Origin of the sequence: Erythrobacter sp. EC-HK427, assembly GCF_902498745.1 — a bacterium.
In the GTDB taxonomy this organism is placed as follows: Bacteria; Pseudomonadota; Alphaproteobacteria; order Sphingomonadales; family Sphingomonadaceae; genus Alteraurantiacibacter.
Genome location: NZ_LR701479.1, coordinates 342371 through 454678, shown reverse-complemented (window position 1 = coordinate 454678; position 112308 = coordinate 342371). Strand labels below are relative to the sequence as shown.

Genomic DNA, 112308 nt, shown 5'->3' with positions numbered 1-112308 from the left:
AGGTTGGTGCGCCCCGCCGCATCCACCACAATCTCGTTGTGATGGCTGAGATCAACGCCCGAATCCTCCAGCCATTCGGTGTTGGGAACGAGCCCGATCTGCACGAACACGCCTTCGAGCGCGATCGTGTGTTCGGTACCGGTCGCGCGGTTTTTATACGTTAAACCAGAGACTTTGCCGCCATCGCCAGTGATCTGCATGGTCTGCGCGCTGACCAGAATTTCGACATTGGGCAGGCTTTCCAGCTTGTCCACCAGCACCTTGTCGGCGCGCAGCTTGGCGTCGAATTCCAGCACTGTGACATGGCCGACAATGCCAGCGAGATCGATCGCCGCCTCGACGCCCGAATTGCCGCCGCCGATTACCGCCACGCGCTTGCCCTTGAACAGCGGGCCGTCGCAATGCGGGCAGTAGGCCACGCCCTTGTTGCGGTATTCGTCCTCGCCCGGCACGCCGAGCGTGCGCCAGCGGGCACCGGTCGACAGGATCAGCGCGCGCGCCTTCAGCACGCCGCCGTTTTCCAGTTCAATGGTGTGGAGGCCGCCCTTGTTTTGCGCCGGAATTAGACGCTTGGCGACCGCGAGGTTCATCAGATCGATGCTCTCCTGCGCGTCCACCTGCCGCTGCAGATCGCCGGTTAGCTTCGGGCCTTCGGTATATTCGGTGCCGGGCAGGTTTTCGATGCCGAGCGTATCGTTGAGCTGGCCACCAAAGCGCTCCGCCGCAATGCCGGTGCGGATGCCCTTGCGCGCGGTGTAAATCGCCGATGCGACGCCGCCGGGGCCAGCGCCGACGACAAGCACGTCGAAGGGCGCCTTCGCCGAAAGCTTTTCCGCCGCCTTCGCGCCCGCGCCGCTGTCCAGCTTGGCGAGCAATTCCTCCAGCGTCATCTTGCCGTTGTAAAAGCTCTCTCCATTGAGGAAGGTCGCGGGCACGGCCATCACGCCGCGCGTCTCGACTTCGTCCTGGAACGTGCCGCCCTCGATCAAAGTCGCGGAAATGCGCGGGTTTTCCAGCGCCATCAGCGTCAGCGCCTGCACCACGTCAGGGCAGTTGTGACAGGACAGCGAGAAATACATCTCGAAGGCAAAATCGCCGTCGAGCGCGCGGATTTGTGCCAGCGTTTCGTCCGATACCTTGGGCGGATGGCCACCGGCCCACAGCAGCGCGAGCACCAGCGAGGTAAATTCGTGCCCCATCGGCAGGCCGGCAAAGCGCACCTGCCGCGTCGCGTCCGAGGCGCGGCGAACGAGGAAGCTGGGCTTGCGCGCGTCATCCCCGTCAAACTCCGCGGAAACCTTGTCCGAAAGCTGCGCTATCGCTGCGAGCAAATCGCGCGTTTCGTCCGATTTCTTGCCTTCGCCCAAGGATGCGACAAGCGTGATCGGCTCGCGCAGATTGGCGAGATAGGCCTTCAGCTGATCTTTCAGATTCTGGTCAAGCATCGTTCAAACCTTTCGTCACACGAGCCTCCGGCGAAGCAATCCAGTCCGGACGGCAGGACTGGATTGCCACGGTGCCTGCGGCTCCTCGCAATGACGGGAAGTGCAGGCGACCAAGGCGAAAAAGGCCCGGAGCGGGGGAGGGGGGAGGGGCTCCGGGCCTTCGCTGCCCGGGCGGCACGTATGCCAGCCCGGGATCAAAAGCCGCCGGGATTTCAGGGGGGGAGAGTTCGCGGCGGCTCTATCGGTTGGGTGCGGCTTAGATCTTGCCGACGAGATCGAGCGAGGGCGCAAGCGTTTCCGCGCCTTCTTCCCACGCGGCCGGGCACACCTGGCCGGGATTGGCGCGGACATATTGTGCGGCCTTGATCTTGCGCGTCAGTTCGTTGGCATTGCGGCCCACGCCTTCGCAGGTGATTTCCATGATCTGGATCACACCATCGGGATCGACCACGAAGGTCGCACGATCAGCCAAGCCGCTGTCTTCGCGCAAAACATCGAAATTGCGGGCGAGGACGTGGCTCTGGTCACCCAGGAAGGGGAACTTCAGCTTGCCGATCTTCTCGCTGGTGTCGTGCCAGGCCTTGTGGCTGAAATGCGTGTCGGTGGAGACGGCGTAAACTTCCACGCCCATGCTCTGCAGCATCTCGTACTTTTCGCCCATGTCTTCCAGCTCGGTCGGGCAGACGAAGGTGAAGTCCGCCGGATAGAAGAAGAACACCGCCCACTTGCCAGCGAGGTCTTCATTGCTGACAGTGAAGAAGTCTTCGCCAGCCTTGAAGGCGGTGGCGCTGAACGGTTTGATGGTGCTGCCGATGATACCCATGTTGTTACTGTCCCTTTGGTTGGAATTGCACTTGGAAACTCAATGCACGGGACATAGGTTTGGTTGCAGCGCAGCATAGGAAAATGTTGCGATTGCGAAGATCGGATATTTCGATCAGTTAGTATGATGTTGCGCGGCGCGCATCAGATGATGCGGTTTATGCAACACGAATCAGACGAGCAGCAGCGCCAGTCCGAGAATCGTCAGGCCGATGGCGATCCATTGGCGGCGCTTGGAAAGGGTGCTGTCAGCGGTGAAGGCGCTCGCGATAATGGCGCCAACGGTCAAAATCGTCGGCAGGCTTGCAGTGAGTTTGGAACCGTGGCGCCAATTGCCCTCGTCAGCGAGGCAGATGCCGCCCGCCACGTCGCCGCACGGCCCGCCATTCACCGCCGCATAGGCTTCCATGGTGGAGGGCAGGGTGACGACCATTGCGACAACGGCGGCTCCGATAAGAATTTCACGACTGACCATTACGGTGTCCTAAGACCGCGGCGCGCAGAAGGAAACATGGGCTATCGTTCCCCCACCTGCGCGCGGTGGAGCAGCTTCTGGTCCGCCAGCACCAGCGCCATCATCGCCTCCACCACCGGCACGCCGCGAATGCCGACGCAGGGATCGTGGCGGCCCTTGGTGCTGATCTCGGTGGCTTCGAATTCTCCGGTCTCGTCTGGCCGCGTCACCGTTTCCACCGCTGTCAGGATCGAGCTGGTCGGCTTGAAGGCCACGCGGCAGGTGACCGGCTGGCCGGTCGATATGCCGCCCGCCGTGCCGCCTGAATGGTTCGCGCCGAAGTCCACCGTGCCGTCTTCGCCGGGGCGCATAGTGTCGGCGTTTTCTTCGCCGGACAGGCGCGCGGCGGCGAAACCGTCGCCGATTTCCACGCCCTTGGTCGCGTTGATCGTCATCATGGCGGCGGCGATTTCGCTGTCGAGTTTGGCGTAGACCGGTGCGCCCCAGCCAGCAGGAACGCCGCGCGCCTCGCACGCCACCACCGCGCCCAATGACGAACCCGCCTTGCGCGTCTGATCTATGATATTCTCCCAAGCAGCGGCGGCTTCGGGATCGGGGCAGAAAAACGGATTGGCGCGGATATGCTCCGCGTCGAAGCGGTCATAGTCGATGGCGTGCGGCCCGATGGCCTCCACCCATGCGGTGATTTCGACTTCGGGAATGACCTTCCGTGCAATCGCGCCCGCCGCCACCCGCGCCGCCGTTTCGCGCGCGCTGGAGCGGCCGCCGCCGCGATAATCGCGGAAGCCATATTTCGCATCATAGGTGTAATCCGCATGGCCGGGGCGATAGGCCTTGGCGACTTCGGAATAGTCTTTGCTGCGCTGGTCGGTGTTCTCGATCATCAGGCTGATCGGCGTGCCGGTCGTCTTGCCTTCGAACACGCCCGAGAGGATACGCACCTCGTCCGCCTCGCGCCGCTGGGTGGTGTATTTCGACTGGCCGGGCTTGCGCGCATCGAGGAAAGGCTGGATGTCCGCCTCTGACAGTGCAATCCCCGGCGGGCACCCGTCCACCACCACGCCCAAAGCAGGGCCGTGGCTTTCCCCCCAGGTGGTAAAGCGAAAAACGCGTCCGAATGTGTTCCAGCTCATGGGGATGCGCTTTGGCGCAGTTGCGGGCAAGTGTCTAGCAAGGCTGGACTGTTCTTGCTCTGTCCGCCAAACCGGGCGCTCAAGCAGCAACGCGGTAGCGCAGAAACAAGGTCATGATCGCGAAACTTTCTGGGCGGCTGGACGAAACCGGCGAGGACTGGGCCATCGTGGATGTGCAGGGCGTGGGCTATCTCGTCCACTGCTCCACGAAGACTCTGGCCGCGCTGGGCGCTGTGGGGCAGGCGTGCACCGTCCACACCGATTTGCAGGTGAGCGAGAACGATATGCGCCTGCTCGGCTTTGCCGAAAGCGGAGAGCGCGACTGGTTCCGCCTGCTGACACAGGTGCAGGGTGTGGGGAGCAAAGTGGCGCTGGCGATACTCTCGGCGCTGTCGACCGGCGAATTGCGCGATGCCTGCGCCGCTGGCGATGCCGCGACGGTGGCGAGGGCGCAAGGCGTCGGGCCGAAACTGGCAGGGCGGATCGTCAACGAGTTGAAGGACAAGGCAGGCGCGCTGCCCGGCGGCGGCGTGGCTGGCGCAGCGCGGATCACCCCCGCGGGCGGCGCGAGCGCGGACGCGGTTTCGGCCTTGCAGAACCTCGGTTTCAAGCCCGCCGTTGCGGCGCAGGCGGTGGCGCGGGCGCAAGAGGAACTGGGCGAAGGCGCAGGCGAGGGCGACTTGATCCGCGTGGCGTTGAAGAAGGCGGCGGGCTGATAGACAATTCTATCCTTTGTCATCCTGAACTTGTTTCAGGATCCATGGTGCCGCTTGCGCGGAGTTCGGAGTGTGTTGCAAAATGGATGCTGAAACGAGTTCAGCATGACGGGAGTATTTGAGATGTTTCGATATTCGCTAGCCGTGGCAGCACTCGCTCTCGCCACCCCCGCCGCCGCGCAGTCTCTGCCGGAGAACTTTCAAACCGGCCCGGTCTTCACCGATTTCGGCCCGCACGCGCCCGTTGCCGGGCTGGAGCGGTTTCCGCTGCCGACCGAGTTTCGCCACAGCTTCGATGTCGCCACCCGCGCCGATGCGGGCACGCGCAATCGCGGGTTCGAAAGCGCGGCGCGGTTCATCAATATGCACGTGGCTGCCGGGGTCGATGCGGGGCGGATCGATACGGTGGTGGTCGTGCATGGCAGCGCGGTGCTCGACCTGTTGACCGACGATGCACTCGCCGCCCGCCCGCGCGCCGAAGGCGTGGAGGCACCCGTCAATGGCAGCGCTGCGATGGTGCGCACGATGCTTGATCACGGCGTGCGCTTCGTGGTCTGCGGCCAGAGCGCGGCGGCGCAAGGCGTGGAACGCGATGATTTGATCGAGGGCGTCGAAATGGCGCTCTCCGCAATGACCGCCCACGCGCTGCTGCAACAGCAGGGCTATACGGTGAACCCGTTTTGATGGGATTGTTTGTTCGATACGCGGCCTATCTGGCGTTCGCTGTCGCCGCCATGGCGTTCTGGCTCTGGGCAATGCCGCTCTCGTTCGGGGAGCCAGCTTGCATTGGCGAACGCGGAGGTTGTCCCGAGCCCTCGACGGCGATGCGATTTGTCAATTTCATGAAGGTCTATGGAGCCATCCCCCTGACCGTACTTTTGTTCGTCTTTTATCGGCGGGGCGTTCGACATTTCCTTGGTCACTGCCAGTCAGGCTTCAGGGAATGACTGACCAGCCAGCCCAAACCCCACCACCCCGTCATCCTGAACTTGTTTCAGGATCCATTTCTCCAGCTGCGCTGTCGGTTCGGGTGTAGGGATGAATGCTGAAACGAGTTCAGCATGACGAATTAGAGGGCGAGTGGCGGGAAGCCCAGCCCGATGGCCAGATCATGCCAGTCGGGATTCTCGCTTTCGATCAGATTGATCTTCCATTGCCGGTGCCACCGCTTGAGTTGCTTCTCGCGGGCGATAGCGTGTTCCATGTCGCCGAAGAGCTCGTAGCGGACGAGGCGATGGACGTTGTATCGGCTGGTGAAGCCCGCGATTTCGCCGTTCCGGTGGTGCCACAGCCTTGCCACAAGGTCGCTCGTTACGCCTGTGTAGAGCGTACCGTAAGGCTTGCTCGCAAGGATGTAGACGCAGGGTTGGCGAAACAATGTCATGACGCGGTGAGTGGAGCCAAATGGATGCTGAAACAAGTTCAGCATGACGGTAGGGAGGGGGCATGACCGACCAACCCATCCACTCCCCCGATCCGGCAACCGGACGACCCGGACGCGACTCTGCGCCCGAAATCGCTCGGCGATTTTATCGGGCAAGAGGCGGCGCGGGATAATCTGCGGGTCTTCATCGACGCTGCCAAAAGCCGTGGCGAAGCGATGGATCACACGCTGTTCTCGGCCCGCCCGGCCTCGGCAAAACGACGCTCGCGCAGATTATTGCCAAGGAACTCGGCGCAGGGCGTGGAGCACGATGATTTGATCGAGGGCGTCGAAATGGCGCTCTCCGCCATGACCGCCCACGCGCTGCTGCAACAGCAGGGTTACACCATCAACCCCTTCTGACGGCGCACCACCGCTACCCCCAAAAAGCCACTTGCTTTCATTCATGATAGCGCTACCTTTTTGCGCATCGGTAACAGCGCATAACCGCCGCACAAGAGGATCGGGAGAGAGTAATGGCGAAGATGACGCGGCGCGCCAGCCTTGGCGTGGGGTTGGGGGCTTTGGTAACGGCTTGCGGTGGCGGGGGAACGCCAACGCCGACTCCGTCTCCCATTGGTACCGCTACCCCGCGCCCGACACCCTCGCCCACTCCGACGCCAACCCCCACCGCGACCGGATCCATCGCCGCTGCCGCCGCGGCCAAGAATATCAAGTTTGGATCGGCCTTCGCCTGGAGCACCGCCGGAGCCAATGCCGGGTCTTTCGCCAATCCCCAATATGCCGCGCTGCTCGAACGCGATTGCAACATCCTTGTGCCGGAAAACGAGCTGAAGTGGGAATCCATTCGCCCCAGTGCCACGCAATTCGACTTTACCCGCGCTGACGATATGCTCGCCTATGCGCAGCGGCAGAATATGGAAATGCGCGGGCACACGCTGCTGTGGTATGTCGAGGAACGCTTTCCCGGCTGGCAGCGCACTTATGATTACGGCACCAATCCGCGCGCCGAGGCCGAGCGGTTGATCCGCGAGCATGTGACGCAGGTCGCTTCGCGCTATGCCTCCTCCATCACCAGCTGGGACGTGGTCAATGAAGCGGTGGAGCCGAGCACGGGCGGATTGCGCCAGCATTCGCTCTCCGCAACGGTGGGTAACGATCCCTCCCTGCTCGATCTCGCCTTCCGCTCCGCGCGCGATGTGCTGCCGACGGGCGAACTCGTCTATAACGATTTCATGGATTGGGGTTCCACCACGCACCGCAATGGCGTGCTCGACCTCCTGCGCGGGTTCCGCAATCGCAATGTGCCTGTCGATACGCTGGGCATTCAGGCGCATATCGGCTTTTTCTCCAATGGAACGGCGCAGAGCATTGTCGATGCGCAGCGCCCGGCGATGGAGGCGTGGCTGGATCAGGTGGTGGCGCTCGGCTACAGGCTGAAAATCACCGAAATGGATGTGAACGACCGCAACCGTGCGGGAACAATTGCCCAGCGCGATGCCGATTGCGCCACCTATGCGCGCGGCTGGCTGGATATGCTGCTGGCCTATAACGAACTCGACGAAGTGCTCGTTTGGGGCATGGCGGACCGGTATAGCTGGCTGCAGAATTTCGGCACTCCGCGTGCGGATGGCACGGCGCTGCGGCCCACGCCGTATGACAATGACTTTGCGCCCAAGCCGCTGCGCCAGACATACATCGACGCGTTCAACGCCGCCTCGGTGCGCACTTAGGGTTTGCGGGAGAGGCGAAAGTGGGAGAACCCATATCGCCTCTCGACAGTCCGGCTCGGCCTTGCGTAAGACCGCGTGGTGACCGACCAACCCATCCATTCCCCCGCGCGTCAGCCGGATGATCCGGACGCGGCTCTGCGCCCGAAATCGCTCGGCGAATTTATCGGGCAGGAGGCGGCGCGGGATAATCTGCGGGTCTTTATCGACGCTGCCAAAAGCCGTGGCGAGGCGATGGATCACACGCTGTTTTTCGGCCCGCCCGGCCTTGGTAAGACCACGCTTGCGCAGATTATTGCCAAGGAACTGGGCGCAGGCTTTCGCGCCACGTCCGGCCCCGTGATCGCCAAGGCGGGCGATCTCGCGGCGCTGCTCACCAATCTTGAGCCCAATGATGTGCTGTTCATCGACGAGATCCACCGGCTCAATCCGGTGGTCGAGGAAGTGCTCTATCCGGCGATGGAAGACCGCGCGCTCGATCTGATCATCGGCGAGGGGCCGTCGGCGCGTTCTGTCCGCATCGATTTGCCACCCTTCACGCTGGTCGGCGCGACCACACGGCAGGGCCTGCTCACCACGCCCTTGCGCGACCGGTTCGGCATCCCCGTGCGGCTGGTGTTCTATACGCAGGAAGAACTGACGCAGGTCGTGACGCGGGGCGCAAGGCTGCTCGGAATGCCGGTCGATCCGTCCGGAGCAGGCGAGATTGCGCGCCGTTCCAGAGGCACGCCGCGCGTTGCCGGACGGCTGCTGCGCCGGGTGCGCGATTTTGCGCAAGTGATGGGCGAAAGCACGATCAATGACGCGATCGCCGATGAAGCGCTAACCCGGCTGGAGATCGACGCGCTGGGCCTCGATGCGATGGACCGGCGCTATCTCACCATGATCGCCGAGACCTACAAAGGCGGCCCTGTCGGCGTCGAAACGCTCGCCGCTGGGCTCGCCGAACCGCGTGATACGGTGGAGGATGTGATCGAGCCGTATCTCATCCAGCTTGGCCTGATTGCCCGCACCGCGCGGGGGCGCTGCCTGAATGATCGCGGATGGAATCACCTGCGGCTTCCCGCGCCTTCGGGCGGGCAGTCCGGCTTGTTCGATGGCGGGAAATAGCCCTGAAAACCCCTTGCAGCGTTAAGGCTTTGTTCTCTTTCGCCCGCCGTTCGGTTCCATTGTGGGACAACCCGGCGTCGCGACGCGGAAATCGCCGATTTATTTGCGATTTCGCCTCCTGAAACACGGTTAACGGGATTGCCGGGAATGAATAAGCACGCTCTCTTGCCAGCAACCGGACCAAGCCGTCGGCGCCATTGAGGGGGCTGCAGGCTACGTCTGCTACTGTAAGAGAGACCAGCTCATGTCCGTACGCATGGCTATTGCGAAATTGAGTGTTGCCGCCGCTGGCGGAGCAATCATTGGCGGGGGCGCCGTACACGTGGCCGAGCCGCAAACCTCGGTTGTCCGTTACAAATCCGGTGAAGACGGCGCTTCGGGCGAACTGATCGACGTGAAAACGCAGGGCAGTAGCTCCAGCTCCAGCGGTGGCGGTTATGGCGAACGCTATGTGCCCGAGCGCGGGCATGAACGCGCCCAGCGCCGTGTGCGCCGCACCATCGAACGCACCGAGGATTGCTGTGCGGAAGAACAGTATGCCGAAGCGCCCATCGCGCTTCCGCCGCTGCCCAGCGCACCGGTGCGCGGCGGCGGTGGCGGTCAGCAGGTGATCGTCGGCGGTAGCAGCGGCGGCTTTGGCGGCGGTTTCGGTGGCGGGTTCTTCGGCGGGTTCTTCGGCGGCGGCGGCGGCGGTGGCAGCGCCAGCGCGATTGTCGACATGAGCACCACCACAACGACGACCAGCGGCACCAGCGGCACCAACGGATCGAGCGGTGATATCATTATCGATATCGACAATTCGAGCACCGGCTCCTCGACCTCGACGTCGGGTGGTTCGACTTCGACTTCGGGCGGTTCGACCTCCACCTCGACTTCGGGCGGTTCGACATCGACTTCGGGTGATGTCAGCAGCTCCACTTCGGGCGATGTCAGCAGTTCGACCGGCAGCATTTCGAGCACCAGCTCGTCCTCGACCGGCGGTCTGACCAGCACCACCACCAGCTCCAGCGGCAGCATCACCAGCACCAGCGGTACGGTGACGAGCACGTCGGGCCAGGTGTCGAGCACGGGTTCGTCCTCGGGCAATGTCTCGTCCTCGACCAGCGGTTCGTCTTCGACTTCGGGTTCGTCGAGCACCTCGGGCGGCAGCGGTTCGAGCACGTCGACCAGCGGCGGTATTACGTCTTCCGGCACAAGCGGAACCTCTGGCACGAGCGGCACCTCGGGTACTTCGGGCACCAGCGGTACGTCCGGAACGAGTGGCACCTCGGGCACGAGCGGTACTTCCGGCACGAGCGGCATGACCAGTTCGGGCACTTCGGGAACGAGCGGTGCATCGGGCACCTCGACCACCACGGGCGGGATTACCAGTTCGAGCACCACGACGAGCTCCTCGACCACGAGTACCAGCTCTTCGACGACGAGCGGAAACGTGACATCGAGCTCGACGACGGGTGGCAACACCACCTCGACCACGACCGGCGGTGTCTCGACGACGAGCGGCAATGTCAGCACCAGCGGCGGCATTACCTCCACGACGACCACGACTGGCGGTTCGTCCGGCACAAGTGGTACCACCACCAGCACCGGCGGCGTGTCGACCACGACGACCACCAGCTCGGGCGGGATCACCAGCACCAGCGGCACGGTGACGAGCACCAGCGGCACGGTGACGAGCACCAGCTCGACCTCGGGCAATGTCGCGTCCTCGACCAGCTCCTCGACTTCGACCAGCACCAGCTCGTCGACCTCGACCGGTTCGTCGACCTCGACCAGCACCAGCTCGGGCACGACCGGAACTTCGGGCACCAGCGGCACTTCGGGCACGAGCGGCACCACTTCGGGCACGCCGGTTCCGGCTCCCGGAATGCTCCTGCTCTTCGGCGCGGGTGCGGGTGCGGTGTTCCTGCGTCGCCGCCGCGCGAAGAAGGATGGCACGCCGGAGACGGTTGCAGCCTAAGTCCGGGTTCTCACGAACAAACAAAAAGGGCGGCCCCGCAAAGGGCCGCCCTTTTTCGTTTGCTTGGCCGGCGAATTATTCGGGTGAGCGGATAACCTCGCCGCCCGCATCTTGCCACGCCTGGATGCCGCCTTCCAGATGCCGCACGGGGCGGTTGAGATACGCTGCAAGCTGCTCTGCCGCGATGGCCGAGCGGCGGCTGCTGCCGCAATAGAGGATCGTCTCGCGCGCATCTTCCATCGGAATACTTTGCGGGTCAAAGGTCTGCAACGGCGCGTTGAGGCTGCCGGGCAGGCGTCCGGCGGCAAATTCCTCCGGCGTGCGCACGTCGATCAGCACAACCTCGCCGCCATCGACCATTGTCGCCAGCTCTTCGAAAGAGACGAACTCCACCGCCGCGCCCTGCTGCACGCTTGCCACCGGTGCCGGAGTTACCGGCGCACAGGCGGCGAGCACCAGAGCAGGCGCAGCGAGGATCAGCGCGAACCGCATCATCACGCCGCCAGCTTGCGCAGGACGTAGTGCAGGATGCCGCCATTGTTGTAATATTCGAGCTCGTTGGCGGTATCGATCCGACACAGCGCGGTGAAGGTGAACACGGTCCCATCGGCACGGGTAACTTCCACCTCGACATCCTGCCGGGGGTTGAGTGCAGCCAAGCCCTTGATCGCAAAGCTGCAATCGCCGTTCAGGCCCAACGTTTCGCGGGTGTCGCCATCCTTGAACTGCAAGGGCAGCACGCCCATGCCGATAAGGTTGGAGCGGTGGATACGCTCGAAGCTCTCCACAATCACCGCGCGCACGCCGAGCAGAATCGTGCCCTTCGCCGCCCAGTCGCGGCTGGAGCCGGTGCCGTATTCCTTGCCGCCAATGACGACAAGCGGGGTGCCGTCGGCCTTGTGCTTCATCGCCGCGTCGTAGATCGCCATGGTCTCGCCGCCATAGGTGGTGACCCCGCCTTCGACGCCGGGCACCATTTCGTTCTTGATGCGGATATTGGCGAAGGTGCCGCGCATCATCACTTCGTGATTGCCGCGGCGCGAGCCGTAGGAGTTGAAGTCCTGCTTGGGCACCTGATGGCCCAGCAGATACTGGCCTGCCGGGCTGTCTTCCTTGATTGAGCCAGCAGGCGAGATGTGGTCGGTCGTCACCGAATCGCCGAGAATGGCCAGCGGCTTTGCGCCCAGAATATCGGTGACGGGTGCCGGTTCCATGCTCATCCCGTCAAAATAGGGCGGGTTGGCGACATAGGTGCTGGCGGGGTTCCAATTGTATGTGTCGCTCGCTTCGACATTGATCGCCTGCCAATGCGGATCGCCCTTGTAGACATCGGCATAGCGCGTTTCGAACATCGAACGGTCGATATTGGCGGCGCGGTTCTCGGCGATTTCCTGATTGGACGGCCAGATATCGGCGAGCATCACATCATTGCCGTCCTGGTCTTGCCCGATCGGCGTTGTCGTGATGTCCTGCGTCACCGTGCCCTTTAGCGCATAGGCGACCACCAGCGGCGGGCTGGCGAGGAAGTTGGCGCGCACATCGGGAGAAACGCGGCCTTCGAAATTGCGGTTGCCCGAAAGGACGCTGGCGGCGACAATATCATTGCCGTTGATCGCTGCCGAAATCGGCGGCGCGAGCGGGCCGGAATTGCCGATGCAAGTGGTGCAGCCATAGCCGACCAGATCGAAGCCGATGGCATCGAGATGCGCCTGCAACCCGCTCTTCACCAGATAATCGGTGACGACCTGCGATCCCGGCGCGAGCGAGGTTTTGACCCACGGCTTGGGCTTCAGGCCCTTTTCATTCGCCTTTTTGGCGACAAGTCCGGCGGCGATCAGCACATCGGGATTGCTGGTGTTGGTGCAGCTGGTGATGGCCGCGATCACCACGTCGCCATCGCCGACATCGTGATCCTTGCCTTCCACCGCCACGCGGGCAGCGGCGGACTTGCCGTAGACCTTCGACAGATCGCCATTGAACAGCTCGTCCACCATCGGCAGCGCCACCTTGTCCTGTGGGCGCTTGGGCCCGGCGAGGCTGGGGACGACCGCCGCCATGTCGAGCGACAATGTGCTGGAGAAGACGGGTTCGTCGGCGGGCGAGAACCACATTCCCTGTTCCTTGGCGTAGGCTTCGACCAGCGCGATGGTTGCTTCCGGACGGCCGGTGAGGCGCAAATAATCGAGCGTCTTGTCGTCGATGCCGAAGAAGCCGCAGGTCGCGCCATATTCGGGCGCCATATTGGCAATGGTCGCACGGTCGGCGAGCGACAGGTTGGCGACGCCCTCGCCGTAGAATTCGACGAAGCGGCCGACCACGCCGTGTTCGCGCAGCATCTGCACGCAGGTGAGCACGAGGTCGGTCGCGGTCACACCTTCGGCCATCTTGCCGGTCAGCTTGAAGCCGACAACTTCGGGGATCAGCATCGAAATCGGCTGGCCGAGCATCGCTGCCTCCGCCTCGATCCCGCCAACGCCCCAGCCCAGCACGCCAAGGCCGTTGATCATGGTGGTGTGGCTGTCGGTGCCGACGCAGGTGTCGGGATAGGCGACCATCTCGCCATGCTGGTCAACTGAGGACCACACGCCCTTGCCGATATGCTCCAGATTCACCTGGTGGCAAATACCGGTGCCCGGCGGCACGGCGGAGAAGTTCTTGAGGCTCTTCGCGCCCCATTTGAGGAAGTCGTAGCGTTCGGCATTGCGCTCATACTCCAGCGCCATGTTGTTTTCGAACGCCTTGGGATGGCCGAATTCGTCCACCATCACCGAATGGTCGATCACCAGATTGACCGGCACCAGCGGATTGATCTTGGCGGTATCGCCGCCCAGCCGCCCGATTGCATCGCGCATTGCCGCCAGATCGACCACGCAAGGCACGCCGGTGAAGTCCTGCAACAGCACACGCGCGGGGCGGTACTGTATTTCTTCGCCCGTTGCGGGGTTCTTTTGCCAGTCGACAATCGCCTGCACATGCTCTTCGCCAACGGTGAAGCCTTCATCCTCGAACCGAAGCATATTTTCCAGCAGCACTTTCATCGAGTGCGGCAGGCGCGAGACGTCGCCGAACTTTTCGGCAGCGGCCTTGAGCGAATAATAGGCGTAGCTGGTGCCGTTTACATCCAGCGTCTTGCGGGTTCCGAGCGAGTTGGCGCCGACCTGAGTCATGGGCGAGGTTTCCTCATTGAAAGTGTTGCAGACCTGGCCACCCCATGCGAGTGGGAGGCCCTGTTTGGGCGCGACCTGCGCGTTTGGTGCCCATACGTCAAGTAGACGATGGCATTACGCGGCTTTTGGCAATTTTCTTTGCCGCAGGCGCAAGATAGGAAGGGGCCATGGCACTCCGCAATCCGAACCCGAACCGGCAGCCGTTGGGCATTGTAGCGATGGGGACGGCACTCGTTATCGCCGCCTTTCTGGGCGCGGTGATCGGGCTTGCCTGGCAGAGCGCCGAAGGGCTGGCCGGCGATCCGGACGACGAAGTGCTGACGGGCGAGGCCGCTCCGGACTAGGCTGTGGCCCTTCGCGGCCTGCGCCGCGCTTTGGGCGCGGCGATCAGGCAGGCGATGACGATAACCGCCACCCCCGCCAGCGTGGTTGCGGTCACCTGTTCGCCGAACATCAGCCAGCCGAACAGGGCGGCCCAGAGAAACCCGGTATATTCCACCGGCACCAGCACCTGCGCCTCTGCCCGCGCATAGGCCCATGCCAGGCCCATAGAGGCGATCACCGTCAGCAGTGCCGAACCCGTAATCAATTGCAGCGCCGCGCTATCGGGCATGACGAAGAAGAACGGCGCGGCGAGCAATTGCACCAGTCCTGCGACGCCCGAATGAAAGGTCGCCACTTCCAGTGGCCCGGCGGCTTGCGACTGTTTGCGGATGACGACGAAATTATAGGCATAGAGCAAGGCCGACACCAGCAGAGCGGCGAGCCCCCATGCCACCCCTTCGTCAAAATCGCTGCGCCCCAGCCGCCCGCTGATGATGACCAGCGTTCCGGCAAATCCCATCACGCTCGCCCAGATTGCTTTGCGCGCGATGCGTTCTCCCAGCAGCCAATGCGCCAGATACAGCGCCAACAGCGGGGCGACGAAGCTGATGGCGATTGCTTCGGCAATCGGCAGTTTGGTCAGCGCATAGAAGAAGCTCAGCGCCATCGCCGCTGACACGCAGCCGCGCTCGATATGCAGGCGCATAACCCGCCCGCGCGGCCAGACAAATCCGCTTGCCAGCCAGAATGGCGCGACCATTGCTGCGGCAATCAGCGAACGCAGCAGCGATGCGGTGTAAACCCCCGTCGCCAGCGATGCATCCTTCATCAGCGCGTCCATCAGCGACAGGAAGGCAACGCCCGCAATCGCGGCCAGAAACGGCAGGATCAGGCGAGGGTTCGGCTCCATGCGGCGCGGCATAAAGCGGGCGGTTTGCGGCGTCACCCGATGCTTGCAAAAAAGCGGTAAAACCGCGGTTCAGGTCTGTGAAAGCGCATCTGCTTGATAGAAAGGCCGAAGGGCGGCAATATCGCCATATGTTGATGGTTAACAGGGAACTGATTCTGATGCGTTTCGTCGGGCTTTTCGGCGTGCTCGCCACCACCGCTATGCTGACCGCGCCGGGCATGGCGCAGACCCTGTATGCTCAGGACATCCTCGGGAACGAGGATGCAGCGCCAGTCACCGCGACTCCCGGCTCGCCCACCGGTGAAGTGGTGCAGGATATCGCCGCCAATCCCGCCGTGGCGCATTGGTCGATCGACAATGCCAACGCGCTGCTCGCCTTTATCGAAGGCATTGGCGCAGAGGGGCTGGACCCCGCCGATTACCGCCCTGATCTGCTGCGCGAGGCGATTGCCGCGGGCGATCGGGATGCGCTCAACCGCCGCGCCAGCGGTGTGTTTGCGTGGCTGGTGGAAGATTTGCGCGATGGCCGCACCCCGATGGAAGCGCGCCGCCAGTGGTTCGTGGTCGATCCCGATGCCGATCTGCTGCCCACCGGCGAAGTGATGATGGAAGCGTTGGCAACCGGCGAAATCGCCCGCGTCCTCTCCGAACTCAACCCCACCCATCCCGATTACGCCGCCTTGCGCACGGCCTTGGCGGAAACCCCTGCCAGCGATACACGCCGCATCCGGATGCTGCGCGCGAATATGGATCGCTGGCGCTGGCTCGCGCGCGATCTGGGCGGGCAGTATCTCATCACCAATGTCCCCGAATACCAGCTGCGTCTGACGGTGAACAACCAGATCATCCGCACCTACCGCACGATTGTCGGCGCGCCGGGCCGCTCCGCGACGCCGCAGCTGGCGGAAACCGTGGAAGGGGTGGTCTTCAACCCCACATGGACGGTGCCGCAAAGCATCGTGCGCGGGGAAGGGCTTGGCGCACGGGTGCTCAACAATCCTGCCTGGGCGCGCGCCAACGGCTATTCCGCCACGCGCGGCGCGAATGGCTGGGTGACCGTGGTGCAGCAGCCCGGGCCGAACAATTCGCTGGGCCGGATGAAGCTCGATATGCCCAATCCGCACGCGATTTTCCTGCATGACACGCCGCAGCGCCACCTGTTCGATTCCGCCAACCGCGCGCGCAGCCACGGCTGTATCCGCGTCGAGCGGGCGCTGGAACTGGCAATGACAGTGGCGATCCTCGGGCGCGGCGCGACACGGGACGAGGCGGTGGAGATTTCAACCAGCGGTGAATATACGCGCGTGCCGGTGGAACGCACGATGCCGGTCTACATCACCTATTTCACCATGGGTGTGGATATTGACGGCAATCTGCGCAGCTTCGAGGATATTTATGGCCGCGACGCGCCTGTGCTGGCCGCGCTCGATGCGCCGCGCCAGGGCAACCGCGCCCGCGCCACAAGCGAGGAAGCGGTCGAAATCATCGACGATATCCGCACCACGGCGAGCTGATCCAGAGCGGCTGGCTTACTGGCCGGGAATGAGCGACGGATTGGCCTCGCGGTAAATCCGCTCCAGCTCGTCCTCGGCGGGCTCGGGTTCGGCCATATTGGCCGCGCGCCGTTCGGCAATCGCGGCTTCGAAATCGACCGGCGCTTGCGGCGGCATCGCCACATCCGAGCCGTCCGCGCCAATGCCCAGCGTGTCGGCAAAGATCAGCCGCCCGCCGCGTAGGCGATAGAGCACGTCAGGAAACGTCTCCGGCCCGAAAGCGGGGCAGCCGTTTGACCGCCCCAGACGCCCCCACCGCGCGACATGGTCGGGTGCGGCGTAATTCGCCTGATGCATCACGATGGCGCGCGGGAAAGCGTTGGAATTGGTCTCGTCGAGCCCGCCCAGCCGCACCGAGGTGCCATAGCGGCCTTCATACCATTCCCATGTGATATAGGCCCCGCGGCTGGTCGCCCAGCTATCGGGCAGGTTGGAATAATCGTTGAGCCAGCCATCATGTTCGGGATCAGACCCGCTGCCATGCGCCACCAGCGCGCTGTTTACCTGGCCCGACAGCATATCGACAAAATGGAAGCGCGGCTGGCTGGAATGCAGGCCGAAATCGCAAATCCCCACCACATCGCGGTGCCACAATGCAGCAGTGTTGCGCTCGATCTCGCGCGCGGCAATCTCCAGCAGCCGCCGGTCGCGGGCGCCGGGGGCCGGACGCGCGAACACCCGTGCCGGAGCGGCAAGGGCAGCGCCGGTGGCCAGTCCGCCTGCAAGAAGGTCTCTGCGATTCATCACGGGCGATAATGCACGCGGCGGATGAACCTTGTCCATACGCTTGTTTCAGCGCGCTTGGGACTTGGCTCTGATCCGCTCAATCGCTGTCAGGCTCGCATCGATATAGGCACCGCCATGATGCCTGTGCGTGCCGACGAAATGCAGGAAACGCGCATCCTCGCCCCAGCCTTGCGCCCAGTAATTGAGATAGCGGTCATAGGGCAGCACGACCGGCGCGGTTTCGTTGGCGAGCACGAAATTGGATGTCACCTGCTCGGTGCCCCAGATCGTCACATCCGCCTCGCCGATCATGCTTTTCATCTCGGTGAGGAAGGCGGAGGCGAGCGGGCGGCCCGCGCCCATCGCGGCGAAACCGGCAAAGCCCGAACAACCGCGTACATAGCGCCAGCCGCGTGCGGGATCGATGCGACCCATGCGGGATTCGATGCGCCCCTGCACGTGGCCCACAGCCTCTTCGCCACCGGGGTAGAAATGCTGCACGAAGTCGGGGAGCGCCTTCGGCCCTTCGGCCGCTTCCTCGCCCAGCAGGATGAAGCTGCGGTTACGCGCAATCGCTTCCTCGACTTCGGGGACGGGGCCGATCACAACGGTATCGCTGTCCAATTGCATCCAGTATTCGCTCTGCCGCCGGTCGAGAATGGTGAGCAGTCGCTCCCACGTTCCGCCCGCCGGAAATTCGTTCAGCACGACATCGCTGATCCGCATGATTTCGGGATCGCCGCAATGGTGGGCGAGAATGGCGCGGTCCTGCGCGGTCAGCGTGCCATCGTCGAGGATCGCGACGCGCCCGCGTTCCAGCTCGTTCCACAGGCTTTTCACCGCCACCAGATAGGGCAGCAGCACGGCGGTGCCGATCATCGAGAATAGCACCAACCCGTCCTGCTTCGGCCGGATCGGCGCGGTGTCGAGAATGCCCGCAATCGCCTCGGCATGGCGCGTGGCTTCGCGCTTGGCGCGCCAGCGATGCGGGAGGAACGAGGTCATATTCATCGCGGTCAATTCTCCAGCACCATCTGTTCCCCTTCGATCCGCGTGCTGCGGATGGTGGAGAGGAAGGACTGGCCGAGCAGCGAGATCGGCAGACCTTCGGGAATAATCATGGCAGGCACGTTGGTGGCTTCGAAATTGCCGAGGCGGACATTGGCGAGCGTGGTGTTGACGCCGTAAACCGTGCCGCTGGCTCCTTGCGCCACGGGGGCGACATCATTCGGGTTCCAGTGCAGCCCCATCGCGACCGCATCGGAGCCGGTCAGCGCGATCACGCTGGCGCCGGTATCCACCAGCATCCGCGATGTCGTTCCGCCGATGGTGACATCGGCATAGAAATGCCCGTCGCCCTCGCGGGTGAGCGTCACATCCTCGCTCCATGTCGCAGGCTCGGTGTTGTTGGCGATCACCGGCAGCGCGGTGTCGAGCGTTTCGGCCTGAGCCGCATCTGCCTCGGTTCGACCTGGCTCTGGCGCGAAAAGCGGCCAGGCAAGGCCGACAAGGCCGCCTGCCACCAGCACGCCGGCAAGGGGAATGCGCATATCCATCGCCCGCAGGCTTAGCGCGGCGGCCTTAAACCCCGGTAAATTTCGTCGAGATTAGCTTGCGGGAATGCCATTGCGAGCATCGAGCGGGCGTGGCGTTCAGCGACGATGCGCTGATCCTCGCCATAGCCGCCACCCAGCGCACTGGCGATCGGCAGGCTGCGGCGGCGCGCCAGATCGAGCACATAGCGGTCACGCCGCACCAGCCCTGCATCAGAAAGCGCGAGACGACCCAGTCTGTCGCCCTCATGCGGATCGACCCCCGCTTGGTAGAGCACGAGATCGGGGGCGAAATCGGCCATGATAGCAGGCAGATAGCGGTCGAGTACCGCCAGATAATCATCGTCGCCCATCCCGTCGGGCAATTCCACATCGCAGCTGGAGCGGGCCTTGCGGGCGGGAAAGTTCTTCGCCGCATGGGCGGAGAAGGTGAACACATCCTCGCGCCCTGCCAGCAGGCTTGCGGTGCCGTCGCCCTGATGCACATCGAGGTCGATAATGAGGATGCGCCGCGCATCACCCTCGGCCAGCAAGCGGTTGGCCGCGACGGCGAGATCGTTGAACACGCAATAGCCCGCGCCGGTATGGTGCAGCGCGTGGTGGCTTCCGGCAGCACTGTTGGCGGCATAGCCGTGCTCCAGCGCGAGTTTCGCGGCGAACCACGTCCCGCCATTGGTGTGCCGCACGCGGCTGGCGATATGCGGGGTTACGGGAAAGCCGATGCGTCGTTCCTTCTCGCGCGGAACTGCGGCGCGGAAGACCTGCTCGACATATTCCGGATCATGCACCGCCTCCAGCCATTCGCGCGGCATCGGATCGGGCGCGTGCTCGGTGAGCGCAAAGCCGCTGGCGCGCACGGCCTCCATGACGAGGTAATATTTGTCGAACCGGAAAGTCCCGCCCTCGGGGCGTGGTGCCATGTAATCGGCATGGTGGACGACGTGGAGCACAGCTTTCTGGCGCTAGTCGAAAAGGGCGGAGAGGTTGCGGCGTTGGTGGATGATGCGGACGATCTCTACGCGCTTGTCACTCTCGTCGAACCTGTAGAGGATGAGGTAATTTCCTTCCACAAGGGCGCGCAGATCAGGAGCTATCTCCGCGCGAATCCTGCCGATTTGCGGCGTCCGACCAAGCAGACGGATGTGACCGTCAATCGCTTCAACTGTCCGCTGGGCCGCAGCGATATTTTGTTTGGCAATCCAGTCCCAGATGTCTTCAAGGTCACGCTCCGCCGCATCCGACCAGTCGATATGGCAATTCATGCTTTGGAAGCTGCCTCAGCCTTCTTGCGCGAAATCAGGGCGTCCACCCCGCTGTAGGGGCGGTACCCGCTCGCATCAGCTTCAGCGACGAGCCGGCGGACTTCATCGATAGCGGCTTCCCGTTCGCGGTTCTTGCGCCATTCGCGCAATGCCTCGCGGATGACTTCGCTGGTCGAGTTATAGTCCCCGCTGGCGACCGCTGCGTGCAATTCGGCCAGCAATTCGCCATTGAGCGAGACGGAGATTTTTTCAGCTTTTCCCATAAGCGGTTTGGTAGCAAATTTTGCTACCGGCGGCAATCACTGCGCGATTTCAACGCCCGGTGTGGGTGCAATCATCCCCACAGGCTCATGCGCCAGCCGGTGCAATTCTTCGTAAATCGCGTCGTCGCTGCGGCTGGCGGCGTTGCGCCAGCTTGTGGCGGTGTCGGGGTTCACCAGCAGGCCTTCGGGGGTGACGACGAGCACATTGGGTGTGCCGGGCAGTTCGTCCAAGCCGAACTGGGCCGCGATGGCGAGATTATGGCCGTCGCCCGTCTGCGGCATGCCGATATTGACATAGACCAGCTCGTAATGGTCGGCGACCAGCGCGGCAAAGCGTTCTGTCTCCAGCCATCCGGCGAGCGCACGGCTATCGTGGCACCAGTTCGCGCCCATCACCAGCAGCACGCGCGCATCGCGCGCAGCGGCGAGAGCCAGCGCGGCATCGACTTCGGCCACGGGATTGGCGCCTACTGTGAAGAGCGCTGCTTCGGGGTGATCAGCAGCGGGTCGCGCGGATATCGGCGCTGCAGTCGATACAGAGGTAACACTGACGCAGCCTGCCAGCGCGCTAGCCAGCGCGAGTGCGAGGGCGGGTGCAGCCAGTTTTCGCGCGGAGCGTCTGCCCGCCAAGCCTGCACCCGCCATTCGCTTACTTCTTTGCGCCTTTGTCAGATGCAGCCTTCGCGTTCTTTTCCGCGATGATGCGCTTTTCTTCTTCAGGCGAAAGCTGTGTGGTCTTCTTGTCTTCGCTCATGGTATTTCCCCCTTCGCTTATTCTGCCGCCGCTTGTGTTTTGGCAGCATGGGGATCGAACGCTGTGGCCGTGCCCGCTTCGATCTCCGCCGCCTTCTTCTCGACCAAAGCGACAATATGGTCGAGCATATGTTCCGACTCCACGTGGTGGTCGGTGACACCCGATAGGTAAACCATATGTTTGCCCGCGCCGCCACCGGTAATTCCGATATCGGTTTCGCGCGCTTCGCCCGGCCCGTTCACGACGCAGCCAAGGACAGACAGGCTCATCGGCGTTTTGATGTGTTCGAGGCGGGCTTCCAGCGCCTCCACCGTGCGGATCACGTCAAACCCCTGCCGCGAGCAGCTGGGGCAGGAGACAACCCGCACGCCGCGGGTGCGCAGGCCCAGTGCCTTGAGCATTTCGAAGCCGACTTTGACTTCCTGCTCGGGCTCTGCCGAGAGCGAGACGCGGATCGTATCGCCGATCCCTGCCCACAGCAGCGAGCCGATGCCGATGGAGGACTTCACCGTGCCGCCGATAATTCCGCCCGCTTCGGTAATGCCGAGATGCAGCGGGCAATCGACCGTTTCGGCCAAGCCATGATAGGCGGCGACGGCCAAGAATACGTCGCTGGCCTTCACCGCCACTTTGAATTCGTGGAAATCGTGATCCTGCAACAGCTTGATATGATCCAATGCGCTTTCGATCAGCGCCTCGGGGCAAGGCTCGCCATATTTTTCGAGCAGGTCTTTTTCCAGACTGCCGGCATTCACGCCGATGCGGATCGCGCAGCCATTGGCCTTGGCCGCGCGCACAACCTCTGCCACCCGCTCTGACGAGCCGATATTGCCCGGATTGATGCGCAGGCACGCCGCGCCCTTGTCGGCGGCTTCCAATGCGCGTTTGTAGTGGAAATGGATGTCGGCCACGATCGGGATGTTGGACGCGCGCGTGATCTGGTCGAAGTGTTCGGTCGATTCGGGCGTGGGGCAGGAGACGCGGATGATATCCGCGCCTGCATCCTCGCACCGCCGGATCTGGTCGATGGTCGCGCCCACATCCTCGGTCGGGGTGTTGGTCATCGTCTGCACCGTGATCGGCGCGTCGCCGCCCACGGGCACATTGCCGACCATGATCTGACGACATTGGCGGCGCTCGATCATGCGCCACGGGCGGATTTGGGAAATAGCGTCTGCTGCCATGGCTTGGCATATAGACACGCTTGCGCGAAGGGACAATGACAGTCGCGCCTGTTTGCTGCAAAGGCGCAGCGGCATCGCCCGCCACATCGAAAGAGGGAACCGCCAGATGGAACACGGACACGGCCTGATGCTGCGCGATGCGCTGCTGATTCTGGGCTTTGCGCTCTTCGCGGTGCTCGCTTTCCGCCGCGCCGGGCTCGGGGCGACCTTGGGCTATCTGGTGGCCGGCGCGCTGCTCGGGCCGCAGGTCTTTGCGCTGGTAAGCGGGGCCGAGCAGATGGCGGTGGTGGCCGAACTGGGCATTGTGATGCTGCTGTTCGTCGTGGGCCTTGAACTCAGCCCGGCGCGGCTGTGGCGGATGAAATCGGCGATTTTCGGACTGGGTCTGGCGCAGGTGACTGCCTGCGGGCTGGCGGTCACCGCGACCATTCTGGCGCTCACCGGCTACACGCTGGAAGCCGCGCTGGCGATTGGTCTGCCGCTGGGCCTGTCATCCACCGCGCAGGTGCTGCCGATGCTGCAATCGGCGGGCCGCCTGAAGACACCGTTCGGCGAAAAGGCGTTCTCGATCCTGCTGTTCCAGGATCTCTCGATCATTCCGCTCATCACCATCATCGCCGCGATGAGCCGCAGTCCCGATGCAGGCGAAGGCCCGGCGGGCTGGGTGCTGGCGCTGATGGCAGCGGGAGCGATTATCGGGCTGATCCTTGCCGGACGGCTGCTGATCCGCCCGCTTTTCCGCCTGATCGGCGGGCTGGGGGAGCGCGAGCTGTTCGTCGTCGCCGCGTTGTTCACCGTGATCGCCAGCGCTTTCGTGATGCAATCCTTGGGCCTTTCGGCGGCTTTGGGCGCCTTTATCGCGGGCGTGATGCTGGCCGATACGCCCTACCGGCACGAGCTGGAGGCGGATATCGAGCCGTTCCGCTCGATCCTGCTCGGCCTGTTTTTCGTCTCGGTCGGGATGCTGCTCGATCTGGGCGCGGTGGCGGAGCGGCCTTTGTTTGTGGTCGGCTTTGCCGTGCTGCTGATTGCCATCAAAGCCGCGATCATTTTCGGGCTTGGCTTGCTGATGAAAATGACCTGGCGCGCGGCGCTCGCGCTCGGTCTGCTGCTGAGCCAAGGCGGGGAATTTGCCTTCGTGCTCTACACGCAGGCGCAATCCGCGCTGCTGATCGAGGCGGAATCGGCGAGCATTTTCGGGGCTATTGTCACCCTCTCCATGGCCGCCACCCCGTTCCTGATGATGGCGACCGCACGCATCCGCCGGGAGCCCGATGGCGCGGCGGAGGAACGCGAAGCGCCCGACAACCAGTCCGCCAGCGCGGTGGTGGTCGGCTATGGCCGCTTCGGGCAAAGCGTCTCGCAAACGCTGCGGATGGCCGGCTTGTCGGTTACCGCCATCGACAAGAAGGCCTCGCAAATCGACATTGCCGAGGAATTCGGCAGCAAGGTCTATTACGGCGACGGCACGCGGCTCGATCTGCTGCGGCAGGCAGGCGGCGGGGATGCGCAGCTCATCATGTTCTGCATCGATGAAGCGCCCGATGCGCAGCTGATCGAATCGGTGAAAGACGCCTTCCCCAAAGCCGCGATCTATGTGCGCGGGTTTGACCGGCGCTCGGTGATCGATCTTGCGCAAAGCCCTGCCGAATATGTGATGCGCGAAGTGTTCGAATCCGCCGTCCGGATGGCGCGCATGGCGCTCGAAAAGCTGGAGGTGGGGGAACAGCAGATCGACGCCGCCGAAGCCAAGTTCCGCAGTTTCGATGCCGAACGGATGCAGGTGCAGATCGAAGGCGGCGACATTTACGCGGCGCAGGATATGACCCGCGAACAGCAGCGCGCAATGCAAAGTGAGGAATAGGAGCGAGGACTAAACCGCGTTCCCGCCGCTCAGCAGGAATTGCTGCGCCGCGACCACCGGCAGCGGCCGCGAATAGAGATAGCCTTGCCCGCACTGGACGCCGAGCCGCTTCATCGTGCGCGCTTCGTCCTTGGTCTCGATCCCCTCGGCAACGACGATGCAGCCGATTTCACTCGCCAGTCGCACCAGTGCGCTGGTCATGGCTTGGCGTGCCGGATCGGCTTCGATGCCGCGCGTGAGCACCATATCCATCTTGAGGATATCGGGTTGCAGATCGACAATGTGCCGAAGCCCCGAATAGCCGGTGCCAACATCGTCGATGGCGATGCGGGCAAAGGCCTTCAGCGCCGCGATTTCCTGCGCCAGCGCGTCAAAATCATCGACCTGGCAATTTTCGGTGATCTCGACCACCAGATTGGCGGGCTCCGACTGCGCGAGCAGTTCGCGCAGCACGCCCGACACTACGGTTTGCGGGGAGACGTTGATCGTCGCATACATTCCCTCGGGAATATGCCCCAGCGTTTCCAGCGCCACGCGCACCGCGGTCATTTCCAGCTCTTTGCCCAGACCCACCAGTTCGGCATCCTCGAACCACGCATCGGGGCCGCGCTTGGTCACATCGGGAAAGCGGCTGAGGCATTCGACGCCCACCGGCTTGCCCGTTTCCAGCGAGACGATCGGTTGCTGGAAGGTCGAGACGCCATGCCCGTCGAGCATGGATTTGACCCGCGACCGCGCCGCTTCCAGCTTCATTGTGTTTTCGAGCGAGCTTTCGATGCGTTCGGCGGCGAGGCCAGCAAAGCTTTTGAGCACGTTCAAATCGCGTTCGGTCAAGGTCCGGTCGGGCTGGCGGCCCAATGCGCAGAAGCTGCCCCACACTGTGCCGTCCGACAGCCGCAGCGGGGTGTTGATGTGGCAGCCAACGGGCAGCATTTCGGTGATTTTCATCTTGCCGGTGATCGGGTGATCCGACGGGTCCTGGATCAGCTCGGGCAAGCGCCCTTGCAGGATGTGCCAGCAATAGGAATCCTCGCGGTCCTCGCGGAAGCCCGGCCCCAAGGGCAGATCGAGATCGCTGCTGACATGGGTCAGCTCGCGCTGTTCGTTTTCGACATAGCGCGAGACGAAGGCGATTTCGACGCCAAGGTGGCCGCGCACCGATGCGAGCACCCGCTCGATTGCGGGATCGTTCACCAGCTCGTCGGCGAGCGGGGCGGCAGGTGCCTCGAATTCGGGCAGCAGGATGGGGGCAGTAGCCATAGGGGACTTGAGTGCCAGAAAACCCCTAAGGCGGACTTAACTTTACCGCTGCGCAGACTGCCGGTCAGAGGCGCAACTCGTAAAGGAATTCATCGTCGCGCTGTTCGCCGACCCAGAAGCCGATATCGGCGATCTTGGCAAAGCCGTACCGCTGGTAGAACCGCTGCGCGCCGAAGTTTTCCGCAAAGACCGACAGCTGGATCGCATCGCAGCCGCGCGCCCGCGCTTCGGCCAGCGCCCAGTCCATCAGCAGCGCACCGATGCCTTTCCCGGTATGCGCGGGGTCGCAATAAAGCTGGCCGAGCCCGAGCGGATTGGCAGCGTCGGAATAATCCTCATACCCGCTCGGCTGCTTAACCTTGATAAAGCCGGTGAGCGGCCCGCCTTCTGCGCCCTGCGCCAGCCGATGGGTGATCGCCGGATCGGCAATTTCGCCCGCGACGGCCTCCACCGAATAGGCCTGCTGGAGGAACGCTTCGAGGTCTTCCGCACGATACAGATGCGCAAACGCGGTGCAAAAGCTCTCGCGGCCCAGCCGGGCGAGGGCTTCGGCATCTTCGGGAACAGCAGCGCGCAGCAGCATCGTCAGGAAAACTTGTTCTTCTTGCGCTTGCCGAAGCGCATTCCGCTTTCCAGGTGTCCGCGCAAAGCGGCGTAGAAGGCTTCGAGGAATTCGCGTTCGTCGCCGCTGCCCAATTGCCAGCCGATCTTTCTGGTAATCGCCTCCGCCACATCGCGCAGCGCATCGGGATTGCTCTGCCGCAGCACATTTTCGAGCACTTGCAGCTCGTGCTCGCCATAGACGGAGAGTTCTTCGTCGCCGAAGCGGTATTCGCGGCTGCGGTCTGGGGCGAGCGACATCGCCTCTTTCAACTTGGCCTGTTTGGCTTCGACCACCCACGTCCCCGCCACCAGATCGCCCGCGCGCAGGGCATCCTTGTTGAAGAAGGGGAAGAGCACAAACACCGCCAGCCAGAAGAAGGCGGCAATGCCCGCAACGCCTGCCTCTTGCGAACCGCCGAGAAGGAAGAACATCGGGATGAACACCTCGACATCGCGCATCAGATTGCGCGCGATCACCATTTCCGCCGTTAGCCGCCCGCCGTCGCGCGCCGCCACGCGCAGGCCGAGCACGCGCTTGCCCGGCGTCGCGCCGCGCGGGCCGAGTTCGAAAATCATGAAATAGCCGTAGCGGGCCAGAAACAGGACCAGCACCACAAACACGATCACCGCTTCCAGAACGGGATTGTTCTCGGGGGAGGATTCGAGATCGAGCAGGCCCCAGCCGATCGCACCCATGGCGAGGAAGAAGAGGATCAGGCCGACAAACCAGATCGTCAGATCGAGCAGCAGCGCGCCCGCCCGCGCGCCCTTGCTGCCGACGCGCAGCGGCAGCGCAAGGCCCTCGGGCGTCACCAGCACGCGATCACGCTTGGTGTTGGCGTCCCGCGCCAGAGCGTCAGAAAGGCTCATGTATCGCTCTCCCGCGGGCGCCTCATCGCCGCGAAATAGACGATCCAGAAAGCCAGCATCGTGCCGCCAATGGCAAAGCGCGCGCCAGTATCGTCCACCAGCTGGCGGGCATAGCCTTCGAGCAGGCCGGCGATGATCATCATCACCGTCACGCCCACCATCACCACCGCCACGCGCACCCCGGCATCCTGCATTGCGGCGATAATCGCGCGCTGGCCGGGGAACGCCATCTGCCGCCCGATATGCAGCCCCGCCGCGCCTGCCAGCATGATCGCGCCGATCTCGGTTGTGCCGTGAACCGAAAGCCACGCGGCAAATTCCCAGCCCAGCCCGGCATCGGCAAACACCCACATCATCGCGCCCAGCAGCGCCATGTTGTAGACGAGCAGCAGCACGGTCGGCACGCCGAAGGCAAAGCCCAGTGCAAAGGCCATGATGGCAACACCGCTATTGTTGGAAAACAGCGAGGCAGCAAAAGCGGTCAGCCCCTCCGTCCCGCCCTGATGCGCCAGCGTTTCTTCGAGCAGCGCGCGGTCTGCGCCGGGCACGCGCCCGCCCGCCATTTCGCCGGGGACGAGCGCGAAGAACCAGTCGCTATCGCGCGCGACCAGCAACCAGCCGACCAGCGCGCCCGCCACCATCACCGCGAAAGAAATGCAGATATCGAGCCAGATATCGCGGATCGCCGCGCTCCAACCACCGGCGAAAAACCGCCGCAGCCAGCCGAACAGGCCGATGCGCGGGCCGTAAATCTGGAACCAGGCGCGCCTCACCAGCGCTTCGAGATAGTCGAGTGTTGCCGCATCGAGCGAGGTTTCGCGTGCGACGGCTAAGCTGGAGGCGGTCTTGCGATAGAGCACGGGGAGTTCGAGCAGATCATCATCATTGATCCGTCCGGGTCGCCCTTTTTCGAGTGCGGTGACAATTTGTTCCAACCGCTGCCAATCGACTTCGCGTTCCAGCCGGAAGCGGTCGGACCGCAGGCTTGCCGCTTCGATATCGGCGGGCGGAGTGATTTCGGCGGATTTGAGGAAAGCGAACGGCATCAGCTTTGCTCCTCCCGCACCGTCATTGCGAGCGACGGCAGGGAGCGCGGAAATCCAGTCCTGCCGTCGGGACTGGATTGCCGCGTCGCCTTCGGCTCCTCGCAATGACAAATACCAGTCATCACCCGATGGCCTCCGCCCGTTTGGTTTGCAGATAGAGGTCGATCAGCTGGTAGCCGATGGCATCATGCGGTGCCTCAATCACATTGACGCCGAGCCGCCGCAGCCGTTGCAGCACCAGCGCGCGCTGGGTGGCGAGCGAATCGGCGCTGACGGCAATCGCGATATCGCCGATATTGTCCGCCTCGCCCGAGGTCAGTTCTTCCAGCTCGGTATCGACCATGGTGACGAAAATCACGAGGTGGTGCCGCACCAGCCGCTCGACGCTTTCGACCATCAGTTCCGCCGAAGTCGGATCGGTAAAGTCGGAAAACAGGATGATGAGCGACCGCCGCTTCAGCCGCGCGGTCAGCGTCGCCAGTGCCAGCGTGAAATTGGGCTCGCGCGGGGTGTAATCCAGCTCCGCCGCCGCGCTTTGCAGGCGGTGGAAAGCACGGGTGTCGGTGATGAACGGCGTCATCACCTGCGGGTGATCGGCAAAGCCGAACAGGCTCACCCGGTCGCCGCCTTTGAGCGCGACATAGGCGGCGGTCAGCGCGGCGGATACGGCGCGGTCGATCCGTGGCAGGCCGTCCACCGGCTCGCACATCGACTGGCCGCAATCGAAGGCGAGCACGACCTGATTGTCGCGCTCGCTTTCATTCTCGCGGGCGTAGAGCGCGGTGTGGCGCGCGCTGGCTTTCCAGTCGATCCGGCGGCGGTCCATGCCCGGCTCGTACTCGCTCAGCGCTTCGAACTGGGTGCCTTCGCCGCGAATGCGCCGTGCGACGATGCCGAACTGCGCGTCCCGCATAAAGGCTTGCAGCACCGGGGAGCGCACCGGCGAGAGATCGGGCCAGACGCGGATTTGGGCCGCGAGCGGGATGTGCTTCTGCCGCACCGCCAGCCCCAGCGGGCCGCGCCAGCGCAGCCACAGATCGTGCAGTTCACCCGTCCCGCGCCGCACCGGCACCGCCTCGCCCATGCCGGAGAAGCTGTTGGCCGTGCCCGTCGGCTGGAGCGTGAAATCGGCCTTGCCGTCCTTGCCCAGCCGCGGATCGAAGCCGAGCGAGGCTTCGGGCAGGCTGGCATCGCTATCGCGTTCGATCTGCGCGGTGACACGGATATGCGCAGGCTGGCCGACCTCGACATCGCCCGGCACCGTATATTCAAAATGCCGCATGCTGCCCGCCAGCCAGCCATCGATTAGCGCGACCAGCAGTAGTGCCGCTGCCGCTGCCGGAGCGATGATCCACGCTTGCGGCGCGGTTGCCGCGACCACCACTGCCAGCGGCGCGAGCAACACGAGCAGCCCCAGCGTCAACCCGGTGGGGACAATCGGCGATGCCGGAGGTTTGAGGCGGCGGAGGAACTTCATACTCTTGTGATTACCGCGGTGCCTCGGTCTGTTCGATCAGTCCGGCGACCAGATCTTCCACCAGCTTGCCTTCGATTTCGGCGGCCGGAGACAGCAGCAGGCGGTGGCGCAGTACGGCGGTGGCGAGCGCCTTCACATCGTCGGGGATCACGTAATGCCGGCCTTGCAGCGCGGCGCGGGCGCGGGCGGCGTTGGCGAGCAGCACGGCGGCACGCGGGCTCGCCCCGCTCGCCAGATCGGCGCTTTCGCGGGTCGCGCGCACCAGCGACACGGCGTAGTCGATCACTTCGGGCGCCAAGGTCACGCTTTTCACCGCTGCCTGCGCGGCACCGATGGTTTCGGGCGAGGCGACTTGCGCGATGCCGAAATCGGCCGGCTTTTGCGGCCCGCTGCGATCACCGAACCGCCGGACGATCTGCGCTTCTTCCTCCGCGCTGGGGTAAGGCACGAGCAGCTTGAAGGCGAACCGGTCAAGCTGCGCTTCGGGCAGCGGGTAGACGCCCTGGTTCTCGATCGGGTTCTGCGTGGCCACCACCATGAATTGCTCGCTGAGCTGGTGCGTCTCGCCATCCAGCGTCACCTTGCGTTCCTGCATGGCTTCGAGCAGCGCGGCCTGCGTTTTGGGCGGGGTGCGGTTGATCTCGTCCCCCAGCAGCAGCTCGCAGAAAATCGGCCCGCGCGTCAGGGTAAACTGGCTGGTCTGGAAGTTGAACAGGTTGGAGCCGAGAATATCGCCGGGGAGCAGATCGGGCGTAAACTGGATGCGCCCGAAATCGAGGCCGGTTGCGTAGGCGAAGCAATTGGCGAGAAAGGTTTTCGCGGTGCCGGGCGGGCCTTCCAGTAGCACGTGCCCCTGTGCCACCAGCGCGATGAGCAAATGCTCCACCGTCTCGTCCATGCCGACAATCGCCTTGCCAACTTCAGTGCGGATCGCGCCCGCCAGTTCGGCCGTCTGTTCCAGCGTCATGCTCATCGTTTCAGCATCCTTTCGATGTCCTTGAGCGCGCTTGCCGCGCGTATGATGTCTTTGGGATTGCCCGCATTGCGCAATTCATTGGCGCGCGCGGTGAAGGCGGGTTCAAGACCGCGCCGCGACAATGCGCGGTCAATGGCCTTGGCGCGCGCTTCGGGATGGGTGTCCTTTATGCCCAATTGCGCCGCGATGCGTTTGCCCATCAGCGCCGCATAGGGATCGGCGAGCAGGTGGAACCGCTTCACCCGCGCCACCAGCGCCGCACCGTTGCGCGCCAGCTCGCGCTTGCCCTGTGCGCGGGTGGGCGCCTCTGCCACCGGCGCGCCGAAACGGTTGAACCCGCGCCACGCGATGACGAGCGCGGCAAACAGCAGGCACAAGGTCGCGGCAAGGAAGGGCGGGCTGAAGGCGAGCGTCAGCAGGTTCTCGCTCGATCCGAGGCCGGGCAGCGTCATGTCGAACAGCACCGGCATTGCGGGATCGCCCACCATCGCGCTGTCGATAATCGCCATCGCCAGTTCAGCGCGGGCGCGGTCTTCCATCCCGTAATTGTTCATCAGGTCAGGCTCGAAAACCACGATGAAGGGATATTGCCCGTCATAATAGCCATATCCGGTGTCAAACAGCGAGGAAGGGTCGCCGAACGCGCCCGCCAGCATATCACCTTCGCGGTCTGTCACGAGCGGGGTGAGTTTTGCTTCGCCCGGCTGGCTCTGCAAGGCTTGCACCTGCTCGGGTGCGGGCAGGCTGCCGCGCCGCTCCATCCCGCTCCAGCCGCCGGTGCGCCCCACCACCAGCTCTGCCCCTTCGGCAAAGGGCAGTTCGTCGTACCAGTTGGCGGGAGAGGCATCGCCGAGGAAGACCCAGCCATCCTGCGCGCCAGATTGCTCCTGCAATTGCGGTGGGACCGCAAAGGCTGACCATTTGGGCAGGATCAGCAGCGTCGGCCCCATGCCCGATTCGAGCCTTTGTTCGAGCAGGTCGGCAATCTGGTCGGGGCTGGAGAATTGGGGCGGGGTGAGCACCAGCAGGCCATATTCGTCATAGCCCGCTTCGCTGCGCGAAAGCTGCACATCATAGCCCTGGTTTTCCAGCAGATCGTGCAGGCCCTTGAACCCAGGTATGGCGGTGGAGCCCGCGTGCTCGCCGCCATTGCGTTCGTCATTGCCCGTCCAGCCCTGCCCGATGGCGTAAAGCATCAGCAAGAATGCTGCCGCGCCAATCGCAAGCACCGCCAGCACGGTTCCCGCCCGGAACGGATTGCGGCGGCGCGTCTGCACCACGGGGGCGGCGGCGCTCATCCGGCGAGCGCCCGCTGTTGGAGGGCAAATTCGGCATAGGCATCGCGCGCGACCTGCCAATCCTCGCGATTGAGCGCGCTGAGCGCGAACAGGCTGCGCTCCACCCGCGTGGCGATAATGCCGAAAGCGGTGCGCGCCTTTTCGGGAATGCGCGGTTCGGCGGACAATTCGCGCGCTGTGCTCGACGGCTCGACAATCTCGGGCCGTGCGGCTGCAATCTGGCCGACCGAGCGTTTGAGCAGCAAATGCGTCGCAGCGTCATATTTGCCTTCCGCTGCCAGCCTGTCAGCCTCTTCGAGCAGGGCCAGCGCTTCGCTCTGTTCGGGCACCCATTCGCCTTCGCTCGTCACACGGCGGCGGCGGGCGAGCAGATCAGGGGCGAGGATGCGGATGAGGGCATACAGCGCGCCCGCAATCGCCAACGCCAGCAGCACCCATTTGAGCACCGGCCAGGCACCGACCAGAAAATTGGTGACGGGCAAGAAGGCGGAGCCCAGCCATTCCATAAAGTCGGTCAGCCAGTCGGGCGGCGGCTCCGCCTCGGGCATTTCGACTTCGGCAAACTGGATCGATTCGTCGCTGCGCACATCCTCCCAAGCCTCGGCGAAGCTATCGCCCGGCGCTGGCGGCGCGTCGTTATAATCGACCGGAATCCCCTGAGCGGCTGTCACACAAGGGAGAGTTACACGGCGTAGCGCGCGACGCAACGGCTTGCTGGTGTTCCGCTAGGCTTTTGTTCAGGATAACAGGAAATTGGCGGGGTCGAGCCGCATGGCCATGCACATACTGAAATCGTCCGACACGTAATCGTCAAACGGTTCGCACTCCGCAAAGCCTGCCGCTGCGTAAAGCCTTGTCGCCGGTGCGAACACCGGATGGCGACCCGTTTCGAGGCCAACCCATAGCCGGCCATTATCGCTGGCGGTGCGAAGCAGATGCTGGAGCATGGCCTGGCCTGCCCCCTTGCCGCGCCACTCCTGCGCAGCGCGCATCGATTTGATTTCGCATCGTGCTTCGTCCAGCCAGCGCAGCGCACCGATGGCTGCGAGCGCGCCCTGCGACCGGGCGGCAAAGAAGGTCACATCGGGATCAGCCAGTCTGCGAGCAGGAAGGGCGTTGACTTTGCACGCTGGCGAGCAGCGGTGCATCTCTGCCAGATGCGCGTCCAGCAATGCGAGAATGTCCGGCGTGGTGGGCGGCTCTTCAGCGATCACAAATACCGGATGTTCCGCCATGCCTACCCCCGCTTGCGCGCCAGCGGATAGGTGCCGAACATCGACACCTGCGTGCAGTGGAAGGCCAGTTCCTCCATTGCCCGGTCGACCGCCGGATCGCCCGGCGCGCCGATGATGTCGGCATAGAACAGGCTGGCGGCAAAGCTGGTGCCTTGCTGGTAGCTTTCCAGCTTGGTCATATTGACGCCATTGGTGGCAAAGCCGCCCAGCGCCTTGTAGAGCGCGGCGGGGATATTCTTCACTTCGAACACGAAGGTCGTCATCGCTTCCTGCCCGGCGAGCTGCGCAGGGTCGAGCGCCTCGCGTGCCAGAATGACGAAGCGCGTGGTGTTGTCCTGCGCGTCCTCGACCGCCTCCTCGACGATGTCGAGACCGTAGAGGTCGGCCGCCAGCGCGGGCGAGATTGCAGCGACCGAGGGATCTCCCATCTCGGCCACATAAGCCGCGGCGCCTGCCGTATCGGCAAAGCTCAGCGGCACCATGCCCCGTTCGCGCAGGAAATGGCGGCTCTGCGCCAGCGCGTGCGGGTGGCTGTAGGCGGCCTGGAACGGCCCAGTCGCTCCGCGAATCGCCATGAGCGCGTGGCTGATGCGCAGGAAATGCTCGCCCACAATCGAGAGCCCGCTTTCGGGCAGCAGGAAATGGATATCCGCGACGCGCCCGGCTTGCGAGTTTTCGATGGGGATCATCGCGCAGCCTGCGCGGCCATCCTTCACCGCGTCAATCGCGTCGGCGAAACTGAAGCACGGCAATGGCAGGGCTTCGGGGGCCCATTCGTTCGCGGCACGGTGCGAATTGGCACCCGGTGCGCCCTGAAACGCAATCGCGCGCTCAGGGTCGGCAGCGGCGGCGGCCTGCATCTGCTCGACCATGGCGAGCGCGGGGGCGGGGAAACTCTGCATCAGGCTGGAGCGCCTAGCCGCCCCGCGCGCCGCCGACAAGCGCCAGCAAAGCGCGGATGGGCGGCGATAGTCGCGAACACGCGACGAAAGTCCCCTTGCACCATCCGCCGCTGGCCACTAGAGCGCGGCGCAACACTTCCAATAGCAAGTAATGGTCCATCATGAACGATCAGATGAACACGATTTTCGGCTGGGTTCTCGCCAGCCTCGGCATCGCTCTCGGCGGGTCGATCATCGCCGGCAAGGTCTTCACACCGATCGAAGGCGTGGGCTATGTTATCGTGGCCGAGGAAGAAGGCGCTGTTGCCGATAGCGGCCCCTCGCTTGCAGAACTGCTCGCTGTCGCCGATCCGGCTGCGGGTGAGCAGGTCTTTGCTCGTTGCTCCACCTGCCACACGGTAGAACAGGGCGGCGCCAATGGCATCGGCCCGAACCTCTATGGCATCATGGGCCTGCCCATCGGCAACCACGCGCCGGGCTTTGGATATTCCGCCGCGCTTTCGGGCCATGGCGGCAACTGGACGTGGGAAAACATGGACGCCTGGCTCACGAGCCCGCGCGGTTTTGCCGACGGCACGTCGATGAGCTTTGCCGGTCTCGGCAATCCCGAAGACCGCGCCAATCTGATGGCCTATCTCAATTCGATGGGCAGCAATCTGCCGCTGCCCGAAGTGACGGCTGCCGAAGCGGCTCCCGAAGGTGAGGACGCTGTGACTGAAGGCGAAGGCGCTGAAGCCGGTGCTGACGAAGCTGCGCCCGCAGCGGCAGAAGCCGAAGTCGAGGCTGCTGCGACTGCCGAATAAGCGGCGCGTCAAAGCCGAATGCAAAAGGGCTCCGGTTCGCGCCGGGGCCTTTTTCGTTTCTGCGTAGCGCTAGGTGCGCCCCTTGAAGCCCTGCGCCACGACATACCATTCGCTCGACCCCTTGCGGCTGGCGGGCGGCTTGGCGTGTTTGACCGTTTTGAAGTGCTTTTTCAGCAGGTCGAGCAAGTCCCTGTCGGTTCCGCCGGCGAACCCCTTCGCCAGAAACGCGCCGCCTTCGGCCAGAATCTCGACCGCGAACCACGCGGCGGCCTCGACCAGACCCATGGTGCGCAAATGGTCGGTCTGTTTGTGGCCGACAGTGTTCGCCGCCATGTCCGACAAGACCAGATCGGCCGGGCCGCCCAGCGCCGCTTCCAACGCGGCAGGTGCGCTTTCGTCCATAAAGTCCATTTGCAGGATGGTCACGCCTTCGATCGGTTCGGTTTCGAGCAGATCGATCCCGACAATCGCTGCCTTGGGCGCGCGTTTGCGCACCACCTGGCTCCAGCCGCCCGGCGCAATGCCCAGATCGACCACGCGGGTGCTGCCTTTGACGAGGCCGAACCGGTCATCCAGTTCGATCAGCTTGAACGCCGCGCGGCTGCGCCAGCCTTCGTCCTTGGCCTTTTTGACGTAAGGATCGTTGAGCTGGCGTTCGAGCCAACGCTGGCTCGACGGCTTGCGTTTCTTGCCGCTGGTAAGGCGGCGGTGTGTATCCGGCCCTGCACGGCTCATCGCACATTCTCCGCCCGGTCGCGGCGCAAGGCGGCCTGCGTCTGCATTCCTTCGGCATCGGCGGCCATCAGGCTGCGCAAAATCCCTTCGCGGATGCCCCTGTCGGCAACGCCAAGACGCGGGGCGGGCCAGATTTCGAGAATCGCTTCCAGAATGGCGCAGCCTGCCACCACCAGTTCAGCGCGTTCCTTGCCGATGCAGCCAATGTCGCCGCGCTGCTCGGGCGACATGGCCGAAAGGCGTTCCGACACGGCGAGCATATCGTCGCTGCGCACGATCAGCCCGTCCACTTCGCGCCGGTCATATTGTACCAACCCAAGATGCACGCTGGCGAGCGTCGTCACCGTGCCGCTGGTGCCGAGCAGGCGCTGGTCCTCGGCCTGATGCGGCGCGATCCGCTTGGCAAATTCGGCAAAACTTTCGCGCACCAGCCGCTTCATTTCGGCATAGCGGGCCAGCCGCGCGGCTTCGTCACCACCTTCATGGCCGACGGTTTCCGATAACGAGACAACGCCCCACGGCACGCTCTGCCAGTCGATAATGCGCGGCACCGGTGCGCCGGGTTCAATCAGCACCAGCTCGGTCGAGCCGCCGCCAATGTCGAAAATCACCGCCGGGCCGCGCCCGTCCTCCAGCAGGATGTGACAGCCGAGCACGGCCAGCCGCGCCTCTTCCTGCGCGCTGATAATATCGAGCACGATGCCGGTCTCTTGGCGCACCCGCTCGATAAATGCCGCGCCATTGCTCGCGCGGCGGCAGGCCTCGGTGGCGACCGAGCGGGCGAGGTGGACATTGCGCTTTTTCAACTTGTCCGCACAGATTTTCAGCGCACCCAGCCCGCGCTCCATCGCCTTGTCGGACAGGCGGCCCGTTTGCGCCAGCCCTTCGCCCAGCCGGACAACGCGGCTGAAAGCGTCGATCACCACGAAATTCTCCCCCGCCGGACGCGCGATTAGCAGGCGGCAATTGTTGGTGCCCAGATCGATCGCGGCATAGGACTGCTTGTAGGATTTGTGCGGAGGACGCCGCCAGTTGCTCGCCGGAGTCGGGACTTGTGCCGGGCTCTCTGCCCCGTTGGTGCCGGGAGCGCGCGTTCGGCCCTGTTTTGCGTCGCGGCGGTGGGCGGATTTGCCCTGCTTATTGCCGCCCGCTTTTCCTTCGGGCTTGGCGCGTCCATCCGGCGGAGAATATTCCGCCATAGTGAAAACTCGCTAATCGTAAAAACCCGCCACATTCGAGCGGAACCTGACGCGAAGCTATACCAGAGGCGGGTTCGATACAAGTTAAGCTGTAGCGAGTGCTCTTGAGAGAGGTTAGGGCAGGGAGATGGCCAACCCGCTCCCCACGATTGCCCTCTTCGCCCGATACCCTGTCGCGGGCAAAGCGAAGACCCGGCTGATCCCCGCGCTGGGGGCAGAAGGTGCAGCGGAATTGCACCGGCTGCTGGTGGAGCGGACGCTGTCGACGATGCGCGCGTCGGGCTTGCCGTTCGCGGTGTGGACGACGGGCGAAGAGCACGCCGCCTTCGCGCAGTGGCCGGGCGAGGATGTGCCGATGATCGCGCAAGGCGAGGGCGACCTTGGGGCAAGGCTTGCGCGGGTGCCTGCTCCGGCGATTTTGCTGGGCGCGGATATTCCCGATGTGACGGCGGAGCACTTGCTGGCAGCGGCGAAAGCGCTGGAGGAAGTGCCGGTGGTGATCGGCCCTGCGAGCGATGGCGGATACTATCTGCTCGGCTTTCGTGATCCTGTGCCGTTTCTTTTCGACGATATGCCATGGGGCACAGAACAGGTGCGCGCGTTGACCGAAGCGCGGCTGGAAGCGCGCGGCATCTCTTATCGTCTGCTTCAAACACTCGATGATTGCGACCGGCCCGAAGACCTGGCCAAATGGCCGGAGCTTCTGCGATGAGCACGAGCATCGTCATCCCCATGCTCAACGAAGCAAAGGCACTGCCCGCGCTGATCCGCCACATCGCCGCGCTCGATCCGCCGCCGCTGGAAGTGGTGGCTGTCGATGGTGGGAGCGCAGACCGTTCGGTCGATCTGGCGCGCGAGGCTGGCTGGCGGGTTATCGAAACGCCGGCAGGGCGCGGGCGGCAGATTAATGCGGGGGCCGAAGCAGCAAAGGGCGCAAATGTGGTCGTGCTCCACGCCGATACCGTCCCGCCTGCTGATATGGTCGCGGTGATCGAAGAGACGCTATCGAACCCGGCCATTTCGCTCGCGGGGTTCACTCCGATCCTGCGCGGGCCGGAGAAAACGCGCTGGGGTACCACGCTGCACAATTGGGCAAAGACCTATTACGCGCCGCTGCTCTTCCGCCCGTTGCTGTTCGTCAAAGGATGCCGCCTCCTCTTCGGCGACCACGCGATGTTCTTCCGCCGCGCGCAATTTCTCGAATGCGGTGGCTGCGATCCCGAGGCCAAGGTGATGGAAGAGGCCGACCTCTGCATCCGCCTGACCCGCTTTGGCCGGGTGAAACTGGTGCCGCGTTTTATCGAAACCTCGGACAGGCGCATTGCCGAATGGGGGGCGCTGAAGGCGAACTGGATTTACCTGAAGGTGGGGTTCCTGTGGGGACTGGGCGCGCGGGAGCGGCTGGAGCGGTATTATCCGGATGTGCGGTAGGCAGTAGGCAGTAGGCATTAGGCAGTAGCTTATCCTAACCCACATCCGCTCACCCTGAGCTTGTCGAAGGGCTGCACTTTCCTTTCGAAACTTGGCGCTAGTCAGAAGAAAAGCAGTCCTTCGACAGGCTCAGGACGAACGGGTGGTGGGCCCCGGCAAATACCCCCGCGCAATCCCGTAAGCGATCAACCGGTCGAGCCATGCGTCCTCTGTCGCCGGGCATTCCAGCCCCGTCACGCCGCGAAACTTCGCATCGTCAAACTCCGGCGAGCGGGTGAAATACGCGCCGAACGTCGCCAGCATCCGCCCGGCCAGCAGCCGCTCGGCGGGGGATAGCGCTTCCATGTCGTAATCCTCCGGCGCGACCACCGCCGGATCGGGGAAATGCGCCACGCGCTGCACCCCATGCGCCAGCGCCGCAGCTGGCAGGGCATCACGCGCGACGACGTGGAAATAGCCGCCCTGCGCCTGTTCAAACCTCTCCGCGAGCACGACGATTCCCGCCGCCACATGGTCGAGCGGCACCAGATCCAGCGTTGATCCAGGCACGCAGGGAAATTGCGTCACCTTGCCGCGCGCCATCAGGCGGAAGACATTGCAGAGCGAGGGGAAGTCGCGGATTTCGCCGCTCGCGCTGTCTCCCAGCACGATCGAGGGGCGGGCAATGGCGAAGGGCACGCCGCTTGCCGCGACGACCGCCTCGCCCTCCGCCTTGCTCGCTTCGTAACGATTGGTGAACGCCGTGCCTTCGGGCACCGGCCCCTCGGCAATCACCCCATCGCGCGCGCCGCAGACATAGGCTGTGCTGACATGGAGAAAGCCCGCGCCTGCTGCTGCGGCGAAGGCCAGCGCGTTGCGTGTGCCCTCCACATTCACTGCGCGCAGTTCTTCCTCGGGCGCGTCGAATTCAAGGCTGGCGGCGCAGTGGATCACCAGATCGAACGGTTCCGCCGCCAGCCCCATCAGCGGCTGCGTAACATCGCCCGCCAGCGCCCGCGCGCCGTCCACCAGCGCACCATCATTGCCGCGAATTTCCGGATTGCGCCGCACCAGTCCCGCGACCGCGTGCCCACGCGCTGCCAGCCGCGCGCATACTTCGCCGCCGATCAGCCCGGCGGCTCCCGTCACCAGCACCCGCATCAGCAGCAGGGCGCGTCAGATTTCGTGGGATTCGCGTCCGATTGGCCGAACGGCACCGCCGTGCCGCAGCCGGGGAACACGCCGTAATGATGCGCGAAATCGCCGATAAACTCGAAATGCTCCGCAAACCGCGTTTCCGCCAGCATCAGCCAGCTATTGCCGCAAACGGGGAAGATCCGCCCTTTCTCGATGGCATGATGCGCATCGAGGAGGAACATCCGTTCTTCGCCCGGCACGCTGCCCTTGTAGCGGACCGCCTGCCCGTAATCTTCGCATTGCGGTTCCAGCCCCGCCAGCTTGAACAGGCGATAGGTGGCGGAGACAAAGTTGATCCCGTCCAGCTTGGCGGCGATTTCCGCATCGTTGATGCCCATCGGCCGGTCGGTGACGAGGCGCGGATCGGCGAATCCGGCGGCCTTGGCGATCCGCTCAAAATCGCCCCAATAGAGCGCGCCCGACAGGCACTCGCCATGCAGCACGGGGTCGCTCAGCAGGTGTGCGGGCACGCGGCGGTCGGCATAGACGTCGGAGAAATACAGTTCCCCGCCGGGTTTCAGCAGCTTGTGGGCGGCGCGGAACACGGCTTCCTTGTCCGCCACCAGATTGATGACGCAGTTGGAGACGATGACGTCGAAGCTGCCCTCTTCCAGGCCAAGTTCGCCCAGCTTCTCGATATCGCCTTCGACGAATTGGACATTGGCAAAGCCGAAGCGTTCGGCGTGCCATTCCTGGTATTCGCGCGCGACGGCCAGCTGTTCGGGCGTCGCGTCCACACCCATCACGCTGCCATTCGGGCCGACCAGTTGCGCCAGCAGATAGGCATCCTGCCCGCTGCCCGATCCCAGATCGAGCACGCGGCACCCCTCCAGCGCCTGCGGCACCACCAGCCCGCAGCCGTAATAGCGGGCCTTCACCTCCTCATGCACGTTCTTCAGCGCCTTGCGCACCGCGTCTCCGGGCATTTCGAAGGTGCAGCAGGCATCGGTGCGCAGATCGGATGATCCCCCCAGCACCTTGCCGTAATAATTCTGGGAATTCTGGAGATTCATGAAACTGTTCGTCCCTTCACTGCGAATGTGCTGGCCATAGACAGGAAGCGTTTCGTTTCCCAGCAAGACTAAGTTACGTGGGGAACGACCATGGAATATACGCATGATGTTATCGTAATCGGCGGCGGTGCCGCGGGGCTGACCGCAGGCGGCGGCTGCGCGCTGTTCGGGCTGAAAGTGGCGCTGATTGAAGGCCACAAGATGGGCGGCGAGTGCCTCAATAATGGCTGCGTGCCGTCAAAGGCGCTGATCGCCAGCGCCCGCCGCGCTGCTGAAGCCCGCGAGGAGAAGCGCGCAGGGGTGCAGTTGGCCGCGCCGGTGATCGAATGGGGTGGGGTCCACGCCCATGTGCACAAGGCGATCGCCGATATCGCCCCGCATGATTCGGTCGAGACGTTTGAGGGGATGGGCTGCGAGGTCATTCAGGATTGGGCGAAGTTTACCGGGCGGCATTCGGTCGAAGTCGGCGGGCGCACGCTCACCGCGCCACGCATAGTGATCGCCACGGGCAGCGGGCCGTTTGTGCCGCCGATCCCCGGCATCGGTGATGTGCCTTATCTCACCAACGAGAATATCTTCGATCTGGCGGAGCAGCCCGAACAACTCGCCATTATCGGCGGCGGGGTGATCGGCATGGAAATGGCGCAGAGCTTCTGCCGCTTGGGCAGCCAAGTTACCGTGATCGAGCCGGGCACGCCGATGGGGCGGGACGATCCGGAATCGGTGGCGCTGGTGGTGGACCGGATGACGCGCGAGGGCGTGCGCTTTGTCAAAGGCAAGGCGGAAAAGGTCGCGCAAACGGCTGATGGCGGCGTGGTTGTTACCGTGGATGGCGGAGTAGAGATCGCCGGATCGCATCTGCTCGTCGCCGTGGGACGCTCCCCGCGCATCACCGATTACGGGCTGGAAGAGATTGGCGTCAAAACGGGCCGGGGCGGCATCATCGTGGACGAACGCCGCCGCACCAATCTGAAGCATATCTACGCTATCGGCGACTGCCGCGACGGGCCGCGCCTGACGCACGTTTCGGGCTATGAAGGCAGCCGCGTGGTGCTCGAAATCGCGCTCGGCCTGCCGAGCAAGGTCGATTACCGCGCGCTGCCCTGGTGCACCTATACCGAGCCCGAAGTCGCGCAGATCGGCCTGACCGAAGCGGAGGCGCGGGCGAAATATGGCGACGCGCTCACCGTGGTGAAGGAAGGCTTCGACCACAATGAACGCGCCATCGCTGAAGGGGATACCGAAGGGCATTTGAAAGTGATGCTGAAAGGCAAGTCGGTCGTCGGCGCGAGCATTTGTGGGCCGAATGCGGGGGAATTGCTGCTGCCGTTCAGCCAGATGATTACCGGCAAAGCGGGCACGTTCGATGTGGGCGGGGCGATCATCGCCTATCCCACCCGCTCGGAAATCACCAAGGCCGCCGCGTTCAAGGCGTGGGAGCCGACCGTGTTCGGCAAATGGCCCAAACGCTGGGTTGCTTTTCTGGCGAAAATCCGCCGGATGTTCTGATGGCTACCCGTTCCCTGTCCCGCAACGCGCCCGCTGGCGCATCCCCCTTCGCCGTGGCAGCGCAGCCCTTGGCGCGCGAGAAATTCGCCGATCCCTTCGTCACCGCCAAGGGAGAGCCGCGCGCCAGCGTCGCTTTGCGGCAGATGGAGACGCTGTGGTTCGCCACCGGCACGCTGTGCAATCTCGCCTGCGCCAATTGCTATATCGAGAGCAGCCCGACCAATGACGCGCTAGTATACCTTTCGGCTGACGAAGTTTCCCGTTTCCTTGACGAAGTGGATGCCGGGCCACCACGTTTGCGCCCCCGCGAAATCGGCTTCACCGGTGGCGAGCCGTTTATGAATCCGGACATCATTGCGATGGTCGAGGATGCTGTGAAGCGGGGCTTTGATGTGCTTGTCCTGAGCAATGCGTTGAAGCCGATGCGGCGGCACGAGGCGGCGCTGCTGCGGCTGCGCGAGGCCTATGGCGAGGCGCTGACGATCCGCGTGAGTATCGACCATTACACGCAAGCCTTTCACGAGGCAGAGCGCGGGCCGAACAGCTGGACGCCAATGCTGGAGGGCTTGCGCTGGCTCTCGGCAAACGGCTTCTCCATCGCCGCCGCCGGGCGCTCGCTCGCGGGCGAAACGCAGGAGCAGGCGCGGTTGGCCTATGGCGCTTTGTTCAAGCGAGAAGGGATCGCCATCGACACCGCGAACCCCGCGCAACTGGTGCTTTTTCCGGAGATGGACGCCAAGGCGGATGTGCCCGAAATCACCACCGCCTGCTGGGACATTCTCGGCACTTCGCCCGATGCGCAGATGTGCGCGAGCAGCCGCATGGTCGTCCACCGCAAGGGGGAGGACACCGCGCGCGTCGTCGCCTGCACGCTGCTGCCGTATGACCCGCAATTCGACATGGGCGGCACCGTGGCGGAGGCCGACCGCGAGGTGATGCTCAACCACCCGCATTGCGCGCGCTTCTGCGTGCTGGGCGGAGCAAGCTGCTCGGCGTAAGCCTATAATTTTGCTGGCCACTGCAACCATTGTGCGGCATCGGGCGTAGCTTATCTCATGATCCGCACATTCCTCACCGCCGCCGCGCTTGCGCTGCCTCTCGCCTTTCCGGCCACAGCCGCGGCGCAAACCGCGATTGACGGCACTTATACCGACCAGGGCGGCTACGTCGAAATCCGCGTTGCCCCCTGCGGCAATGCCCGCTGCGGCACGATCACGCGGATCATCCGCAACAAGCCGGGCGAAACCAATCGCGACCGGCACAATGATGACCCTGCCTTGCGGGATCGCCCGATCACCGGCATCCGCGTGCTCAGCAATCTGCGCTGGGACGATGGTGCGTGGCGCGGGCAGGTGTATAATCCCGAGGATGGCGGCACCTACCGCGCGGTCGTGCGTCCGGGCCGCAACGGCGCGCTCAGCGTGCAGGGCTGCGTGACGGTGCTCTGCCGGACGGTAACATGGCCGGCGCGCTAGCCACTATCCGCCCTTGACCGAATCCGGTGTGCAAGATAATGGCGCGCCCTCCATTGGTATTGCCCTGTCCTCTAATGGTAAGAGAGCGGACTCTGACTCCGTCAATCAAGGTTCGAGTCCTTGCGGGGCATCCATCCTTCCCAATATCGCCGCGGCACTCTAGGGCTTAGCTATTGCCTTTGAGGAGACCCGCGTGAGCGACGAATCATCCCAGAAAGACAGCGAATTGAAAGATCATCGCTTTTACCACGCGGACCGCGAAGCCAAGTTCGCCGATTCCATTCCGCAATCCACGCCGCAAACGCGGCACCCGGCATACAAGCTGGCCTTCCGCGACACCGATTTCCTGCTGCGCGAGGAATTGCGCCCCGTGCGCTTCCAGCTGGAGCTGCTGAAGCCCGAAATGCTGCTCGAAGAAGCTGGTGTCGGCTCGACGCTGGTGATGTACGGCTCGGCGCGCATTCCCTCGCCCGAAGAGGCGCAGGCGAAAATCGACGCGGCCAAAGACGGCAGCGAATACGACCAGAAAGTTGCCGCCAATCTCGCCGCCAAGGCCAAATATTACCAAGAGGCCTATCGCTTCGCCAAGATGGTGAGCGAAATGTCGATCATCGAGGAAGGGCAGCGGCAGTTTGTCGTGTGCTCGGGTGGCGGCCCGTCGATCATGGAAGCGGCCAATCGCGGCGCGAGCGATGCGGGGGCGGAAAGCATCGGCCTCAACATCATCCTGCCGCACGAGCAGGCGCCCAACCAGTATGTAACACCTTACCTGTCGCTCAACTTCCACTATTTCGCGCTGCGCAAAATGCACTTCCTGATGCGCGCCCGCGCGGTGGCGGTGTTCCCCGGCGGCTTCGGCACGTTTGACGAGTTTTTCGAACTGCTGACGCTGGTGCAGACGGGCAAGATGAAGCCCATTCCGGTTCTCCTCTATGGCAAGGATTTCTGGACGCGGGTGATCGATTTCGACGCGCTTGCGGAAGAAGGTACCATCTCGCCCAAGGATCTCGAACTCATTACCTGGTGCGAGACTGCCGAGGAAGGCTGGGCGGCGATTGCGGCGTTTTACGGGCTGTGAGGTGAGCTGCCCCTTCTGATTGCGATCCGATGTGCGAACTTTGGCCTGGTTCGAAACCTTCACCGCAAGCTGCGGTTGTAATGATGGTCCGGCATGGCCACCTCGTGGCCAGCTACCTGTCGCAATAGACGGTCACCGCATCCGCCATTCGGAGGCTCTTTCCTTCAGTTCCGCCACTTAGTTGCAGCCGCGCCAATCATGGCGCGCTGCACTCGCGTGAAGGGAAAGACATGACTATACAAAGGCGCATCACAATTTTTGTGATTTCGATCACCTATGTTGGGATGGCAATTGGTATATTCGTAAATCTTTATCCGTTCAATTGATCGGTTGTGGGTTGTTAATTCGACCTGCAATTCCCATTTAATTATCAGCTACCAGTCGCAATCGACGGTCCTGAGGGCCGATATTCGACCCTCCCTACTTTCTTTTTCGCCTCTTAGCCTGCGCATAAGCGATTGATACTGATCGCCTGCGTCAAAACGAGAGGATTTACCATGCAGAACTTTGGCAAGATCAAGAGCTATGACGGCAGCTCGGGCACCGGCTCAATCTCCCCTGAAGGCGGCGGCGACGCGCTTCGGTTCAAGAAGGCGGATCTGCAGCAGGAAGGCCAGACCCCGAAGGTCGATCAGCGCTTCAGCTATGAAACCAGCGAGGCTGATGGCGGCAAGAAGTTTGCCGTGAACCTGCAGCACCAGCAGGGCGAGAGCCAAGCGGAACAGGCCAGCAACCAGCAGGGCTGACCTCGACCGCAGGGGGCCGGGAGTTAACCGCTCCCGGCCTCTGCACTTCTCCGCTCCGTCACAAAAGGCCTTCCGCGATGCCGATGAACCAGTTTCTCTTCGATCACCAGCTTGCAGCCATCAAGGTCGACCGCTCGAGCTCTGCCGATGAACGCGCGCAGGCCGTGGAACTGTTAGGAGGGCGAGCGAAGCGGATTGCGGAGTGGCGTAAAGCGCGTGGGCTGTCCAATTTGGGCTGGCCGCATGACGAACGTGCGGCCCCGGACAAGGATGGCTGAGATGAGCGCCGTGCCAACCGCAGCAATTCCCGCCCAGCCTGGAACCGGCCAATGGGAAAGCGAAGGCGGTGCTCTGAAGCCAGGTATGCCAATCCCCGTTCCCGAAGCGATCCTGGCTGTCACCACAGTCCAATATCGCGTCGGGCCATATTCCTATTCCCGGCTTGAAGACGCAATGGCGCAGCTTGAGCGGCTGTCGCGGAAGTGACCGGATCTGGGTGCCACACCCTATTCCAGTATCACCGCACCGCCTGATGTCCCAGCGGGCCATTGCCTAGCCCGAAGCCCGGCGCGTGCATTAGCGCCTCGCGGACAAAGCGGCGGGCTTTGCTCACTGCTTCTTCCAGCAGCAAGCCGTGTGCGAGGTGGGTCGCAATCGCTGAGGAGAGCGTGCAGCCGGTGCCGTGGGTGTGTTTGGTGACGATGCGCGCTTCGCTCCACACTACATCTTCTACGCCCGGCCGGACCAGCCGGTCTTCCACCATCGGCCCGTCGGCATCGCCGCCTTTGGCGAGATAGGCCACGCCGCGTTCCGCCATCGCACTGGCGCCGCCCAGCGCCTCCAATTCGGGGACATTGGGCGTGGTGAGCGTCGCCAGCTCCATCAGCCATTCGAACACCTCGATTGTTGCCGCATCCGCCAGCACGCTGCCGCTGGTGGCGACCATCACGGGATCGAAGACGATGGGGCAGGGCAGGTCTTCCAGCCGGTCTGCCACGACTTCGGCGATGTCCGCGCTGCCGAGCATCCCGATTTTCACCGCATCGACGCCGATATCCTCCATGCAGGCATCCATCTGCGCGGCGACAAAATCGGGATCGCACGCCTCCACCGCGCGCACGCCGCGCGTGTTCTGCGCGGTGAGCGCGGTGATCGCGGTCATGGCATAGCCGCTGAGCATGGTGATGGTCTTGATATCCGCCTGAATCCCGGCGCCACCGGAGCTGTCCGATCCGGCGATCACGAGAATGCGGGGAGGGCGGAGATTGGTCATCCGTCTATATGTGATGGAGCGAGATCAAACCGCCCCCTGCACCGCGTTGCAAATGCTGTCGACCACGCGCTCGACCTGCTGCCCGTTATCGCCTTCGGCCATCACCCGGATCAGCGGTTCGGTGCCCGATTTGCGGATCACCAGCCGCCCGCTGCCCGCCAGTTCGGCCTCGGCGGAGGCAATCGCCTGCTGCACCTTGGCATCCGCCAGCGGATCGCCGTGTTCGAAGCGGACATTTTTGAGCAGTTGGGGGACGGGATCGAACAGGTGCAGCAGCTCGCTCGCGCGCTTGCCGGTGCGCACCATCGCGGCGAGCACTTGCATCGCGGCAATCGTCCCGTCGCCGGTGGTGGCATGATCGAGCAGGATCATGTGCCCCGATTGCTCGCCGCCGACATTGTAGCCGCCCGCCTTCATCGCTTCGAGCACGTAGCGGTCACCCACCTTGGCGCGCACCAGCTTGAGGCCTTCGCCGGCGAGGAACCGCTCCAACCCTAGATTGGACATGACGGTGGCGACGATCCCGTCGCCTTTCAGCAGGCCTTTCAGCTTCCAGCGGCTGCCGATGAGGCCCATGATCTGGTCGCCATCGACTTCCTGCCCCTTCTCGTCGATCACGATCAGCCGGTCGGCATCGCCGTCCAGCGCAATGCCGATATCCGCGCCTTCGGCCACCACGCGGGCCTTGATCGCGTCCAATGCGGTGGAGCCGACGCCGTCATTGATATTGGTGCCGTTGGGCGACACGCCCATGGCGATCACTTCCGCGCCCAGTTCCCAGATCGCGGTGGGAGTGACGTTGTAGGCTGCACCATTGGCGCAATCGACCACGATCTTCATCCCGTCCAACCGCAGATCGGACGGCAAAGCGCGCTTCACCGCGTGGATATAGCGCCCGCGCGCATCCTCGATCCGCCGCGCGCGGCCGATATGGTCGCCCTCGGCCAGCACGGGTTCTGCATCCATCGCCGCTTCGATTGCTTCCTCGTCCGCGTCGGACAGTTTGAAGCCGTCCGGCCCGAACAGCTTGATGCCGTTATCGCCATAGGCGTTGTGGCTGGCGGAGATCATCACGCCGATATCGGCGCGCATTTCGCGCGTCAGCAGCGCCACGGCGGGGGTGGGCAGCGGGCCGGTCATGATGCAGTCCATTCCCACGCTGGTGAAGCCTGCCACCAGTGCGTTTTCCATCATATAGCCCGACAGCCGCGTATCCTTGCCGATCACCACGCGGTGCTTGTGATCGCCGCGCAGGAAGTGGCGCCCTGCGGCCTGGCCGACTCGCATCGCGGTGGCGGCGTTCAGCTTGGTGCCGTTAGCGCGGCCCCTGATGCCGTCCGTGCCGAAATAGGTGCGTCCCATGTCTGTCCCTGATGGTTTTTGCTGCTGTGGCCCGTCTTTGCCGCGTCCAAGCCGACTTGTCACCTGCGAAGCGGGCGGGCAAAGGGGCGGGCGGAAATCTGCATGGCCTTGCAACCCTGCGCGGCTTCACGCGTTGGAGGGGCAAGACCGTAAATCCGAACACTCAGGAAGGACGAAACCCCATGGCTTTCACTCTTATGCCGCTGCCCTATGATGCCGAAGCGATTGCGCCTGCGATCACCGCGGAAACCTTCAGCTATCACCATGGCAAGCACCACCAGGCCTATGTCACCAAGACGAACGACGCGATTGCCGGCACCGATCATGCTGACAAGTCGCTGGAAGAGATTATCGCCGCCTCGCGCGGCACCAGTGCCGGGCTGTTCAACAACTCCGCGCAGGTATGGAACCACGGCTTCTTCTGGCACTCGCTGACCCCCACCAGCACCGGGCCGAGCGGCGATCTGGCCGACAAGATCGAGGAAAGTTTCGGCTCGCTCGAAGAGCTGAAGAGCCAGCTGAAGGCCAAGGGCGCGGGCCACTTTGCCAGCGGCTGGGTATGGCTGGTCGAGCAGGACGGCAAGCTCGCAGTCGTCGACACGCATGATGCCGACACCGCCGCCGATCAGGAAATGAACCCGCTGCTGGTGATCGATCTGTGGGAGCACGCCTATTATCTCGACCACCAGAACGCCCGCCCGAGCTATCTTGATGCGGTGGTTGATGGCCACTTAAATTGGGATTTTGCGGCCGACAATCTGGCGCGCGGCACAACTTGGGTTTACCCTGCCTAAGCCAGACCGCTTTTTGCGCGAAGGTAAGGCCCGCGTTGCCCACAACGGCGCGGGCCTTTCTTATGCGTGGTCGGTTTGGGCGCGATCAGTCTTGCGGTATGGCGACGGTAACGCCCCGGCCAGCAGCAACTTCGTCCAGCTCTTGCAGGATCGCGCGATGCGCGACGGGGTCGTCGACCGAGCGGTCGGGGATGTCGCCATCTTCTATCATGCTGGTTAAAGCAGCGCGCGCGCGGCCCACGCGGCTCTTGATCGTGCCCACCGCGCAGCCGCAGATATTGGCCGCTTCCTCGTAGGAGAAGCCGCCTGCACCCACCAGCAGCAGCGCCTCGCGCCGTTCGGCGGGCAAGGTCAGCAAGGCGCGGTGCAAATCGGACAGGTGGATCGGTTCTTCCTGCCCTGCCGGAGCGGTCAGGATGCGTTCCGCCACACCTTCATCATACTCACCGCGAAACCGGTTGCGGCGCATATCGGTAAGATAGGCGTTGCGCAGGATCACGAATGTCCATGCGCGCATTGATGTGCCGGGTTCGAACCGGTCTTGCGCGGCCCATGCTTTCAGCAGCGCTTCCTGCACCAGATCGTCCGCCATATCGGGGCGGCCGCACAGGCCGCGGGCGAAGGCGCGCAGATGCGGCACCACCTCGGTCAATTCGCGCTTGAAGGCACGCTTGTCCTCGGCACTGCGCTTGGGCAGTTGTCTCTCCGGCTGGTCGTTGCTCATTTGCCCTCGCCGCTATCCAGCTTGGAGAGCAGGTCTCTGAAGCTGTCGGGCAGGGGCTCTTCAACCACGCTGTCGTACAGACGCTTCAAACCGGCCGTCCATTGCGGTTCGTCCGGTCTGGCAGTGTGTGCCCTACCGGATGATCCTGTAACAGGCTGTTTGTGATCGGAAGATCCCATGGCGTCGTTAGCTTTTCTACCAAAGCCGCCGAGAGAGGGGATTGGACCGGATCCCGACGGTGCTTATGCGTTTGCAATACTGTGTGCAGGAGGAACGAAAAGGCTGGCCTACGGTTCCCCGCTTATTGTCGCGCCGCAGCGCGGCGGGGCTGGACAAGCGCGTTGCGGCGCGTAGGTGCCTGATCGGCGGGCTAAAGGAAAGGGCCATTTTGCAACAGCTGGGCGCGAAACGGAGCAGGACACGGCGCTGGCTGCTGCGCTGGCCACGCGCCTTGCCGCTGGCCATTTTCAGCCTGATTTCGCTTATCACGCTGGTCAGCATCTACGCCATCGAGCTTGGCCAGGCGCAGCGCGATATGACGCAGCTTTCCGCCCGCGCGACCGCCATCACCGCCGCGCTGGAACGCCGCGCCAATGCCAGCAGCGCCTATTTGCGCGCGGGCGCGGCGCTGCTGGCGACGATGGAGGATGTTCCGGCGGATGATTTCCGCCGCTTTGTTTCCGAGTTGCGGCTGGATGCCGATTATCGCGGGGCCGAGGGGATCGGCTGGGCGCCGGTCGTTCGCCCCGACGAGGTGGCGGAGTACAACGCCTTTGCCGCGCGGACGGGGCCGGTGCCCTTCACGCTGTATCCGCAGCCGCGCGGCGATGCGCCGTTTTCAGCGCCCGTCACCTATTTGCAGCCCGATACAGAGCGCAACCGGCGCGCGCTCGGATTCGATATGTATTCCGAACCGGTGCGCCGCGCGGCGATGGATGAAGCCTGGCGCACCTCCCGCCCAACCGCTTCGGAGAAAATCGTGCTGTTGCAGGAAGGCGGCGAAGAAGCGCCCGGTTTCCTGATCTATATGCCGGTCTTTGCCAGCAGCCCCGAAGGGCGTGTGCTCCGGGGCTTTATCTACAGCCCGTTCAACGCCGATGCCTTCCTGCAAAACGCGCTGGAGCTGGAGGATGCAGGCGCTTTCGGCGTGCGGCTGTATGATGGCAATCCCGGCGAAGCGACGCTGCTTGCCAGCACTTTGCTGGACGACGGGCCGGTGCTGCGCGAAGTGCGCCACACGGTGACGATCGCCAACAACCCATCGGTGCTGGTGCTGAGCGCGCGCGGGCAGACCGCGCTCACCGGGCTCAGCATGGTCACGCTGCTGTTCGGGCTGCTGGTGGCGATGCTGTTGATGCTGTTGCTGCGGATGCTGATCCAGCAGGCGCAGGAAGACGAGGCATCGCTGCAACGGTTCGAGGAGCAGGCCTCGATCCGCAACACGCTGACGCGCGAACTCAATCACCGGGTGAAGAACACGCTGGCCAATGTCCTTTCGATCATCGCGCTGACGAGGCGGCGCGCGACGAGTTTGGAGGAATTTGCCACCGGGCTCGACGGGCGCATCCGCGCGCTTTCGGCCACGCATGATTTGCTCACCCAGTCGGACTGGGGCGCGACGCCGCTCGGCGCGGTGGTGCGGGCCGAACTGCTCCCTTACACTTTTGGCGAAGACCAGAAGGTGGAAATGGCAGGGCCGGAGCTTGATCTGGCCCCCAATGATGCGCTCTCGCTCGGCCTTGCGGTGCACGAACTGGCGACCAATGCTGCGAAGTATGGCGCGCTCAGCACGCCCGAAGGCAAGGTCACTGTCACATGGCGCGCGCTGGCGGACAATCTGGTGCAGGTGGAATGGTGCGAGCGCGGCGGGCCGCCGGTTCCGCAAGAGCGCGGCCGGGGCTTCGGCACCGATCTGATCGAGCGGATCGTTGCGCATGAATTGCGCCATCCGGTCGAGCTCGATTTCGATCCTGCCGGCGTGCGCTGCGTGTTGCGCATTCCGGTGCGCCAGCGCGGCGAATTCGCGATCCGTGCGGGCAAGGCGAACACCCCGCAAAGCTGACCCGCTGGACGCGTGGCGCGGCGCGGATTAGACCGCCTGCGATATGGCGGCGAACCTTTCTATCTGGCGGATGCTATGCGTGTGCGCTGCCGCTCTGCTGGCGTCCTGCGCCCCTGTCGCAGAGCGCGGCCCGGTGATCCTCGCGCCCGCCAGTATGCAGGAAGCGATGGAGGCGCTGGCTGACGCATGGGAAGCGCAAGGCCATCCGCGCCCCGTTCTCAGCATCGCCGGTACGCCCGCGATAGCGCGGCAAGCGGCAGAGGGCGCGCCCGCCGACCTCATCGTTACCGCCGATAGCGAATGGATGGACTGGCTGGAGGAACGCGGGCACACCAGCCCTGCCAGCAGGCGGGTGGTGGCGGGGAACAGCCTCGTCTTCGTATGGAGCGATATGCATCTGGCCGTGCCGGGTCGCCCGACTGTTGCAGAAGTCGACTTCGCGCCACGCCACATCGCTATGGCCGATCCCGACACCGTTCCGGCGGGCCGCTACGCTCGCCGCGCTTTGGAATCTGCGGGGCTGTGGGACGGGATTAGTGGACGCATCGTACCGACCGAAGATGTGCGTGCCGCGCTCCGGCTGGTGGAGCGGGGGGAAGTCGATCTGGGCGTCGTCTATGCCAGCGATGTGCGTGCTGTCGCTTCGCTTCTGTCTGCACCGCTGCCGGGCGGTGAAAGCGTCACTGTACGCTATCCGGCGGCCTTGGCCGCAGCCTCTACCCATCCCGATGCGGCTGGGCTCCTCGACTTCCTTTCTGCGCCGGAGGGAGCCGTCATCTTGTGTGCGCATGGTTTCACCGCTCCCTCGGACGAAACGCTGTGCTGAGCGAAGCCGAATGGGCGGTGATCGCGCTCTCGCTGCGGGTCAGCCTCGTCGCCATGCTGGTGACTTTGCCGCTCGCCTACGCGCTGGCCTATCTGCTGGTACGGCGGCGCTTTCCGGGGCGCGTGCTGCTCGATGCGGCGGTGCATTTGCCGCTGGTTTTGCCGCCGGTGGTCACCGGCTGGCTGTTGCTGATCGTGTTCGGCCGCAATGGCGCTGTTGGGGGCTGGCTTTACGAGACATTTGGCGTGGCTCTGGTGTTTCACTGGAGCGGAGCGGCGCTCGCCGCGGCGGTGATGGCCCTGCCGCTGATGGTGCGCGCCATGCGGCTCAGCATCGAAGCGGTCGACCGCAGGCTGGTCGGCGCAGCGCGGACGCTGGGGGCAACACGCTGGCAGGCGTTTTGCACTGTTACGCTGCCGCTCACTGTGCCGGGGATCGCGGCGGGCGCGATGCTCGGCTTTGCCCGCTCCTTGGGCGAATTTGGTGCGACGATCACCTTTGCCGCCAATATCGAAGGGCAAACGCGCACGCTGCCACTGGCGATTTATTCCGGCCTGCAAGTGCCGGGCAACGAGGACGCAGTGGCGCGGCTGGCGGTGATGTCGATCATCCTGTCGATGGGCGCGCTGGTGCTGTCCGAATGGCTGGTGCGGCGCGCGCAGGGCAAGGATGCACACGTGCTATGACCCATCGCATCGATATCGACATCACCCTTGCGCCGGGCGGGCGCGAGATCGCCTGCCGCATTGCCTCTGATGCGAAGCTCACCGCGTTGGTCGGCCCGTCGGGGGCGGGCAAAACGAGCGTGCTCAATGCCGTTGCGGGGCTGGCCACGCCGCTTGCCGGACACATTCGTGTGGCGGGGACGACGCTGTTCGACGCGGCGGCGGGCGTGAACCTTCCGCCCGAACGCCGCCGGACGGGCTATGTCTTTCAGGATACCCGCCTGTTCCCGCATCATCGCGTTGCTGCCAATCTGGCCTATGGCACGCGCTTTGCCGCGCCGGAGGATCGCTGGATCGGTCAGGACGAGGTCGTTGCCTTGCTGGAGATCGGCGATCTGCTGGCGCGCTGGCCTGCCAATCTGTCGGGCGGCGAGGCGCGGAGAGTGGCGATTGGCCGCGCCTTGCTGAGCGCCCCGCGCTTCCTGTTGCTCGACGAGCCCTTTGCCGCGCTTGACCCGCTGCGCGCCGAGGCGCTGACCGGTTTGATCGAGCGTATTCGCGACGAATTGGACATCCCGATCCTGCTGGTGAGCCACTCGGCGGCGGAAGTTGCGCGGCTGGCGGGGCAGGTTGTGGAACTGCACCCGCATACGGCGCTTGCGTAATGCGCGGCGACTTGGCACCGCGCAATCCATGACCACGCCACCGGCAGAATCGCCGCAAGACACTCCGCTCTATGACCTGCTGATTATCGGCGGCGGGATCAACGGTTCGGGCATTGCCCGCGATGCTGCGGGGCGCGGGCTGAGCGTGATGCTGGTCGAGAAAGACGATCTGGCGCAGCACACCTCTTCATCCAGCACCAAGCTGGTGCATGGCGGTTTGCGCTATCTCGAACATTACGAATTCCGCCTGGTGCGCGAGAGCCTGATCGAGCGTGAGCGGCTGCTCGCTATGGCGCCGCATATCATCTGGCCGCTGCGCTTTGTGCTGCCGCATGATGCGGGGCTGCGGCCCAAATGGATGCTGCGGCTGGGTCTGTTCCTGTATGACAATCTGGGTGGTCGCAAGCTGCTGCCGCCGACCCGCTCGGTCAATCTGCGCGCCCCGCCGCACCGCGACGTGCTCGAAGCGCGGCTGACCAAGGGCTTCGAATATTCGGATTGCTGGGTGGAGGATGCGCGGCTGGTCGTGCTCAATTGCATGGACGCCAAGGAACGTGGCGCGCAGATCCGCCCGCGCACCAAATGCACCGGGTTGGAGCGCCATGCCGATCACTGGACAGCGACGCTGGAGAGTGCTGGCGGCGAGGAAAAAGTGCAGGCGCGCAAGGTGGTGAATGCGGCGGGGCCATGGGTCGATGTGGTGCTCGGCACGTCAGGGCGCGCGACGCCCGCCGACAATGTGCGGCTAGTGAAAGGCAGCCACCTCGTCTTCCCGCGCCTTTACGAAGGCGAGCACGCCTTCATCTTCCAGAACAGCGACAACCGCATCATCTTCGCCATTCCCTACGAGCGCGATTACACGCTGGTTGGCACGACCGATGTCGGCTTTGAAGGCGACCCGGCGGGCATCACGATTTCCGACGAGGAAGCGCGCTATATCTGCGATGCGATCAACGAATATCTGGCGGTGGATGTGACGCCCGATCAGGCGGCGTGGAGCTATTCGGGCGTGCGCCCGCTCTATGACGACAAGTCTGCCGACAATTCGACCGTCACCCGCGACTATGTCTTCGCGCTGGACGAGGATGGCGGCGCGCCGATCCTGTCGATCTTCGGCGGCAAGATTACGACCTATCGCAAGCTGGCCGAACACGCGCTGGAGAAGATGGGTCTGTCAGGCGGTGACAGTTGGACTGCCAGCCGTCCGCTACCCGGCGGCGATATCGATCCGGCGCATTTCGATACCTTCGTGGGTGATATGTGCGCGGCCTTCCCGTGGTTCCCCGAGGCGGGCGTGCTGCGGCTGGCGCGGGCTTATGGCACGCGCATGGATCGCATTCTGGGCAAAGCGCAAGGTTTGAACGATCTCGGCCAGCATATGGGCGGCGATCTGTATGCGGCAGAGCTGGACTATCTGGTGGCCGAAGAGTTTGTGCGCAGTCCCGATGATGTCCTCTGGCGGCGCAGCAAGCTGGGCCTGCATCTTGATGTCGCCGCGCAGCAGCGCGTGCGCGACTGGTTCGCCAGCCGCTAAACTGCCTTCAGGTAAGCCGTGCGAAATTGGCCGCGCCGGGCGAGGGCGTGCGGACTGCCGCGTCGGGTTGGCGGCCGGGGCCGAGCAGGCTCTCGAACCGCTTCGCCAGCGCGGCGATGGGCGCTTCTTCCAGCCGGTAATAGACGAGCTTTGCCTGCTTGCGGGTGTCCACCAGCCCCGCCTTGCGCAGCACGCCCAATTGCTGGGAGAGCGCGGGCTGGGTGATCTGTGCCGCTTCCTCGATCTCGCCAACATTGCGCTCACCGTCGCGCAGCACTTCCAGAATGCGCAGGCGCAGGGGGTGGGCGAGGGCTTTCAGTTCTTCGATCACGTCGTCGCTCATTTCGCGCCTTTCCGCGGCATTTCGCGCAGGAACCATGCGGTTTCGCTGTCGGCGGCAAACACATCGTCGAGATCGTGCGAGGGCGATTGCAGCAGCGCATCGCCTGCTTGCCAATTGGCCGGGGCCAGACCCGCTTGCGCATCAATCGCTTGCAAGGCGTCGAGCGTCCGCAGCATTTCGGGGATCGAGCGCCCGACATTCGCGGGATAGCACGTCATCGCGCGGATCACCCCTGCGGGATCGATAAAGAAGGTGGTGCGCACGGTCGCGCTGTCATTGTCTTGCGGGGCGACCATGCCGAAAGCGCGCCCGATCACCAGCGTCGGGTCTTCCACGATAGGGAAGCGCACTTCGATATCGAACCGCTGCTTGATCAGCCGCAGCCAAGCGAAATGCGAAAACAGGCTGTCGACCGAGAGCGCCATCAACCCGCAGTCGCGCGCTTCGAAGCTGTGTGCTTCGCGGGCCAGCGCGACAAATTCGGTGGTGCAGACCGGCGTGAAATCGGCGGGGTGCGAAAACAGGATTAGCCAGCGCCCGCGATAGGCCGACAGCTTGACCGGCCCCATCGTGCTGCGCGCCTCGAAATCGGGCAGGGCGTCACCAATGCGCAATCCGGCGCAGGGTGCAGGCGAACAGGGTGGCGTGTCTTCCATATGGCCAATCATAGCACTTGACTCTGCAATTGCAATACATATACACACTTTATGTAAGTTAATTGGAGATATCACATGATTGAAGGTGATTCTATGCTCGAAGCCGCGTCGCAGCAGGTTGCGCGCGCTATGGGTGATCCCGCGCTACGCCCCGTTGTTGAAGCGTTTTTTGACGAGGCGACCTTTACTGTCAGCTACGTCGTGCACGATCCGGCGACGCTGGAGGCGGCGATTATCGACTCGGTGCTCGATTACGAACCGGCAGCGGGCCGCACCTCGCACGCTTCGGCGGATGCGATCATTGCTTATGTTACTTCGAATAATCTGAAAGTGACTTGGCTGATCGAGACGCACGCCCATGCCGATCACCTGTCAGCAGCGCCCTATCTGCAGGAAAAGCTCGGTGGCAATCTGGCCATCGGGGCGCAGATCGTGCGGGTGCAGGAAGTGTTCGGCAAATTGTTCAACGCCGGCACCGAGTTCGAACGCGACGGCTCGCAATTCGATCACCTGTTCGGCGACGGCGATACGTTCCGCATTGGTGCGATCGAAGGCATTGCCCTGCACGTGCCCGGCCATACGCCTGCCGATATGGCCTTCATCATCGGCGATGCCGCCTTTGTTGGCGATACGATGTTCATGCCCGATTACGGCACGGCACGCGCCGATTTCCCCGGCGGTGACGCGCGCCAGCTTTTCCGCTCGATCCACCGTCTGCTCGAATTGCCGGACGATACGCGGCTGTTCATGTGTCACGATTACAAGGCGCCCGGCCGCGACACCTATGCGTGGGAAACCACGGTCAAGGCGCAGCGCGAAGGCAATGTCCATGTGCGCGACGGGGTGAGCGAGGACGAATTTGTTGCGATGCGCACCGCGCGCGACGCGACTTTGGCCATGCCGACGCTCATCATGCCTTCGGTGCAGGTGAATATCCGCGGCGGGCATCTGCCCGAGCCCGAGGATAACGGCATCAGCTACATCAAGATTCCGGTGAACGCCGTATGATGCTCCCCGGATTTCCTGACGCGGCTCCGCTTGCAGGGTTGGCGGGCGGTGTGCTGATTGGCGGCGCGGCTGCGCTGATGCTGCTCGGCGCGGGACGGATTGCCGGTGTTTCCGGCATCGCCGCCCGCGCGACCGGCAACAGCAACAGCGGAATGTCGCTTTCCAGCGCGTGGATGTTCCTCATCGGCCTGCCGCTCGGCGCTGTGGTCGTTGCCATGCTGGGCGGTGAGCTGGAGGCAGATTTCGCCAGCCCGCTCGTGCTCGCCATTGCGGGCCTGCTGGTCGGCATCGGCACGCGGCTGGGCAGCGGCTGCACCAGCGGCCACGGCGTGTGCGGGGTGAGCCGCCTGTCGGCGCGCTCGCTTGTCGCCACGCTCACGTTCATGGCGACCGGGATCGCCACCGTCGCGGTGATGAATGCCGCAGGCATCGAGGTGCTGCCATGATGAAGCAATATCTTCCCCCGCTGCTTTCGGGCGGGCTGTTCGGCGCGGGCCTTGCGCTGGGCGGGATGACCGATCCGGCGCGCGTGCGCGGCTTCCTTGACCTGTTCGGCAATTGGGATCCGACGCTCGCCTTCGTCATGGGCGGTGCGGTGTTGGTGATGGCGATTGCCTGGCGCATCCAGCCGCGCATGGCGCAGCCGCTCTTCGGCCTGAAATTCGCCATCCCCGACCGCAGCGATCTGACGCCCAAGCTGATCGGCGGATCGGCGCTGTTCGGGATCGGCTGGGGTGTTGCCGGCCTGTGCCCGGGGCCGGCGATCACTGCGCTGGTGATCGAGCCGGTCTCGGCAGCGATTTTCGTGGCCGCTATGCTCGCAGGAATGCTGCTGGTTCGCCTGGTGGAAAAGGACGCGTGATGGACATCCGCACAGTCTCCGCCGATTTCGCGGTCGCGCCGCAAATCGCTCCGTCCGACATGGCTGCGATCAAGGCGCTCGGCTTTACCGCGCTGATCTGCAATCGCCCCGATGGCGAGGAGGCCGGCCAGCCTCCCGTGGCGGAGCTGCAATCGGCTGCCGATGCGGCGGGTCTGGTGTTCCATCATATCCCCGTTGCGGGCGGCGCTTTCAGCGATGATGCTATCGCCGCCTTCCGCACCGCGCGGCAAGGCGCGGACGGCCCCGTGCTCGCTTTCTGCCGCACCGGTACGCGCTCGATCACGCTCGATACGCTGGCCAATCCTGACGGCTTGTCGGTCGAAGAGCGCCTGCACCGGGCGGAGGCTGCCGGATACGATTTGACACCATGGCGGGACGCACTCGCCTGACATCCCGGAGAGGGGAACCACAATGCACGCATCCCATGACGTGGTGATTATCGGCGGCGGTGCTGCCGGGATTGCCACTGCCGCCTCGCTGCTCAAGCGCCGCAAAACCCTCGACATTGCGATTGTCGATCCGGCCGATATGCACGCCTATCAACCCGGCTGGACGATGGTTGGCGGCGGCATTTTCGAACCGGAGATAACGCGTCGCACGATGGCGAGTGTGATCCCCCACGGGGTGAAATGGATCAAGGCTGCCGCCAAGAGCTTCGCGCCCGACACCAACGGTGTGACGCTGGAAGACGGATCGGTGCTGACCTACAAGGCGCTGGTCGTCGCGCCCGGAATCCGGCTGGCTTGGGAAAAGATCGCCGGACTGGAAGAGACGCTGGGCGAGAACGGCGTCACCTCCAACTACCGCTATGATCTGGCGCCCTATACGTGGGAACTGGTGCAGGCGGTCAGATCGGGCCGCGCGATTTTCACCCAGCCGCCCATGCCGATCAAATGCGCAGGCGCGCCACAAAAGGCGATGTATCTTTCCTGCGACCACTGGAACCGTTCCGGCGTGCTGGACAAGATCGAAGTCGATTTCTGCAATGCCGGCGGCGTGCTGTTCGGGGTGGCCGATTACGTGCCTGCGCTGATGACCTATGTCGAGAAATACGGCATCAATCTTCAGCTCGGCAACACGCTGGTCGCGGTGGACGGCCCCGCGCGGCAGGCGGTGTTCCAGACCGAGGCGGGCGAAATTACCCGCAGTTTCGATATGCTCCACGTCGTTCCGCCGCAGGTGGCGCCGCAATTCCTGGCCGACAGTCCGCTGGCTTCCGAAAGCGGCTTCACCGATGTTGACCAGCATACGTTGCAGCACGTCCGCTATCCCAATGTCTTCGGACTGGGTGATGGCGGCTCCATGCCCAATGCAAAGACCGCCGCTGCCGTGCGCAAGCAGGCACCGGTGGTCGCCGTGAACCTGCTGCAACAGCTGGACGGACGCGGACCGCGCGCAGGCTATGACGGCTACGGTTCGTGCCCGCTGACGGTGGAGCGCGGCAAGATTGTGCTCGCCGAATTCGGCTATGGCGGCAAGCTGATGCCGAGTTTCCCCGAATGGATTATCGATGGCACCAAGCCGCAGCGCCTGTCATGGATGTTGAAGGCCGACGCCCTGCCGTGGATTTACTGGAACGGGATGCTCAAAGGCCGCGAATGGCTGGCAGGCCCCGGCGGCCTGATCGCGCAGTAAGAGAGGATTCTCAACCGTGCTCTCCCGCTACCTCCCGATACTCGACTGGGGCCGGACGTATAATCGCGGCGTCCTGACCGACGATCTGATGGCGGCGGTGATCGTCACCATCATGCTCATTCCGCAAAGCCTCGCCTATGCGCTGTTGGCGGGATTGCCGCCGGTGGTCGGGCTCTACGCCTCGATCGTGCCGCTGTTTGCCTATGCCATTTTCGGCACCAGCCGCACGCTTGCGGTCGGGCCGGTGGCGGTGATTTCGCTGATGACCGCTTCGGCAGCGGGTGCGGTCGCGGCGCAGGGGACGGCGGAATATCTCGAAGCGGCGATCACGCTGGCGATGCTGTCGGGCGTGATGCTGGCGGTGCTCGGCCTGCTGCGGGCAGGGTTCCTCGCCAACCTCCTCTCGCACCCCGTCATCAGCGGCTTCATCACCGCATCAGGCGTGCTGATTGCGACGAGCCAGGTGAAGCATATTCTCGGCATCCAGGCGGGCGGCGACAATTGGCCCGCCATGCTCGGCTCGCTCGCCAGCACGATTGGCGACACCAATCCGGTGACGCTCGCCATCGGCGTTCCTGCCACGCTGTTCCTGTTCTGGGTGCGCAAGGGCGGCAAGCCCGCGCTGCAAAAGCTCGGCCTGAAGGAACGCGCTGCCGAAATGACCGCCAAGGCTGGGCCGGTCGTGGCCGTGGCGCTGACGATCCTTGCCGTGGAGGCTTTCGGACTGGAGGAGAGGGGCGTCAGCCTCGTCGGCGCGATCCCTCAGGGTCTGCCGCCTTTCGCCATGCCCAGCACCGACTTGTCGCTGATCGAAAAGCTGTGGGTGCCCGCGCTGCTCATCTCTATCATCGGCTTTGTCGAAAGCGTCTCGGTCGCGCAAACGCTCGCCGCCAAGCGCCGCCAGCGCATTGCGCCCGATCAGGAGCTGATCGGATTGGGCGCGGCGAACATCGCCAGCGCGTTTTCGGGTGGCTATCCGGTGACCGGCGGCTTTGCCCGTTCGGCGGTGAATTTCGACGCGGGCGCGCAGACGCCTGCCGCCGGAGCCTACACCGCTGTCGGGATCGCGCTCGCCACGCTGTTCCTTACCCCGCTGCTCTACAGCCTGCCGATTGCGACATTGGCCGCGACGATCATCGTGGCGGTGCTGAGCCTGGTCGACCTCAAGACGCCGGGGCGGCTGTGGCGCTATTCCAAGGCGGATTTCGCCGCGCATATGGCGACCATCGGCATCACCCTGCTGGCAGGCGTGGAGCTGGGCGTGATCGCCGGGGTGGCGGTTGGCCTGCTGCTCTATCTCTGGCGCGCCAGCCGCCCGCACGCGGCGATTGTCGGGCGCGTTCCCGAAACCGAGCATTTCCGCAATGTCGAACGGCACGCGGTGATTACCGTCCCGCACGTCCTATCGATCCGGATTGACGAGGCGCTGACCTATCTCAACGCCCGCTGGCTGGAGGAATATGTGCTGGAGCAAGTCGCCGACCGTCCCGCCGTGCGCCATGTGATCCTCATGTGCAGCGCGGTGAACGAAGTGGACGCATCGGGGCTCGAAAGCCTCGAAGCGATCAACCATCGGCTGGGCGATGGCGGCATCGGGCTGCACCTCTCCGAAGTCAAAGGCCCGGTGATGGACCGCCTGCAACGCACCCATTTCGTGGAGGAGCTGAACGGCAAAGTCTTCCTCTCGCAAGACCGCGCCTTTGCCGAGGTTTCGCTCGACACAGGCGAGCCGCCCGAAGCGGTGGACCACTACATGGCGCGCGGGCTGATCTGAGGGCGTAAGTTTTTCGCCGGCAGACCGTCACAGCGCGGCATCCCGGCGCGCGCAGAGCGCAAACACTTGCAGACAATTGAAATTAAGCCCTAAGTCCAGCTATGATTTTGGCCAATTTACGCTGATATTTTGCCTCTAATGACCGAAATAAAAAATCGATTACATAAAGTGATATATTGAAATTGCGCGAATCGGGGCGGGCAGCTATCCCGGCTGCGAAAGGAAAACATCATGTCACTACATATCGGCGATACCGCCCCCAACTTCACCGTTGCCACCACCACCGGGGAGATCACGCTCCACGAATGGTCGGGAGACAGCTGGGTTTTCTTCTTCAGCCACCCGGCTGATTTCACTCCGGTTTGCACCACCGAAATGGGCATGACCGCCAAGCTCGCTGCCGAGTTCGAAAGGCGCAATTGTAAGCCGCTCGGTCTTTCGACCGACACGGTGGAAGAGCATCTTGAATGGGTGAAGGACGTCGATGAAACGCAGGGTGTCACGCTGCAATTCCCGATTGTCGCCGATCCCGATCTGGAAATCGCGAAACTGTATGACATGATCCACCCGGACCAGAGCGAGACCGCTGCGGTGCGATCGGTCTTCATCATCGATCCTGCCGACAAGATCCGGCTTATCATGACCTATCCGATGAGCGTCGGGCGCAATTTCGACGAAATTTTGCGCGTGATCGACAGTCTGCAAACCGGCGACCGCGCCGGGATTGCAACGCCCGCCAACTGGCGCCCGGGTGACGAGGTCATCATTCCGCCTTCGGTCTCTGACGAAGATGCCAAGGCGAAATTTCCGCAAGGCTTCACCACGATAAAGCCCTATTTGCGCACTACTCGGGTCGACTGAGAGGCGCATGGATGCGCCCGCCAATCCCCCATCCCCCCGGCGGGCGCATCCTAACCTTTGCAACCCAACCCTTTTGACGAGGCTGGCCCATGTTTGAGATCTTCGATGCCCTGTTACTCGCACGCATCCAGTTCGCGTTTACGGTCAGCTTCCATTTCTTCTTCCCGGCCTTTTCCATTGGGCTGGCGAGTTATCTGATGGTGCTTGAAGGGCTGTGGCTCAAAACCGGCAACCAGCTTTATCTCGATCTGTTCAAATACTGGATCAAGATCTTTGCCATCGCTTTTGCCATGGGCGTCGTCTCCGGCATCGTCATGAGTTACCAGTTCGGCACCAATTGGTCGGTGTTTTCGGACGTGGCGGGGCCGGTGATCGGGCCGCTGATGGCCTATGAAGTGCTCACCGCTTTCTTCCTCGAAGCGGGCTTTCTTGGCGTGATGCTGTTCGGCATGAACAAGGTGGGCAAGAAGTTGCACTTTTTTGCCACTTGCATGGTCGCCTTCGGCACATTTGTGTCAGCCTTCTGGATCCTTTCGGTCAACAGCTGGATGCAGACGCCGACCGGTTTTGAAATTGCCGCCAACGGCCAGTTCCTGCCGGGGCCGAGCTGGTGGGACATCGTCTTCAATCCCAGCTTCCCTTACCGCCTCGTGCACACGGTGATGGCGGCTTATCTCACCACCGCCTTTGTCGTCGGCGGAGTGGGCGCGTGGCATTTGCTGAAGGACAAGGCGAACCTGCACGCGCGCAAGATGTTCTCCATGGCGATGTGGATGGCGGCGATTGTCACGCCATTGCAAATCTTTGCCGGCGATATGCATGGCCTCAACACGCTGGAGCACCAGCCCGCCAAGGTGATGGCGATGGAAGGCCATTTCGAAAGCCACCCCGATGGCGCGCCGCTGATCCTGTTCGGTATTCCCGATAGCGAGGAACGCACGGTGCATTACGCCATCGAAATTCCCAAGCTCTCCTCGCTGATCCTCAAGCATGACTGGAATGCGCCGCTCGACGGGCTCGATACCATTCCCGATGACGAGGAGCCTCCTGTCGGTATGGTTTTCTGGTCGTTCCGCATCATGGTGGGCATCGGCTTTGCGATGCTGGGGATCGGGCTGTGGAGCCTCTACGGAAGGTTCCGCAAGCGTCTGTATGATATGCCATGGCTGCACCGCGCCGCCGTTCTGATGGCACCTTCGGGCTTTATCGCCGTGCTGGCGGGATGGATCACCACCGAGGTCGGCCGCCAGCCCTATGTCATTTACGGCCTGCTGCGCACCGCCGATGCGGCCAGTCCGCTCGATGCGCCCGCGGTTGCGGCGTCGCTGCTGGCCTTTATCCTCGTCTACTTCACCGTGTTCGGGATTGGCGTGTGGTACATCCTGCGCCTGATGGCCAAGCCTCCGCACACCGGCGAGCTTGGTGCGAAGCGCGGCGATAGCGGGCCGATCCGCACCGCCGGGATCACCCCGGGGCCGACGCAGAATCCCGGCCATGCCGAAACCCTGCCTACGCAAAAGGAGGATGTGTGATGGATCTCACCGTCATCTGGGCTTTCATCATCGCCTTCGCCGTGTTCGCCTATGTGGTGATGGACGGGTTCGATCTGGGCATCGGCATTCTCTTCCCTACCTTCGAAGTGGGGCGCGAAAGGGATCGGGCGATGAATTCCATCGCGCCTGTGTGGGACGGGAACGAGACCTGGCTGGTGCTGGGCGGCGGCGGGTTGTTTGCCGCCTTTCCGCTGGCCTATGCGGTGGTGCTGCCGGCCACCTATCCGCTGATTATCGCCATGCTGCTTGGCCTTGTTTTCCGCGGAGTCGCCTTCGAGTACCGCTGGCGCGATCCGGCGCATCGGCGTTTCTGGGATGCCGCATTCTCAGGCGGATCGCTGGTGGCGGCGATGGCGCAGGGGATGACGCTGGGCGCGCTGCTACAGGGGATCGATGTGGTCGACCGCGCCTATGCCGGAAGCTGGTTCGATTGGCTCACGCCTTACACGCTGTTGTGCGGGCTGGGCACGGTGGCAGGCTATGCTCTGCTGGGCAGCACCTGGCTGATCTGGAAGCTCGACGGGGAAGGGCAGGCGCACGCGCGCAAGCTGGCCCTGCGCGCGGCGCTGGCGACGATTGCCCTGATGGGCGCGGTCAGCCTCTACAACATCACGCTCAACAGCGAATATGCCGCCCGCTGGCTGAGCGCACCCGAGATCTATTTCGTTGCGCCGGTGCCGGTGCTCACCGGCATTATCGCCCTGTCGATGATCGGCGCGATCCGCAAGGAGCGCAACAGCAAGCCCTTCTGGCTCGCATTGGCGCTGTTCTTCTTCGGCATGGCGGGGCTGGGCGTGACGATGTGGCCCTATGTGGTGCCGCCGGGGCTAACGATCTGGGACGCCGCCGCGCCCGAGCGCAGCCAGATATTCATGCTGGTGGGCGTCGCGATCACCATGCCGCTCATCATCGGCTACACCGCCTGGGCCTATTGGGTGTTCCGCGGCAAGGTGGGTGACGAGGGGTATCACTAATGCGCCATGCGCAGGACAACGAGCCGGAAGCCCCCTTATGGCGACAGCTGGCATGGATGGCAGCGATCTGGGCAGGAAGCGTGGCTGTGCTCGGCACGGTCGCGTGGATCATCAGGTTCTGGCTGAAGGCCTGACCCGCCATTCCGGGGCATGCCGATGAAAAGAGCGCCGCGCACAGGCCAAATGGTGCCGCTTAACGGACTCGAACCGTTGACCCCATCATTACGAATGATGTGCTCTACCAACTGAGCTAAAGCGGCACATTCCCATGTGTGGGAAGGTGGAGGCCCGAGCCGGAATCGAACCGGCGTGCACGGATTTGCAATCCGCTGCGTCACCACTCCGCCATCGGGCCGGAAGGCGCGCCACCTAACGCAGGCGGGGCGAAGGTGCAATGCCCTTCGTGCGCCGCGCCGCAGAAACATCCCTAGCACCGCCTTAACGCATCTTTTGAGCAATCGCTTAGCGGTTCTGGTGAAGACGGGGTAAACGGCTTTGCAACCTGTGCGAGGCATATTCTTCCCATCACCTCCCGCCACGGCGGGGTGGTTATAGAAAGGCAATCCATGGTTTCGCTGGCAGTCGGGGAACAGCAGGTCTTGCGCATCAAGTGTCGCTCGCGGCGCGGGATGAGTGCCGATTTGCAAGTGCTCGACCTGTCGATCGGCGGAGCGATGGTGGAGGCGCGCGGCTGGACGGGCGAAGCGGGTGATCGCGTGCTGATAACGCTGCCCGGGCTCAGCGCGCAGCCAGCCGAGCTGGTGTGGCGCGAGGACGGGCGCGCGGGCCTCGCCTTTGAGCAGCCACTGCACGAAACGGTGTTCGACCGGTTTGCCGGAATGCTGCGGGCGGGTTGAACCGCGCCGCTATTCCGCTTCCACTCCAGCCCAGCCCAGTTCGCGCAGGTAACGGTCGAGCGCGTCGCCTTCGGCCGGACGGTCGGCGCGCAGGAAGCGGCCAGCATCGGCGAGGCGATAGCCCCCTTGCGGCACCGTCTCCACCAGCCCCTCGCACCCGGCCAGCGCCAGCTTGGAGCGCAGGCGCGAGATATGCACTTCGACGCTGTTGGTCTCGGGCTCGTGGCTCAGCCGCCAAACATCTTCGAGCAATTGCTTGCGCGTCACCCGCTCGCCCGGCGTATCGGCGAGCCGCCACAGCACGCCGAATTCGCGCGGGTGGAGGCTGAGCCAGCGTGCGCCCAGCCGCGCATCGCGGTGGAACAGGTCGAGCGTCAGCGGGCCGGTATCGCGCCAGCGCGGCAGCATCCCGAACATATCGGCGACGCGCCGCGCGCGGGCTTGCAATTCGTGGAGGCCGGTTGCCGCCGGAAGCGCCTCGGCGCAGCCGCGATTGATCAGCTCGGCCCGCTCCTTCGGGTCTTCCACGCCGAGCAGGATAAGCCGCCATGCGGGGCGGTCCGATTCGGCGAGCGCCAGCCGCTCGGCCGGGCCAAGCGCGCTGGTGTCGCAGATCAGCACATGGCGGCATTCGGCGCGGCATCCGCCCTTGCCGCCGCACAATTCCCAATCGAGCGCCGCCAGGTTCCAACGCGCGGGCGGCTGCGCTTGCGGGGCGATCCAGCCGAAGAATTGTGGGGAAGGCTTGCGCGTAACCATGCCCTATCCATGCCACCGGGAAAGCGGCCTGCCCATGGCCAACTCACCTTCTGCGCAAAGCTGCGTAGATTTGCCCCCGCCAGTTGCGCCCCGCGAGCATTACCCGCCCGGCGTGTTGACGCCCTTGCTTTGCAAATAACGTTTCACATTGCGCGCCGCCTGCCGCAGCCGCTGCTCGTTTTCGACCATGGCGATGCGGACGAAGCCTTCGCCATCCTCGCCATAGCCGACACCGGGAGCCACCGCGACCTGCGCTTCGGTGAGCAATTGTTTGGAAAATTCCAAGCTTCCCATGTCCTTCAGCGCGGCAGGCAGCGGAGCCCACGCGAACATACTGGCGGGCGGCGGGGGAATGTCCCATCCGGCGCGGCCAAACGCCTCCACCATCACATCGCGCCGCCGGTGATACATCTGCCGGTTCTGCTCGACATAATCCTGCGGCCCATTGAGCGCGGCGCAGGCAGCGGCCTGGATCGGGGTAAAAGCACCGTAATCGATATAGCTTTTGACGCGGGTGAGCGCGGAAATCAGCGTGCGGTTGCCCACGGCAAAGCCCATACGCCAGCCCGCCATCCCGTAGGTTTTGGAAAGGCTGGTAAACTCGATCGCCACATCCTTCGCGCCCTTGGCTTGCAGGATCGAGACGGTCGGCTTGCCGTCGTAATACAGCTCCGAATAGGCGAGATCGGACAGCACCCATATCTTGTGGAACCGCGCCCAGTCCACCAGCCGCTCGTAGAATTCCAGATCGACCGTTTCGGCAGTGGGGTTGGACGGGAAATTGACCACCAGAATGGTGGGGCGCGGGACGGTGAAGGTCATCGCCTGTTCCAGCGCCTTCCAATAATTCTCGTCCGGCGTGGTTGGCACGCTGCGGATCGAGGCCCCGGCAATGATGAAGCCGAACGTATGGATCGGATAGCTGGGATTGGGCGCGAGGATGGTGTCCCCCGGCGCGGTGATCGCGGTGGCGAGGCTGGCGAGCCCTTCTTTCGAGCCCAGCGTCACGATCACTTCGCTTTCGGGGTCGAGATCGACGCCAAAGCGGCGGGCGTAGTAATCCGACTGCGCGCGACGCAGGCCGGGAATGCCCTTGGATTGCGAATAGCCATGCGCATCGGGCTTGGCCGCGACTTCGCACAGCTTGTCGATCACGTGCTGCGGCGGCGGCTGGTCGGGATTGCCCATGCCAAGGTCAATAATGTCGCGCCCTTCCGCCCGCGCGGCCGCCCGCATCGCGTTCACTTCGGCGATGACATAGGGGGGCAGGCGCTTGATGCGGTAGAACTCTTGTTCCATCATTGGGGTCGCGATCCTTGGTTGAGGCGTTGAATATGACGCGGATGCGGCCTCAAATGAACGAAAGTTTCGCTTGGCGCAACGGAGCGTTTGCCTGACCGCGAGCGGGCGCGTAGCAGCGCAATGCTATGCGCGCCCGCTATCGCTGCACAATAGCTGCACAGGCGCGCAAAACCGGCTAAGGGTGGCGGCCATGAGTGACACGAGCAAGCCCGGCAATGAAGGCGCGCAGGACGCCGCCGATATCTTTACCGAGATGCTGCGGATGCAAGGTGAGGCGGCGCGGCAGATGATGCAGACGGTTGCTCCGGGCGCGGAAGACCATTTGCCCGACACTGCCGCCATCGACGCCATGGGCGCGGCGATGATGGAGTTTCAGGCAACCTGGCTGCAATTCTGGCTGCCCAAGGAACAGCAGCCTGCCCCGATGCTTTCCAGCCCAGCCAACTGGATGGAGGCAATGCGCAAATGGACGGCCGCCATGCCCGCGCTTAGCCCGATGGCGCAACAGCAATTGTGGGCAGAGAGTTTCGAGCTGTGGCAGAACGTGCTGGCGCAATATTCCGGCCAGAGCGAGGGCGAACCGTCCGACCCGCAATTGCCGCGCCGCGACCGGCGCTTTTCGGACAAGGCGTGGCGCGAACAGCCGGTCTTCGCACTGATCCACCAGACCTATCTGCTGATCGCCGAAAAGCTCAATGCCGGGGTCGAAAGCGCCGAAGGGCTGAGCGAGGAGGATCGCACAAATCTGCGCTTCGCCACGCAAAATGTGCTCGACGCAATGAGCCCCGCCAACTTCCCGCTGATGAACCCGGTGGTGCTTGAACGCACGATGGAGACGGGCGGCGAGAATATCGTGCGCGGGCTGCAGCGGCTGACGGGCGATCTGGAGAAGGGCCAGCTGACCCACACCGACACCAGCCAGTTCGAAGTCGGCGGCAACATCGCCACGACGCCGGGCAAGGTGGTGCATGAATCGCATTTGTTCCAGTTGATCCAGTATGCGCCCGCCACCGAGACGGTGATCGAAACCCCGCTGCTGATCTTCCCGCCATGGATCAACCGCTTCTACATCCTCGATCTCAATGCGAAGAAGAGCTTCGTTAAATGGGCGGTCGATCAGGGGCTGACGGTGTTCATGGTCAGCTGGAAAAGCGCCGATGACAGCTTGGCGCATATCGACTGGGACGACTATTTTCTCGCGCAGATGGAAGCCATCGACGTGGTGCGCGAGCGGCTGAAGGTGCCGGGCGTCCACACCATCGGCTATTGCGTGGCAGGCACGACGTTGGCGGGCACGCTCGCCGTTTTGGCGCGGCAGGGCGAGGCGGAGAAGGTGGCAAGCGCGACATTCTTTACCGCGCAGGTCGATTTCACCCATGCGGGCGATTTGAAACTGTTCGTCGATGACGGGAAGCTCGAATTCATCCGGCAGGCGAGCAAGGGCGGCTATCTCGACGGGCGCTATCTCGCGGCGACGTTCAATATGCTGCGCGGATCAGACCTGATCTGGAATTACGTGGTGAACCACTATCTGCTGGGTGAGGATTATCCGGCTTTCGATCTGCTCTACTGGAACGGCGATGTCACCAATCTGCCGGCCAAGTGGCACGCGGCTTACTTGCGCGATCTCTACCGCGACAATCTGCTGGTGCAGCCCGATGCGCTGGGCGTCGCGGGAATGCCGATAGATCTCACCAAGGTGCAAACGCCCAGCTATGTGCAGGCGGGGCGCGAGGATCACATCGCGCCGCCTTCCAGCGTGTGGAAGCTGACCGAGCATTTTTCCGGCCCCATCCGCTTCGTGCTGGCGGGCAGCGGACATATTGCGGGCGTGGTCAATCCTCCGGCGGCGGGCAAATACCAGTATTGGACCAATGAGGGCGCGTTCGATTCGCTCGAGAGCTTTCTTGACGGCGCGAGCGAAACGCCCGGAAGCTGGTGGCCAGACTGGTTCGCATGGATCGAAAGCCACGATGCGAAGCGCATCAAACCCGCCGGAAAGCGCAAGCCCGGAGGGCGCGGCGACACAGTGATCGAGGACGCTCCCGGGCGCTACGTCAAGGCGCGCTAGCCCGTCCGGAGGCCCGGTTTTCCGCCATTTCTACGACTTTTGTGCAGTGCACAATAATCCTTGACTTCGCAGTTGCACAAACATATATTGTGCACTGCAACAAGGGATCGCAATGGAGCGTCCCGGAAGCGAGGATTGTATGGCCACCACGAAGGCAACCACCAAGGCTCCGGTGAAAACCGAAGACAATGCTGACCAGGCGTACGCCGATGCTTCGGCTGCGGTGACGGCTGAAAAGGCGGCTCCGGCTAAGGCGTCGGCTGCCAAACCGGCTCCCGCGAAGAAGACTCCGGCGAAGAAGGTCGCTGCCAAGGCTCCGGCCAAAACCGCCGCCGCTCCCGCAAAGGCCATCGCGCCGAAGACCGTAACCAAGAAAGCCGCTGCGAAGAAGACGCCTGCTGCAAAGAAGGCGCCCGCAGCCAAAACCCAACCCACTGTTACCCAGCTCAAGGAAAAGATTATGGCTACCAAAGCTACCGATTACACCGCCGTCGTCACCGACACCATGACCGGCGCCATGAAGGAAATGCAGGACCGTGCGCAGTCGGCTTACGACAAGGGCACCGAAGCTGTCACCGAAATGACCGAATTCGCCAAGGGCAATGTCGAAGCTGTCGTCGAAAGCGGCAAGATCCTTGCCGAAGGCGTGCAGACCATGGGCCAGGCCTATGCCGACGAAGCCAAGACGGTCTACGAAACCATGACCGCTGATCTCAAGGAAATGGCTGCGATCAAGAGCCCGACCGAGTTGTTCCAGCTGCAGGGCAAGATCCTGCGTCGCAACTTCGATGCGATGGTTGCGGCCACCTCGAAGAACACCGACGCTGCCGTGAAGCTGGCGAACGACGTTGCCGCCCCGATTTCGGGCCGCGTGAACGTTGCCGCCGAGAAGCTCTCGAAGGTCGCGTAAACCTCCGCATTCCACCGCTCCGCCACTCTCCTCTCCCTCCGGCGGACGGTAGAATTCGGGCCGGGCAGCTTTGGCTGTCCGGCCCGTTTGCGTTTTGCGCCAGTCTCGCGCCGCTGGAGCGGGTAGGAAATTCGTAAACCCGCACGGTCTATCCTGCGGGCTTGTGAGATATAGTGCCTTAGCCCTCTTGCAGCCGGGGCCCGCGATACGATATTTGGCTCTTCAATGAATGCACTTCCCCTTCCTTCGCCTCGCCCCGACTGGGCCGTGACCGCCGCCGACGAGGATGGCGATGATACCGGCGTGAGCGGCGGAGAAGGGCAGGTCGGCGTCGCCACCAAAACCCGCGCCAAGTCCAAAAAGCCGAGCCAGTACAAGGTGCTGATGCTCAATGACGACTATACGCCGATGGAATTCGTCGTGCTGGTACTCAAGCGGTTCTTCCGCATGGATCTGGAACAGGCGACCCGCGTCATGCTGCACGTTCACCAGCGCGGTGTCGGCGTGTGCGGCATTTTTCCTTACGAAGTCGCCGAAACCAAAGTGAACCAAGTGATGGATTTCGCCCGCCAGAACCAGCATCCGCTGCAATGCACGCTGGAGAAGGCCTAAGCGCGCGGGCCACGGGCCTCGAGCGGGGGCTGACCTCCTGCAAAAATGGCGCTAGGGCAGGGTGCAATCGCTGCATAATCGAGTGAACCTGTTGTCCCGCTTCATCACCGCTGCCGACCGCTACATTTTCCGGCTCACGATTGTGCCTATGGTCGGCGTGTTCGTGCTCGCGGCGAGCCTGTTGATGCTGGAGCAGATGCTGCGCCTGTTCGAATTCGTGAGCGCCGAAGGCGGGCCGATCAATGTCGTCTTCCGGATGCTGATGAACCTCATTCCGGAATATGCCGGATTGTCGATCCCGCTGGGGCTGTTGCTGGGCGTGCTGCTGGCGTTCCGCAAGCTGGCGACGTCCAGCGAGCTGGATGTGATGCGCGCGGTCGGCTGGTCGTATACGCGGCTGCTGCGGGTGCCCTATCTGCTGACGTTCGGGCTGGTGGCGCTCAATTTCGCGATTGTCGGCTATATCCAGCCGCGCGCCCATTTCGATTATCAGGAACTGCAATTCGAATTGCGCTCGGGCGCCTTGGGTGCGTCGATCAAGGTCGGCGAGTTCAACGTCATTCAAGACCGGATGGCGCTGCGGATCGAAGGCAGTCAGGATGAAGGCCGCCAGCTCGACGGCATCTTCGCGCGGCTGGCGGATGATGACGGGCAGGTGCTGTCGATCTCGGCCCGCCACGGACGCTTCCTCGCCAATCGGGAAGACCGCAACACGATCATCCTGCGGCTGGTGGACGGGACGATTGTGCACGAAGTGCCAGAAGGCCCGCCGCGCGTCCTCAGCTTCACCCAGCACGATCTGCCGATTGATCTGCCCGCGCTCGAACAGTTCCGCGAACGCGGGGAGAGCGAACGCGAATATCTGCTGCCCGAATTGCTCGAAATCGGCTGGAGCGAGGAAAGCAGTGCGGAGGCACGCGTCGCCAGCCAAGCAGTGTTCAATTACCGCATGGTCGAAGTGGTGATGATGCTGATGCTGCCGCTGCTCGCGGTGTCGCTCGCCATCCCGCCTAAACGGTCGACCAGCGCGCTGGGCGTCTTCCTCTCGATCATCATCGTCGTCGCGTATCACAAGATCAACCAGTACGGATCGGAAGTCGCCGCCATCGGCCAGCTTGACCCCTTCCTTGCGCTGTGGGGACCGTTTGCGGTGCTCGCGGCGATGATTTTCTGGATGTATTATCAAGTCGCCTTCGTGCCGGGCGGGCGGCCCATCGGCTTCCTCGAAAAGGCCTACTCGAAAATCGGCCGCGCGCTTAGCAAGCTGTTCGGGCGCAACCGGCTGAAAGGCGTGGTGCCCGAAGGCGAGTTTGGTACGGAGGACGATCTGGCGATGCAGCAGGCCGAACTGGCCGAACGCGGCGCGTTGCAGGAGGGCCGCGGTGCTGCTTGATTTCTTCCCCTCGCGGCGGCTGACGATCTATCTGACGAAGATGTTCGCGGTGCGCATTGTCGCGGTGCTGGCGATGCTGGTGCTGGTGCTGATGTCGCTCGATCTGCTGGGCAAGACGGGGGACATTCTTGCCGTCGAGGGCAATGGCAATGCCGAGCTGTGGACATATGTCTCGCTCCGCGTGCCGCAGCTGGTCGCGCGTTTCCTGCCCTATTCGGTGCTGCTGGCAACGATCATCACACTGGCGGGGCTGAACCAGAATTCCGAAGTGATCGCGATGAAAGCGGCGGGGCTTTCCGCACACCAGATCCTCGCGCCGCTGCTGCTGCTGGGCGTGGTGATTGCCGGGGTTTCGTTCGCCTTTAACGAGCGCATCGTCACCCGCGCCACCGCGACGCTGAAAGCGTGGGAGGACGTGGAATATGCCGCGGTTCCGGCAACGCCCGACACGCGCGGCAATGTCTATTTCAGCGACGGATCGAGCGTGCTGATGGCGCGCAGCGCGAGCGGGCGGGGCGAGGCGACGGTGCTGACCGACGTCACCTATTACAGCCGCGACGGCAATGGCATGATCGTGCGGCAGGTGCGCGCCGACCGCGCCACCTTCGCCAATCCCGGCTGGCAGATGGAGGACGCGACGGGCTTTGTCGTCGCCACCGCCGAGGCAACCGATCTGGGCACTATGGTGCTGGCCGAAGGCGTGACCATCGGGCAGGTCGAACTCGGCCGCGTCGATCCCGATGGCGAGACGCTGATGCAATTGGGCAATAGCATCGAAGCGCTGCAATCGGCAGGCCGCCGGACGGACGAGCTCGAAGCCAAATGGTGGCACAAGATCGCAGGGCCTTTGTCCGCCATCCTGATGCCGCTTCTGGGCGCGGTGGCGGGCTTTGGGCTTGCCCGCTCGGGCAATCTGTTCCTGCGCGCGGTGATCGGGATGGCGCTGGGCTTTGCCTATTTCGTCGTCGACAACGCCGCGCTCGCCATGGGCAGCTTCGGCGGATACTCGCCCCTGCTCGCGGCATGGGCGCCTTTCTTCCTGTTCCTGTTCGTCGGCGAGGCGGTGCTTGTGCGGACAGAGGAGTAGCGCGCCTCCAAGAAAGCTCGCGCGAAAAAAGAGCCCTCCCCTTGGGGGAGTCGCAGACGGTGCGAAGCGCCTACGGTTGGGATGGGGGTACGGCATCAAATTGGCGTGGAACCCCCACCCCCAGCCCCTCCCCAAGGGGAGGGGAGCTTCGGCTAACCCCGCCGCCCCATCGTGCTTTTCGCGATCCGGCCCACCAGCGGCCACATTCCCTTGTGGCTGGCCTCGTCAAAGGTCGAGCCTGCGCCCAGATGCGCGCTGATGCGTTTGTGCGCCTCGTGCAGCGAGTGGTAAGGGAGCGAGGGCATCAGGTGGTGCGTCGCGTGATAGCGTAGGCCTACGGGCGCCCACAGGCCCGCGATCCAGTGCGGCACGTTGACGCTGTCGAGATATTGCGCGGTCACCGTCATCGCCTCGCCGTCATTCTCCCACAAATGGGCGACGAGCGTGCGCAGCTGGTTGAACGTCGCCACCGCGCCCGTCACCGCCATGGCGACCAGCAACGGCTTCCAGCCGAGCCAGAACGGCGTGCTCATCAGGAACAGCGCCCAGAGGCTGCATCCCGCCTGCTGGAAGAGGAACCAGTTCCGGTCTTTCTCGTCCGCCGGACGGCGGCGGAAATCGGGATTGATGGCGAGGGTGGAGAACCGCTCCCACGCGAAACGGCGCACGGCGGGGATCACCACGCCAATGGGCGCAAGAACGCCCCAGCGTACCACCAGTGCAATCGGCGCAAGCGCGGCGACCAGGACGAAAAACGGCAGGCTCCACGGCTTCATCAGCGCGAGCGGCATATATTCGGGGTCTTCCGCCGTGCCATAACGCTGGCGCGAATGGTGGATGCGGTGCGGGCTGTCATACATCAGGCTTGGCGTAAGCATCGGAATGCCCACCACCAGATTCCACGCGGTGCGGAAACCGGGCAGCGCGTCACGGTGCAGATGGCTGATTTCGTGAATAAACAGCAGCGCGCGATAGAGCGGGTAAATCGCCAACACACCGCTCAGCACGGCAAGCCATGTCGGCTCCAGCAGAATAGCGCCCGCCAGCAGGGCATATCCCGCAAAGGCGCTCACCAGCATATCGGGCCAGTAGATTTCGGGGCGGGCCTTGTCGATATCGCGCGTCAATTGCGCTGCGGCTTTCAGCATCGCCTTGTCATCGGGAATATCGGCGTGCACGCGGCGGCGCTCTACGGCGGGGCCGGTATGCACATTATCGGGTGATGTCGCCGGGTTCATGACGATGGTCTGCTCTTTACGCTTTCCAAGTGTTCCACAGCGCTTGGCTTCAAACCGTTGCGGCGCGGCGCACGCTTGTTATGACGCCCCTGACACAAAAAGTGCTGCTCGCAGCTGAACGAAGGACGCCGGAATTGGCCGCTGAAATAGAGATTGTGCCCGTTGCGGGCAAGTCCGACCTCAATGCATTTATCGATTGCGCTTATCGACTGAATGCCAATGACCCGAATTGGGTGCCGCCCTTGCGCGCCGATATGGTGGAACTGCTGACGCCGGGGAAGAACCCGTTTCACGATCACGCGCGGATGCAATTGTTCCTCGCCAAGCGCGGCGGAGCGGTCGTCGGGCGGATTTCCGCGCATTATGACGAACTCGCGCTCGCCCAGCCGCCCGAACAGGGCATGGGGCCGGGAACGGGCAATTGGGGGCTGATGGAAGCCACGGACGACGCGGTGATGGCCGCGCTCATTGCCCGTGCCGAACAGTGGCTGCGCGAGGAAGGCATGACCCGCGTGCTCGCGCCGATCAGCCTGTCGGTGTGGGAAGAGCCGGGGCTGCTGGTCAAAGGCCACGATCACCCGCCTATGCTGCTAATGGGGCACCACAATGCCGCTTATGAAGGCTGGGTGGAGGCCCAAGGCTATGCCGTGGCCAAGCGGCTTTACACCTATGATCTGCACAATGTGCGCGACGGTTTCCCCGAACTGGTGAACCGCATCGTCGCCTCGGGCGAGCGCAGCAGCAAGATCAAGGTGCGGCCCGTGGATACATCGCGCTTTGCCGAGGAGGCGGATATCATCCTCGACATTCTCAATTCCGCATGGTCGAAGAATTGGGGCTTTGTGCCCTTTACCGAACGCGAGAAGGCTTATGGCGGCAAGAAGCTGAAACCGCTGATCCAGTCGGGCGCGAATATGATTGCCGAAGTCGATGGCAAGCCTGCTGCTTTCATGCTCGCATGGCCTGACATCAATCTGAAGCTCAAGGATTTTGACGGCAAGCTCTTCCCCTTCAACTGGGCGAAGCTGCTTTGGTGGCTGCGCAAGCCGGACGCGGTGAACTGGCGCGTGCCACTGATGGGGGTGGTGCCGGAATACCAGAACTCGCGGCTCGCCAGCCAGCTTGCCTTTATGATGATCGAATATATCCGCCGCTATGCCGTGGCCGAGCACGGGGCACAGCGGGCGGAGGTTGGCTGGATTCTGGAAGACAATCAAGGGATGGTCGCCATCGCCGATGCGATCGAATCCAAGATCAACCGCGAATACCGGATTTACCAGAAGGATCTGTGAGGCGCGGCCCGAAATTTGAAAGGCCCCCGCTCCGCATGGGAGCGAGGGCCTTCCGGGATCGTATCACCTGCCGATTTGGACGGGAGGGGGGGTCTTCGGCGGTGATGGTAATGAAATGCGCATTCCGGCGAGGGGTTCCCCGGCGGCGTGAAATTTTTTGCATCCTTCCGAAAAGCTGCCGGATACGGTGCGCACGCAAGGCCGGAACCGCCAGTCGCACCGGGCGTTCACTCTGCATCATCCATTCCGTGAGGGGTTTTCTATGTCCATCGGTGCCGAAGTTGCGGCTCATCTTCCGTTCCTGCGCCGCTATGCCCGCGCGCTGACGGGCTCGCAGTCGACCGGCGATGCCTTTGTGCAGGCGACCCTGGAAGCGGCCTTGGCCGATGAGGAACTGGCAGGATCGCTGCGCGGTGGGCGCGTGCCGCTCTACGCCGCGTTCTCGCGCGTGTGGTCGAGCGCCTATCTCGAAGTCGCTGATGCGCAGGCCTCGGGCAGCGTGCACGAAATCGCCGCACAGGGCCAGTTGCGGCGGATCACCCCGCTCAACCGGCAGGCCTTGTTACTCACCACGGTGGAAGATTTCAGCGCCGCCGACGCAGCCACGATCATGGGCATGGAGCCTGCAGAAATCGAGACTTTGGTGCGCGAGGCGGTGGCCGAGATTGATCGCGAATCGACCACCAGCGTGCTGATAATCGAGGATGAGGCGCTCATTTCGATGCAGCTCGAAGATCTGGTGCGCGCGCTCGGCCACGAGATTTGCGGCACCGCCGCCACCCGCACACAGGTGCAGGACGTTATCGCCGGGCAAACGCCGGGTCTGGTGCTGGCGGATATCCAGCTGGCGGACGGGTCTTCCGGCCTTGATGCGGTGGACGATATCCTTGCGCAGGGCAGCGTGCCGGTGATTTTCATCACCGCCTATCCCGAACGGCTGCTCACCGGAGACCGGCCCGAGCCGACCTATCTGATTACGAAGCCGTTCCAAGAAGATGCGGTGCGCGCGGCGATCAGCCAGGCGCTGTTCTTCGGGAGCACGCGTCCGCTTTAGGCCGGTTGCGGGCGCGGTGCCTTGTGCCACAGCGCCCACCACGCGATGGCCGCCGCCGCCAGTCCGCCCAGCAGATTGGCGGCGAGCTCTGCATAATAAATCGCCTCGGTGCCCAAAGCGGCGCGGGCGAGCCAGGCGATGGGGATCATCACCAGCAGCACGCGGGAAAGCGACAGCGCCATCGCGCTCGACGCACGGTCGATGGCGTTCAACGCGCCGTTGACCACGATCAGCACGCCGAAGCCGGCATAGCCCCACACCGATATTGCGAGATATTGCACCGTGGCGGCGCTCACCTCCGGATCGTCGGTGAAAGCCCGCGCGAACCAGTCGGCGAACAGGAACAGGCCGGCCGCGGCAACCAGCGCATAGCCTGCCGCCCAGATACACGCTTGGAGCAGCGCGCTACGCGCCCGGCCATATTCCGCCGCGCCCCAGTTCTGCCCGACGATAGAGCCGATCGAGCCTGACAGCGCCAGAAGCGGCACCACGGCAAAACTCTGCAAGCGCCCGCCTGTGCCAAAGCCTGCAACCGCTGCTTGGCCCTCTGCGGCGAGCAGGGCGGTCAGCACGGCAAGCCCCGCCGGATTGATCGAATTGGTAAAGGCGGCAGGCGCGGCCACGCGGCTGATCGCGGCGAGCTGCTTGCCCCATTGGCAATTGCGAACCGACCCCGGCGCAAAGGGCAAATCGAGCCGCCCGAGCAGCCAGAAGGCGAAACCGATGGCGATCAGCCAGCCGCCAATCGTGGCGTAGGCCGCGCCCGCCACGCCGTATCCCGCAATCCCGAACGCTCCGGTAATCAGCAGCGGATCGAGCACCCAGTTCGCCGCCGAATAAAGGATCAGCACCGCCGTATTGCTCTTGGCCGCGCCTTGCCCGCGCATCACCCCGGTCATGCCCATCATCGTCATCATCAGCGGAAAACCGAGCGCGAAGGGCGCCATGAATTCATCGATCAGCGGCAGGATCGCGGCATCGGCCTGCATCAGCACGAACAGCGGTTCCCGCAGCGCGAAAAGTGCCACGCCGATCACCAGTCCGGAAAGCAGGCCGAGGATCATGCCCAGATTGGCGCGGGCCAGCGCGCGGTCGTGATCGCCCTCGCCAAGCGCGCGCGCCACCACCGAATTGATCCCCACCATCACCCCCACGCCCAGGCTGGAAAGCGCGGTGATGACGGGGAAGATGAAGCTGATCGCCGCCAGTTCGGCGCCGCCCAGCTGGCCGATGAAATAGGCATCGATCACGCCCACCGACATGATCGCGGCGACGCCGACAATCGCGGGCACGGTTTGGCCGAGCAGGTGCCCGGCGATGGAGCCGCGCACCAGTTTGGCGCGGGAAGCTGGGTCGGGAGCGGTTGGATCGGACGTCGCAACGTCGCTGGGTGTGGCCGCGTTCATCAGCAAACCCCTAGACCTCCCGGCGGCATTGGCAATGGGGAGATGTGCCGCGGCGCATCTCGACATTGCCCGCGTGATCGGCAAGACGGACTCAAACACGATTTCGGAGCGCGAAATTCCCCATGCCCGCAATGACGGTGAATGACAGGCCGGTCTCTTTCGACATGGATCCGCAGACCCCCTTGCTGTGGGCCTTGCGCGATGCGGCCAATCTGACCGGCACCAAATATGGCTGCGGCGCGGGCGATTGCGGCGCGTGCATGGTGTTGATCGACGGGGAGGCGCTGCGTTCCTGCCTTGTCACTATTGCCGAGGCCGAGGGGCGTTTTATCACCACCATCGAAGGGCTGAGCCGCGACCGCTCGCATCCGGTGCAGCAGGCGCTAGTGGCCGAACAGGCGATCCAGTGCGGCTATTGCACGCCCGGCATTGCGATGGCCGCAGCCGCGCTGATTGCCAAGAATGCCGACCCGAGCGAGGAAGATATCCGTGCGGCGATTCCCAATCTGTGCCGCTGCGGGGTCTATCCGCGGCTGATTGCCGCTGTGCAGCGCGCAGGCCGCGTCACCCGCCGTCAGGAACGCATCAGCGCCGCGCCCGCTCCGGGCATTGACCCGGCGGACGCGGCGCGTGCCGTTCCCGCCATGGGCCCTTCCGGGGGAGAGGGCGCTGGCGAGGCAGGAGAGAGCGGGGACTAAAGGGGACTATCCCCGCGCTCCGGGATTTGCTTCCGCCTAGAACCGCCCGCTGATCGCAAAGCGCGCATTCAGCGGCGCGCCCACGCTCACCTCATGCGTGCTGTGCGAATTGGGGAAGTAGAGCGTGTCGGTCAGGTTCTCGACATTCACCTGCAGGCGCAGATTTTCCGAAACGTCGTAGCTGATCGAAGCATCGAGGCGGGTGTAGGCGGGCATTACCGGGCGCGTGGTCACGCGGTCGCCATTGAGGCCGGTATAGGTCACATTTCCGTTACTGGCGAAGCTGTCACCCTGATGCGTGAGGCCAAGGCCGAGGCTCAACCCGTCGGTTACTTCGACCTGGTTCCAGATCGAGAAGGTGTTTTCGGGCAATTCGCGCGGACGCAGCCCTTCATTGCCGAAGGCATCGACCTGCGCCCCGTCGAGATAGCTGTAGCCTGCCGAGACATACCAGCCCGGCGTCACTTCACCAATCAGCGACAGCTCGAAACCGCGGATCGTGGAATCGATCACATCGAGCGTTGCCGGATCATTGTCCGCAGGCTGCGGCGAGCTTTGTTCGATTTCAAAGATCGCGGCGGTAAGGCTTAGCCCGTCGACAAAATCCCATTTCACCCCCGCTTCCAGATTGGTAAAGATGTCCGGCGCCAGCGCGTTCGCGCTGCCATTGATATCGGTGAACTGTTCGCCCGAACGCGGTAGGAAGCTTTCCGAATAGCTGGCGTAGAAGGAGATATTCTCTGCCGGTTTCAGAATAATGCCGCCGCGCGGGGAGATTTCCTCGTCGGTGCGGCTGCGCTGCTCGCCCGACACCACATTGTCGACATCAATCGCAAAGCTATCGAACCGCGCGCCCAGAATGAGGTGCAGCCAGTCGGTCACCTCGATCTCGTCCTGGATGTAGAGCGAGACCACATCCAGCGTCACGCGTGTATCGTCGTTCAGATCGGCGGTGTAATCGTTGCGCGTGGGCAGGCCTGCAGCGTTGGTGCCGAGATTGTTGCGCAGCGCCAGCGGGCGGGCGATGGTGAAAATCTCGTTGTCGTCCTGCGTCGTGTCCCAGAAGGTGTTGAAGCGGAACTGGTCGGAACCGGTATTGATATATTCGCCGCCGACAATCAGCGTGTGGTGCGTGCCTGCCACGTCGAAATCGCTGATAAGATTGCCCGACAGGATCAGGTTCTGCCGCTGCGTCGCGTCGATATAGCCGTCCAGCGTGACGACATCGGGCGTGCGCAGCGGGTTGTAGCCCGAGGTGAAAACGTTGACGTAGACCTTGTCGTAATCGCCGTAGAAGGCGCTGAACACGCCTTTCAGATTGTCCGAAAAGCGGTGCTGCACATTGGCGCGCAGCACATGGGCTTCCAGCTCGTGGAAATTCTGCTCGGGATCGGCAAAGACAATATCGGAGAATGCTTCCACCGGGCGGCCATCGGCGCCGGTGGGGATCCCGCGATCGATGAAGCGGTTGTGATCGATATATTCGTAGGACAGGTCGATCACCGTGCCCGCGCCCGGCTGGAAGCGCAGCGTGGGATTGATGCCGATCCGCTCGCCTTCATAGAAGTCGCGGTGATTGGCGAGGCTTTCGAACGAGGCATTGAGGCGGAAGGCCGCATTGTCACTGATCGACAGGTTGAGATCGCTCTGCACGCCGAATTCGCCAAACGTATCGAGCGCGATCTGCCCGGCGGCGAAATTTTCGCCAATCTCGCCCTTCTTGGTGACGCGGTTGATGATCCCGCCGGTGCCGCCGCGGCCGAACAAAAGCGCATTGGGGCCGCGCAGCACCTCCACCTGCTCCAGATTATACAGGCCGCGATAATATTGCACATCGTCGCGCTGGCCATCGACGAAGAAGTCGGCGGTGGAACGCACGCCGCGGAACACCACGGCATCGCGGTGGCCTTCGCCTTGCGAAGTGGTGATGCCCGGCGTGTAATCGACGATCTGGCCGATGCTGGTAAAGCCGCGCCGCTCGATCTCGTCAGCGGTGATGATGGAGAGGCTCTGCGGCACATCGATGATCGGGGTGGGGGTGCGCAAAGCGGTAACCTGATCGGAATAGAGCACTTCGCCGGTGACGATAATCACATCGTCGGGATCGACGGCAGTGTCGGTAGTGGCGACCGGCGCGCCGCCATTGATGGCGGGATCGATGACGGGTGTGGTGTTCTGCCCTTCCTGCGCGGCGGCGGGCAGCGCGATGGCGGCGGCGCTGGCGAACAGGGCGAGGCGGATGGCGGTGTAACGAATGGTACTTCCCCTACGTGTTTTCTTTTGAGTCGCTATTGCGAGTGATTTGCAAGAAGCCTCTTATTGCGAATGATTTGCACTGGCAACAGGAAATCCGGCCTTGCGGTCAATTTTTTCGCGCCTAGCTATCGGGTTCAGACCTCCAATACCGGAGCAGAGGAGTGCAGCGCAGGTGAAGGCAACGATCTGGCACAATCCGAAATGCGGCACCTCGCGCAACACGCTAGCGATACTGCAAGCGCGCGACGGGGTGGAGGTCGAGATCATCGAATATCTCAAGAACCCGCCAAGCCGCGACAAGCTCGCGCAGCTTTTCGCCGATGCCGGGATGACGCCTGCCGAGGGGCTGCGCCTGCGCGGCACCGATGCGGCGGAGAGCGGCCTGCCCGATGCCGATGCCGACACGGTGCTGGCCGCCATGGCGGCAGAGCCTGCGCTAATCGAGCGCCCGCTGGTGGAAACCGCCAAGGGCGTGCGCCTGTGCCGCCCGAAGGAAAAGGTCGAGGAAATCCTCTGACGCCGTCCCCACGCCCAATCGCAAGCCCCTTGCATTCGGCGCGGGGCAATGCGAACGCGCGTGTCACAAATTTGACAAGGATGACACCAAAGCGATGAGCAGCAATGACTTCGCGCGCAAACAGCGCGTCGGCCTCGGCACACGGATCAAGCGGTTCCTCGGCCCGGCGGGTGTCTTCCTCAAAGGCTTTATCGAAGAACCGCGCATGGTCGGCTCGGTCATCCCGTCCTCGCGCGTCACCATCAACGCAATGCTCGCGCCGGTCGACTGGGCGAATACCAAACTGTTCGTCGAATACGGCCCCGGCGTCGGCACCTTCTGCCAGCCGATCCTCGACCGGCTCCCTCGTGATGGCGAGCTGCTGGTGATCGACACCAACCCGCTGTTCATCGACTATCTGAAGAAGACGATCCGCGACAGCCGCTTTCACGCGGTGCTCGGTTCCGCCGAGGATGTGGAAGACATCGTCCGGATGATCGGCCACGAGAAAGCCGACTATGTCCTCTCCGGCCTGCCCTTCTCGACCCTGCCCGAAGGCGTGGGCGAGGCGATTGTCGCCGCCACCGGACGGGTGATCCGCAAGGGCGGTGCCTTCATGACCTACCAGTTCAAGGGTGCGGCGCGGGATCTGACGGCAGAAGTCTTCCCCAAGGTGGAAACCGGTTATGTCTGGTGGAACATCCCGCCCTGCATCCTTGCCTGGGGCTGGCAGACCGACTGAACCGGCGGACTAACCGGCCTAGTCGAACGTATCACCAACGCTCACGACGGGCGCATCGCTCAACTGGCGGTGCACCGCGGCCATCACCGCCACCATCACGCTGGTGGTGAGCATTCCGAACAGCGCGCCGCCGATCGAACCGGCAAACAGGCCGACCTGCTCGCCGAACAGCGAGAAGACGCCGAGCAACAGCCCGACGAGCAGCGACAGCACGATAATGGCGATGCCGAGCAGCAAATAGAACGCGAATATCCGCAGCGAATTGCCCTTGGTCAGCCGCCACGAACGCGCCAGCGCGGTGAGCGGATTGCGCACCCCCTCGATGGCGATGATCGGCGAGGCGAGCGAGAATTTGACGTAGAGATAGACCGACACCACCAGGCCGATCAGATAGAACAGCAAGGCAAGCGCGGGAGCGATCATATACCCAAGCGCGGCGGGCAGGAAGATGACGGTCAAAGCCGCCAGCAGCGCCAGCAACTGCGCCGCGATATAGGTAAGCACGCTGTTGAGGCCGATGCTGATCGCTTCGCCCACGGTCGGCCGGCGGCTATTGGTCAGCAGCGCAAGCAGGCTGAGCGTGCCGATGCCCGACACCACTGCCACCAACGCATAAATCCACCAGACCCCGCCGACATAGGCCGTTAGCGCATTGACCATCGCCTGCGGATCGGGATTGCCCGATTCCATCATTGCGGTGATTTCCGCCGGTGCGGGGATGAACACGCCCGATATCGCGTTGGGCAGGAAAAAGAACACCGCGGCGACGATCAGGATCACATCCTTGTTCGCGCCCAGCATGGCTACTGCGCTTTCCCACGCCTTGCCCAGATCCAGCGGTTTCGACATTCGGTTTTCCCTCGCAAATTGGCTATAGGCCCTGATAGTCGCGGCGACCCCGCCCGCGCAATGCTAATCGGCCCATGATGATGACCTCGCTATCCAATCCCCCGCTGCCGCTGCCCGATGGCATAGAGTGGCGGCGTTCGTCCGGCCTGACCGACTATCGCACCGCGCTGGCCGAGCAGGAGGCGCGCAACACCGCGATTGCGGCGGGCGAGATGGCGGAACTGGTCTGGCTGCTTGAACATCCGCCTGTCTACACGGCGGGCACCAGCGCGGATGTGGCCGAACTGGTCGATCCGCGCTTCGATGTGGTCGAGACTGGGCGCGGCGGGCGCTATACCTATCACGGGCCGGGGCAGCGGGTTTGCTACGTGCTGCTCGACCTCGCGCGGCGGCAGAAAGATGTGCGCGGCTTTGTCCATGCGCTGGAGGATTGGGTGATCGCGACGCTCGGCGATTTCGGCGTGGAGGCCTTTGCCGTGCCCGAACGGGTCGGCATCTGGACGCACGATCTCACTGGCGCTGAAGCCAAGATCGGGGCCATCGGCGTGCGCGTGCGGCGCTGGGTGACGATGCACGGCTTTGCCGTTAATCTCGCACCCGATCTCGCGCATTTTTCGGGCATCGTTCCCTGCGGCATTGCGGAATATGGCGTCACCAGCATGGCGATGCTGGGAAAACCCGTTGCGCCAGAGGCATGGGATGAGGCATTGCTCGCCCGCGCAGGCGATTTCCTCGCCGCGATCGACACGCCATAAAGGGTCTGCCGCATGACGAGAACAGCCAAAACTCTAGCTCTGGCGCTGCCTGCCGCTTTGCTGCTGGCCGGATGCAATGGCGAAACTGCTCCCGCAGAGCAGGCGGGCGAGGCGGAGGAAAGCGGCGAAGTGCTGGAAGGCACGATCAGCGATGCGATGCTGCCGCTCGATCAGGTACGCTCGCAAGCGCCGCAAGCCGATCCGGAGCCGGAGGCGGGCGATAGTGGTGCACCGACCAGCGGGACTGCCCCTGCGCCCGCGCAGGCTTCCGAACCGGCGGTGGAGCCGGTGCCCGATGCCGAAGTCGCCGCGCCTGCTGCGGGTGAGGGTGAAGGCGCAGAGTAGGGCCTGAGCCTTACTCCACACTCGCCAGCAGCTTCTGCGCCTGCACGAAATGCGGCTGGTCGACCATGCGTCCGTCCAACTGCAACGCACCGACACCGGGATTGCTTTCGAACAGTTCGACAATCGCCCGGGCTTCCGCGATCTGCTCGGACGTGGGGGTGAAGCATTCGTTGATGATCGGCACCTGCGCCGGGTGGATCGCCAGCATTCCGGCAAACCCGTCGGCAAAGCCGTCGCGCGCGGTGCGGCGCAGCCCGGCAATATCGCGGAAATCGGCGTGTAGCGTGTCGATCGCGGCCACCCCCGCCGCGTGTGCCGCCAGCAGGGTCTGCGCGCGCACCATGCGGAAGAGGTCTGTCCACTGCCCAAAAGCATCGCGCTTGCGCGAGGTACCGATGGCGGCGGAGAGATCTTCCGCTCCCCAGGTCAGCCCGAGCAGCCGCGAACTGCGGTGTTTGGAGCGGCCATAGGCAGCAATGCCATTCGCCGCCTGCGCCGTCTCGCTCACCAGCGGCAGCAGCCGCGTCGCACCCGGCACAATGCCGTTGCGCGGCTCCAATTCGTAAAGCACTTCCGACAGGCGCTGCAATTGCAGCGGGCTGGTGGCCTTGGGCACGACAATCCCGGCGGGCTTGGCGGGCAGCACCGCCTCGACGTCGAATTGCCATAGCGGCGTGTCGAGCGGATTGATGCGCAACCAATATTGCGGCGCGCCAGCACCGGCACTATTCTCATTGCGCCCGGCCAGCCATTCGCGGGCGAGCGCGCGCGCACTCTCCTTGGCCTCCGGCGCGACCGCATCTTCCAGATCGACGATCACCACATCCGCGCCGCTGGCCGGAGCCTTCTCCAGCTTGCGCTCGCTATCGCCGGGGACAAACATCCAGGACCGTATCGGCATTACATTCTCCGCAAATGTTTTGCCGGAGCCTCTATAGGCTAGGCGGCACACGCGCTAGAGCGGCGCGGTGACTGCGCACGACACAGATCGGGGAAAAGCCCTGCCGATGCTCGCCCTGCTGGCGGGCAATGCCGCGCTTGCGCTTGGCCCGTGGCTGGTGCGGCTGGCGGATACCGGGCCGGTGGCGGCGGGCTTCTGGCGGGTGGCGCTGGCGCTGCCGCTGGTGGCGCTGATCGCGCTCGCCAACCGGCAGGCGCTGACCAGCCACAGCCCCCGACTGACCGGCCTTGCGCTGGCGGGCGGAGTGTTTTTCGGCTTTGACATTGCCGCCTGGCATCTCGGCATCGGCGAGACGCGGCTGGCGAATGCGGTTTTGTTCGGCAATGCGGGCAGCGTCGTGCTGATGTGCTGGGCCTTCATCGCGCTGCGCCGCCTGCCACAGGGGCGCGAATGGCCCGCGATCATCGCGGCGCTGACCGGCGCGGCGATCTTGCTGGGGCGTTCGCTGGAGATTGCGCAGAGCAACTTCATCGGCGACCTGTTCTGCCTCCTCGCAGGACTGCTCTACGCCGGATACCTCCTCACCGCGCAGGATGCGCGCAAGGTGATGGGTGGCTGGGCGGTGCTGACATGGGCGGGCATGGCGAGCGCGCTGGTGCTGCTCGGAACCGCGCTGGTGCTGGGCGAGACGATCATGCCGCGCGACTGGACGCCGCTGCTGATCCTCGCCTTTTCCAGCCAGATCGTCGGGCAGGGGTTGCTCGTTTATGCGCTGCGGCACTTCTCGCCACTGATCATCGGGATTGCCCTGCTGACCCAGCCTGCGGTGGCGGCGGCGGTGGGCTGGTGGCGGTTTGACGAGATCCTGCTGCCGCTCGATTTTCTCGGCATTGCACTGGTGGGCAGCGCGCTGGTGCTGGCGCGCATGGCCCAGCCCAAAGTTCTCGCAGCTAAGCCGCCCGAACCGGCTTAGCGTCGAACGTATCGGTAAATTCGCGGTAGCGGGTTTCCAGCCGTTCGAGATCGGGGCCGGACAGGGTCAGCCGTGCCTGTTCCATCAAAGCATCGCCTTCCTGCCGCAGAATCTGCCGGCGCTTGGCGTGCGGGATCGGCGCGGCGGCGTTTTCGATCGCTTCGAGCATGATCCGCGCCGCATTGGGGCTGGCAGCAACCGCGCTGCGGATCGACCCGAAGCCGCGCTCGACATAATGCGAAAAATCGTCCGCACGTGGGATCACGCAGCAATCCTCCACACCCTTGCCGCACACATCCTTGCGGAGATCGCGCCGCCCGACTTCGGCAGTCGCCGCGCCGAGCCAGTGCAACGCGGTGATCGCGGTGAAGGGATCGTTGATGCCGGGGCTCAATGCGCGCAGGCCGATTTCGACCAACTGGTCGATCAGGAATTGCGGGTCCTGGCTGGCGGTGCGATTGGCCCCGAAGGTGAAGGCGGCGCGCAAATCACCGGCAAAGCCTTCGGGATCGGCGCCCGCGATTTGCAGCAGCGGGAGATCGCGGTGGACGAAATCGCCGGTGCGGATCATCAACGAGATGACCGCGCCATGCTCCTTCGCGGCGGTCTCCAGCCCGGTGAAATCGATAAACTGGACATAGCCGGTCGCTTGCGAGCGCACCTGCGTTCCCGCCACCGGCTCGCGCGCATCCTGCAATGCGTCTTCCACCGGATAGGTTTCGCGCAGATCGCGGATCAGCCGCTCGCCAATATCCTCCAGCACCGTGCTGATGCGGATCGAGGAGGGGATGTGGTTGAGGAAATAGACCAGCACCGCGACGCAGACCGCCATCAATATATAGGCGACGAGCAGCGAGAGCTGCGGTGTGAAGCCGGGCAGGGCGGCGGCGGCCTCGGCGGCACCGGCAGGCACCTCGCCTTCCGCCCGCACCGCGCGCAGCACGATCAGCGCGTAGACGAAGCTGGCGATGAAGGTGGCAAGGCTCAACTGGTTGCCGCGATCCTCCATGAAATTGGTGAGCAGGCGCGGCCCGTAATTGCCGCTGGCATAGGCCACCGCCGCGATGGTGATCGAGAACACCGTCGCCGCCACGCCGATCATGCTGCCCGCCATCACGGTGAGCATATCCGCCGCGCCTTTGGGCTGCGCGGGGGTGAACCCGTCAAGTCCGTACAGAAACGCCGCCGCCCCCGACCGGTCGGCAGCGATCATCGCCAACGCCAACCCCGCCGCGCCGAGCGAAAACAGCGCGGGATAGAACCAGTAATTGGCCGTTAGGCGCAGCAGCGCGAATTTGAGGTTGGCGGTCATTTGATGGATTTCGTTTGACGTTGCATTTGCGGTCCGATTTGCTCTCTCACGATGCCGACGATCTCAGCGAGAGAAATTGTAAATACGCCGCCGTTTGCTTCGTGCCACATTCGAACACCTTCGGAATGATCCGGGAACGTTGCGTCGCCAGTGTGTTGCAGTGTCACGCTCATGTCCAGAGAACCAACAGAGACGGGCACATGTTGCACCTCGTCCGGGATACCAAAATCGGAAAAATCAAGACCGATGATTGAGATATGATAGACGAGAAAGGGGTCGTCTGGCGGACCGATTGTCTCGATTTGTTGGATCTTGATCAACGAGCCCTCATCGCCGGGGGCTTCTTCGTATTCCCAAACTTGTCCGACGGCATAGGCGTGATCCTGCGCTGCAGCTGACACTGGAAGCGCGAAGGCCAAGGCCGCAAGAGCTAAGCGGATCATCACACCCGCCCCAGATCACCCTTGCCGATCGTCCCCGCGGCCAGTTCCAGCATCTTGTCGAGGCTCTTCTTCGCGGCGACGCGCAGGTTTTCTTCGATCTCGATGCGGGGTTCCAGATCGCGCAGGCACAGATACAGTTTTTCCAGATTGTTCAACGCCATATACGGGCAGATATTGCAGTTGCAGTTCCCGTCTGCGCCCGGCGCGCCGATGAAATTCTTTTCCGGCAGCGCCTTTTCCATCTGGTGGATGATATGCGGCTCGGTCGCCACGATCAGCGTGTCGCCGGGGAAGGTCTTCGCAAAATTGAGAATGCCGCTGGTCGAGCCGACATAATCGGCGTGGTCGATAATGTGCGGCGGGCATTCGGGGTGCGCGGCGATGGGGGCTTCGGGATGCTCGGCCTTCAGCTTCAAAAGCTCGCGCTCGCTGAACGCCTCGTGCACAATGCACACGCCCGGCCACAGCAGCATTTCGCGGTTGAATTTGCGGTTGAGATAGCCGCCCAAGTGCCGATCCGGCCCGAAGATGATCTTCTGGTCTGCCGGAATTTGCGACAGAATCGTCTCCGCGCTGGAGGAGGTGACGATCACGTCCGACAGCGCCTTCACCTCGGTCGAGCAATTGATGTAGGTGAGCGCGATATGATCGGGGTGGCGTTCGCGGAATGCGCGGAACTTGTCCGGCGGGCAGGAATCTTCAAGGCTGCAACCCGCATCCATATCGGGCAGCACGACGATCTTTTCGGGCGAGAGGATTTTCGCCGTATCCGCCATGAATTTGACGCCGCAAAAGGCGATCACATCGGCATCGGTCTCCGCCGCCTTTTTGGACAGTTCCAGCGAATCGCCAACGAAATCGGCCAGATCCTGCAATTCGGGCTTCTGGTAATAATGCGCGAGGATCACCGCGTTGCGTTCCTTGCGCAGGCGGTCAATCTCTTCGCGCAGGTCGATCCCTGTGGGAATGGCGGTTTGTTTGGTCATGTCTGGCCCCGTCTCGTTTTGATTTGCCTAGCATATAATCACAACGGGGCAGGATGCGAGCGGGTTCCGCTCTCTGCGCGCGTTGTTATGGAACCAGCGATGCCGCCAGTTCCTGGAACGGAGCGGAATAGCCGAGGAGATTGGTTGCGCCATAGCTGACGAGCACGGCAGCCAGCACCCACCACAGCGCCGGATGCACGCTGCCGCGAATGGTGCGGTCGCGCAGCACAATCGCTCCGACGATCAGCAGATGCGGCACGAAGCGCAGCATTTCGATCACAATCGGTGGAGGAGGCGTGGCACCGGGGCTGTTATCCATTCCGGCCAGCGTGGTGATAACCAGCATGGCGCGGCCAAGCACCGGTTCTAGGAAGACGATGAAGCTGCCCAGCATCAGCCGCCGGTGCCAGTCGGTGCGTTTGCGGTTGATGATCGCAGCCGTGATGAAGCCGCCAAACAGCGTCATGTTCACGACCCCCAGCGCAAGGAAATAGCCCGGATCGAAAATCGGCGGCACGCGGCCCGCCGACAAGGTGGCGATCTGTGTGGCGAGCCCGGTGATGATGACAGCGGTTGCCAACACGATACCGGCCCAGCCGAGCTTGCGGTGCAGCGCGATATTGGCGCCTGCGCCGATAATGTTCTGCACCGCGAACAAGGCCACCCAAGCGACCATCACAATGGCGTGAATATGGGTCGCGCGGGGCATTGCGAAAATGTTGGTGTAGCCGCCAATATTGACGATGGCGAAAGCGGCTAAGGCAAACCCTGCCAGTCCAAGGCCGACACGCCGGTAGAAACCGTTTTCTTTGACGAATTGCTGTGCTGGCGATGATGCCATCTGCCTTCCCCCCGCAAACAACGCGATCCCCGGCAGCGACTATGCCCGTTCGTGGCGATTTTCCAAGTCTTGATGCCAAGCGGGGCTATTCATCGGCAAAGCGGACGCGCACCGTAACATCACCAAAGCCGGCAACTTGCAAGGGAATGGCGAGGTTCTGTTGCACCGCCTCGCGCGCGGCGGTTCTGGCAAGGCCCATGACTTCGGCATTGCTCGCAAATTCGCGCGCGCGCCGCTCGGCGATTTGCGAGTTGGAGCGGCTGAGCAGTGTCGAGGCATCGCGGCTGACCCACACGCCATCGGTGAAGAAGCGCGCCTGCGCCTCGTTCAGATTGGGGGTGGAGACGGTGAGTTCGGGCAGCTCGACTTCGAGCAGCTGGTTCGCCTCGTCCCAGCGGAAATCGCCCGTATCCATGCCCGACAGATCGAGCCGGTATTCCACCGTGGCGGGCACAATCATCGCCTGCCGCGATTCCAGCACGCCCAGCTCGACGGGGCCGATGCTGGGCGTGGAGGTGCTTTCCGCCACCACGTCAAAGCGGCTGGAAAAGACGGTGAGCGAATTCTGCTTTTCGAAGACGAGCATCGAGGTGGCGACAATATCGCCCTGATCCTGCGGCCCCCATTTCTCCCATGCCAGCCACGCCAAGGCTGCCGCCATCAGCGCGATGACGACCCATGGGGTGATGCCCGTGGGGCGCGCTGCCAGCGTTCCGGCGGCGCGCGGTTCCACAATCAGGCTGTCGGTTCGGTTTCGTGTATCGCTGTCCATATATCTCCTGAACGGCTGACCAGCCCGCGCTGTTCCATATCAATGAGATGCGCCTTCACGCTCATGCTTGCGGCGGGCCAGAGGCGCTCGTCCACGCCCTTATACATCACGGGCACCAGATCGGCGATGGCCTGCGCCTGCCCGGCCAGCAATTTGCCGATCTGCTTTTCGCGCGCGCGGCGGTGGCCGATCATGCCGCGCACCAGTTGGCGGGGTTTCTCCACCGCCGGGCCGTGGGCGGGATAATAGACGCTGTCCGCCCGCTCATACAGCAGCGCCAGGCTCGCAAGGTAGTCGCCCATATCGCCATCGGGCGGCACGACCACACTGGTTGACCAGCCCATCACATGATCGCCGGTAAACAGCGCGCCGCTTTCTTCGAGCGCGAAGCAGAGGTGGTTGGAAGTGTGGCCGGGCGTGGCGACGGCGCGGAGCGTCCAGTCCGGGCCTGCCACCGCCTCGCCATCGGCCAGAATGCGGTCGGGCGCGTAGTCGCGGTCGAAGGCGGCATCCATGCGCGGTTCGTCGCTGTCGATCACCAACGGCGCGCAGCCGACAATTGGCGCGCCCGTGGCCTGCGCCAGCGGAGCGGCGGCGGGCGAGTGGTCGCGGTGGGTGTGGGTGCACATGATCGCCACCACGTCGCGCCCGCCAATCGCGGCGAGCAGCGCCTCGATATGCCGCGCATCGGCGGGGCCGGGGTCGATCACCGCGAGCTTGTCTGTCCCCACCAGATAGGTTTGCGTGCCGGTGTAGGTGAAAGCCGAGGGGTTCGGCGCGAGCACGCGCGCCACCAGTGGCTCCAACTGCTCGCACTGGCCGGTCGGCCAGCTGGCGGGGTTTCTGGGGTCTTGCTCTGGACTTGCCATCTCGGCCATATGGCGGGCGAAGAGGGGAATGCCAATGACCGAGCCGTTGATCCTTGTTCTTGACGAGGGCACCACCAGCACGCGTGCGATGCTGTTTGCGCAGGACGGAAGCCTGCGCGGCGTGGCGCAGGACGAGCTGACGCAGTTCTATCCGCAATCGGGCTGGGTGGAACATGATGCGGGCGAAATCTGGGAGAAGACGCTGGCCTGCGCCCGCGCCATGGTGGAACAGGCGGGCGGGGCGGCGCAGGTCGCTGCCATTGGTATCACCAACCAGCGCGAAACCGTGGTGGCGTGGGACAAGGCGCGGGGCGAACCGCTCGCCAAAGCCATCGTCTGGCAGGATCGCCGCACGGCGGAGTTTTGCGCAGAGCTGAAGGCGGCGGGGCATGAGGGCGTGGTGCAGGCGAAAACCGGCCTGCTGCTCGATCCCTATTTCTCCGGCACCAAGATGCGCTGGCTGCTCGATAACGAGGCCGAGGTGGCTGCAGCGGCGAAGGGCGGGCGGCTTGCCTTGGGGACGGTGGAAAGCTGGCTCACCTGGAAACTGACCGGCGGCAACACGCATATCAGCGATGCCAGCAATGCCAGTCGCACACTGCTGATGGCGCTGGACGGGGCGGATTGGGACGATGATCTGTGCGCGCTGCTGGGCGTACCCAAAGCGGCGCTGCCCGCGATCACCGATTGCGCCGGAGCACTCGGCACCACCCATCCCGACCTGTTCGGCGCGCCGATCCCGATCTGCGGCATGGCGGGCGACCAGCAAGCGGCAACGATTGGGCAGGGCTGCCTCGCCCCCGGCGAGACCAAGGCGACTTATGGCACCGGCGCGTTCGTGCTGGCGAATACCGGCACCGCGCTGCCCGCATCGCAGCACCGCCTGCTCGGCACCGTTCTCTACCAGCTGGGCGGCGCGCGACATTATGCAGTGGAAGGCGCGGTGTTCGTGGCAGGCAGCCTCGTCAAATATCTGCGCGACACGCTGGGCCTGATCGACGAGGCAGCGCAGACCGAGGAACTGGCGCGCTCGATCCCCGACAATGGCGGCGTGGTGATCGTGCCTGCGCTTGCCGGGCTCGGCGCACCGCATTGGCGGCCCGAAGCGCGCGGCATTATCAGCGGGCTGGGCTTCGATACGGGCCGCGCGCATATCGCCCGCGCCGCGCTGGAGGCGATGGCGCACCAAACCTACGATCTCGCCCGCGCCTTCGCCGCTGACGGCGCACGGCCGACCACGCTCAAAATCGATGGCGGGATGGCAGCGAACAGCTGGATGGCGCAGGACATTGCCGACCTGCTCGGCGTGACCGTGATCCGCCCCGATTTCGTCGAGACGACCGCGCTGGGCGCAGCGATGCTCGCCAGCGTCGGCTGCGGCTGGCACGGCTCGCTGGAGGACGCGGCAAAGGCGATGATCGGCAAGTCGCAGGCCTTCGCGCCGGGCATGGCGGAGAGCGTGCGCGAAGAGCGGCTGCGGCGTTGGGATGCTGCTGTCGAGGCGGTGGTGAGTAGGCAGTAGGCAGTAGTTTGGTCTTCCCTACTGGCAACTGCCTACAGCCTACTCACTCCCAATTAATGCACCGCATAGGCCTGCCCCAACCGGTCTTTCAGACGGTGGATTGCCGCAGGCTGCATGGCGAAATGTTTGCGCCACGCGGCGTCGATGCGGGCGACGCGGGCGTAGAAGGCGCGGCTGCGTTCGATCAGATCGTGCGTGCGCGCGTCGAGCAGCGCCAATTGCTTGGGATCACTCGCGGGTTCGGCGGGTGGCAGGCGGCCGTGGCGGCGCAGCTGGAACTCGCTCATCTCGCCATTGAGATAAGCCTTCTGGTTGAGCAGCCATGCGAGCGCGTGCATCAGCCGCGTCGTCGTCCGCAAGGCCTCGCACGACATGGCGATGCGCATTTCGGGTTCCGGCTGGAACAGCGCAGGCGCCTGATAACGCTCGTCAAACACGGCGCGCGCCTCTTCGCTCAAGGCAAGCGCGTCCTCATACAGGGCATCGACAATCGCGGCGGTGATGTTGGCGGGCAGTGACATGGCAACGGGTTTTTACGTGTTGGACGATCCTCTGGCACCAAGGGCTACTCCCGGGCGCAGGCGCTGGCCAGAGCGTTAAGGACACTTGTCCGCACCAATTGTGGACTGTTTCAGAGCAAGACGCTTTGCCGCGCGCTTGCGGCTGGTGAGCGTCAGGCGATGATGTCGGGCGTGAGGTAATCTTCGATCACCATCATCTGGTCGCGCAAGGCCAGCTTGCGCTTTTTCAGCCGCGCGACCTGCAATTGATCCGGCCCGCCGGTTGCCTCCAGCGCGGCAATCGCCACGTCGAGATCGCGGTGCTCGGTTTTGAGCGCGGCCAGCCGCTTGCGCATTTCGTCTTCGGTCACGCGTGCTTTTCCCTCTTCGCCCAGTTTTCGCAGACCCCCGTTCGCAGGATGGCGAAGGTTAAGGGCGATTCATCGACAGCGGCATTGGACAATTAAGAATATTATGGTTTGATGACAACTCTGCGGCGCTCGCCGCTTGGCGAGTCGTCCGCAGCACGCGGCCTCGCCGGTCGTCATGCCTGCGCGGCCGTCCCCCCCAAGGGCGGATTGGCCGCCCTGTTACGGCAAAGGAGACGAACCTATGGCATCTTCGCACGTCAACGCCCTGCAGGCCAAGCATGAGGGCTTGGAAAGCCGGCTGAAGGAAGAAATGTCCCGTCCCTTCCCGGATGCCGCGAAGATCCAGCTGATCAAGAAGCAAAAGCTGCGCATCAAGGAAGAAATCGCGCATCATTGATCCGGGAAAAATATGCCCTGTCCACACTGGGGCATTTTGCAAATAGCGATACGTGGTTTAGGCGGTAGATAATGTCTGCCGCCTCTGCCGCCCGGTCTATCCTCACAACGCTGCACGAAGTGATGGCGGCGCGCACCCATGCGCAGGCCAAGCTGAACCAGGTGGTAGAAGTGATCGGCGACGCGCTGGATAGCGAAGTCTGCTCGATTTACCTGCTTCGCGACGGAATGCTGGAACTGTTCGCCACACGCGGGCTGAACCAGGCGGCGGTGCACGTCACCCGGCTGGGGGTGGGCGAGGGGCTGACCGGCACCATCGCGCAGAATATTGAAACGCTGAACCTCGATCAGGCAGCGACCCATCCCGAATTCCAGTACCGCCCCGAAACGGGCGAGGAGAAATTCCATTCCTTCGCCGGCGTGCCCATCGTCCGGCGCGAGCGGGCGATCGGGGTGCTGACCGTCCAGCACGTCGAACCGCGCCGGTATGAAGAGGTCGAGATCGAGGCCTTGCAGACGGTCGCTATGGTATTGGCCGAACTCATCAACAATGCCGGGCTGGTCGATGGCGAGACCTTGGGCGGGTCGGCGGAAACGGTGTCGGGCCAGCTGATTTGCGAAGGGATGCAACTCGTCAACGGCCTCGCCATTGGCGAAGCGGTGTTCCACCAGCCGCGCGTGCATATCGAACAGACCGTGGCCGAGGATACCGAGGCCGAGCGCCAGCGGGTCTATCTCGCGTTTGACCGGATGCGCGAACAGATCGACGCGATGACCAGCCAGGCCGAATTCGGCATGGGCGGCGAACACGTGCAGGTGCTCGAAACCTACAAGATGTTCGCCTATGATGAAGGCTGGAGCCGCCGCATCAACGAAGCGATCGATTCCGGCCTCACAGCCGAAGCCGCCATCGAGCGGGTGCAGCAACGCACGCGGATGCGGATGCGCGAGATTTCCGATCCGCTGCTGCAAGACCGGATGCACGATCTGGAAGATCTGGCAAACCGGCTGATCCGCATCGTTTCAGGCCAATTGGGCACAGCGGCACAGAAGGGCCTGTCGAAAGACACGATCCTTGTCGCCAAGAATCTCGGCCCGGCGGAACTGCTCGAATATGACAAGCGCCGCTTGAAAGGCGTGGTGCTGGAAGAAGGCTCGCTCACCGCGCACGTTGTGATCGTGGCGCGGGCGATGGGCATTCCGGTGGTCGGCCGCTTGCGCAATCTGCGCGGGCAGGTGCGCGAAGGCGATACCGTGCTGGTCGATGGCGACAAGGCCGCGGTCACGCTGCGCCCCGGGCAAGGCGTGCTGACCGCGTTCGAGGCGCGCTTCGCCCAGAGCCGCGAGAAGAAGGCCGCTTACGCCAAGCTGCGCGATGTCGAACCCTTCACCCGCGACGGGGAACGGATCGAGGTGATGATGAATGCCGGCCTGCGCGACGATGTCGGGATGCTGGCGATGACGGGGGCCGACGGTATCGGACTTTACCGCACCGAATTCCAGTTCCTCGTTTCCGCGACCCTGCCGCAGCGCGAGCGGCAGGAACGGCTCTACCGCGACGTGCTGGAAGGCGCGAAGGGCAAGAAGGTGATTTTCCGCACGGTCGATATCGGCGGTGACAAGTCGCTGCCATATCTTTCCAACAGCACCGCGCAGGAAGACGAGAACCCGGCGATGGGCTGGCGCGCGCTGCGCCTTGCGCTGGAACGCGAAGGGCTGATGAAAACGCAGGCGCGCGCGCTGCTTGATGGCGCGGCGGGGCGCGAATTGAACGTGATGTTCCCGATGGTGTCCGAACCGTGGGAATTCGATGCCGCCAAGGCGGTGTTTGAAACGCAGCGGGAATGGCTGAAGGCCCGCAAGCACCAATTGCCCACCGCGATCAATTATGGCGTGATGCTGGAAGTGCCTTCGCTGGCGGAAACGCTCGACCTGCTGCTGCCGCGCCTCTCCTTCGTTTCCATCGGCACCAATGATCTGACGCAGTTCCTGTTCGCCGCCGACCGCGCCAATCCGGCGCTGGCGGAACGGTATGACTGGCTCAGCCCGTCGATACTGCGCTTTCTCGACCGGGTGGTGAAGACTTGCGCCGGAACGCCTGTACACCTCGGCGTGTGCGGGGAAATGGGCGGGCGGCGGCTGGAGGCGCTGGCGCTGATCGGGCTCGGCATCCGTCGCCTCTCGATCACGCCCGCCGCTGTGGGGCCGATCAAGGAACTGGTGCGCAAGGTCGATACCAAGGAAATCGGCCAAGCGATGCGCGGCTGGCTGCTCAACCCGCCGGAAAATATGCGGCACACCTTGCAGGAATGGGCGCGCGAAAAAGGTATCGAGTTCGATTAGGGCGCTTTGCGAAAATGGCCGAAATGCGCTCTAATATGTAACATTGCGCACAATCGCTTGACTCTCGCCCGCCATCACCGTTTTGCTATTAACCAAGGGTTCGCACCGCCGAGCCAGCATTCCCCCACGCTGGAGCGCATATGTCTGAAGAGACGCCGTTGGATATTGATACTGCCGTTGACGCCGTGCCGCAGGGCATTGGCGCGCAATTGCGTGCGGCGCGCGAGGCCAAGGGGCTGACGCGCGAACAAATCGCCGCTGAAACGCGCATCTCCTCGCGCCATATCGAGCATATCGAGGACGGCAATTTCGCCGAATTGCCGGGCCGCACCTATGCCGTGGGCTTTTCGCGCACGATGGCCAAAGCCGTGGGGCTCGACCAGAACGAAGTAGTCGCCGCAGTACGCGCCGAGCTCGATGCAGACGGCATCGGAGTGAGCCGGACGGCGGCGGGCACCACGTTCGAACCGGGCGATCCCTCGCGCGCGCCGGGTAGCAATCTCGTCTGGTTCTCGGCGTTTGCGGTTTTGCTGCTGCTGGTGGGGCTGTTCTTTGCCGCACGGGTGCTGTTCTCGCCCGCTGCCGAATTGCCCTCGCTGCTTGCGGATGATGACGAAGCGGCGGTGGTGGCGGATGGCGCGCAAGCGCAGGGTGATGCGCAAGCTGCTGCCCCCGATGCGAGCGGCGCGGTCGTGGTTACCGCTGAAGGCGAGGCGTGGGTGCGCTTCTCCGCCGCGCAGGGACGCGTGCTCTCCGAACAGATTTTGCAGGAAGGCGAAAGCTACACCATCCCCGCAGATGCCGAGGCGCCGACGATCACCACCGCGCGCCCCGATCTGCTCGCGATCACAATTGGCGGGCAAAGCGTGCCCAAGCTGTCCGAGGTGATGCTGACGCTGGAGGCCGAGCCGATTTCGGCCGAGGCGCTGCTGGCGCGTGACGCTGCACCAAGCGAGGCTGCGCCTGCCACGAACTGACCGGAATTTGCGGGGAATACGCGCGATTGCCTGTTTCCCGCCGTGGTTAATCCTCTATCTTGCTTGACTGTGGCAGCGTGGCTGCCGGTAGCAATTTGGCCCGATATGGAGGATCTTCGGCGATGACACGGATGAGCGCGCTTGGCGCACCAAAGGCCATTGCAGGCGTGCTGGGCGCAGGCCTGATGCTGGTAGCGATGCCTGCGGCGGCGCAGGCCGATCCCCGCATCGACCGGATCGAACGCCAGATCAGCGCGCTGCAACGCGCGGTGTTTCCCGGCGGAGACGAGCGGTTTTTCGAGCCCGAAATCACGCCCGAAACGCGCCCCACCGGAACCGGCACGGGAACGGGCACGGGCGTGTCCTCCTCCGCCATCACCGATGTGCTGGCGCGGCTCGACGCCATCGAATCGCAGCTCGCCCGGCTGACCGCGGCGACCGAGGTCAACCAGAACGCGCTGGCGAGGATGGAGGAACGGGTGATCCGGCTGGAAGCGGGGCAGGCGACTGCGGCCACGGCTACTCCGGCTCCGCTGCCGAGCCTTGCAGGCGCTACGCCCGCACCCACTCCGGCAACGCGCCCGACGGGTGTCATTCCAGTGCCCACCCCGACGCCGACCGCGACCCCTGCAACCACCACGCCCCGACCTTCGGCTGAGCGGGTGGCGGCGGTGCAGGCCATCGTCAAACCCGCCACCGGCGATGCGGGCGATGATGAATACACCTATGGCTTCCGCCTGTGGGAAGCGGGCTTCTATCCCGAGGCGCAGCAGCAACTCGCGCGCTTCCTCGATTTGCATCCCGGCCACCGTCAGGTGTCGCGCGGGCGCAATCTGCTTGGCCGCGCATTCCTCGATGACGGACAGCCGAGCGCGGCGGCCTCCTACTTCTTCGAGAATTACCAGAGCGATCCGGGCGGCGAGCGGGCGGGTGACAGCCTGCTCTATCTCACCGAAGCGATGATCGCGATCAACGACACCAACCGCGCCTGCATCGCGCTCGCCGAATTTGGCGAAACCTATCCGGCTCTGGCGATCGGACGCCTGCAATCGATGTATGACACGCTGCGTGGCCGCGTCACCTGCAATTGATCCGGCGCTCGTAGCGCGCTTCGCTGCCGCGCTGGAGCGGCTGAATCCGGGCGGCGGGAAGCTGGGCCTCGCGGTGAGCGGCGGGCCGGATTCGATGGCGATGCTGCTGCTGGCGCAGGAAGCGATCCCCGGCAGGTTCGAAGTCGCCACGGTTGATCACGGCCTGCGCCCCGAAGCGAAAGACGAATGCGCGCTGGTGGTGGCGGCGTGCGAGGCGCGCGGGGTGCCGTGCGAAGTGCTGACCGTGCAGGTGGGCGAAGGGAATGTGCAAGCGATGGCGCGCGAGGCGCGGTATGCGGCGCTGGGGGAGTGGGCATTACGCCGTGGACTTCCCGCTTATGCCACTGCTCACCACGCCGACGATCAGGCCGAAACCTTTATGATGCGGCTGATGCGGGGCGCTGGCGTGACGGGCCTCGCCGGCATTCGGGAGCGGCTGGTTCCGGTGGACGCCAACGGCCCGGCGCTGATCCGCCCGCTGCTCGATTTCACGCGCGAAGAGCTGTTCGGCGTGGCGCGTGGGGCTGCTCAGCTCTTTGCTGACGACCCGTCAAACGCCAATGAGGATTTCGAGCGCGTGCGGATGCGCAAGGCGCTCTCCAACGCTGACTGGCTGGACGCGCAGATGATCGCGCGCGCGGCCCGTCATCTCGCCGAGGCGGATGATGCGCTGTGGTGGGCAAGCGATATCGCTTGGGCGAACAATGCCAGCATCGAGGAAGATGGCACCATTCGCGTCGCCCCGCTCGGCCCGCGCGTGATCCGGCTAAACTTGCTGGGCCAGGCCATTTTCGAGCTGGGTGGAAAGAGCGAAGGCGGTGGTCTTGTGCGGTTGCTCGACCGGTTGGAGCGCGGCGAGAATGGCAATCTGGGCGGGGTTTTAGCCACCGTCGAAGGCGAAGACTGGGTCTTCCGCCCCGAACCGCCTAGGCGGACGGGTTAGGAAAGCTGCCCAAAACCCGAATGTCCTGAGCTTGTCGGAGGACTGCTTTTTTTGCTGGCCCAAGGCTCAAACGCACAGGAAGGGCAGCCCTTCGACAGGCTCAGGGCGAGCGGATTTGGTGTAATCTAGTTCACCGAATAATCCAGCGAACCACCAACGCCCGTCCGCACGCCGTCCGTAATGATCACCACATCGCCCAGCTCGGCAATGTCGAACAGGCGGGAGACGAATTCGTCGGGCACGCCGATGCAGCCGTGGCTGGCATAGCCCAATTCGACTTCGCTGCCGCCGTGTATGGCGATTCCGTCCCAGGTCAGCCGCAGCGTCCACGGCATCGGCGCATTGTTGTATTTTTCCGAAACATTGTGCCGTTCCTTGGTCAGGATCGGGAACACGCCGGTGGGCGTCGGGTGCGCTTCGGTGCCGAGAAGCGCGGCGGCCGCGCCGATTTCGTACCCGCCGCGAAACACGCTGATGACGCGCGCCTGCAAATCCACCGTCATCACCAGCGGGCCATCGGGCACGCCTTCATCGTCCCAATACCATTCGCCATAACGGATCGGCCCGTCGATGGGCAGCACGCGGCGGATAACGAAGGGATCGTTCTCATCGAAGGAGACCGCGCGGTGGTTTTCCGCTGCCGCTTCATAGGCAGCGCGTTCCTCGGCAGAGACGGGATCGTTGCCGTAATAGGCGTCGTCCGCGTGTTCGGACTGGTCGGCGACGGTTGCGCCTGCGGGCGCGGCTTCCTCGGTCGTCAGCAATGCCGCCTGCGAAGGGGCTGCTGCGAAGGGATTGCCGAAAAACGTCACCCCGCCGATCAGCGCGACCATGCCGAGCGCGAATGCGATAAACCATTTGGTGCCGGTAGCCATGCGCGGACATATATCGCGCAATCCTTGCCAATCCCACAATGCAATCGGTGCGCGTCCCAAGGCGAGACGGCTGGGCGGCGCAAAGTAACCGAAGGCTATCTTTGCGCCAGCATATCGTAGTGCCGCCGGATGCCGAGTTTGGTGAACGAACCGAAGCCTGCTGCGGCCAGCTTGTCGCGCATGGCTGCCGCGTCCGACCACCGCTCGTCAGCTTCGTAGAACACCGCTTCGATCCGGTCGGCATGGGCGGACTGCAGCAATTGCGCGATCACCGTTTCCTCGTGCCCCTCGACATCGATTTTGACGATGATCGGCAGATCGGGCGGCAACACCGCATCGAGCGCGGCGACCGTCACTGTGCGGATGGTGAGGCGGCTGTCCAGCGTGTCCCGCCGCTGCGCGGTCAGCGAGGCGACGCCGCTGTGTCCGGGTTGATAGCCGATGGTGAGCTCGCCCTCGTTGTCAGACAGCGCGGCCATAAGCGGGGTGGCGCGGCCGTTCGCGCCGTTCAAAGCAAGGTTTTCGGACAGCAGCGCGTGGGTCGCGGGCACCGGTTCGAAGGCGATGATTGCCTCGCAAGCGGGATTGGTTGCCGCGATGGCGGAGAACAGGCCCTGGTTGGCGCCGATATCGACGAAGACGAACGGGGTATCCTGCGCTTCCAACACGCGCGACAGATGCGTGCCATAGGTGCCGTAAAGGCAGTAGCGGAAGGTCTTGTCGCCGTAATTCGCCGCCAGCTTCACGCCATAGACGCTGGTGCGCGCGCGACTTTTCAGCAAGCCGCGCTGCGCCAGCGCGTGCATCGCCACGCCTTGTGCCTTCGCCCGCACAACGCGCAGGTTCCGCAGCACTGCGAATTCCCAATAATGTCCCAGTGTCCGCAAACCCGATGTCCCTGCCGCGCCGCGTCCCATTCGGCCCGAATTGGGCGGAGCCGTTAGCAGCAATTATCCGTGCGCGCCAAATATATTGGCAATCGCGGTGGTGATCCGCAGCGACAGGCGGTGCGCGCGCTCGATCGGGTCGATAAAGTCGCGGTTGATCGCTTCATAACCTTCATCCGCGCCATCGGGCCAGTCGGTCGGTTCGGCAAGGTCGAAGCGGTCGATGCGCGGGAAGCTGGTGGGATAGGCCCGCCGCAGCTGGGCCAGCGCCTCGTCCACGCGCAAGGTGAAGATCATCTCCAGCACGTCCTCGCGGCTCACATCATTGGCGCGGCTGAACACCGGCACGCTGACCGCGCGGATAAACATCGCCTGCATCAGCGTGAGGCGCAGCGCCTGAAGCACGCCGATCATCCGCCGCTTGTCCTCGCGCCCTTCGAGCGGCGCCTCGTTGGGGACGAGCGCCAGCAGCCGGTGCAGCTTCATCGCATCGACGCGCAGACGGCTGGCTAGGCGGCGGAAGGTGCCGATACGGTCATCCTTCACCAGATATTCGGAAAGCGCCTCGCAAGCGTCGGACAGGTGCTGTTCGGTGCCGCGATAGGGGCGGCTGGCCCAATAGGCGGAATTGAACAGCTCGCCATAGGCGGCAACCGTCTTCACGCTGGCCAGCGCATTGGCGGCGCGCACCAGCCGGATCAGTTCACGCCCGCGCGGGCTTTCATTAAGCAGCGCGGCGATTTCCTCGTAATTGCCGTCCGCCGCATGACCGATCCCGGCGATGACATTCACCGGATAGCCGAGTTGCTGGAGGATGGCATTGTGCGGAATGGCGCGGATTTGCCTTAGGGACATCTCGCGGTCGGCGGACAAGTCGCTCTGGCGGCGGCTGACGCGGCTGCCGGTGGCGTTCAGCAGGCCGAGCCCGAAGGCGGTGATCGCGCGGCTATAGGTGCGGCTTTCCAGATGCTCGCGCTGGTGATCCTTGATCGCGCGGTAGAAATCGAGGGAGAGATCGGTGCGGCGGTAGAAGGTATCGACCGGCGCATCCACATCGGTCTCGCTCGGGCGCAGGCAGGCGATCCGGGTGAGCGTGGCGCGGGCGAGTTCAGGCGTGGCGAACCACAGATAGCCATCGCCGCCCTGAAAGCTGACTTCGGGCTCCAGTGTGATCCCTGCACGGGCAAAGCGGCGCTTGGCCCAAGGTGAGAGCGCCCAGTCGAGGCGGTCAGCCATCTTGGTCGGATGCGCGCCGCGACCCATGCTTTCGCCATGCGTGTTGAAAATGAGCGCGGCGACATCAGTGAGGCCGTTATCGTCCATTGCTTGGGCGAGGCGGCCTTGCAGGCGTTCGATAGCAAGGCTGGCGGGCACTTGGCCGACGAAACGGCCCGCATCGGAAAAGCCCGTCTGGATCGCCACCCGGCCGCGCTTGCGGGCGTAATCCTGATAGACCTCTTCGGCGAGCAGCTCGTCCAGAAAGCGCCCGCCATGTTCCAGCGCGCTTTCGGTTTCGAACAGGGGCGAGACATCGACCTTGTCCTCGATCCCGAACAGCTTGGCGAAATAGAGCGCGGCGAGCACGGTGGCGGGTTCCTCGCATTCGGCAATCAGCATCCTGATCGGCGCATCGGCGTCAATATGCTGGAGGATTTGCGCCATGGCGAGGAACTGGCGGATGGCCGAGCTGGCCTCGATTGCCAGCGCGCCGAAATTGCTTTTGCGCGGCTTCACTTCGGCAATCGCGCGCCGCAAATGGCTGACCGCGCCCTTGCTGCCGAGATCGAGATTGCCTTCGGGGTCAATCCGGCGGCGGATGGCGTTGTGCATCTGCTTCGCGTTCACGCGGAAGTGGATCCAGCCCATGCCGAGCCCGTCCGCGCGCATCGCGGCAGCGAGCGTCTTGAGATCGACCGCGCGGCTTTTGTCGGCGCTGCTGGCGGCTTCTACCTCCAGCGCCTCGATATAGCGGGCGAGCGAGAGCAGCTTGCGCGGATCGCTCGCGGTCAGCCGGTTGGCGGCGACCGAAAGCGCGGCGGGATCGGAGAGATCGGCGGCAAAATCGCGCGCACGCTCTTCGGCATAAATCGCCGCCGGGCGCAATTCGCCGAGCAAAGGATGCTCTGCATCAATCGCTGCCAGCTCCGCCACATAGCTGGCGAGATGCTGCGCCTTTTCCGCCAGACGGAAGCCGATGGAGTTCGACCACGTAATGTCCGTGCGGCCATCCATGTCGTAACCGACCCAGCTGGCGAAGCGGAACGGCAGGGGATTGGCTTCGTGCCAGCGGTCAGGCCAGGTCGCCTGCGCATGGGCGAGCACCTGCCGCACGATGGCGTTGCGCGCATCCTGCGCATGGCCAATCGCCCGCATCGCGCATTCGTGCTCGTATTGCAGCGTCACTTGCGGGCGTGCGCTGTTGACTACGGCAGGATCGACGCGCCCGCCCGATGAGGCGGCGGCCGCTACCGCTTCGGACTGGTCGGGTGTGAGCAGGAAAGTCGGGTGCGCGGTGAAGACGGCGTGCAGGCACGGCCTCGCCCAGCGCGCGGCAAAGGCGTCAAAATCGGTGTCGGTCAGATCTGCGGCCAGCGCGCCCGCATTGCCTGCCGCATCGAGCGGGGCGACCATCGCCGCCAGCCGGTCGGCGCGCGCTTGCAAGGCGTCGACTTCCAGCTCGGCAATCGCCGCCTCGATATCGTCAAGCGACAGATCGCCGCCTTCGAGTTGGCGGCTCATATCATGCGCCAGCTGGAACACCGGATTGAATTGCGGCGTTTCCTCGGTGCGGATGTGCAGCTCTTGCAGGCGGGCCGTCAGCGCGGCGACGCTGGTCATTGGCCCGTATGCCCTTGACCCAGGCCGCTCGCCTCACGCGCCAGCGCCACGATCTCCTCGGGCGAGGCACCGGCGGGCGCGACCCAGCTGCCGCCCACGCACAGCACTTGCTTCATGGCGAGCCATTCGGGTGCGTTCGCCGCCGAAATGCCGCCGGTGGGGCAGAACTTCGCGGTGTGGAACGGGCCGCACAGCGCTTTGAGCGCGGGGATTCCGCCCGCCGCCATCGCGGGGAAGAATTTGAAATGCTGGAGGCCCAATTCCATGCCGCGCATGATGTCGCCCGAATTGGCGATACCGGGAAGCAGCGGAACACCCGCCTTGAGCGCCGCTTCGCCGAGCTTGGTGGTGAGGCCGGGGGAGACGATAAATTCGCTGCCCGCGTCCAGCGCCTGTTGCAGCGTTTCCACCCCTGTCACCGTGCCCGCGCCGACAATGGCGCCGGGAACGAGGTTCATGCGCTTGATCGCATCGAGGGCGCAATCGGTGCGCAGCGTGACTTCCAGCACTTTCAGCCCGCCTTCGACCAGCGCCTCTGCCGTTTCGCGGGCCTTGCCGATATCGTCCACCACCAGCACTGGCACGACCGGTCCCATCTTCATGATCCGTTCGATTTCGCCGGTTTTGTAGGGGAGGGTGTCGCTCATGCTCAGGCTCCGTGATTCTGGAAATAGGCTGCCGCTGCGCCAAACAGGCCGGGCTGGGGATGGGTGATAAGTTTGACCGGGATCGCGGCCATCAGGCCTTCGAAGCGGCCCTTGGCGCGGAAGCGTTCGGCAAAGCCCGAATGCGGCAAATGCTCGCGTAGCCGGTAGCCGAGGCCGCCCGCCACCACCACGCCGCCAAAGCCGCCTTGCGCCAGCGCGATATCGCCCGCCACTGCGCCCAGCGAAAGGCAGAAGCGGTCCATCGCGGCGGCAGCGAGGCTGTCCGATCCGTCCATCGCCGCCGTCCAGATGGCGATATCGGTCTGTTCGGCAATCGCCCGGCCTTCCAGCGCGGCGAGCGTCGCGTGGATATCGACAATCGCGGGGCCGGACACGACCCGCTCCACCGACACGCGGGTATGCCGTTTGCGCAAGCGGGCAAGGATCGCGTCCTCCACCGAATCGAGCGGGGCAAAGTCGATATGTCCGCCCTCGGTGGCGGAGACGCGGTAGGAACCGTCCGGCTCGCGGTAGAGATGCGCGACGCCAAGACCGGTGCCCGGGCCGAGCACCGACAAGCGACCGGTGGGCGCGAGCGGCTGGTCAGGCCCAGCGAGATGCAGGAACTGCTCTTCCGGCGCGCGCGCAACGGCATGGGCCACCGCTTCGAAATCATTGACGATCGTGTAGCTGTCGCAGCCCAGCTTCTCAGGGATCAGCGCGGGGCGGATGATCCACGGATTGTTGGTGAAGCGGATAACCTCGCCGCCGACCGGCCCGGCAATCGCCATGGCGACGCGCGGCGGCAAGGTGCCGCCCTTGCGCTCTGCGTAGTCCTCCCACGCGGTCTGGAAACTGGCGTGATCGACGGTGTGGATGGTGATCGGATCATCCAGCGTGATCCGGCCCGCATCATCGCGGGTCGCGATGGAAAACCGGGCATGGGTGCCGCCGATATCGACTGCGACGATCTGGGTCATACATTGCTCCTTCGGGCAATCATGCGGAGTTGGGGCAAGGCGGAGACACTCACCGACCTATCGCGCCGCAGGCACTTGGCAAATATGACGCTCGCAGAGGCGCGGAGGCGCAGAGGGGTCGCGCGACATCTCCGCGCCTTTGCGCCTCTGCGAGCGTATTTGAATGCATTGCGCCTTCGGCGGGGATTGCCGTCTCCGCGTCTCCTCGTCTTCGCGTTATCCAGAACCATCACAGCCCCGCGCTCGCCAGCATTGCGCTGCCGCCCTTTTCGGCTTCGTCCGCCAGCATCCGGAACATCGTGAACAGCTCGCGACCGGTGCCTATGGCGGGGACGGGATCGGGCACGGGGGTGCGCGTGGACAGATGGGCGCTGGTGGAAAGTTCGCCCGTTTCGGCGCAGACCTTCACCACATCGCCATCCTGCAACAGGCTGAGCGGGCCGCCACCCAGTGCTTCGGGCGAGCAGTGGATTGCGGCGGGCACTTTGCCGCTCGCGCCCGACATCCGCCCGTCGGTGACCAGCGCGACGCGGTAGCCGCGATCCTGCAACACGGCGAGCGGCGGGGTGAGGCTGTGGAGTTCGGGCATTCCGTTCGCCTTGGGCCCTTGGAACCGCACGATCACCACAACATCCCGATCAAGTTCGCCCGCCTTGAACGCGGCGACCACATCATGCTGCGTCTGGAACACGCGGCACGGCGCTTCTACCGTCCAGCGATCACGCGCCACGGCGGAGGATTTAAAACAGGCGCGCCCCAGATTGCCGGTCACCAGCTTCATCCCGCCATCGGGCTGGAACGGATCACTGGCAGGCTTGAGCATCGTCTCGTCACCCGAAGGCCCGACATCGCGCCACACCAGCGTCTCGCCATCAAGGCCCGGCTCCTGCGCATATTCGCCCATGCCGCGCTGTTGGCCCACGCCCAGCACGTCGCCATGCGCCAGCCCCGCGCCCACCAGTTCGCGGATGACATAGCCCATGCCGCCCGCCGCGTGGAAGTGGTTGGTGTCGCCCGACCCGTTGGGATAGACCCGCGCGAGCAAAGGCACCGCGCTGGAAAGCTCGGACAAATCCGTCCAATCGACCTGCACTCCTGCCGCGCGGGCGAAGGCGGGAATGTGGATCGCGTGATTGGTGCTGCCGCCGGTCGCCAGCAGGCCGACCATCGCGTTCACAATCGCCTTTTCATCGACGCAGTGGCCAAGCGGGCGGTAATCATTCCCGTCCTGCGTCATCTGCGTGACGCGGTGGACGGCGGCGCGGTCCAAGGCCTGGCGCAGCTGCGTGCCCGGCTGGATGAACGCCGCGCCGGGAATGTGCAGCCCCATCATTTCCATCATCATCTGGTTGGAATTGGCGGTGCCGAAGAAGGTGCAGGTGCCCGGCGAATGGTAGGAGCCAAGCTCGCTTTCGAGCAATTCGGCGCGCGTCGCCTTGCCCTCGGCGTAAAGCTGGCGGGTTTTCTGCTTGTCGCTGTTCGAAATGCCGCTGGGCATCGGGCCGCTGGGCACGAACACGCCCGGCAAATGGCCGAACCGCAAAGCGCCGATCAGCAGGCCGGGCACGATCTTGTCGCAAATGCCGAGCAGCAGCATCCCGTCATACATTGCATGCGAAAGCGCCACGCCCGTCGCCATGGCAATCGCATCGCGGCTGAAGAGCGACAATTCCATCCCCGTCTCGCCCTGCGTCACCCCGTCGCACATGGCGGGCGTGCCGCCTGCAACTTGCGCGGTGGCGCCGACTTCGCGGGCGTAGATTTTCAGCCGTTCGGGATAGCGACCATAGGGTTGATGCGCGCTCAGCATATCGTTGTAGCTGGTGACGATGCCGATATTCGGCCCGGCATTGCGCTTCAACGCCTCCTGATCCTCCAGCGCGCCCGCAAAGGCGTGGGCAAGGTTGGAACAGCTGACCTGGCTGCGATCAGGCCGGTTATCCGCCTCGCGCTGGATCAGGTCGAGATAGGCCTGACGGCTCGCTTTCGACTTGGCGATGATCCGCTCGGTAACGCGGGCGATAGTGGGGTGGAGCTGGGTCATGCGGCTGCTGCCATTGCGGTTGAATTGACACGGAGACGCGGGGACGTGGAGCGGGCAAACCGCGCCGAAGGCGCGACCATTTTATCGCGCAGAGGACGCAGAGGGCGCAGAGGAGAGCGAGAAGCACAGTATCTCTGTGTCCTCTGCGCTCTCTGCGCGACATTCCATAGTGCCTGCGGCGCGGACAATACTTCTCCGCCTCTCCGCATCACCGCGTGATCCCGATACTCAATCATGCCAGCTTACTCCGTCGCGTTCTGCCAGTGCGATGGCCTTGCTCGGCCCCCAGCTGCCGGCGGCGTAGGTTTTGGGGATACGGCCTTCTTCTGCCCAGGTGGCGCGGATGGAATCGATCCAGCGCCATTGCGCCTCCACCTCGTCGCGCCGCACAAACAGCGTCTGGCGGCCTTCGATCAGATCGAGCAGCAGCCGCTCGTAAGCGATCCGCTTGAACTTGCCGGTGAAGGCGTCGGGCATTTTGATGTCGAGCGGCATCTGCCGCAGCACCATTCCGTCCTGCTCGATGCCCGGCACCTTGGCCATCATCGACAGGGTGATATTTTCTTCCGGCTGGATGCCGATCACCATGCGGTTCTGCTTCAGCTTTGCGCCGGGGAAGATCGAGTGCGGCACGCTGCGGAATTGCACGACAATCTCGGTCACCCGCTCGGGCATTCGTTTGCCGGTGCGCAGATAGAAAGGCACGCCCTGCCAGCGCCAATTGTCGATATGCGCCTTGAGCGCGACAAAGGTCTCGACGTCGCTTTCGCGGCCCAGCTCCTCATCATAGCCCGCCACCGACTGGCCTTCGACCGCGCCCTTGCGATACTGGCCGGTGACGCTTTCTTCCGGACCGACCTTGCGCAGCGCGCGCAGCACTTTCACCTTTTCGTCGCGCACGCAATTGGCATCGAAGCTGCTCGGCGGTTCCATCGCCAGCAGCGCGAGCAATTGCAGCATATGGTTCTGCACCATATCGCGCAAAGCGCCCGCGCTTTCGTAAAAGTCCGCGCGGCCTTCCAGCCCCACCGTCTCGCCTACGGTGATCTGCACGTGTTCGATATGCTGCGCGTTCCACAGCGGCTCGAAAAAGGCATTGGCAAAGCGCAGCGCGATGAGGTTCTGCACCGTCTCCTTGCCTAGATAATGGTCGATGCGGAAAATATGGTCTTCGGGAAACGCGCCCGCCACCGCATCATTGATCGCGCAGGAGGTTTGCAGATCGGTGCCCAGCGGCTTTTCGAGGCAGATGCGCGAATTGTTGTCCGCCAGCCCGTGCGCGGCAAGGCCTGCAATGGTCGGCTTGAACAGGCTCGGCGCGGTGGAGAGGAAAATCGCGATTTCGCGCTCGCTCCCCGCCTTTTTCGCCAGCTCCTCATACCCTTCGGGCGTGGTTACATCGAGCGGGCTGTAATACAGGCGGTTGAGGAAGCGCGCCATCGAACCGCGCCGGTGATCGGGCAGATATTTCTCGATCGCGGCGCGGGCGAAATTGCGGAAGGAACCATCATCCAGTTCCGAGCGCGCGGTGCCGACAATCCGCAGATCATCGGACAACAGCCCCTCGGCATCGAGCGCGCAGAGCGAGGGCAGCAGCATACGCTGCGACAGATCGCCGGTCGCGCCGAACAGGATGAGTGTTTCAGCCTTGGTTTCCATGGACGCGGTCAAACTCCCTAATGCATCGCGCAAATTTCTGCGCATCCCTTACCAGCAAAGCAACATAAATGCGCAGCGCATAGGAATGCCCGCGCAGTGTTGCCAATGCCTGCGCGAACTCAGCCGCTTTCCGCCACGCTGACGTGGCAGGAATCAAAGCGGCAGAGGCCGAAAGTCGTCAGGAAACTGACATCGCCCGCATCCCGCCCGATACCGATAATCGCGGTGCGCGCGGGGTCGGCCATGCCGGTGGCGTCCACGATATGCCACGCGCCATTGCCGGGCGCCGCGGGATCGTCCAGAAACACTTCGGCCAGCGCGTGGAAATCGGGCGGTGCGACGCCGGGCGCATAGCAGCTGACATAGCGCGCGGGGATGGTGGAGGCGCGGGCAAAGGCGATCAGCACATGGGCATAATCGCGGCACACCCCACGCCGCAGGGCAAAGCTGTCCACCGCCGTGGTGGCGGCATCGGAGGCGGCGGGATCATAGGTGAAATTGGCGGCAATCCAGTCCCGCATCGCGGCCACTTTCGCGCCGCCCGAATGCTGGCCGAAATGCTCGGCGACGAAGTTCTGCAACTTGTCCGCCTGGCAATAGCGGGAATCGAACAGATATTCGACCACCTCGCCCGGCAGATCATGCGGATCGCGCGCGGCGAGCGCGGCAATATCCGCCGCTTCGCGCTGCACCTCTACGGTGGCCGAGTAATCGACGCGGAAATCCCCCTCCGCCCGCACCCAGAGCCGCTCGCCAATGGCATCCTGCGCGGGCACGGTTGCGAGATGCAGCGTTTTGGTGAGCATCGTCTCGCTCGCGACAATCCGCTGCTCGGGCAAATCCGCCACCTGGAATTGCAACAGGCAATCGGTCGCCCGTTCAAGATGGAAGGCAAAGCTGCTGGTAATGGCGATGGGCATGGTGGAGGCGATAGCAGGCTGGCGGCGCTCACTCCACCACCGTCATTGGGGGCGCTCGCAATGACGGTGATCCGAACTTGCAAAGCCACAGCGCCCCGCTAGTCTCGCCGGCAAACAGGAGAGGACATCCCTATGCCATTCATCAAGCCCGCGCTCGCGGCATCGGCGGCTGTGATTGCGCTCTGCGCCAGTCCGGCGGCCGCGCAGGAGCAGCCCATCGCCTTTACCGGCGCGACCATCCATACGATGGGCACCGATAGCGGCCTCGGGACGATTCAAGGCGGCACGCTGGTGATCCAGAACGGGCGCATTGTCGCGGTCGGCGGGGCGGAGACGGCGATCCCCGCAGGCGCGGATGTGCGCGATGCCACCGGCATGGTCGTCATGCCCGGCATTGTCGACACCCACTCGCACATCGGCGAGGTTTCGGGTGCGGACTCCTCCGCCGCGATCCAGCCCGATGTGCGCGCCTTGGACGCGATCAATGTGCGCGACAGCTCGATTGCGCGGGCGCGCTCGGGCGGGGTGACCACCGCCAATGTCATGCCGGGATCGGGCCACCTGATGGGCGGGCAGACCTTCTATATGCACTTGCGCGACGGCTACAATATCCGCGATCTCGCCTTTCTGGACGATGATGGCGACATGATGGGCGGGATGAAGATGGCCAATGGCACCAATCCCATCCGCGAGAACCCCGCCTTCCCCAGCACCCGCGCGCGCAGCGCGGCGATGGTGCGCAGCCACTTTGTCGAGGCGCAGGAATACTGTGCGGGCGAACGCTCCCCCCGCGACATCGGGATGGAGGCGATGTGCGAAATCCTCTCGGGCGAGCGGCTCGTCCATTTCCACTCGCACCGCACCGACGACATTATGACCGCGATCCGCCTGCGCGATGAATTCGGCTTCCGGATGCTGCTTCAGCACGGGATCGAAAGCGGACAAGTGGCGCGCGAAATCGCTGCTGCGGGCGTCCCCGTCTCGGCGATTCTGGTCGATAGCCCCGGCGGCAAGCTGGAAGCGGCCAATGCCGACATCACCACCGCCGCGCAGCTGGAGGCGGCGGGCGTGTTCATCTCGCTGCATTCGGACGACAATGTGATCGATAGCCGCCTGATGTTCCGCCACGCCGGTATCGCGGTGCGCGGAGGGATGAGCCACGACGGAGCCTTGCGCGCGCTCACCATCAACGGCGCGGTGCAATTGGGGCTGGAAGACCGCGTCGGCAGCCTTGAACCCGGAAAATATGCCGATTTCCTGATCCTGACCGGCGATCCCTTGAGCGTTTACACCGATATCGAGGAGACCTGGGTGCTGGGCGAATTGCTGTTCGACCG

General features: G+C 63.8%; 115 protein-coding genes, 3 tRNA genes and 3 pseudogenes (2 of these 121 only partly in view). 59 read left to right on the top strand and 62 right to left on the bottom strand.

What is annotated here, in order from left to right; translation table 11 throughout:
- The 4 genes from ahpF to aroC all read right to left on the bottom strand — a co-directional run.
- Nucleotides 1-1445, bottom strand: partial view of an alkyl hydroperoxide reductase subunit F gene (gene ahpF, locus GC121_RS02265; RefSeq protein WP_151972559.1) — the 5' portion only. The gene continues 157 nt to the left of window position 1, outside the view; only the first 1445 of its 1602 coding nucleotides appear in the window; it begins with the start codon at nt 1443-1445; its stop codon lies beyond the left edge, outside the window.
- A 256-nt stretch (nt 1446-1701) separates the two neighbouring features.
- Entirely contained in the window at nt 1702-2268 is a 567-nt protein-coding gene (gene ahpC, locus GC121_RS02260; protein ID WP_151972558.1) for an alkyl hydroperoxide reductase subunit C, read from the bottom strand.
- Between the two features lie 171 nt (nt 2269-2439).
- The gene (locus GC121_RS02255) at nt 2440-2742 is read right to left on the bottom strand and encodes a hypothetical protein (protein WP_151972557.1); all 303 of its coding nucleotides are present in this window, start codon (nt 2740-2742) and stop codon (nt 2440-2442) included.
- Between the two features lie 41 nt (nt 2743-2783).
- Nucleotides 2784-3875: a chorismate synthase gene (gene aroC / locus GC121_RS02250; RefSeq protein ID WP_151972556.1), complete on the bottom strand. Its 1092-nt coding sequence runs from the start codon at nt 3873-3875 to the stop codon at nt 2784-2786.
- 113 nt (nt 3876-3988) lie between these two features.
- On the opposite strand from aroC, the gene ruvA reads away from it, so the two are divergent.
- The gene (gene ruvA, locus GC121_RS02245; protein WP_151972555.1) at nt 3989-4591 is read left to right on the top strand and encodes a Holliday junction branch migration protein RuvA; all 603 of its coding nucleotides are present in this window, start codon (nt 3989-3991) and stop codon (nt 4589-4591) included.
- A 144-nt stretch (nt 4592-4735) separates the two neighbouring features.
- On the top strand, nt 4736-5275 hold the full coding sequence (locus tag GC121_RS02240) for a DsrE family protein (RefSeq protein WP_234421078.1): 540 nt from the start codon (nt 4736-4738) through the stop codon (nt 5273-5275).
- A gap of 385 nt (nt 5276-5660) precedes the next feature.
- Here GC121_RS02240 and GC121_RS02235 read toward each other — a convergent pair whose 3' ends face one another.
- Entirely contained in the window at nt 5661-5975 is a 315-nt protein-coding gene (locus tag GC121_RS02235; protein ID WP_151972553.1) for a GIY-YIG nuclease family protein, read from the bottom strand.
- A 90-nt stretch (nt 5976-6065) separates the two neighbouring features.
- Here GC121_RS02235 and GC121_RS02230 point away from each other — a divergent pair.
- The 4 genes and pseudogenes from GC121_RS02230 to ruvB form a co-directional block, all read left to right on the top strand.
- Nucleotides 6066-6211, top strand: a pseudogene (locus tag GC121_RS02230) (Holliday junction branch migration DNA helicase RuvB); the annotation flags it as partial.
- Nucleotides 6212-6235: 24 nt separating this feature from the next.
- A pseudogene (locus GC121_RS15830) lies at nt 6236-6289 on the top strand (hypothetical protein); the annotation flags it as partial.
- Between the two features lie 201 nt (nt 6290-6490).
- Nucleotides 6491-7708 (top strand): endo-1,4-beta-xylanase, encoded by a 1218-nt coding sequence (locus tag GC121_RS02225; protein ID WP_151972552.1) that lies wholly within the window; start codon nt 6491-6493, stop codon nt 7706-7708.
- A 78-nt stretch (nt 7709-7786) separates the two neighbouring features.
- A complete protein-coding gene (gene ruvB / locus GC121_RS02220) occupies nt 7787-8815 on the top strand; it encodes a Holliday junction branch migration DNA helicase RuvB (protein WP_151972551.1) in 1029 nt (342 codons plus the stop codon).
- 600 nt (nt 8816-9415) lie between these two features.
- Here ruvB and GC121_RS15620 read toward each other — a convergent pair.
- A complete protein-coding gene (locus GC121_RS15620; protein WP_234421077.1) occupies nt 9416-10663 on the bottom strand; it encodes a hypothetical protein in 1248 nt (415 codons plus the stop codon).
- Nucleotides 10664-10673: 10 nt separating this feature from the next.
- Between GC121_RS15620 and GC121_RS15825 the strand changes: the two are divergent.
- A pseudogene (locus GC121_RS15825) lies at nt 10674-10775 on the top strand (PEP-CTERM sorting domain-containing protein); the annotation flags it as partial.
- A gap of 75 nt (nt 10776-10850) precedes the next feature.
- Here GC121_RS15825 and GC121_RS02205 read toward each other — a convergent pair.
- Both GC121_RS02205 and acnA read right to left on the bottom strand, forming a co-directional pair.
- On the bottom strand, nt 10851-11270 hold the full coding sequence (locus tag GC121_RS02205; RefSeq protein ID WP_234421299.1) for a rhodanese-like domain-containing protein: 420 nt from the start codon (nt 11268-11270) through the stop codon (nt 10851-10853).
- Entirely contained in the window at nt 11270-13942 is a 2673-nt protein-coding gene (acnA, locus tag GC121_RS02200) for an aconitate hydratase AcnA (protein ID WP_151972547.1), read from the bottom strand. Before acnA ends, GC121_RS02205 begins: the two co-directional genes overlap by 1 nt.
- Before the next feature lie 167 nt (nt 13943-14109).
- On the opposite strand from acnA, the gene GC121_RS15185 reads away from it, so the two are divergent.
- Nucleotides 14110-14286, top strand: a complete 177-nt coding sequence (locus tag GC121_RS15185) for a hypothetical protein (protein ID WP_199857710.1) — start codon at nt 14110-14112, stop codon at nt 14284-14286.
- Here the strand turns inward: GC121_RS15185 and GC121_RS02195 are convergent.
- On the bottom strand, nt 14283-15188 hold the full coding sequence (locus tag GC121_RS02195; RefSeq protein ID WP_234421076.1) for a DMT family transporter: 906 nt from the start codon (nt 15186-15188) through the stop codon (nt 14283-14285). The two genes, GC121_RS15185 and GC121_RS02195, sit on opposite strands and share 4 nt — an antisense overlap.
- 65 nt (nt 15189-15253) lie before the next feature.
- Here GC121_RS02195 and GC121_RS02190 point away from each other — a divergent pair, with 65 nt between their 5' ends.
- Nucleotides 15254-16690, top strand: coding sequence for a L,D-transpeptidase family protein (locus tag GC121_RS02190; protein ID WP_234421075.1), 1437 nt, complete (start codon nt 15254-15256; stop codon nt 16688-16690).
- Nucleotides 16691-16705: 15 nt separating this feature from the next.
- Here GC121_RS02190 and GC121_RS02185 read toward each other — a convergent pair whose 3' ends face one another.
- The 8 genes from GC121_RS02185 to ispG all read right to left on the bottom strand — a co-directional run bounded on the left by GC121_RS02185 (nt 16706) and on the right by ispG (nt 22456).
- Nucleotides 16706-17473, bottom strand: coding sequence for a murein L,D-transpeptidase catalytic domain-containing protein (locus tag GC121_RS02185; protein WP_151972546.1), 768 nt, complete (start codon nt 17471-17473; stop codon nt 16706-16708).
- Nucleotides 17474-17521: 48 nt separating this feature from the next.
- Nucleotides 17522-18466, bottom strand: coding sequence for a hypothetical protein (locus GC121_RS02180; protein WP_199857709.1), 945 nt, complete (start codon nt 18464-18466; stop codon nt 17522-17524).
- Nucleotides 18467-18471: 5 nt separating this feature from the next.
- On the bottom strand, nt 18472-19005 hold the full coding sequence (locus GC121_RS02175; RefSeq protein WP_199857708.1) for a TIGR02281 family clan AA aspartic protease: 534 nt from the start codon (nt 19003-19005) through the stop codon (nt 18472-18474).
- A 17-nt stretch (nt 19006-19022) separates the two neighbouring features.
- Nucleotides 19023-19928: a histone deacetylase gene (locus GC121_RS02170; protein ID WP_199857707.1), complete on the bottom strand. Its 906-nt coding sequence runs from the start codon at nt 19926-19928 to the stop codon at nt 19023-19025.
- 42 nt (nt 19929-19970) lie between these two features.
- Nucleotides 19971-20270, bottom strand: coding sequence for a type II toxin-antitoxin system RelE/ParE family toxin (locus tag GC121_RS02165; RefSeq protein WP_151972542.1), 300 nt, complete (start codon nt 20268-20270; stop codon nt 19971-19973).
- Nucleotides 20267-20533, bottom strand: coding sequence for a type II toxin-antitoxin system ParD family antitoxin (locus GC121_RS02160; RefSeq protein WP_151972541.1), 267 nt, complete (start codon nt 20531-20533; stop codon nt 20267-20269). Before GC121_RS02160 ends, GC121_RS02165 begins: the two co-directional genes overlap by 4 nt.
- Before the next feature lie 36 nt (nt 20534-20569).
- Nucleotides 20570-20989 carry a thioredoxin family protein gene (locus tag GC121_RS02155; protein WP_234421074.1) on the bottom strand — a complete coding sequence of 140 codons (420 nt, stop codon included), beginning with the start codon at nt 20987-20989 and terminating at the stop codon, nt 20570-20572.
- Between the two features lie 315 nt (nt 20990-21304).
- Nucleotides 21305-22456, bottom strand: a complete 1152-nt coding sequence (ispG, locus tag GC121_RS02150; RefSeq protein ID WP_151975547.1) for a flavodoxin-dependent (E)-4-hydroxy-3-methylbut-2-enyl-diphosphate synthase — start codon at nt 22454-22456, stop codon at nt 21305-21307.
- Between the two features lie 121 nt (nt 22457-22577).
- On the opposite strand from ispG, the gene GC121_RS02145 reads away from it, so the two are divergent.
- Nucleotides 22578-24335: a cation:proton antiporter gene (locus GC121_RS02145; RefSeq protein ID WP_151972539.1), complete on the top strand. Its 1758-nt coding sequence runs from the start codon at nt 22578-22580 to the stop codon at nt 24333-24335.
- A 9-nt stretch (nt 24336-24344) separates the two neighbouring features.
- Here the strand turns inward: GC121_RS02145 and GC121_RS02140 are convergent, their stop codons facing one another.
- From GC121_RS02140 to GC121_RS02095, 10 genes are all read right to left on the bottom strand, one after another.
- Nucleotides 24345-25595 carry an EAL domain-containing protein gene (locus tag GC121_RS02140; RefSeq protein ID WP_151972538.1) on the bottom strand — a complete coding sequence of 417 codons (1251 nt, stop codon included), beginning with the start codon at nt 25593-25595 and terminating at the stop codon, nt 24345-24347.
- A 64-nt stretch (nt 25596-25659) separates the two neighbouring features.
- Nucleotides 25660-26178 carry a GNAT family N-acetyltransferase gene (locus GC121_RS02135; protein WP_151972537.1) on the bottom strand — a complete coding sequence of 173 codons (519 nt, stop codon included), beginning with the start codon at nt 26176-26178 and terminating at the stop codon, nt 25660-25662.
- Between the two features lie 2 nt (nt 26179-26180).
- On the bottom strand, nt 26181-27068 hold the full coding sequence (locus tag GC121_RS02130) for an RDD family protein (RefSeq protein ID WP_151972536.1): 888 nt from the start codon (nt 27066-27068) through the stop codon (nt 26181-26183).
- Nucleotides 27065-28114, bottom strand: coding sequence for a stage II sporulation protein M (locus GC121_RS02125; RefSeq protein WP_151972535.1), 1050 nt, complete (start codon nt 28112-28114; stop codon nt 27065-27067). The genes GC121_RS02130 and GC121_RS02125 overlap by 4 nt, the downstream gene beginning before the upstream one ends.
- Before the next feature lie 121 nt (nt 28115-28235).
- Nucleotides 28236-29591, bottom strand: coding sequence for a DUF58 domain-containing protein (locus GC121_RS02120; RefSeq protein ID WP_151972534.1), 1356 nt, complete (start codon nt 29589-29591; stop codon nt 28236-28238).
- Nucleotides 29592-29601: 10 nt separating this feature from the next.
- Entirely contained in the window at nt 29602-30564 is a 963-nt protein-coding gene (locus GC121_RS02115; RefSeq protein WP_151972533.1) for a MoxR family ATPase, read from the bottom strand.
- Nucleotides 30561-31865, bottom strand: coding sequence for a DUF4350 domain-containing protein (locus GC121_RS02110; protein WP_151972532.1), 1305 nt, complete (start codon nt 31863-31865; stop codon nt 30561-30563). The genes GC121_RS02115 and GC121_RS02110 overlap by 4 nt, the downstream gene beginning before the upstream one ends.
- Nucleotides 31862-32536, bottom strand: coding sequence for a hypothetical protein (locus tag GC121_RS02105; protein ID WP_234421073.1), 675 nt, complete (start codon nt 32534-32536; stop codon nt 31862-31864). Before GC121_RS02105 ends, GC121_RS02110 begins: the two co-directional genes overlap by 4 nt.
- A 66-nt stretch (nt 32537-32602) precedes the next feature.
- Nucleotides 32603-33100 (bottom strand): GNAT family N-acetyltransferase, encoded by a 498-nt coding sequence (locus tag GC121_RS02100; protein WP_151972531.1) that lies wholly within the window; start codon nt 33098-33100, stop codon nt 32603-32605.
- Between the two features lie 2 nt (nt 33101-33102).
- Nucleotides 33103-34002 (bottom strand): prephenate dehydratase, encoded by a 900-nt coding sequence (locus GC121_RS02095; RefSeq protein WP_151972530.1) that lies wholly within the window; start codon nt 34000-34002, stop codon nt 33103-33105.
- A 161-nt stretch (nt 34003-34163) separates the two neighbouring features.
- On the opposite strand from GC121_RS02095, the gene GC121_RS02090 reads away from it, so the two are divergent.
- On the top strand, nt 34164-34805 hold the full coding sequence (locus tag GC121_RS02090; RefSeq protein WP_151972529.1) for a cytochrome c family protein: 642 nt from the start codon (nt 34164-34166) through the stop codon (nt 34803-34805).
- A 69-nt stretch (nt 34806-34874) separates the two neighbouring features.
- Here GC121_RS02090 and GC121_RS02085 read toward each other — a convergent pair whose 3' ends face one another.
- Both GC121_RS02085 and GC121_RS02080 read right to left on the bottom strand, forming a co-directional pair.
- Complete coding sequence (locus GC121_RS02085) at nt 34875-35540, bottom strand: RlmE family RNA methyltransferase (RefSeq protein ID WP_151972528.1); 666 nt, start codon at nt 35538-35540, stop codon at nt 34875-34877.
- Nucleotides 35537-36739, bottom strand: a complete 1203-nt coding sequence (locus GC121_RS02080) for a Ppx/GppA phosphatase family protein (RefSeq protein WP_151972527.1) — start codon at nt 36737-36739, stop codon at nt 35537-35539. Before GC121_RS02080 ends, GC121_RS02085 begins: the two co-directional genes overlap by 4 nt.
- Before the next feature lie 127 nt (nt 36740-36866).
- Here GC121_RS02080 and GC121_RS02075 point away from each other — a divergent pair, with 127 nt between their 5' ends.
- Together GC121_RS02075 and GC121_RS02070 are read left to right on the top strand one after the other, a co-directional pair.
- Nucleotides 36867-37451: a TIGR04282 family arsenosugar biosynthesis glycosyltransferase gene (locus tag GC121_RS02075; protein ID WP_151972526.1), complete on the top strand. Its 585-nt coding sequence runs from the start codon at nt 36867-36869 to the stop codon at nt 37449-37451.
- Nucleotides 37448-38170, top strand: a complete 723-nt coding sequence (locus GC121_RS02070; protein ID WP_151972525.1) for a glycosyltransferase — start codon at nt 37448-37450, stop codon at nt 38168-38170. The genes GC121_RS02075 and GC121_RS02070 overlap by 4 nt, the downstream gene beginning before the upstream one ends.
- A 129-nt stretch (nt 38171-38299) precedes the next feature.
- Here the strand turns inward: GC121_RS02070 and GC121_RS02065 are convergent, their stop codons facing one another.
- Nucleotides 38300-39298 carry an SDR family oxidoreductase gene (locus GC121_RS02065; RefSeq protein ID WP_234421072.1) on the bottom strand — a complete coding sequence of 333 codons (999 nt, stop codon included), beginning with the start codon at nt 39296-39298 and terminating at the stop codon, nt 38300-38302.
- An 11-nt stretch (nt 39299-39309) separates the two neighbouring features.
- A complete protein-coding gene (locus GC121_RS02060; protein WP_151972523.1) occupies nt 39310-40359 on the bottom strand; it encodes a methyltransferase domain-containing protein in 1050 nt (349 codons plus the stop codon).
- A gap of 90 nt (nt 40360-40449) precedes the next feature.
- Here GC121_RS02060 and GC121_RS02055 point away from each other — a divergent pair, with 90 nt between their 5' ends.
- The 8 genes from GC121_RS02055 to GC121_RS02020 all read left to right on the top strand — a co-directional run bounded on the left by GC121_RS02055 (nt 40450) and on the right by GC121_RS02020 (nt 45653).
- Nucleotides 40450-41868, top strand: coding sequence for an NAD(P)/FAD-dependent oxidoreductase (locus tag GC121_RS02055; protein ID WP_151972522.1), 1419 nt, complete (start codon nt 40450-40452; stop codon nt 41866-41868).
- On the top strand, nt 41868-42866 hold the full coding sequence (locus GC121_RS02050) for a radical SAM protein (RefSeq protein ID WP_151972521.1): 999 nt from the start codon (nt 41868-41870) through the stop codon (nt 42864-42866). The genes GC121_RS02055 and GC121_RS02050 overlap by 1 nt, the downstream gene beginning before the upstream one ends.
- Nucleotides 42867-42923: 57 nt before the next feature.
- Complete coding sequence (locus GC121_RS02045) at nt 42924-43343, top strand: DUF2147 domain-containing protein (RefSeq protein WP_151972520.1); 420 nt, start codon at nt 42924-42926, stop codon at nt 43341-43343.
- A gap of 60 nt (nt 43344-43403) precedes the next feature.
- Nucleotides 43404-43477: transfer RNA gene (locus GC121_RS02040), tRNA-Gln, on the top strand.
- 59 nt (nt 43478-43536) lie between these two features.
- Nucleotides 43537-44421 (top strand): TIGR00730 family Rossman fold protein, encoded by an 885-nt coding sequence (locus tag GC121_RS02035; protein WP_151972519.1) that lies wholly within the window; start codon nt 43537-43539, stop codon nt 44419-44421.
- 497 nt (nt 44422-44918) lie between these two features.
- Complete coding sequence (locus GC121_RS02030; protein ID WP_151972518.1) at nt 44919-45167, top strand: cold-shock protein; 249 nt, start codon at nt 44919-44921, stop codon at nt 45165-45167.
- A gap of 83 nt (nt 45168-45250) precedes the next feature.
- On the top strand, nt 45251-45445 hold the full coding sequence (locus GC121_RS02025; protein WP_151972517.1) for a hypothetical protein: 195 nt from the start codon (nt 45251-45253) through the stop codon (nt 45443-45445).
- Nucleotides 45438-45653: a hypothetical protein gene (locus tag GC121_RS02020; protein ID WP_199857706.1), complete on the top strand. Its 216-nt coding sequence runs from the start codon at nt 45438-45440 to the stop codon at nt 45651-45653. The genes GC121_RS02025 and GC121_RS02020 overlap by 8 nt, the downstream gene beginning before the upstream one ends.
- 31 nt (nt 45654-45684) lie before the next feature.
- Here the strand turns inward: GC121_RS02020 and thiD are convergent, their stop codons facing one another.
- Together thiD and glmM are read right to left on the bottom strand one after the other, a co-directional pair.
- Complete coding sequence (gene thiD / locus GC121_RS02015; RefSeq protein WP_151972515.1) at nt 45685-46440, bottom strand: bifunctional hydroxymethylpyrimidine kinase/phosphomethylpyrimidine kinase; 756 nt, start codon at nt 46438-46440, stop codon at nt 45685-45687.
- A gap of 24 nt (nt 46441-46464) precedes the next feature.
- Nucleotides 46465-47802, bottom strand: coding sequence for a phosphoglucosamine mutase (glmM, locus tag GC121_RS02010; RefSeq protein ID WP_151972514.1), 1338 nt, complete (start codon nt 47800-47802; stop codon nt 46465-46467).
- A gap of 182 nt (nt 47803-47984) precedes the next feature.
- Between glmM and GC121_RS02005 the strand changes: the two genes are divergently transcribed.
- A complete protein-coding gene (locus tag GC121_RS02005) occupies nt 47985-48596 on the top strand; it encodes a superoxide dismutase (RefSeq protein ID WP_151972513.1) in 612 nt (203 codons plus the stop codon).
- Between the two features lie 85 nt (nt 48597-48681).
- On the opposite strand, the gene GC121_RS02000 is transcribed toward GC121_RS02005, so the two are convergent.
- A complete protein-coding gene (locus tag GC121_RS02000; RefSeq protein WP_151972512.1) occupies nt 48682-49320 on the bottom strand; it encodes a sigma-70 family RNA polymerase sigma factor in 639 nt (212 codons plus the stop codon).
- Nucleotides 49317-49499, bottom strand: a complete 183-nt coding sequence (locus tag GC121_RS15760; RefSeq protein ID WP_151972511.1) for a NepR family anti-sigma factor — start codon at nt 49497-49499, stop codon at nt 49317-49319. Before GC121_RS15760 ends, GC121_RS02000 begins: the two co-directional genes overlap by 4 nt.
- 272 nt (nt 49500-49771) lie before the next feature.
- Between GC121_RS15760 and GC121_RS01990 the strand changes: the two genes are divergently transcribed.
- The 5 genes from GC121_RS01990 (at nt 49772) to glpD (ending at nt 55072) form a co-directional block, all read left to right on the top strand.
- Nucleotides 49772-51382 carry a CHASE domain-containing protein gene (locus tag GC121_RS01990; RefSeq protein WP_151975545.1) on the top strand — a complete coding sequence of 537 codons (1611 nt, stop codon included), beginning with the start codon at nt 49772-49774 and terminating at the stop codon, nt 51380-51382.
- A gap of 79 nt (nt 51383-51461) precedes the next feature.
- Nucleotides 51462-52208: a molybdate ABC transporter substrate-binding protein gene (modA, locus tag GC121_RS01985; RefSeq protein WP_199857705.1), complete on the top strand. Its 747-nt coding sequence runs from the start codon at nt 51462-51464 to the stop codon at nt 52206-52208.
- Nucleotides 52202-52894 (top strand): molybdate ABC transporter permease subunit, encoded by a 693-nt coding sequence (gene modB / locus GC121_RS01980; protein ID WP_151972509.1) that lies wholly within the window; start codon nt 52202-52204, stop codon nt 52892-52894. The genes modA and modB overlap by 7 nt, the downstream gene beginning before the upstream one ends.
- Nucleotides 52891-53538 carry an ATP-binding cassette domain-containing protein gene (locus GC121_RS01975; protein WP_151972508.1) on the top strand — a complete coding sequence of 216 codons (648 nt, stop codon included), beginning with the start codon at nt 52891-52893 and terminating at the stop codon, nt 53536-53538. The genes modB and GC121_RS01975 overlap by 4 nt, the downstream gene beginning before the upstream one ends.
- Before the next feature lie 28 nt (nt 53539-53566).
- Entirely contained in the window at nt 53567-55072 is a 1506-nt protein-coding gene (gene glpD, locus GC121_RS01970; RefSeq protein ID WP_151972507.1) for a glycerol-3-phosphate dehydrogenase, read from the top strand.
- 7 nt (nt 55073-55079) lie between these two features.
- Here glpD and GC121_RS01965 read toward each other — a convergent pair whose 3' ends face one another.
- Both GC121_RS01965 and GC121_RS01960 read right to left on the bottom strand, forming a co-directional pair.
- On the bottom strand, nt 55080-55415 hold the full coding sequence (locus GC121_RS01965; protein WP_151972506.1) for a helix-turn-helix transcriptional regulator: 336 nt from the start codon (nt 55413-55415) through the stop codon (nt 55080-55082).
- The gene (locus GC121_RS01960; RefSeq protein ID WP_151972505.1) at nt 55412-56071 is read right to left on the bottom strand and encodes a peroxiredoxin; all 660 of its coding nucleotides are present in this window, start codon (nt 56069-56071) and stop codon (nt 55412-55414) included. Before GC121_RS01960 ends, GC121_RS01965 begins: the two co-directional genes overlap by 4 nt.
- Before the next feature lie 129 nt (nt 56072-56200).
- On the opposite strand from GC121_RS01960, the gene GC121_RS01955 reads away from it, so the two are divergent.
- From GC121_RS01955 to GC121_RS01915, 10 genes are all read left to right on the top strand, one after another.
- Complete coding sequence (locus tag GC121_RS01955) at nt 56201-57079, top strand: MBL fold metallo-hydrolase (RefSeq protein ID WP_370513761.1); 879 nt, start codon at nt 56201-56203, stop codon at nt 57077-57079.
- A complete protein-coding gene (locus tag GC121_RS01950; RefSeq protein WP_151972504.1) occupies nt 57076-57525 on the top strand; it encodes a YeeE/YedE family protein in 450 nt (149 codons plus the stop codon). The genes GC121_RS01955 and GC121_RS01950 overlap by 4 nt, the downstream gene beginning before the upstream one ends.
- Nucleotides 57522-57941: a DUF6691 family protein gene (locus tag GC121_RS01945; protein WP_151972503.1), complete on the top strand. Its 420-nt coding sequence runs from the start codon at nt 57522-57524 to the stop codon at nt 57939-57941. The genes GC121_RS01950 and GC121_RS01945 overlap by 4 nt, the downstream gene beginning before the upstream one ends.
- A complete protein-coding gene (locus GC121_RS15610; protein WP_234421070.1) occupies nt 57941-58351 on the top strand; it encodes a TIGR01244 family sulfur transferase in 411 nt (136 codons plus the stop codon). Before GC121_RS01945 ends, GC121_RS15610 begins: the two co-directional genes overlap by 1 nt.
- A 22-nt stretch (nt 58352-58373) precedes the next feature.
- Complete coding sequence (locus tag GC121_RS01940) at nt 58374-59597, top strand: FAD/NAD(P)-binding oxidoreductase (protein WP_234421069.1); 1224 nt, start codon at nt 58374-58376, stop codon at nt 59595-59597.
- 16 nt (nt 59598-59613) lie between these two features.
- On the top strand, nt 59614-61371 hold the full coding sequence (locus GC121_RS01935) for a SulP family inorganic anion transporter (RefSeq protein ID WP_151972502.1): 1758 nt from the start codon (nt 59614-59616) through the stop codon (nt 61369-61371).
- A gap of 231 nt (nt 61372-61602) precedes the next feature.
- Nucleotides 61603-62232, top strand: coding sequence for a peroxiredoxin (locus GC121_RS01930; RefSeq protein WP_151972501.1), 630 nt, complete (start codon nt 61603-61605; stop codon nt 62230-62232).
- A gap of 89 nt (nt 62233-62321) precedes the next feature.
- Nucleotides 62322-63764 (top strand): cytochrome ubiquinol oxidase subunit I, encoded by a 1443-nt coding sequence (locus GC121_RS01925; protein ID WP_151972500.1) that lies wholly within the window; start codon nt 62322-62324, stop codon nt 63762-63764.
- A complete protein-coding gene (gene cydB / locus GC121_RS01920) occupies nt 63764-64759 on the top strand; it encodes a cytochrome d ubiquinol oxidase subunit II (RefSeq protein ID WP_151972499.1) in 996 nt (331 codons plus the stop codon). The genes GC121_RS01925 and cydB overlap by 1 nt, the downstream gene beginning before the upstream one ends.
- Entirely contained in the window at nt 64759-64893 is a 135-nt protein-coding gene (locus GC121_RS01915; RefSeq protein WP_151972498.1) for a DUF2474 domain-containing protein, read from the top strand. Before cydB ends, GC121_RS01915 begins: the two co-directional genes overlap by 1 nt.
- A gap of 50 nt (nt 64894-64943) precedes the next feature.
- Here the strand turns inward: GC121_RS01915 and GC121_RS01910 are convergent.
- Together GC121_RS01910 and GC121_RS01905 are read right to left on the bottom strand one after the other, a co-directional pair.
- Nucleotides 64944-65019: transfer RNA gene (locus GC121_RS01910), tRNA-Thr, on the bottom strand.
- Between the two features lie 21 nt (nt 65020-65040).
- Nucleotides 65041-65114, bottom strand: a tRNA-Cys gene (locus GC121_RS01905).
- Nucleotides 65115-65325: 211 nt separating this feature from the next.
- Between GC121_RS01905 and GC121_RS01900 the strand changes: the two genes are divergently transcribed.
- Nucleotides 65326-65616, top strand: coding sequence for a PilZ domain-containing protein (locus GC121_RS01900; RefSeq protein WP_151972497.1), 291 nt, complete (start codon nt 65326-65328; stop codon nt 65614-65616).
- A 9-nt stretch (nt 65617-65625) separates the two neighbouring features.
- Here the strand turns inward: GC121_RS01900 and GC121_RS15605 are convergent, their stop codons facing one another.
- Together GC121_RS15605 and GC121_RS01890 are read right to left on the bottom strand one after the other, a co-directional pair.
- Nucleotides 65626-66375 carry a winged helix-turn-helix transcriptional regulator gene (locus tag GC121_RS15605; RefSeq protein WP_234421068.1) on the bottom strand — a complete coding sequence of 250 codons (750 nt, stop codon included), beginning with the start codon at nt 66373-66375 and terminating at the stop codon, nt 65626-65628.
- 99 nt (nt 66376-66474) lie between these two features.
- Nucleotides 66475-67674: an LL-diaminopimelate aminotransferase gene (locus tag GC121_RS01890; protein ID WP_151975542.1), complete on the bottom strand. Its 1200-nt coding sequence runs from the start codon at nt 67672-67674 to the stop codon at nt 66475-66477.
- Between the two features lie 193 nt (nt 67675-67867).
- Here GC121_RS01890 and GC121_RS01885 point away from each other — a divergent pair, with 193 nt between their 5' ends.
- The 5 genes from GC121_RS01885 (at nt 67868) to lptG (ending at nt 73750) form a co-directional block, all read left to right on the top strand.
- Complete coding sequence (locus GC121_RS01885; RefSeq protein WP_151972496.1) at nt 67868-69748, top strand: alpha/beta hydrolase; 1881 nt, start codon at nt 67868-67870, stop codon at nt 69746-69748.
- Between the two features lie 112 nt (nt 69749-69860).
- The gene (locus GC121_RS01880; RefSeq protein ID WP_234421067.1) at nt 69861-70658 is read left to right on the top strand and encodes a phasin family protein; all 798 of its coding nucleotides are present in this window, start codon (nt 69861-69863) and stop codon (nt 70656-70658) included.
- A gap of 225 nt (nt 70659-70883) precedes the next feature.
- Nucleotides 70884-71270, top strand: a complete 387-nt coding sequence (gene clpS / locus GC121_RS01875) for an ATP-dependent Clp protease adapter ClpS (RefSeq protein WP_234421066.1) — start codon at nt 70884-70886, stop codon at nt 71268-71270.
- Between the two features lie 91 nt (nt 71271-71361).
- A complete protein-coding gene (locus GC121_RS01870; RefSeq protein ID WP_151975540.1) occupies nt 71362-72663 on the top strand; it encodes an LptF/LptG family permease in 1302 nt (433 codons plus the stop codon).
- Entirely contained in the window at nt 72653-73750 is a 1098-nt protein-coding gene (gene lptG / locus GC121_RS01865) for an LPS export ABC transporter permease LptG (protein WP_151972494.1), read from the top strand. The genes GC121_RS01870 and lptG overlap by 11 nt, the downstream gene beginning before the upstream one ends.
- Before the next feature lie 152 nt (nt 73751-73902).
- Here lptG and GC121_RS01860 read toward each other — a convergent pair whose 3' ends face one another.
- Nucleotides 73903-74988, bottom strand: a complete 1086-nt coding sequence (locus GC121_RS01860) for a fatty acid desaturase (protein ID WP_151972493.1) — start codon at nt 74986-74988, stop codon at nt 73903-73905.
- A gap of 80 nt (nt 74989-75068) precedes the next feature.
- On the opposite strand from GC121_RS01860, the gene GC121_RS01855 reads away from it, so the two are divergent.
- Nucleotides 75069-76280, top strand: coding sequence for an N-acetyltransferase (locus GC121_RS01855; RefSeq protein ID WP_151972492.1), 1212 nt, complete (start codon nt 75069-75071; stop codon nt 76278-76280).
- 262 nt (nt 76281-76542) lie between these two features.
- Complete coding sequence (locus GC121_RS01850; protein ID WP_151972491.1) at nt 76543-77334, top strand: response regulator; 792 nt, start codon at nt 76543-76545, stop codon at nt 77332-77334.
- Here GC121_RS01850 and GC121_RS01845 read toward each other — a convergent pair.
- The gene (locus GC121_RS01845) at nt 77331-78740 is read right to left on the bottom strand and encodes an MATE family efflux transporter (protein WP_151972490.1); all 1410 of its coding nucleotides are present in this window, start codon (nt 78738-78740) and stop codon (nt 77331-77333) included. The two genes, GC121_RS01850 and GC121_RS01845, sit on opposite strands and share 4 nt — an antisense overlap.
- Before the next feature lie 122 nt (nt 78741-78862).
- Here GC121_RS01845 and GC121_RS01840 point away from each other — a divergent pair, with 122 nt between their 5' ends.
- Complete coding sequence (locus GC121_RS01840) at nt 78863-79438, top strand: (2Fe-2S)-binding protein (protein ID WP_151972489.1); 576 nt, start codon at nt 78863-78865, stop codon at nt 79436-79438.
- Nucleotides 79439-79474: 36 nt separating this feature from the next.
- On the opposite strand, the gene GC121_RS01835 is transcribed toward GC121_RS01840, so the two are convergent.
- A complete protein-coding gene (locus GC121_RS01835; protein ID WP_234421064.1) occupies nt 79475-81532 on the bottom strand; it encodes a TonB-dependent siderophore receptor in 2058 nt (685 codons plus the stop codon).
- Here GC121_RS01835 and GC121_RS15600 point away from each other — a divergent pair.
- The 3 genes from GC121_RS15600 (at nt 81519) to GC121_RS01825 (ending at nt 82932) form a co-directional block, all read left to right on the top strand.
- Nucleotides 81519-81689, top strand: a complete 171-nt coding sequence (locus GC121_RS15600; protein ID WP_234421063.1) for a hypothetical protein — start codon at nt 81519-81521, stop codon at nt 81687-81689. The two genes, GC121_RS01835 and GC121_RS15600, sit on opposite strands and share 14 nt — an antisense overlap.
- A 177-nt stretch (nt 81690-81866) precedes the next feature.
- Nucleotides 81867-82211: an arsenate reductase (glutaredoxin) gene (gene arsC / locus GC121_RS01830; protein WP_151972487.1), complete on the top strand. Its 345-nt coding sequence runs from the start codon at nt 81867-81869 to the stop codon at nt 82209-82211.
- A 94-nt stretch (nt 82212-82305) separates the two neighbouring features.
- Nucleotides 82306-82932, top strand: coding sequence for a class I SAM-dependent methyltransferase (locus tag GC121_RS01825; RefSeq protein WP_151972486.1), 627 nt, complete (start codon nt 82306-82308; stop codon nt 82930-82932).
- Nucleotides 82933-82950: 18 nt separating this feature from the next.
- On the opposite strand, the gene GC121_RS01820 is transcribed toward GC121_RS01825, so the two are convergent.
- On the bottom strand, nt 82951-83781 hold the full coding sequence (locus GC121_RS01820; protein ID WP_151972485.1) for a glycerophosphoryl diester phosphodiesterase membrane domain-containing protein: 831 nt from the start codon (nt 83779-83781) through the stop codon (nt 82951-82953).
- Nucleotides 83782-83861: 80 nt separating this feature from the next.
- Between GC121_RS01820 and lipB the strand changes: the two genes are divergently transcribed.
- Both lipB and GC121_RS01810 read left to right on the top strand, forming a co-directional pair.
- Nucleotides 83862-84536, top strand: coding sequence for a lipoyl(octanoyl) transferase LipB (gene lipB, locus GC121_RS01815; protein ID WP_151972484.1), 675 nt, complete (start codon nt 83862-83864; stop codon nt 84534-84536).
- 12 nt (nt 84537-84548) lie between these two features.
- Nucleotides 84549-84881 (top strand): hypothetical protein, encoded by a 333-nt coding sequence (locus GC121_RS01810; protein WP_151972483.1) that lies wholly within the window; start codon nt 84549-84551, stop codon nt 84879-84881.
- Between the two features lie 10 nt (nt 84882-84891).
- On the opposite strand, the gene GC121_RS01805 is transcribed toward GC121_RS01810, so the two are convergent.
- The gene (locus tag GC121_RS01805) at nt 84892-85782 is read right to left on the bottom strand and encodes a CoA ester lyase (protein WP_151972482.1); all 891 of its coding nucleotides are present in this window, start codon (nt 85780-85782) and stop codon (nt 84892-84894) included.
- A 67-nt stretch (nt 85783-85849) separates the two neighbouring features.
- On the opposite strand from GC121_RS01805, the gene GC121_RS01800 reads away from it, so the two are divergent.
- Nucleotides 85850-86755: a DMT family transporter gene (locus tag GC121_RS01800; RefSeq protein WP_234421062.1), complete on the top strand. Its 906-nt coding sequence runs from the start codon at nt 85850-85852 to the stop codon at nt 86753-86755.
- On the opposite strand, the gene GC121_RS01795 is transcribed toward GC121_RS01800, so the two are convergent.
- The 6 genes from GC121_RS01795 to GC121_RS01770 form a co-directional block, all read right to left on the bottom strand.
- The gene (locus GC121_RS01795) at nt 86733-88067 is read right to left on the bottom strand and encodes a DUF2254 domain-containing protein (protein ID WP_151972481.1); all 1335 of its coding nucleotides are present in this window, start codon (nt 88065-88067) and stop codon (nt 86733-86735) included. The two genes, GC121_RS01800 and GC121_RS01795, sit on opposite strands and share 23 nt — an antisense overlap.
- Nucleotides 88064-88510, bottom strand: a complete 447-nt coding sequence (locus GC121_RS01790; protein WP_151972480.1) for a hypothetical protein — start codon at nt 88508-88510, stop codon at nt 88064-88066. The genes GC121_RS01795 and GC121_RS01790 overlap by 4 nt, the downstream gene beginning before the upstream one ends.
- Nucleotides 88510-89496, bottom strand: coding sequence for a quinolinate synthase NadA (gene nadA, locus GC121_RS01785; RefSeq protein WP_151972479.1), 987 nt, complete (start codon nt 89494-89496; stop codon nt 88510-88512). Before nadA ends, GC121_RS01790 begins: the two co-directional genes overlap by 1 nt.
- An 85-nt stretch (nt 89497-89581) precedes the next feature.
- Nucleotides 89582-90337, bottom strand: a complete 756-nt coding sequence (locus GC121_RS01780) for a hypothetical protein (RefSeq protein WP_151972478.1) — start codon at nt 90335-90337, stop codon at nt 89582-89584.
- A gap of 85 nt (nt 90338-90422) precedes the next feature.
- A complete protein-coding gene (locus GC121_RS01775; protein ID WP_151972477.1) occupies nt 90423-91109 on the bottom strand; it encodes a DUF4230 domain-containing protein in 687 nt (228 codons plus the stop codon).
- Nucleotides 91073-91987 carry an MBL fold metallo-hydrolase gene (locus GC121_RS01770; protein WP_370513728.1) on the bottom strand — a complete coding sequence of 305 codons (915 nt, stop codon included), beginning with the start codon at nt 91985-91987 and terminating at the stop codon, nt 91073-91075. Before GC121_RS01770 ends, GC121_RS01775 begins: the two co-directional genes overlap by 37 nt.
- A 25-nt stretch (nt 91988-92012) precedes the next feature.
- Here GC121_RS01770 and glpK point away from each other — a divergent pair, with 25 nt between their 5' ends.
- Entirely contained in the window at nt 92013-93500 is a 1488-nt protein-coding gene (gene glpK, locus GC121_RS01765) for a glycerol kinase GlpK (RefSeq protein WP_151972476.1), read from the top strand.
- 53 nt (nt 93501-93553) lie between these two features.
- On the opposite strand, the gene GC121_RS01760 is transcribed toward glpK, so the two are convergent.
- Both GC121_RS01760 and GC121_RS01755 read right to left on the bottom strand, forming a co-directional pair.
- Nucleotides 93554-94021 carry a DUF1465 family protein gene (locus GC121_RS01760; RefSeq protein ID WP_151972475.1) on the bottom strand — a complete coding sequence of 156 codons (468 nt, stop codon included), beginning with the start codon at nt 94019-94021 and terminating at the stop codon, nt 93554-93556.
- 152 nt (nt 94022-94173) lie between these two features.
- Entirely contained in the window at nt 94174-94371 is a 198-nt protein-coding gene (locus GC121_RS01755; RefSeq protein WP_151972474.1) for a YdcH family protein, read from the bottom strand.
- Nucleotides 94372-94612: 241 nt separating this feature from the next.
- Here GC121_RS01755 and GC121_RS01750 point away from each other — a divergent pair, with 241 nt between their 5' ends.
- The 5 genes from GC121_RS01750 (at nt 94613) to tilS (ending at nt 100121) form a co-directional block, all read left to right on the top strand.
- Entirely contained in the window at nt 94613-94768 is a 156-nt protein-coding gene (locus tag GC121_RS01750) for a YdcH family protein (RefSeq protein ID WP_151972473.1), read from the top strand.
- Between the two features lie 71 nt (nt 94769-94839).
- Nucleotides 94840-97110 (top strand): phosphoenolpyruvate--protein phosphotransferase, encoded by a 2271-nt coding sequence (ptsP, locus tag GC121_RS01745; protein WP_151972472.1) that lies wholly within the window; start codon nt 94840-94842, stop codon nt 97108-97110.
- 140 nt (nt 97111-97250) lie between these two features.
- Nucleotides 97251-98087: a helix-turn-helix domain-containing protein gene (locus tag GC121_RS01740; protein WP_151972471.1), complete on the top strand. Its 837-nt coding sequence runs from the start codon at nt 97251-97253 to the stop codon at nt 98085-98087.
- A 122-nt stretch (nt 98088-98209) separates the two neighbouring features.
- The gene (locus tag GC121_RS01735) at nt 98210-99178 is read left to right on the top strand and encodes a tol-pal system YbgF family protein (RefSeq protein WP_234421061.1); all 969 of its coding nucleotides are present in this window, start codon (nt 98210-98212) and stop codon (nt 99176-99178) included.
- Nucleotides 99144-100121 carry a tRNA lysidine(34) synthetase TilS gene (tilS, locus tag GC121_RS01730; RefSeq protein ID WP_151972470.1) on the top strand — a complete coding sequence of 326 codons (978 nt, stop codon included), beginning with the start codon at nt 99144-99146 and terminating at the stop codon, nt 100119-100121. The genes GC121_RS01735 and tilS overlap by 35 nt, the downstream gene beginning before the upstream one ends.
- A 125-nt stretch (nt 100122-100246) precedes the next feature.
- On the opposite strand, the gene GC121_RS01725 is transcribed toward tilS, so the two are convergent.
- The 8 genes from GC121_RS01725 to GC121_RS01690 all read right to left on the bottom strand — a co-directional run bounded on the left by GC121_RS01725 (nt 100247) and on the right by GC121_RS01690 (nt 110971).
- Nucleotides 100247-100996 carry a L,D-transpeptidase family protein gene (locus GC121_RS01725; protein ID WP_234421060.1) on the bottom strand — a complete coding sequence of 250 codons (750 nt, stop codon included), beginning with the start codon at nt 100994-100996 and terminating at the stop codon, nt 100247-100249.
- Nucleotides 100997-101091: 95 nt separating this feature from the next.
- Nucleotides 101092-101883, bottom strand: coding sequence for an FkbM family methyltransferase (locus GC121_RS01720; RefSeq protein WP_199857703.1), 792 nt, complete (start codon nt 101881-101883; stop codon nt 101092-101094).
- A 63-nt stretch (nt 101884-101946) separates the two neighbouring features.
- Nucleotides 101947-104721 (bottom strand): phosphoenolpyruvate carboxylase, encoded by a 2775-nt coding sequence (locus tag GC121_RS01715; RefSeq protein ID WP_151972468.1) that lies wholly within the window; start codon nt 104719-104721, stop codon nt 101947-101949.
- Nucleotides 104718-105368: a bifunctional 4-hydroxy-2-oxoglutarate aldolase/2-dehydro-3-deoxy-phosphogluconate aldolase gene (eda, locus tag GC121_RS01710; protein WP_151972467.1), complete on the bottom strand. Its 651-nt coding sequence runs from the start codon at nt 105366-105368 to the stop codon at nt 104718-104720. The genes GC121_RS01715 and eda overlap by 4 nt, the downstream gene beginning before the upstream one ends.
- Nucleotides 105369-105370: 2 nt before the next feature.
- Complete coding sequence (gene glk / locus GC121_RS01705; protein WP_151972466.1) at nt 105371-106348, bottom strand: glucokinase; 978 nt, start codon at nt 106346-106348, stop codon at nt 105371-105373.
- Nucleotides 106349-106577: 229 nt separating this feature from the next.
- On the bottom strand, nt 106578-108392 hold the full coding sequence (edd, locus tag GC121_RS01700) for a phosphogluconate dehydratase (RefSeq protein WP_151972465.1): 1815 nt from the start codon (nt 108390-108392) through the stop codon (nt 106578-106580).
- Nucleotides 108393-108620: 228 nt separating this feature from the next.
- Entirely contained in the window at nt 108621-110051 is a 1431-nt protein-coding gene (gene zwf, locus GC121_RS01695; protein ID WP_151972464.1) for a glucose-6-phosphate dehydrogenase, read from the bottom strand.
- Nucleotides 110052-110170: 119 nt separating this feature from the next.
- Nucleotides 110171-110971 (bottom strand): transglutaminase family protein, encoded by an 801-nt coding sequence (locus GC121_RS01690; RefSeq protein ID WP_151972463.1) that lies wholly within the window; start codon nt 110969-110971, stop codon nt 110171-110173.
- Between the two features lie 132 nt (nt 110972-111103).
- Between GC121_RS01690 and GC121_RS01685 the strand changes: the two genes are divergently transcribed.
- Nucleotides 111104-112308, top strand: the 5' portion of a protein-coding gene (locus tag GC121_RS01685) for an amidohydrolase family protein (RefSeq protein WP_151972462.1). Its footprint extends 112 nt past the window's final position; only the first 1205 of its 1317 coding nucleotides appear in the window; it begins with the start codon at nt 111104-111106; its stop codon lies off the right edge, out of view.

Bases quoted from the DNA above. Each gene is read 5' to 3' on its own strand.
- ahpC (WP_151972558.1), bottom strand. From the start codon at position 2,268: ATGGGTATCATCGGCAGCACCATCAAACCGTTCAGCGCCACCGCCTTC.
- GC121_RS02255 (WP_151972557.1), bottom strand. From the start codon at position 2,742: ATGGTCAGTCGTGAAATTCTTATCGGAGCCGCCGTTGTCGCAATGGTC.
- aroC (WP_151972556.1), bottom strand. From the start codon at position 3,875: ATGAGCTGGAACACATTCGGACGCGTTTTTCGCTTTACCACCTGGGGG.
- ruvA (WP_151972555.1), top strand. From the start codon at position 3,989: ATGATCGCGAAACTTTCTGGGCGGCTGGACGAAACCGGCGAGGACTGG.
- GC121_RS02235 (WP_151972553.1), bottom strand. From the start codon at position 5,975: ATGACATTGTTTCGCCAACCCTGCGTCTACATCCTTGCGAGCAAGCCT.
- GC121_RS02225 (WP_151972552.1), top strand. From the start codon at position 6,491: ATGGCGAAGATGACGCGGCGCGCCAGCCTTGGCGTGGGGTTGGGGGCT.
- GC121_RS02205 (WP_234421299.1), bottom strand. From the start codon at position 11,270: ATGATGCGGTTCGCGCTGATCCTCGCTGCGCCTGCTCTGGTGCTCGCC.
- acnA (WP_151972547.1), bottom strand. From the start codon at position 13,942: ATGACTCAGGTCGGCGCCAACTCGCTCGGAACCCGCAAGACGCTGGAT.
- GC121_RS15185 (WP_199857710.1), top strand. From the start codon at position 14,110: ATGGCACTCCGCAATCCGAACCCGAACCGGCAGCCGTTGGGCATTGTA.
- GC121_RS02195 (WP_234421076.1), bottom strand. From the start codon at position 15,188: ATGCCGCGCCGCATGGAGCCGAACCCTCGCCTGATCCTGCCGTTTCTG.
- GC121_RS02185 (WP_151972546.1), bottom strand. From the start codon at position 17,473: ATGAATCGCAGAGACCTTCTTGCAGGCGGACTGGCCACCGGCGCTGCC.
- GC121_RS02180 (WP_199857709.1), bottom strand. From the start codon at position 18,466: ATGAATATGACCTCGTTCCTCCCGCATCGCTGGCGCGCCAAGCGCGAA.
- GC121_RS02175 (WP_199857708.1), bottom strand. From the start codon at position 19,005: ATGCGCATTCCCCTTGCCGGCGTGCTGGTGGCAGGCGGCCTTGTCGGC.
- GC121_RS02170 (WP_199857707.1), bottom strand. From the start codon at position 19,928: ATGGCACCACGCCCCGAGGGCGGGACTTTCCGGTTCGACAAATATTAC.
- GC121_RS02165 (WP_151972542.1), bottom strand. From the start codon at position 20,270: ATGAATTGCCATATCGACTGGTCGGATGCGGCGGAGCGTGACCTTGAA.
- GC121_RS02160 (WP_151972541.1), bottom strand. From the start codon at position 20,533: ATGGGAAAAGCTGAAAAAATCTCCGTCTCGCTCAATGGCGAATTGCTG.
- GC121_RS02145 (WP_151972539.1), top strand. From the start codon at position 22,578: ATGGAACACGGACACGGCCTGATGCTGCGCGATGCGCTGCTGATTCTG.
- GC121_RS02140 (WP_151972538.1), bottom strand. From the start codon at position 25,595: ATGGCTACTGCCCCCATCCTGCTGCCCGAATTCGAGGCACCTGCCGCC.
- GC121_RS02135 (WP_151972537.1), bottom strand. From the start codon at position 26,178: ATGCTGCTGCGCGCTGCTGTTCCCGAAGATGCCGAAGCCCTCGCCCGG.
- GC121_RS02130 (WP_151972536.1), bottom strand. From the start codon at position 27,068: ATGAGCCTTTCTGACGCTCTGGCGCGGGACGCCAACACCAAGCGTGAT.
- GC121_RS02125 (WP_151972535.1), bottom strand. From the start codon at position 28,114: ATGCCGTTCGCTTTCCTCAAATCCGCCGAAATCACTCCGCCCGCCGAT.
- GC121_RS02120 (WP_151972534.1), bottom strand. From the start codon at position 29,591: ATGAAGTTCCTCCGCCGCCTCAAACCTCCGGCATCGCCGATTGTCCCC.
- GC121_RS02115 (WP_151972533.1), bottom strand. From the start codon at position 30,564: ATGAGCATGACGCTGGAACAGACGGCCGAACTGGCGGGCGCGATCCGC.
- GC121_RS02110 (WP_151972532.1), bottom strand. From the start codon at position 31,865: ATGAGCGCCGCCGCCCCCGTGGTGCAGACGCGCCGCCGCAATCCGTTC.
- GC121_RS02100 (WP_151972531.1), bottom strand. From the start codon at position 33,100: ATGGCGGAACATCCGGTATTTGTGATCGCTGAAGAGCCGCCCACCACG.
- GC121_RS02095 (WP_151972530.1), bottom strand. From the start codon at position 34,002: ATGCAGAGTTTCCCCGCCCCCGCGCTCGCCATGGTCGAGCAGATGCAG.
- GC121_RS02090 (WP_151972529.1), top strand. From the start codon at position 34,164: ATGAACGATCAGATGAACACGATTTTCGGCTGGGTTCTCGCCAGCCTC.
- GC121_RS02085 (WP_151972528.1), bottom strand. From the start codon at position 35,540: ATGAGCCGTGCAGGGCCGGATACACACCGCCGCCTTACCAGCGGCAAG.
- GC121_RS02080 (WP_151972527.1), bottom strand. From the start codon at position 36,739: ATGGCGGAATATTCTCCGCCGGATGGACGCGCCAAGCCCGAAGGAAAA.
- GC121_RS02075 (WP_151972526.1), top strand. From the start codon at position 36,867: ATGGCCAACCCGCTCCCCACGATTGCCCTCTTCGCCCGATACCCTGTC.
- GC121_RS02070 (WP_151972525.1), top strand. From the start codon at position 37,448: ATGAGCACGAGCATCGTCATCCCCATGCTCAACGAAGCAAAGGCACTG.
- GC121_RS02060 (WP_151972523.1), bottom strand. From the start codon at position 40,359: ATGAATCTCCAGAATTCCCAGAATTATTACGGCAAGGTGCTGGGGGGA.
- GC121_RS02055 (WP_151972522.1), top strand. From the start codon at position 40,450: ATGGAATATACGCATGATGTTATCGTAATCGGCGGCGGTGCCGCGGGG.
- GC121_RS02050 (WP_151972521.1), top strand. From the start codon at position 41,868: ATGGCTACCCGTTCCCTGTCCCGCAACGCGCCCGCTGGCGCATCCCCC.
- GC121_RS02045 (WP_151972520.1), top strand. From the start codon at position 42,924: ATGATCCGCACATTCCTCACCGCCGCCGCGCTTGCGCTGCCTCTCGCC.
- GC121_RS02030 (WP_151972518.1), top strand. From the start codon at position 44,919: ATGCAGAACTTTGGCAAGATCAAGAGCTATGACGGCAGCTCGGGCACC.
- GC121_RS02025 (WP_151972517.1), top strand. From the start codon at position 45,251: ATGAACCAGTTTCTCTTCGATCACCAGCTTGCAGCCATCAAGGTCGAC.
- GC121_RS02020 (WP_199857706.1), top strand. From the start codon at position 45,438: ATGGCTGAGATGAGCGCCGTGCCAACCGCAGCAATTCCCGCCCAGCCT.
- thiD (WP_151972515.1), bottom strand. From the start codon at position 46,440: ATGACCAATCTCCGCCCTCCCCGCATTCTCGTGATCGCCGGATCGGAC.
- glmM (WP_151972514.1), bottom strand. From the start codon at position 47,802: ATGGGACGCACCTATTTCGGCACGGACGGCATCAGGGGCCGCGCTAAC.
- GC121_RS02005 (WP_151972513.1), top strand. From the start codon at position 47,985: ATGGCTTTCACTCTTATGCCGCTGCCCTATGATGCCGAAGCGATTGCG.
- GC121_RS02000 (WP_151972512.1), bottom strand. From the start codon at position 49,320: ATGAGCAACGACCAGCCGGAGAGACAACTGCCCAAGCGCAGTGCCGAG.
- GC121_RS15760 (WP_151972511.1), bottom strand. From the start codon at position 49,499: ATGGGATCTTCCGATCACAAACAGCCTGTTACAGGATCATCCGGTAGG.
- GC121_RS01975 (WP_151972508.1), top strand. From the start codon at position 52,891: ATGACCCATCGCATCGATATCGACATCACCCTTGCGCCGGGCGGGCGC.
- glpD (WP_151972507.1), top strand. From the start codon at position 53,567: ATGACCACGCCACCGGCAGAATCGCCGCAAGACACTCCGCTCTATGAC.
- GC121_RS01965 (WP_151972506.1), bottom strand. From the start codon at position 55,415: ATGAGCGACGACGTGATCGAAGAACTGAAAGCCCTCGCCCACCCCCTG.
- GC121_RS01960 (WP_151972505.1), bottom strand. From the start codon at position 56,071: ATGGAAGACACGCCACCCTGTTCGCCTGCACCCTGCGCCGGATTGCGC.
- GC121_RS01955 (WP_370513761.1), top strand. From the start codon at position 56,201: ATGGGTGATCCCGCGCTACGCCCCGTTGTTGAAGCGTTTTTTGACGAG.
- GC121_RS01950 (WP_151972504.1), top strand. From the start codon at position 57,076: ATGATGCTCCCCGGATTTCCTGACGCGGCTCCGCTTGCAGGGTTGGCG.
- GC121_RS01945 (WP_151972503.1), top strand. From the start codon at position 57,522: ATGATGAAGCAATATCTTCCCCCGCTGCTTTCGGGCGGGCTGTTCGGC.
- GC121_RS15610 (WP_234421070.1), top strand. From the start codon at position 57,941: ATGGACATCCGCACAGTCTCCGCCGATTTCGCGGTCGCGCCGCAAATC.
- GC121_RS01940 (WP_234421069.1), top strand. From the start codon at position 58,374: ATGCACGCATCCCATGACGTGGTGATTATCGGCGGCGGTGCTGCCGGG.
- GC121_RS01930 (WP_151972501.1), top strand. From the start codon at position 61,603: ATGTCACTACATATCGGCGATACCGCCCCCAACTTCACCGTTGCCACC.
- GC121_RS01925 (WP_151972500.1), top strand. From the start codon at position 62,322: ATGTTTGAGATCTTCGATGCCCTGTTACTCGCACGCATCCAGTTCGCG.
- cydB (WP_151972499.1), top strand. From the start codon at position 63,764: ATGGATCTCACCGTCATCTGGGCTTTCATCATCGCCTTCGCCGTGTTC.
- GC121_RS01915 (WP_151972498.1), top strand. From the start codon at position 64,759: ATGCGCCATGCGCAGGACAACGAGCCGGAAGCCCCCTTATGGCGACAG.
- GC121_RS01900 (WP_151972497.1), top strand. From the start codon at position 65,326: ATGGTTTCGCTGGCAGTCGGGGAACAGCAGGTCTTGCGCATCAAGTGT.
- GC121_RS15605 (WP_234421068.1), bottom strand. From the start codon at position 66,375: ATGGTTACGCGCAAGCCTTCCCCACAATTCTTCGGCTGGATCGCCCCG.
- GC121_RS01890 (WP_151975542.1), bottom strand. From the start codon at position 67,674: ATGGAACAAGAGTTCTACCGCATCAAGCGCCTGCCCCCCTATGTCATC.
- GC121_RS01885 (WP_151972496.1), top strand. From the start codon at position 67,868: ATGAGTGACACGAGCAAGCCCGGCAATGAAGGCGCGCAGGACGCCGCC.
- GC121_RS01880 (WP_234421067.1), top strand. From the start codon at position 69,861: ATGGAGCGTCCCGGAAGCGAGGATTGTATGGCCACCACGAAGGCAACC.
- clpS (WP_234421066.1), top strand. From the start codon at position 70,884: ATGAATGCACTTCCCCTTCCTTCGCCTCGCCCCGACTGGGCCGTGACC.
- GC121_RS01860 (WP_151972493.1), bottom strand. From the start codon at position 74,988: ATGAACCCGGCGACATCACCCGATAATGTGCATACCGGCCCCGCCGTA.
- GC121_RS01855 (WP_151972492.1), top strand. From the start codon at position 75,069: ATGACGCCCCTGACACAAAAAGTGCTGCTCGCAGCTGAACGAAGGACG.
- GC121_RS01850 (WP_151972491.1), top strand. From the start codon at position 76,543: ATGTCCATCGGTGCCGAAGTTGCGGCTCATCTTCCGTTCCTGCGCCGC.
- GC121_RS01845 (WP_151972490.1), bottom strand. From the start codon at position 78,740: ATGAACGCGGCCACACCCAGCGACGTTGCGACGTCCGATCCAACCGCT.
- GC121_RS01840 (WP_151972489.1), top strand. From the start codon at position 78,863: ATGCCCGCAATGACGGTGAATGACAGGCCGGTCTCTTTCGACATGGAT.
- GC121_RS01825 (WP_151972486.1), top strand. From the start codon at position 82,306: ATGAGCAGCAATGACTTCGCGCGCAAACAGCGCGTCGGCCTCGGCACA.
- GC121_RS01820 (WP_151972485.1), bottom strand. From the start codon at position 83,781: ATGTCGAAACCGCTGGATCTGGGCAAGGCGTGGGAAAGCGCAGTAGCC.
- lipB (WP_151972484.1), top strand. From the start codon at position 83,862: ATGACCTCGCTATCCAATCCCCCGCTGCCGCTGCCCGATGGCATAGAG.
- GC121_RS01810 (WP_151972483.1), top strand. From the start codon at position 84,549: ATGACGAGAACAGCCAAAACTCTAGCTCTGGCGCTGCCTGCCGCTTTG.
- GC121_RS01805 (WP_151972482.1), bottom strand. From the start codon at position 85,782: ATGCCGATACGGTCCTGGATGTTTGTCCCCGGCGATAGCGAGCGCAAG.
- GC121_RS01795 (WP_151972481.1), bottom strand. From the start codon at position 88,067: ATGACCGCCAACCTCAAATTCGCGCTGCTGCGCCTAACGGCCAATTAC.
- GC121_RS01790 (WP_151972480.1), bottom strand. From the start codon at position 88,510: ATGATCCGCTTAGCTCTTGCGGCCTTGGCCTTCGCGCTTCCAGTGTCA.
- nadA (WP_151972479.1), bottom strand. From the start codon at position 89,496: ATGACCAAACAAACCGCCATTCCCACAGGGATCGACCTGCGCGAAGAG.
- GC121_RS01780 (WP_151972478.1), bottom strand. From the start codon at position 90,337: ATGGCATCATCGCCAGCACAGCAATTCGTCAAAGAAAACGGTTTCTAC.
- GC121_RS01775 (WP_151972477.1), bottom strand. From the start codon at position 91,109: ATGGACAGCGATACACGAAACCGAACCGACAGCCTGATTGTGGAACCG.
- GC121_RS01770 (WP_370513728.1), bottom strand. From the start codon at position 91,987: ATGGCCGAGATGGCAAGTCCAGAGCAAGACCCCAGAAACCCCGCCAGC.
- glpK (WP_151972476.1), top strand. From the start codon at position 92,013: ATGACCGAGCCGTTGATCCTTGTTCTTGACGAGGGCACCACCAGCACG.
- GC121_RS01760 (WP_151972475.1), bottom strand. From the start codon at position 94,021: ATGTCACTGCCCGCCAACATCACCGCCGCGATTGTCGATGCCCTGTAT.
- GC121_RS01750 (WP_151972473.1), top strand. From the start codon at position 94,613: ATGGCATCTTCGCACGTCAACGCCCTGCAGGCCAAGCATGAGGGCTTG.
- ptsP (WP_151972472.1), top strand. From the start codon at position 94,840: ATGTCTGCCGCCTCTGCCGCCCGGTCTATCCTCACAACGCTGCACGAA.
- GC121_RS01740 (WP_151972471.1), top strand. From the start codon at position 97,251: ATGTCTGAAGAGACGCCGTTGGATATTGATACTGCCGTTGACGCCGTG.
- GC121_RS01735 (WP_234421061.1), top strand. From the start codon at position 98,210: ATGACACGGATGAGCGCGCTTGGCGCACCAAAGGCCATTGCAGGCGTG.
- tilS (WP_151972470.1), top strand. From the start codon at position 99,144: ATGACACGCTGCGTGGCCGCGTCACCTGCAATTGATCCGGCGCTCGTA.
- GC121_RS01725 (WP_234421060.1), bottom strand. From the start codon at position 100,996: ATGGCTACCGGCACCAAATGGTTTATCGCATTCGCGCTCGGCATGGTC.
- GC121_RS01715 (WP_151972468.1), bottom strand. From the start codon at position 104,721: ATGACCAGCGTCGCCGCGCTGACGGCCCGCCTGCAAGAGCTGCACATC.
- eda (WP_151972467.1), bottom strand. From the start codon at position 105,368: ATGAGCGACACCCTCCCCTACAAAACCGGCGAAATCGAACGGATCATG.
- glk (WP_151972466.1), bottom strand. From the start codon at position 106,348: ATGACCCAGATCGTCGCAGTCGATATCGGCGGCACCCATGCCCGGTTT.
- edd (WP_151972465.1), bottom strand. From the start codon at position 108,392: ATGACCCAGCTCCACCCCACTATCGCCCGCGTTACCGAGCGGATCATC.
- zwf (WP_151972464.1), bottom strand. From the start codon at position 110,051: ATGGAAACCAAGGCTGAAACACTCATCCTGTTCGGCGCGACCGGCGAT.
- GC121_RS01690 (WP_151972463.1), bottom strand. From the start codon at position 110,971: ATGCCCATCGCCATTACCAGCAGCTTTGCCTTCCATCTTGAACGGGCG.